We start from the raw sequence: 115,343 nt of genomic DNA on the forward strand, positions 1-115,343 counted from the left end.
GGCGAATTATAGACATCTGGAATCTGCCGTCAACCGTTAATTACACTTTTGTTGCAGAAAGTGATTTTTTCGCGATAAGGCGCGGGATTCGACGCATTACAGGCGGGATTCGTAGCACCAGGAGCAGCGCACCTATAGAAGCATAGATAGCCCATTCCTTGAGGTCCGCCCGCACGATCCACAACATGTGAAGCAAGCCAAGTCCCAGAATCACGTACACCAGACGGTGCAACTTCTTCCAACGACTGCCCAACCGACGCTGACTGTAACGATTCGACGTCACCGCCAATACCAACAGCGACAGGAAACCCAACGCGCCCACAATAATGTAAGGCCGCTTGCGTAACTCAACGCCTAGCTGCGACCAATCCAACCCAAGCACAAACACACAATAAGCAGCCAGATGCAGCACGACATAAGCAAAGCACCACAACCCAAGCTGCCGACGCACCGCTATCCACCCTGCCCAGCCACTGAGCTTCTGCAGCGGGGTCATTGCCAGGGTGATCAACAGCAGGATCAGCGTGCCGAGGCCCAGCCGATCAACCAGCACTTTGCCCGGATCCGGCCCCAGGACAGAACTCCATGCTTCATATAGCCAGAACAACGGCCATACCGCCGCCGCTATAAAGACGCCAATACGCCAGATTGGGTAACGCATCAGTAGTTCTTCCGCAGGTCGAGATCGGTATATAGAGATGCCACCTCATCCGAGTAACCATTGAACATCTGCGTCTCGCGCACATTAGGGCTGAACAGGCCACTCGGTAGACGACGCTCCCGCGCCTGAGTCCAACGCGGGTGGTCGACCGTAGGATTCACATTCGCATAAAAACCATACTCATCCGCTGCAATGCTCTGCCAGGTGGTTTTCGGCTGCTCGCTCACAAGGCTGATACGCACAATGGACTTCACACTCTTGAAGCCATACTTCCACGGCACGACCAAACGCAGCGGGGCGCCATTCTGGTTAGGCAGTTCGCGCCCGTACATTCCCACTGCAAGGATTGCCAGAGGATTCATCGCCTCATCCAGACGCAAGCCCTCTATATAAGGCCAATCGATCAAGCCAAAACTCGACCGCTGGCCCGGCATGCTCTTGGGATCTTGCAGCGTTTCAAAACGAATGTATTTGGCCTTGGAAGTCGGCTCAACCTGCTTGAGCAACGCCGAGATCGGAAAACCCATCCATGGAATAACCATTGACCACGCCTCAACACAGCGCAGACGGTAGATACGCTCTTCCAACTGATACGGCTTCATGAAGTCTTCCAGGGCATATCGACCTGGTCTCGCGACTTCGCCATCAATCACCACGCTCCAGGGCTCGGTCTTGAGTGAGCCCGCATTGGTTGCTGGGTCGCCCTTACCTGTACCGAACTCGTAGAAGTTGTTGTAGTGGGTCGCATCCTTGAACGGGGTGATCGCCTCGTCCTTTACCGTGACAGCCTGCCATTTCGTGCCCGGCAGTTTCTCGGCAAACCAGCTCGGTGCCCTGCCCGCTTCGACATCGGCATAGCGCGAGGCTTCGTCCGCACTCGCCCAACGCGGCAAGCTGCTGGCTGCAATGCCCGCAAGCGCACCACCGAGCAAGCTACGGCGAGAGAGATAAAAGGATTCAGGTGTGACATCCGATTCGTGGCAATCGGACGCTTTGGGCAATTTGATTAACATGGCAACTCCGCAGCATTGGAGAACTGATGCACCAATAGACTGCGGAGTATGGGGGAAATTACATTAAGGCAATGTTTTGTCGCGGCGCAGATGCAGCAAGTACTGAACCGGCCCCGAAGCGGCATAAACCAGGAACGCCAGCAACAAGATACGCGGCGGATCGCTGAACACCACGGCGAACACCAGCACAACCGCCAGAATCGCCACGAAAGGCACACGCCCCTTCAGGTCCAGCTCCTTGAAGCTGTTGTACTTGATGTTGCTGACCATCAGCATGCCGGCCGCAGCCACCATCAAGGCCACCAGGAACGACATCTTCGAACCCTGGATACCGTAATCGCTGAAAGCCCAGACGATACCCGCCACCACACCCGCAGCAGCCGGGCTGGCCAGACCGATGAAGTAACGCTTGTCGGCAGTTCCCACCTGGGTATTGAAGCGCGCCAGACGCAACGCAGCACCCGCGACATAGATGAAGGCAACCATCCAGCCGACCTTGCCCATGTCACCCAGCGCCCAGGCAAATGCCAGCAACGCGGGCGCAACACCAAACGCGACCATGTCCGACAACGAGTCGTACTCGGCACCGAAGGCACTTTGCGTATTGGTCATGCGGGCGACACGACCATCCAGGCCGTCGAGCACCATGGCAACAAAGATGGCGATGGCAGCAAAGCCGAAATACTTGCTGGCACTCGCCGCATCACCTGCGGCCAGCGCACTTTGCGCGCTCATGGAGTTGATGATGGAGTAGAACCCGGCAAACAGGTTTGCCGTGGTGAACAGGTTGGGCAAAAGATAGATGCCACGATGCCGGACCTTGCGGCCTTCAGCGTCATGCCCTTCTTCGACATGTTCATCGATCGGCAGCAGGCTTTCGGCGTCAGGAGCCTGGTTTGGCTCTTCGGGACGTTCGCTCATGGACTTTACCTTGCAACGGTGTGAAAAAATTCGACAGATACTTGCGGCGCGTGTTCGCCCGCAAACGATGCAGCTTTATACCAGAACCCGCCCCCCAAACGAAAAAACGCGGCCTAAGCCGCGTTTTCCCTTGATACGTACGACTTAGTTCTTGGCTTTGTCGACGATCTTGTTGGCACCGATCCACGGCATCATGGAGCGCAATTGCTCGCCGATGACTTCGATACCGTGAGCGGCGTTGTTACGACGCTTGGCGGTCATCGAAGGGTAGCCGGTAGCGCCTTCGCTGATGAACATTTTGGCGTATTCGCCGTCCTGAATACGTTTCAGGGCGTTGCGCATGGCCTGACGGGACTCGGCGTTGATCACTTCCGGGCCAGTCACGTACTCGCCGTACTCGGCGTTGTTGGAGATCGAGTAGTTCATGTTGGCGATACCGCCTTCGTACATGAGGTCAACGATCAGTTTCAGTTCGTGCAGGCATTCGAAGTAGGCCATTTCCGGCGCGTAGCCGGCTTCAACCAGGGTTTCGAAACCGGCTTTTACCAGTTCAACGGTACCGCCGCACAGAACGGCTTGTTCGCCGAACAGGTCGGTTTCAGTCTCGTCCTTGAAGGTGGTTTCGATGATGCCGGTACGACCACCACCGACGCCAGCAGCGTAGGACAGTGCCACGTTCTTGGCGTTGCCCGAAGCGTCTTGGTAGATCGCGATCAGGTCGGGGATGCCGCCGCCTTTGACAAACTCGGAACGCACGGTGTGGCCCGGGGCTTTCGGCGCGATCATGATCACGTCGAGGTCAGCGCGCGGCACAACCTGGTTGTAGTGGATCGCGAAGCCGTGGGAGAAGGCCAGGGTGGCGCCCTTCTTGATGTTCGGCTCGATTTCGTTCTTGTACAGCGCGGACTGGAACTCGTCCGGGGTCAGGATCATGACCAGGTCGGCAGCCGCAACGGCGGAAGCAACGTCAGTCACTTTCAGGCCGTGGGCCTCAGCCTTGGCAACAGTGGCCGAGCCTTTGCGCAGGCCAACAGTCACGTCAACGCCGGAGTCTTTCAGGTTGCAGGCTTGCGCGTGACCTTGGGAGCCGTAGCCGATGATGGCGACTTTCTTGCCCTGGATGATCGACAGGTCACAATCTTTATCGTAATAAACTTTCATGAGGTTCCTCTATATATCCAGGCCGTAAGGCCATTCGCTAATTTGGGTTAGATGCTGAGTACTTTGTCGCCACGGGCAATCCCGGTGACACCACTGCGTACCGTTTCCAGAATCGAGGCCGTCCCGATCGACTGGATGAAGCTGTCCAGCTTGTCGCTTGTACCGGTCAGTTGAACGGTATAAACGCTGGCGCTCACATCGACGATCTGCCCGCGATAAATGTCGGTGGTGCGCTTGATCTCGGCACGTTGGGCACCCGTGGCCTTGACTTTAACCAGCATCAGCTCGCGCTCGATGTGGGCACTTTCCGACAGGTCGACCAGCTTGACCACTTCGATCAGCTTGTTGAGGTTCTTGGTGATCTGTTCGATCACCTCATCGTGGCCCACAGTGGTCAACGTCAGGCGCGACAGGGTCGGGTCTTCGGTCGGGGCCACGGTCAGGCTTTCGATGTTGTAGTTGCGTTGCGAAAACAGGCCGACAACACGAGACAGAGCGCCGGGTTCGTTCTCCAAAAGCAGGGAGATAATGTGCCGCATGATTAAGTACGCTCCGTCTTGTTCAGCCACATGTCGCGCATAGAGCCGTCTTTGATCTGCATCGGGTAGACGTGCTCGCTGGTATCCACCTTGATATCGATGAACACCAGGCGATCCTTCATGGCGAACGCCTCTTCCATCTTGGGCTTCAGATCTTTCAAATCGGTGATGCGAATGCCGACGTGGCCATAGGCTTCAACCAATTTGACGAAATCCGGCAGCGATTCCATGTAGGAATGGGAGTGACGGCTGTTGTAGCTCATGTCCTGCCATTGACGAACCATGCCCAGCACGCCGTTGTTCAAGCAGACGATCTTCACCGGAAGGCCGTACTGCAGGCACGTCGACAGTTCCTGGATGTTCATCTGGATGCTGCCCTCACCGGTGACGCACGCGACGTCGGTGTCCGGGAAGCTCAGTTTCACACCCATGGCCGCAGGGAACCCAAAGCCCATCGTGCCCAGGCCACCGGAGTTGATCCAGCGGTTAGGCTTGTCGAACTTGTAGTACTGCGCGGCGAACATCTGGTGCTGGCCCACGTCGGAGGTCACAAAGGCGTCGCCCTTGGTCACTTCGCACAGGGTCTCGATCACGGTTTGTGGCTTGATGATGCTGCCGTCGCCCTTGTCGTAAGGGAACAGACCGCGGTCACCGCGCCATTCGTCGATCTGCTTCCACCAACTGGCAACAGACTCTTTGTTCGGCGTTTCTCCGATGTCCTTGAGCGCTGCAACCATTTCGGTCAATACGCTTTCCACCGGACCTACGATCGGCACGTCGGCCTTGATGGTCTTGGAGATGGACGCCGGGTCGATGTCGATGTGGATGATCTTGGCATTCGGGCAGAACTTGCTCGCGCCGTTGATCACTCGGTCATCAAAACGTGCGCCCACCGCCAGGATCACATCGGCGTGGTGCATGGCCAGGTTGGCGGTGTAGCTGCCGTGCATGCCGAGCATGCCGACGAACTGACGGTCCGAACCCGGGAAGGCGCCGAGGCCCATCAAGGTGTTGGTTACCGGCAGGTTGAGCAGCTTGGCCAGTTCGGTCAACGGTGCAGAACCGCCACCCAAGATGACGCCACCACCCGAGTACAACACAGGACGCTTGGCCGCCAGGAGCATTTCTGCCGCCTTGCGGATTTGCCCCGAGTGCCCACGGACGGCCGGGCTGTAGGAACGCAGCTTGGCTTTCTTCGGGAAGATGTATTCGAACTTTTCGGCCGGGTTAGTCATGTCTTTCGGAATGTCGACCACGACAGGGCCCGGACGACCGGACTGTGCGAGGTAGAAAGCCTTTTTCATGACTTCCGGGATTTCCGAGGGATGCTTGATCATGAAGCTGTGTTTCACGATCGGCCGGGAGATACCGATCATGTCGGTTTCCTGGAATGCATCGGTGCCTACCATGGTGCTGGGCACCTGGCCGGAAATGATCACCATCGGGATGGAGTCCATATACGCAGTCGCGATGCCGGTAATGGCATTGGTTGCGCCTGGGCCGGACGTTACCAGTACCACGCCGGCTTTACCGGTGGCACGGGCGTAACCGTCAGCCATATGGGTCGCGGCCTGTTCGTGGCGAACCAGGATGTGGGTAACAGCCGGTTCCTTGAACAGTGCGTCGTAGACATGCAGCAGAGCACCACCTGGGTACCCGTAGATATAGTCGACGCCTTCGTCACGCAAAAAGCGGACGAGCATCTCACCACCAGATAAAAGCTCCACGTTGTTCACCTCTAAAACGCCAGAATACCGTCCGTTGAAAACCGACGGGTCTTAATAGGTTTACTTCTCAACAGAGCATGAGCGACGGTGGTCGCCGACTACGTCAGCACTGACTGAGCAAGTATTGGGATCGTCCCAAGTGTTGCGGGCTTTTCCCACCCAGCGCGAGGTAACGCGTTGCGGGTGTAACAGGTCGGCGCGGATGTGCGCCTCATGATCTGCTGAGCGGGCCTGCTTCTGGCAGTCCCGATACAGCGGACTTTGGATTCTTCTGTTTCAGGCCCTTCAAGTCAAGCAATAATTGCGCTTTTTTCCAACTAAGCGCATGAGAACGCAGGAGAAAGGGCTTTGAGGAGGGATAAAACTCGCCTGAATGTCGTCAAGCGGTAGAAATGTGCGCAAGACTGCCGGAAAAACCGGCAGTCAGGCAATTAACGAGCGTCGACGATCAATTGGTCGAACTTTTTCAGCGCGTTACGCAAGCCAAGGCTCTCTAGCGGGCGATCGGCGTAGACCATTTCGGCCATCTCCAGAATGCCCGAAGCGTTGGGCAACGGCAGGTCCTGTTCGAGGATCTGCTTCATGCGCACCAGGAAGATCCATTGCAACCACTGGTGAAAATCCAGGGTATCCACGGAAAAGGGCTCGACACTGCTGAGCGCCTCGGCGCTGGGGGACACCTCGTCCCACCAGCCCTGCACGCGCAACTCTCGCTCTATCAGCAACAACTGTTCGGCGATGGCGGGAAACCGTGCATCCATCAGAGGCTGACCTTGGCTTTCTGACGCGCCTGGGCAGCGCCAGCGGCATCACCTTGTGCGGCACGCGCGTCGCCAATCAGCGCCCACAGGCTGGCTTGCAGGTCGGGACGACCGTTGGCGAGCGACAAGCCACGACGGGCGAACTGTTCGGCTTGCGGTGCATCACCCTGGGCCATGCGCACCTGGGCCAGGCGATACAACACTTGCGGCTCACGCGGCGCAACGCGTTGGGCACGCTCAAGACTCGACGATGCGCCATTCAAATCGCCACCCGCCTGCTGTTGCTGGGCAGTGGTCAACAAAGCCAACACCGGGCCATCCAATTGCTCGTCAGCCGACAGGCCTCCAGCGCTGGAGGACGATGGAATGCCACTCGGCGTCGACGGCATGTTGTAGGTGCCCTGGTTGATCGGGGCTGTCTGGATCGGCGTGGTATCGATCGGGCCTGATGTGCTTGGCCCTGGAGTCCACGGCTGCGTGCTGATGGGCGCCGATGTGGCTGCACCACCGCCGGGCACCATCACCACCACGCCCGAATCCTGCGGCATGGCTTGCGGCTTGGGTTGGGCAGGACGATTGGTGACGGTCTGGCGGAACCCGCCATTGGCCGAGATCCGGTCGTTATTGGAGACGGCCGTGCTCGAGTCCACCACGGGAATGGAGCCGCGCTGCACGCTGGAGCAACCGCCGAGCAAAGCCAGAGCTGTAATAGCTGGAAACAACCACTTGTTCACTTGAAACCCTCTTTGCTTAATTCATCCAGCCCTTGACCCAATCCATCACCGATTCCGCATCAGCGGGGGCACTGCCTCCGCATGCGGCGCCGGGTGGCGGTTCGCTGCCGCGAATATACGGCATCTGCACCGCGCCCGGACAGTTGGTATCGGAGCCTTGCCCCGTGTGCGGATCAATCCAGGCCTGCACGATGTTATCCGGCTGCGGCATATTCAACGGCAGCGGGTCGGCCTTGCGCATGAAACTAGTCCAGACCTGCAGCGCACCGGTAGCACCGGTGAATGGCGTCTTGCCGTTATCGTCACGCCCCAGCCACACCACCGCCAGCACGTCCTGACCAAAACCGGCAAACCAGCTGTCACGCGAATCGTTACTGGTGCCCGTCTTGCCCGCCAAGGTCAGGTTCGCCGGCAGCACGCTGTACACCGAGCGCCCCGTACCTTCACGCATCACACGTTGCATGGCGTTCTGGATCAGGTAGATGGAGCCTGCGTCGAAACGCTGCTGGATTTGGAACGGGTAGCGCTTGAGCGGCTCGCCCTCGGCGGTCAGAACACTGCGGATTCCGCGCATCGGGGTATTGAAACCGCCGTTGGCGAGGGTCTGGTACATGGTCGCGACTTCCATCGGGGTCATCGCACCCGCGCCCAGCAGGATCGACGGGAAGGCCGGGAACTCACGGGTGACGCCCAGCCGCGCAATGGTCTTGAGGACATTCGGCACGCCAACTTCAAGGCCGAGTCGCGAAGTGGAAATGTTGTAAGAGTGCGCAATCCCCTGATACAGGAACACCGTGCCGTGGGAGCGGCGGTCGAAATTCTGCGGCGTCCACACCTGACCACCCGCACCTTTGACGGACAGCGGATCATCCGACAACCAACTGGTCAGGGTGTACTTGCTCGGTTTTTCCAAGGCGGTCAGGTAGACAGCGGGCTTGACCAGCGAACCGATCGGCCGCACCGCATCCAGCGCACGGTTGAAGCCGGCAAAGCTGGCCTGGCGACTGCCGATCATGGCCTGGACTTCACCGGTTTCCGGGTTGGTCACAACCATGGCCGCTTCGACTTCATCGGAACCTTTACGGCCCGTCAGGCGCTTGAAGGTGTCGTTAACCGACGCTTCGGCCTTCATCTGCAGGATCGGGTCGAAACTGGTGAAGATCCGCAGGCCTTCTTCGGTCAAGTCTTCGTCGCGATAGTCTTCACGCAGTTGGCGTTTGACCAAGTCGATAAAGCCTGGGAAGGAGCTGTCTGCCAGCTTGCCGCGGGTGGTTACACCCAGTGGCATTTTCTTGGCCGCGGCGACTTGTTCAGCCGTGGCGACGCCCTGCTGCTCAAGTACGTCGAGCACCAGGTTGCGGCGTTCCAGCGCACGCTCGGGATTGCGGCGAGGGTTGTAGTAGGAAGGCCCCTTGACCATGCCCACCAACAACGCGACCTGGTGCAACTTCAATTCGGACAGCGGCTGACCAAAGAAGAACTGGCTGGCCAAACCGAAACCGTGCACGGCGCGCTGGCCATCCTGACCGACGAAAACCTCGTTGAGGTACGCCTCAAGGATTTCCTGCTTGCTGTAGTGCAGCTCCAGCAGCATCGCCATCATCGCTTCGGTGAGTTTGCGGGTCAGGCTGCGTTCGTTGGTCAGGTAGAAGTTCTTGACCAATTGTTGCGTCAGCGTACTGCCGCCCTGAGTCATCTTGCCGCCGGAGGTGTTCACCCAGACTGCGCGGGCAATCGACTTCGGCGACACACCCCAGTGACTGTAGAAATCGCGATCTTCAACGGCAACCAAGGTTTCCAGCAGATACGGTGGCACCTGATCAAGTTTGATCAGGATGCGATCTTCAAGGTTTTTCGGGTAAATGCCGCCGATCATCAACGGTTCCAAGCGAACCACCGGCAACTTTGAACCGTTGAGCGAAGAAAGTTCGGCTACATAATCGCCAGAGAAGCGCACACGCACCGGCTGGGCTTTCTCCAGGCCTTCGTAGAACTGGAAGCCACGGGTATTCAGGTCGACAGTGTTACCACTGACGGCTGCGGCACCCGGACCGTTGCTCACAGGTTCGCGGCGGTAGCCCAAGGCGTCGAGTTCGGTGAGGAAGTCATCCTTGCTCAGCTTCTGGCCAGTGAACAGTTCCAGCGGGCGCGCGTACACCTTGGCCGGAATGGTCCAGCGCTTGCCGGAGAACTTTTCCTGCACCACGGCGTCGAGGTACACCGCAAAGCCGGCGAGCACGACGAGGCCTACAAGGCCGAGCTTGAGCGCCCAGCCCAGCCAAGGGCGCAGGCCGCGGGAAGGAGGTTTTTTACGGGAACGGGGAGATCGGGTTCGAGTCATGGCGGCGGATTATACGCACTTTATTGATGATCAACATGAGCCGGACAGCGGTTTGCACGACCGCTCGTAGCGGCCATAATGCCCGCCATGTTTTTCCCCAGACTCTGAAGGATCGCCCGTGAGCCAGTCCCTGATCGCTGCCCTGCAAAACCCGGCTTTATACCCTCACCCGGTTGAAGCGTTCCAAGTCATCGAGACCCATATTTCCTGGGTCGTCCTGACCGGCCCGTACGCCTATAAGCTGAAGAAGCCGATGAACTTCGGCTTTCTCGACTTCACCGATCTGGAAAAACGCGGCCACTTCTGCCGGGAAGAATTGCGCCTCAACCAGCGCCTGACCGAAGATTTGTATCTTGAGGTGTTGCCAATCACCGGCACCGCCGAAGCGCCGCAATTGGGCGGCGACGGCCCGGTCGTCGAATACGCACTGAAAATGCGCCAGTTCCCGCAAAGCCAACTGCTCAGCACCTTGCAGGCCAACGGCGAACTGACCAGCGCGCACATCGATGAGATGGCCAAGCAAATCGCGCACTTCCACCTCACGGCGCCAAAAGTCCCGCAGGAACACCCGGCCGGCACCCCGGACGAGGTCATGGCACCGGTTCGCCAGAACTTCGACCAGATCCGTCCGTTCCTCAGCGACAAGGCCGACCTGACTCAGTTGGACGCTCTGCAGGCCTGGGCCGAAAGCAGCTTCGAGCGCCTCAAGCCACTGTTCTCCCAGCGCAAAAAAGACGGTTTCACCCGCGAATGCCACGGTGATATTCACCTGGGCAATGCCACCTTGATCGATGGTCATGTGGTGATCTTCGACTGCATCGAGTTCAACGAGCCGTTCCGCTTCACCGATGTGTATGCCGATACCGGCTTCCTGGCGATGGACCTTGAGGACCGTGGCCTCAAGTCCCTGGCTCGCCGCTTTATCAGTCAGTACCTGGAACTGACCGGCGACTATCAAGGCCTGGAAGTACTGAACTTCTACAAAGCCTATCGTGCTCTGGTCCGCGCCAAGATCGCGCTGTTCAGCATGCCGAGCGAAGCCAGCCCGGTGCAACGCGCCACGACCCTGCGCCAATACCGCAACTACGCCAACCTGGCGGAAAGCTACAGCACCATCCCGTCGCGGTTCCTGGCCATTACCCACGGTGTTTCAGCCGTAGGCAAAAGCCACGTGTCCATGCGCTTGGTGGAAGCATTGGGCGCCGTGCGCCTGCGTTCAGACGTGGAGCGCAAGCGCCTGTTCGGCGAGCAACAGGTGGAAAACACGCCACAGGCTGGTATCTATGCGGCCGACGCCAGTGCGGCAACTTACGCACGCTTGAATGACATTGCCGATACGGTGCTGCGCGCCGGTTACCCGGTGGTGCTGGATGCGACCTTCCTTAAATGCGAACAACGCGATGCAGCGGCCAAAGTAGCAGAGGCCACCGGCGCGCCCTTCCTGATCCTGGATTGCAATGCGCCGCAAGCCGTTATCGCCAGTTGGCTGGCACAACGTCAGGCGGACAAAAACGATCCTTCCGACGCGACACTGGCGATTATCGAAGAACAGCAGGCCAAGCGTGACCCGCTGACTACCGAGGAATTGCTCCTCAGCAAACGCGTCGAGACCAATGAAAGTGGCACCCTCGACGCATTGGTGGCGCATATTCGTCAGCGCCTGCCTGGCCTGTAAGAAAAATTTCTTGGTCGTGTCGTCTACTTAGGGGGCACGGCCAAGCAATAGTGGCACTATAATGGCGTCATAAATCCAACAGGAGTCGCCGTCATGAGTCACCCCAAGCTTCTTGATACGCCGCTTTACTCGCTCCTGCATAAAGACGATATCCGTGGCTTCAACCAGGAACGCCCTAAAGGCGGGGTCATCGACATGCGCGGCGGCGACTTCCGCGGGCTGGATTTGCGCGAGTTGAACACGGCTGGCGTGGATTTCACCGATGCTTACTTCCGCTCCGCCGACCTGCGCGGCCTGGACCTGCGCGACTGTCCACTGGAAGGCGCCAGCCTGGCCCACGCACAGATTTCCGGTACCTACTTCCCGCCAGAACTGACTGCCGATGAGATCCTCATGTCGGTTAATTTCGGTACTCGCCTGCGCTACCGCACCCGCTGAAACCCTCTGCTTAAGCCCCGGTTCGCTCAGCCGAGCCGGGGATTTCCCGCCTGTCTGCCCTCGTCGTACTTATAAGCTTTAGGCCGTTTCCGACTAAAGAACTACGCTTTTCCTACTGAGCGCTACACTCCTTTGCAGGCTTGCCTGGTCTCGAATACCCACCGCACCATTCGGCCGTCGCAAGGAGGCTTGATGAACGATGAGCTGCAACACCTGAAAAACCTCGGCAAGACGTCAGCACAGTGGCTGCATGCGGTGGGCATCCACAGCGCGTCGGACTTGCGCCGCCTGGGAGCAGTCGATGCATACCGGGCCGTCAGGACACGCGGATTCCGCGCGTCGAAAGTATTGCTGTATGCAATCGAAGGGGCCCTGATGGATGTGCACTGGAATGACATTCCTGCCGAACGCAAGGAAGCATTGAACCGTCAATTGGACGCGCTATCTGCACGCCAGAAGAATTAGCTCGTGAACTAACCCCAACATCTATAGGCATTCCGAACAAGCGTTTGAGAAAACGCAGAGCACAGGCAAAAACAACTGTTGACTCTCAAATGAGAATCGTTATGATTATCACAACTGATCGCGAGATCAGCCGATAACTGAAAGACCATTGGTTCGGACTCTCAGATTATCTCCTCATCAGGCTAATCACGGTTATTTGACCCGGCTCTTGCCGGGTCTTTTTTTGCCTATAAAAAGCCGACTTCAGCGCGCAATGATCAACGGATGCCCACGCTCCGGGTGTGGTTGCACCAGCACATCCAAGCCAAATACCGCTTTCAACGGTTCAGGCCGCATCACCTGCGCCGGCGTATCCAACGCGTGTGGCCGCCCCGCTTCCAGCAGCAGAATGCGATCGCAGTAACGCGCCGCCAGGTTCAAATCGTGAAGGATCACCAACACTGCCGCGCCCCGGTCAGCAAAGGTACGAATAGCCTGTAAGGTGGTGTGTTGATGCAAAGGATCCAGCATCGACGTCGGCTCATCCAACAGCAACGTCTGCCCTGCCCCGCCCGGCCATAACTGCGCCAGCACGCGTGCCAGATGCACCCGCTGGCGCTCGCCACCAGACAGCGCCAGGTAGCTGCGGCCACTCAAGTGGCCGACATCTGCTGCCTGCAACGCCGCCTCAATGATCTCATCATCGCGGGCTCGCCCGGTCTGATGAGGCAGGCGGCCCATGCCGACCACCTCTTCGACACGGAAAGCAAAGTCCAGCGTCGAGCTTTGCGGCAAAACCGCCAGACGCTGTGCCCGCTGCGCGCCACTCCACTCACTCAACGGGCGCTGATCCAGCCACACGTTGCCTTGGTCGGGGTGCAGCTCACCGCACAACCCACCGAGCAGCGTACTTTTGCCCGCACCATTGGGACCCAACACGCCGAGCACTTCGCCCGGTAACAGGTCGAGGGTGACATCCGCCAATACAGTTTTGCGACCGCGACGGATCTGCAGGTCTTCCACACGCAGCATCAGGCACGCCCCCGCAACAACAGGTAAAGAAAAAACGGCGCGCCGATAAATGCAGTGACGATACCGATCGGCAACTCAGCCGGCGCCAGCGCGAGCCGTGCGACCAGATCGGCAAACAACAACAGGCTCGCACCTGCCAGAACCGATGCCGGCAACAACACCCGATGGTCCGGCCCCGCCAGCAAACGCACCAGATGCGGCACCACCAACCCCACAAAACCGATCATGCCCGCGGCAGCCACCGCAGCCCCGACGCCCAGCGCCGTGCAGAAAACCAGTTCGCGCTTGAGCCCTTCTACATCGATGCCGAGATGATTGGCCTCCGACTCACCGAGCAACAGGGCATTCAGCGCTTTGGCCCGGCGCGGCAGCCACAGCGCCACACCTGCACTCACCAACAACAGCGGCCATAACCGTGAATAGCTGGCACCGTTGAGGCTGCCCAGGTTCCAAAACGTCAGAGTGCGCAAAGTGGCGTCGTCCGCCAGATAGGTAAACAATCCCACGGCCGAACTGGCGAGCGCTGTCAGGGCAATACCGGCGAGCAGCATGGTTGCGACGTTGGTCTGCCCGTTGCGCCGCCCCAGTCGATAGACCAGCGCGGTGACGCCCAGGCCGCCAAGGAATGCACAGAGTGACAAAAGATAAGGCCCGAACGCATCGGGCAGCCCACCAAAAAACGAACCGCCGACGATCGCCACCGCAGCCCCCAGCGCAGCACCGCTGGAAACCCCGACTAACCCCGGATCAGCCAGGGGATTGCGAAACAACCCCTGCATCGCCACCCCCGACAGCGCCAACACACCGCCGACAGCCAAGCCCAGCAGCGTACGCGGCAAACGGATCTGCCCCAGGATCAGCTCAGCCTGCTCCAGCCCTTGGGCCTCGATCGGCAAACCCATCAAGCGCAAGGCAGCTTTGAGCGTCTCCATCAACGGTAAGCTGACCGGCCCCAGTGCCAGCGAAAGCCAGATCGCCAAGACACACAACAGCGCCAGCCCAACAAACAGCGTCTTCGGTTTTACCAGAGTGGTCATGGGGCTGGCTTGGCCTGGGACGGGTAAAACCCGGCAGACAGGTCAGCGAGGCTTTGTGGCAAACGCGGCCCAAGCCCGCCGACCAGCAAGGTAGGATCCACCTCAAATACCCGCCCAGCCTTGGCCGCCGGCGTGGACGCCAGGATCGGATTCTCCTTGAACAGTGCCGCACGCGCCGCATCTCCGGTCAGGGCACGATCGGCAAACACCAGCACATCCGGGCTCAACCCCGCCAACGACTCCACCGAAAACGGTTTGTAGCCAGTATGCGTCGCCAGATTGCGCCCGCCCGCCTGCTGCAACATCCAGTCAGCCGCCGTGTCTTTGCCAGCGATCAGTGGCTTGCCGCCTGCATGACCCAGCAACAGCAATACGCCGGGGGCCTTTTGGGTGGCCTGAGCCTTGGTGACCCAGCGTTTCTGCTGGTCCAGCGCCTGCTCATATCCGGTAAACAATTCGTTGGCCTTGGCCTCGGCGCCCAGCAACTTGCCCAAGTGCTGAAGGTTGCCCTTCAGCGTCGGCAAGTCAGGCTCCGCCGAAAACATCTCCACCTGCACACCTGCGCTGCGAATCTGCGCCATTATCGGCGGCGGGCCCATTTCCTCAGTACCTACCAACACCTGCGGGCGCAAACTCAAGATGCCCTCGGCGGATAACTGTCGCTGGTAACCAATGCTCGGCAACGCCTTGAGAGACTCAGGGTGCTGGCTGGTGGTATCCACACCCACCAACTTCGACTCGCCGCCCAGCGCCGTTACCCACTCCGACAGCGCCCCACCGGCACTGACCCAGCGTTGTGGCAGTTCAGAGGCTTGAGCCCCCGGGTTGACCAGCAGTCCGACAACAAGCGCAATAGCGCTGGCACTCAGGCGCATAACAGGGTTTCCTTCCAAGGGCAGGGCCGCTCAAACGCTCATCAATGTGACAGATAACCCCTGCCCCGCATCGTATTGAGCGCCCGGTCAGCTAACGGGCGAAGCCGGCATTTGATAATTGTTTGCATTTGAACGTCAAGGCACTTAAGGATTGAAATGAAGTTTCTCTGCTCCTCCGATACCCTTGCGCCAGACAGCAGCCTCGGTTTTGAAATCGATGGTTGCAAATTGTTGGCCGTGCGCCGGGACGGCATTGCCTACTTCTATATCAATCGCTGCCCCCATCGCGGCATTCCACTGGAATGGCAGCCCGACCGGTTTCTCGACGACAGCGCCAGCCTGATCCAATGCGCCACCCACGGCGCGCTGTTCCTGATCGAGAACGGCGAGTGCATCGCAGGCCCTTGCGCCGGGCAAAGCCTGACCGCCCTGCCCGGACGCGAAGACGCCCAGGGGCTGTGGGTGCAACTCTAGTCGAGGAGCACGTCCAGGCGCCGGTCCACACAAATTTCTTCGGCTGTCACGCGCACGCCATACGCCAGCACTTCCACGCCGGCCGCCTTGGCTTCGCGCAGGGCAGCAGCGTAGGCCGCGTCGATCTCCACGGCCGGGCGCACAGCATCAATCCCCGAGAGGTTGACGCAATACAACTGCACCGCTCGCACACCGTCACGCGCCAGATGGGCCAGTTCGCGCAAATGCTTGGCGCCACGCTGGGTCACTGCATCCGGGAAAGCGGCAACCGAAGTGCCGTCAAAACCCAGGGTTACACTTTTGACTTCGACGTAGGCCGCACCGTCGGGATAGTCCAGGCGGAAGTCGATGCGGCTTTTCTCCTGACCGTAAGGCACTTCACGCTTCAAGGCGGTAAAACCGTTCAGCTCGGTGATGACACCCGCACGTAACGCCTCCTCGACCAACTGATTGGCACGCGCCGTGTTCACACACGCCAAGCGACCCTGGGGCGTCTCGGCGATTTCCCAGGTGCCCGGCAACTTGCGCTTGGGATCATTGGAGCGACTGAACCAGACCTGCCCACCTTCGACCATGCAATTGAGCATCGAGCCGGTGTTGGGGCAATGAATGGTCAACAACTCGCCGGTAACGGTTTCGATATCGGTGAGAAAACGCTTGTAGCGACGAATCAGCCGCGCTTCTTCGAGAGGAGGATGAAAGCGCATCAGCCTTGCCAGCTCCGCAAGCCACGAGCGATCCGTTCTACCGCTTCCTGTAGCCGTTCGAGGTTTTGCGTGTAGGCAAAACGCACATGGTGGCCGGCTTGATAGCGACCAAAATCCAGGCCGGGCGTAAACGCCACATGTTCGGTTTCGAGGAAGTGGCGGCAGAACGCGAAGGCATCACCGCCGAACGCGCTGATATCGGCATATAAATAAAACGCGCCCTCCGGCTCGACCGCGATGCCAAACCCCAGCTCGCGCAAGGCGGGCAGCAGGAAGTCACGACGACGGCCGAACTCAGCGCGGCGCTCTTCCAGAATGCTAAGGGTTTGCGCGGTGAAACAGGCCAATGCCGCATGCTGGGCCATGCTCGGCGCACTGATGTAGAGATTTTGCGCGAGCTTCTCCAATTCACCCACCGCCGCCGGTGGTGCTACCAGCCAACCGAGGCGCCAACCGGTCATGCCGAAATACTTCGAAAAACTATTCAGGACGAAAGCGTCATCGTCGACTTCCAGCACGCTGGCCGCATCGGTGCCATAGGTGAGGCCATGGTAAATCTCGTCCACCACCAAATGACCGTTGCGCACCTTGATCGCGCCGGAAAGCTCGGCCAATTCGTCGCGGGTGAGGATCGTGCCGGTCGGGTTGGCGGGCGATGCCACCAATGCGCCCACACTGTCCTGATCCCAATGCTTCGCCACCAGCTCAGCGGTCAACTGATAGCGCACTTCAGGACCGACCGGCACCAGTTGCGCCGCGCCCTCCACCAAACGCAGGAAGTGGCGATTGCAAGGATAGCCGGGGTCGGCGAGCAGCCAATGCTTGCCCGGGTCCACCAACAGGCTGCTGGCGAGCAGCAATGCGCCTGAGCCACCGGGCGTGATCAGGATGCGCTCGGGGTCCACGTTCAGCCCATAGCGCTGCTGGTAGAAACCACTGATGGCCTCGCGCAACTCGGGCAAGCCACGGGCGGCGGTATAGCGCGTCTTGCCGTTGGCCAACGCTGCCTGGCCGGCCTGGATGATCGGCTCGGCGGTGGTGTAGTCCGGCTCGCCGATTTCCAAGTGGATCACGTCATGGCCGGCGGCTTGCAGCTCATTGGCCCGCGCCAGCAATGCCATGACATGAAAAGGTTCGATAGCGCGACTGCGCGCACTGTAGGGCTGAGCCATTAGCCTTCCTTAACGGTGAGGACAAATTCTGGATTCTACCGAACCCGCGCCGTAAAACATGTTCTATTGCCTGCCCGACGGCCTGTGCCGGCCGGGCAAGCGCCTGCAAAACGACTAAAATCAACATTCGAGGCAATGCATACCCAGCAATGGCGGGCTGTCGCAGTTTGCAAGCGATTTGCCATAGGCCTCGACAACCGGGAGTGGCGCACCCCGAATCTATCTGGTAAGTTCGCCCGCTTGCAGCCGCAGGGCCGGCAGGTGTCGGTGACGTTGCAATCCTGCGCAATGGATTAGAAGAGTGAGAGGCGGTCTATTCATGTCCACCCAAGCAAAGCAACAGCAGCAGAGCCTCAGTGGCTTCACACCTTACGTCGAAGCGAAGGGTGAGGAGTACATGGGCAAGCCCATGCGCCAGCACTTCACCAAGATCCTGCAAAAGTGGAAGCAGGACTTGATGCAAGAGGTCGACCGCACCGTTGACCACATGAAGGACGAAGCCGCCAACTTCCCGGACCCGGCCGACCGTGCCAGCCAGGAAGAAGAGTTCGCCCTTGAACTGCGCGCCCGTGATCGCGAACGCAAGCTGATCAAGAAGATCGACAAGACGCTGCAACTGATCGAAGACGAAGAATACGGCTGGTGCGAATCCTGCGGTGTCGAGATCGGCATCCGTCGCCTGGAAGCCCGCCCAACCGCGGACCTCTGCGTAGACTGCAAGACCTTGGCTGAAATCAAGGAAAAACAGGTCGGCAAGTAATCCAGCCGAGCTAAACGAATGGGGCGTGCGAACGCTCCATTTTTGTTTCTGGCGTTTACCGAATTTCCAGTAGTATCCGGCCCATGACAGCCTCTACCTATATCGGGCGCTTTGCCCCCACACCCAGCGGCCACCTGCATTTCGGCTCCCTGGTCGCCGCCCTTGCCTCCTACCTCGACGCCCGCGCCAACCATGGCCTATGGCTGATGCGTATGGAAGACCTCGACCCACCCCGTGAAGAAGCTGGCGCACAGGCAGCAATCCTGCACGCGCTGGAAAGCTATGGCTTCGAGTGGGACGGTGGACTGGTCCGACAAAGCGAGCGGCATGATGCCTACGCCAAAGTACTGAACGACCTGTTCAACCACGGCCTGGCCTACGCGTGCACCTGCTCACGCAAACAGCTTGAACCCTACAACGGCATCTATCCGGGCCTGTGCCGCAATGCTGGCCACGACCAACAAGATGCGGCCATCCGTCTGCGTGTTCCCGAGCTTGAGTACCACTTTACCGACCGCGTCCAAGGCGAATTCCGACAGCACCTGGGCCGCGACGTAGGCGATTTCGTCATCCGTCGCCGCGACGGCCTCTACGCCTATCAACTGGCCGTCGTGCTCGACGATGCGTGGCAAGGTGTGACCGATATCGTGCGTGGCGCCGACCTGCTGGACTCGACGCCACGCCAACTCTACCTGCAAGAACTGCTCGGCCTGCGCCAACCGCGCTACCTGCATGTGCCGCTGATCATCCAGCCGGACGGCAATAAGTTGGGCAAATCCTACCGCTCCCCGCCATTGACGCCCGACCAGGCCACGCCTTTGCTATTGAGAGCCCTGCGCGCCCTCGGCCAGCAACCCGGTGACGAACTGTTGCACGCCAACCCGCGGGAACTGCTGGATTGGGGCATTACGCACTGGGATGCCACGCAGATCCCGCGCACACTCTCGCTGGCCGAAGCGCAATTGAGCTGAAGGCGCTTGCAGCTTGCCAAGCATCCGTTACCATCGCCGCACGTTTTTACACAGAGGCCAACATGTACATCTATCGATTGGTCCTGCTGCTGGTCGTCGGGATCTACCTGTTTTCCCCCGCCATCATGGATTGGTGGATCGACGCCACGGGCGCCTGGTATCGCCCGTATCTGCTGTGGCTGATCCTGATCGTCGTGACTTTCATCCTGCAGAGCCAAAAAGATGCCGATGAGCTTTAGCCTCACCCAGATGCTGCTGATCAGCGCCGCCTACCTGGCCGCGTTGTTCGGAGTCGCCTGGATCAGTGAGCGCGGAATGATTCCGCGGGCGATCATTCGCCATCCGTTGACCTACACCTTGTCCCTCGGCGTATACGCCAGCGCCTGGGCGTTCTATGGCACCGTGGGCCTGGCCTATCAGTACGGTTATGGCTTTCTGTCCAGCTACCTTGGGGTGTCCGGTGCGTTTCTGCTGGCGCCGGTACTGCTGTACCCGATCCTGAAGATCACCCGCACCTACCAATTGTCCTCCCTGGCCGACCTGTTTGCCTTCCGCTTTCGCAGCACTTGGGCCGGCGCGCTGACCACTATTTTCATGCTGATCGGCGTGTTGCCGTTGCTGGCCCTGCAAATCCAGGCGGTGGCCGACTCCATCAGCATCCTGACCCGCGAACCGGTGCAACATCGCGTAGCGCTGGCCTTCTGTGCGCTGATCACCCTGTTCACGATTTTCTTTGGTTCACGCCATATCGCCACCCGTGAAAAACACGAAGGGCTGGTGTTTGCGATTGCCTTTGAGTCGGTGATCAAGCTGATCGCCATCGGCGGCGTTGGCCTGTATGCGCTCTACGGCGTATTCGATGGCCCGCAACAGCTTGAGCTTTGGCTGCTGCAAAACCAGACCGCCCTCGCCGCCCTGCACACGCCGCTGCAGGAAGGCCCGTGGCGCACGTTGCTGCTGGTGTTTTTCGCCTCGGCCATCGTGATGCCGCACATGTACCACATGACCTTCACCGAGAACCTCAACCCGCGCTCGCTGGTCAGCGCCAGCTGGGGCTTGCCGTTGTTCCTGCTGTTGATGAGCCTGGCGGTGCCGCTGATCCTGTGGGCCGGTTTAAAACTGGGGGCCACCACCAACCCTGAATACTTCACCCTCGGCATCGGCATTGCGGCCAATAGTCCGGCACTGGCGATGCTCGCCTATGTCGGTGGTTTGTCGGCGGCGAGCGGGTTGATCATCGTCACGACCCTGGCACTGTCCGGCATGGCGCTCAACCACCTGGTGCTGCCGCTGTACCAGCCGCCGGCCGAGGGCAATATCTACCGCTGGCTGAAATGGACACGCCGCGCGCTGATCGTCGCGATCATCATGGCCGGCTACGGGTTCTACCTGTTGCTGGGCGCCGGGCAGGACCTGGCCAACCTGGGTATCGTCGCATTTGTCGCCACCTTGCAGTTCCTGCCGGGCGTGTTGTCGGTGCTGTACTGGCCGACCGCCAATCGCCGTGGCTTCATCGCTGGTTTGCTGGCCGGGATCCTGGTGTGGATCGTGACCATGCTGTTGCCGCTGGTCGGTAACCTGCAGGGCTTCTACATCCCGCTGCTGAACATGATTTATGTGCTCGATGACACCAGTTGGCACATGGCTGCGATTGCCTCCCTGGCCGCCAACGTCCTGATGTTTACCCTGATCTCGCTGTTCACCAACGCCAGCCCAGAAGAAACCAGCGCCGCAGAAGCCTGTGCGGTGGACAACGTGCGCCGCCCGCAACGCCGCGAACTGCATGCGGCCTCACCCCAGGAGTTCGCCACGCAACTGGCCAAGCCACTGGGTGCCAAGGCGGCGCAAAAAGAAGTCGAACAGGCGCTGCGCGATCTCTATCTGCCATTCGATGAGCGGCGCCCGTACGCGCTTCGCCGTTTGCGGGACCGTATCGAAGCCAACCTGTCCGGGCTGATGGGGCCGAGCGTGTCCCAGGACATGGTGGAAACCTTCCTGCCCTACAAGGCCGGCGGTGAAAACTACGTCACCGAAGATATCCACTTCATCGAGAGCCGGCTGGAGGATTACCACTCACGCCTCACCGGTCTCGCGGCCGAACTCGATGCCTTGCGCCGCTACCACCGCCAGACCCTGCAGGAATTGCCCATGGGCGTGTGCTCCCTGGCCAAGGATCAAGAGATCCTGATGTGGAACAAGGCCATGGAAGAACTCACTGGCATCGCTGCGCAGCGCGTGGTCGGTTCACGACTCAATACGTTGGGCGATCCCTGGAAAGAATTGCTGCAAGGTTTTATCAACCTGCCCGACGAGCACTTGCACAAGCAGCACCTGGCACTCGACGGCCAGACCCGCTGGCTCAACCTGCACAAAGCCGCTATCGACGAGCCTCTGGCGCCCGGTAACAGCGGCCTGGTGTTGCTGGTGGAAGACCTGACCGAAACCCAGATGCTCGAAGACAAGCTGGTGCACTCCGAGCGCCTGGCCAGCATTGGCCGGCTGGCGGCGGGCGTGGCCCATGAAATCGGCAATCCGATCACCGGTATCGCCTGCCTGGCGCAGAACCTGCGGGAAGAGCGCGAAGAAGACGGCGAGATCACCGAGATCAGCGGGCAGATCCTCGAACAGACCAAGCGCGTTTCACGCATCGTGCAGTCGCTGATGAGCTTCGCCCATGCCGGCGCCCATCAAAATCAGGACGAAGCGGTATGCCTGGCCGAAGTGGCGCAGGATGCCATTGGGCTGCTGGCCTTGAACCGGCGCAATTTCGAAGTACAGTTTTTCAATTTGTGCGATCCCGACCACTGGGTGGATGGCGACTCACAACGCCTGGCCCAAGTGCTGATCAACCTGTTGTCCAACGCCCGTGACGCCACCCCGGCCGGCGGTGCGGTACGCGTCAAGACCGAGGCTTTCGAACATACGGTCGATCTGATCGTCGAAGATGAAGGTAGCGGTATTCCACAGAACATCATGGACCGATTGTTCGAACCCTTCTTCACCACCAAGGACCCAGGTGAAGGTACCGGTCTGGGCCTTGCACTGGTCTATTCCATCGTTGAAGAGCATTATGGACAAATCACCATCGACAGCCCGGCTGACACCGAAAGCCAACGCGGCACCCGTATTCGGGTGACCTTGCCGCGTCATGTCGAAGCGACGTCCGCTGTGAACTGAGACCGTCGAGAGAATTGAATCAATGCCGCACATTTTGATCGTCGAAGACGAAACCATTATCCGCTCTGCCTTGCGTCGCCTGCTTGAACGTAATCAGTACCAGGTCAGCGAAGCCGGCTCGGTGCAGGAAGCCCAGGAGCGTTTCAGCATTCCCACGTTCGACCTGATTGTCAGTGACCTGCGCCTGCCAGGCGCGCCTGGCACCGAGTTGATCAAGCTCGGCCAGGGCACCCCGGTGCTGATCATGACCAGCTACGCCAGCCTGCGCTCGGCGGTCGACTCCATGAAGATGGGCGCGGTGGACTACATCGCCAAGCCTTTCGACCATGACGAGATGCTCCAGGCCGTGGCTCGCATCCTGCGTGACCGTCAGTCGGCCAGCAGCGCGCCGGCCGAACAGCGCCCTGCGGGCAAGACCACCGACAAGCCAGGCGTCGACAACAGCAACGGCGAGATCGGCATCATCGGCTCCTGCCCACCCATGCAGGACCTGTACGGCAAGATCCGCAAAGTCGCGCCGACGGACTCGAATGTCTTGATCCAGGGCGAGTCCGGCACCGGTAAAGAACTGGTGGCCCGTGCCCTGCACAATCTGTCCAAGCGTGCCAAGGCGCCGATGATCTCGGTGAACTGCGCAGCGATCCCCGAATCCCTGATTGAGTCCGAACTGTTCGGCCACGAGAAAGGCGCGTTTACCGGCGCCAGCGCCGGGCGGGCGGGCCTGGTGGAAGCGGCGGACGGCGGCACGCTGTTCCTCGATGAAATCGGTGAGCTGCCACTGGAAGCACAAGCGCGGTTACTGCGTGTGCTACAGGAAGGTGAAATTCGCCGCGTGGGCTCGGTGCAGTCGCAGAAGGTCGATGTGCGTCTGATCGCGGCGACTCACCGCGACCTCAAGAGCCTGGCCAAGATCGGCCAGTTCCGTGAAGACTTGTATTACCGTCTGCACGTGATCGCCCTCAAGCTGCCGGCCCTGCGTGAGCGTGGCGCCGACGTCAACGAGATCGCCAGTGCCTTCCTGCTGCGCCAGAGCGCGCGCATCAACCGTACCGACCTCAAGTTTGCGCCAGACGCCGAGCAAGCGATTCGCCATTACTCGTGGCCGGGTAACGTGCGGGAGCTGGAGAATGCGGTGGAGCGCGCGGTGATCCTGTCGGAGAGCCCGGAGATTTCCGCCGAACTGCTGGGCATCGATATCGAGCTGAGCGACCTGGAGGACGACGACTTCATCGGCCTGGCCCCACAGCAGGGCGGTAGCAATACCAGCCATGAACCGACGGAAGATTTGTCACTGGAAGATTACTTCCAGCATTTCGTCCTTGAGCACCAGGACCATATGACCGAGACCGAACTGGCGCGCAAACTGGGCGTTAGCCGTAAATGCCTGTGGGAACGCCGCCAGCGCCTGGGCATTCCACGGCGCAAGACTGGTGTGGCCAGCGAGAGTTGAGGGCGCGCGCCCACAGGTAACACCCACAGATGTGAAAAAACTGTTACCGCGGATATTTCGCGTAACAAAAGCCGGGGCTTACGGTAACGAAGCCCCGGCTTTTTTTGGCCCGTCAAAACCGAGAAACCACCTCAACCCCCTGATTTTGCTGGGCGAGGCAAAAGTTGGCACGCACCCTGCTATATGCTTAGTACAAAAACAATAACAAGCTTTGTACAAGACAATAAAAATAAGACGAATCGACTCACGCATAACAAAAACAACACGGCGGAGGCGCAGCTAACTGATTCTTTTGGAGAGGCGTTGCATTTGGGGCTTGCCCCGCAACCAGGCCGAGAACAACAAAAACTGCCCTAAGGCAGAGCCTGAACTGGTTGGATCGTAGATCAGCAACACAGCGACCAAAGCAATCCGTTTGCTCTTGACTCCCGATTGGGAGTGTCATGAAGGTGAAGCTTCATGACGAGGGCGATCAACAAAAACAAGAAGCCCGAAATCAATAATAAAAATAGAGCACGCAACTACTTCTGGGGGAGCTTCGGCTCCCCTTGTAGTTTCTGCGATATGACCTTTCAAGGCTTATGGCGCAATGCCTGTAGCTTGTTCCTACACCATCCCCTGACTAAATGCTAGAATCCCCGCCCATCATGCGGTCATTCTTCGTTATGGCCGAACATTCCTTCAAACAGTGCATCCCATGCTGAAGAAGTTGTTCCAGTCATTCCGTTCTCCCTTGCGTCGTACGCAACACAAACGCAGCACGCCTGAAGTGCTCAACAGCAGCCAGCATTCGCTGCAGCGCGCTCAATTCAGCCGTTATGCAGTGAACATCGTCGAACGTCTGCAGAACGCCGGCTACCAGGCTTATCTGGTGGGCGGGTGCGTACGCGACATGCTGCTCAATATCACGCCCAAGGACTTCGACGTCGCCACCAGCGCCACGCCTGAGCAAGTGCGTGCCGAATTCCGCAACGCGCGGATCATCGGCCGACGCTTCAAGCTGGTGCATATCCACTTCGGTCGCGAAATCATTGAAGTCGCGACGTTCCGCGCCGGTCATCCGCAAAACGATGAAGAGGAAGACACCAATCAGTCCTCCCGCAACGAAAGCGGGCGCATCCTGCGCGACAACGTCTACGGCACCCTGGAAGAAGACGCGCAGCGCCGCGACTTCACCATCAACGCCCTGTATTACGACCCTGTCAGCGAGCGCATCCTCGATTACGCCAATGGCGTACACGATATTCGCAATAACCTGATCCGCCTGATCGGCGACCCGGTCCAGCGTTACCAGGAAGACCCGGTACGCATGCTGCGAGCCGTGCGGTTTGCCGCCAAGCTGAACTTCGGCATCGAGCGCCATACCGCTGCGCCGATTCGCGAACTGGCGCCAATGCTGCGGGAGATCCCCTCGGCACGCCTGTTCGAAGAAGTGCTCAAGCTGTTCCTCTCAGGTCATGCCGCCGACACCTTTGAAATGCTGGTGGACCTGCAGTTGTTCGATCCATTGTTCCCGGCCAGCGCCGAGGCCTTGGAATACAACCCGACGTATACCCACACCCTGATCAGCGAGGCGCTGATCAACACCGACCTGCGTATCAAGCAGAACAAGCCGGTCACCCCGGCATTCCTGTTTGCCGCGCTGTTGTGGCCAGCCTTGCCTAAACGCGTACTGCGCTTGCAGGAGCGTGGCATGCCGCCGATCCCTGCCATGCAGGAAGCTGCGCATGAGCTGATCGCCGAACAGTGCCAACGCATCGCCATTCCGAAACGCTTCACGATGCCGATCCGCGAGATCTGGGACATGCAGGAGCGTCTGCCACGCCGCAGCGGCAAACGCGCCGACCTGTTGCTGGACAACCCACGCTTCCGCGCCGGCTACGACTTCCTGCTGCTGCGTGAAAGCGCCGGCGAGCAGACCGATGGCCTGGGCGAATGGTGGACCGATTACCAGGACGCCAATGACAGCGAGCGCCGCGACATGATTCGTGACCTCGGCAGCAAAGGCGACGGCGAAGGCCCGAAGAAGCGTCGTCGCAGTGGCAGCAAGCGCAAGCGCAGTTCGGCTGACGCCTCGGGCGAATAAACGTGGAACGCATCTACATCGGCATGGGCAGCAACCTGGCGGCCCCGGACCAGCAATTGCGCAGCGCTATCGAAGCGCTGGCGCAATTGCCGGGCACCACCGTCGCTGGTGTGTCCGCGTTTTATCAAAGTGACTCCCTGCTCCCAGGCCAGCCGCGCTACACCAACGCGGTTGCCGCCCTGGACAGCAATCTGGCGCCCCTTGAGTTGCTGGATGCACTGCAAGCCATCGAGAACGATCAAGGTCGCGAACGTCTTGAGCGCTGGGGCCCGCGCACGCTCGACCTGGACATCTTGCTGTTTGGCGATCACCTGATCGACGAACCGCGCCTCAAGGTGCCGCACTACCAGATGCACCTGCGTGCTTTTGTGCTGTACCCGTTGGCTGAACTGGCTCCCGCCAGCCTGGCGTTACCCGATGGCCAAACCCTCGATGACTTGATGGCAGCCTGCCCGTTTGTCGGTCTGGAACGCCTCACAGTTGCTGAATCGCGTCAGTAACAGCGGTAACACCGCCATCGTAACAATGCGGTAACACATCCAATTGACTTCCCGTGTCCTCCTCACGACTATAGGCGTCCCGCTGCCGCCAACCCGGCGCTAAAGGGCGCAATCCAGGCCATATAAGCACTGCTCTCAAGACCGTGCGCCTGTATAAACGAAGACTCACGCGCGTTACTCGCTGTTTCCAAGCGCCTGAATGAGGACCCTTTTCATGCCAGACATTACCCTGACCACCTTGCAGAGCCTCAAGCTCAAAGGTGAAAAAATCGCCATGCTGACCTGCTATGACGCCACCTTCGCCCACGCCAGTTGCCAGGCCGGGGTTGAAGTGTTGCTGGTGGGCGACTCCCTGGGCATGGTTCTTCAAGGGAATGACAGCACCCTGCCCGTCACCACCGATGAACTTGCGTACCACACCGCCAGCGTCAAGCGCGGTAACGATGGAGCCTTCATCATCGCCGACCTGCCGTTCATGGGTTACGCGACGCTCGAACAGACCTTTCAGAATGCCGGCAAGCTGATGCAAGCCGGTGCGCACATGATCAAAGTTGAAGGTGCGGTGTGGCTGGCCGAGTCGATCCGCCTGCTGGCGGAGCGCGGCGTGCCGGTGTGCGCACACATGGGCCTGACGCCACAGTCGGTGAACATCCTCGGCGGCTACAAGGTACAAGGCCGCAATGAGGCCCAGGCGCGGCAGATGCGGGCCGATGCCATCGCATTGGAACAGGCTGGCGCGGCAATGATCCTGCTCGAATGCGTGCCGAGCGAACTGGCGGCAGAAATCACCCAGGCCGTCAAAGTGCCGGTGATCGGGATTGGCGCAGGCTCGGCCACCGATGGCCAGGTGCTGGTGGTGCACGACATGCTCGGCCTGTCGATCAGCGGTCGAGTGCCGAAATTCGTCAAGAACTTCATGGCCGGCCAGGACAGCATTCACGCCGCATTGAGTGCCTACGTTGCCGAAGTCAAAGGCGTGACATTCCCTGGCGCTGAACACGGATTCTCTGCATGAACACCGTAAGAACCGTACGTGAACTGCGGGCCGCCGTTACCCACGCCCGCAATGCCGGCAAGCGCATTGGCTTTGTGCCGACTATGGGCAACCTGCACACAGGCCATGCCACGTTGGTGACCAAGGCCGCCCAGCAGGCGGATTTCGTGGTGGCCAGCATCTTCGTCAACCCGCTGCAGTTTGGTGCTGGCGAAGACTTGGACAAGTATCCACGCACCCTGGCCGCCGACCAGGAAAAGCTGCTGCAAGCAGGTTGCAACCTGTTGTTTGCGCCCACCGTCGAGGAAATGTACCCCGGCGGCATGACCGGCCAGACGCGCGTCAGCGTGCCGCACTTGTCTGAAGGCCTGTGCGGCGCCAGCCGTCCCGGGCATTTCGAAGGCGTGGCGACGGTGGTCAGCAAGCTGTTCAACATGGTCCAGCCGGACATGGCGGTGTTTGGCCAGAAGGATTACCAGCAACTGGCCGTGATCCGCGCCATGGTCCACGACCTGAACATGCCGATCCAGATCATCGGCGAGCCCACCGTGCGCGCCGACGACGGCCTCGCGCTGTCGTCGCGTAACGGCTACCTCACCGACGAGCAACGCGCCATTGCGCCGGTGCTGTACCGCAGCCTCAGCCAGATTGGCGCCGCGATCAAAGCCGGTGACCACGACTTCGCCAAGCTGCGCGCCGAACAGGTCCAGCAGATCGAAGCCGCCGGGTTGCGCCTGGACTACCTCGAAGTGCGCCAGGGCGTGCATTTGCGCCCGGCCACGGCCGAAGATCGGGATATCGTGATCCTGGTAGCCGCCTATCTCGGCGCTACCCGACTCATCGACAACCTGCACCTGACTCTCGACTGACCTCTTCCAATCGCCCTTCTCGCTGCGTCAATAAAAAGGGCCGGTATAAAAAAGTACCGGCCTTAGCGCAGACAAAGCCAAGACATATCGACACGCTAGGTTTAATGTAATCGCCCTGCGCTATGGTTAGCGCTGTCCGGAACCCAATGCTTGATCAAAGACTGGACGTTCCGGGCTTAGAAGTGTCCTAAAGGCAGTCCCCGTAATAAAAGGAAACCCGCAGCGATGGCGTACTACCGCACTCCTCATGACGTTACCGCTCTGCCCGCCTGGCAAGCGCTCAATCAACATCGCCAAGCCATGCAGGATTTCAGCATGCGCGAAGCGTTCAATGCCGATCCTCAGCGTTTTTCCCAGTTCACCCTGAGCAGCTGCGGACTTTTCCTCGATTACTCGAAAAACCTGATCACCAGCGAAACCCGCGACCTGCTCGTAGGCCTCGCCAAAGAAGTCGGCCTCAAAGACGCGATCGACTCGCTGTACGCTGGCGAGCCGGTCAACTCCTCCGAAGGCCGCCCGGCCCTGCACACCGCCCTGCGCCGCCCGGTGGGCGACAAGCTGTCGGTGAATGGCGTGAACATCATGCCGGACGTGCACAAGGTGCTGAACCAGATCACCGACTTGGTCGGGCGCATTCACGATGGCCTGTGGCGTGGCTACACCGAGAAGCCGATCACCGACGTGGTGAACATCGGTATCGGTGGCTCGTTCCTCGGCCCGGAGCTGGTCTCCGAAGCGCTGCTGTCCTACGCCCACAAAGGCGTGCGTTGCCACTACCTCGCGAACATCGACGGCAGCGAGTTCCACGAGCTGACCATGAAGCTGCGCGCCGAGACCACGCTGTTCATCGTCTCCTCGAAATCCTTCAACACCCTGGAAACCCTGAAAAACGCCCAGGCCGCCCGCGCCTGGTACCTGGCCCAGGGTGGCTCGGAAGCCGAGCTGTACCGCCACTTCATCGCCGTCTCGAGCAACAACGCGGCGGCGGTGGCCTTTGGTATCCGCGAAGAAAACATCTTCCCGATGTGGGACTGGGTCGGCGGTCGTTACTCACTGTGGTCGGCCATCGGCTTGCCCATCGCCCTGGCGATCGGCATGTCCAACTTCAAGGAACTGCTGTCCGGTGCCTACACCATGGACCAGCATTTCCAGAACGCCCCATTCGAACAGAACATGCCGGTGCTGCTGGGTCTGCTGGGCGTGTGGTACGGCAACTTCTGGGGTGCGCAGAGCCATGCGATCCTGCCGTACGACCACTACCTGCGTAACATCACCAAACACTTGCAACAGTTGGACATGGAATCCAATGGCAAGAGCGTGCGCCAGGACGGTACACCCGTCGCCACGGATACCGGCCCAGTGATCTGGGGTGGCGTAGGTTGCAACGGCCAGCACGCTTACCACCAGTTGCTGCACCAGGGGACCCAACTGATCCCGGCCGACTTTATCGTGCCGATCGTCAGCTTCAACCCGGTGTCCGACCACCATCAGTGGCTGTACGCCAACTGCCTGTCCCAGAGCCAGGCGCTGATGCTCGGCAAGACCCGCGCCGAAGCCGAAGCCGAGCTGCGCGACAAGGGCATCCCGGAAGACGAAGTGCAGAAGCTGGCACCGCATAAGGTGATCCCGGGCAACCGTCCGAGCAACACCATTGTGGTCGAGCGCATCAGCCCGCGTCGCTTGGGCGCTCTGGTTGCCATGTATGAGCACAAAGTGTTCGTGCAGAGCGTGATCTGGGGTATCAACGCCTTCGACCAATGGGGTGTGGAACTGGGTAAAGAGCTGGGCAAGGGCGTCTATAACCGCCTGACCGGCGCCGAGGAAACCCTGGCCGACGATGCGTCGACCCAGGGCCTGATCAACTACTTCCGCGGTCGTCACCGCGGCTGATCCAGGTATGGCAGGGCCAACGTCCGTTTGGACGTTGGCCTTGAACCCTCCCCTTGCAGGGTGCATCTTTATGACTTGTGGCCAAAACAAGAATAAGGATCGCTCATGTTCGATATCAGCACGTTCCCCGCCGCCGATGCCGTCCGCCGGGCTGCGCAACTCAGTCAAGAGGACTATCAGCGCCTCTACCGCCAATCCATCGAACAGCCGGACACCTTCTGGGCTGAACAGGCCAAAGGCTTTCTCGACTGGATCACCCCGTGGCACACCGTTCAACGCTCAGACATCAAGACGGGCGCCGCCCAGTGGTTTGCCGGCGGCCAACTGAACGTCAGCTACAACTGCATCGACCGTCACCTGGCGCAACGCGCCGATCAGCCGGCCTTCATCTGGGAAGGCGATGATCCGACAAAATCTTCCAACATCACCTACCGCCAACTGCACCAGAACGTCAGTCGCCTGGCCAATGTGCTGAAGAGCCGTGGTGTGAAAAAAGGTGATCGGGTGTGCATCTACATGCCGATGATCCCGGAAGCGGCCTACGCCATGCTCGCGTGTACGCGGATTGGCGCGGTGCATTCCGTGGTGTTTGGCGGCTTTTCGCCGGATGCCTTGCGTGACCGTATTCTCGACGCCGACTGCCGCACGGTGATCACCGCTGACGAAGGCGTGCGCGGTGGAAAGCCGGTGGCGCTGAAACAGAATGTCGACAAAGCCCTGACCAGTTGCCCGAACGTGAGCACGGTGCTGGTGGTGCAGCGCACCGGTGCGATCGTCAACTGGAGCGAAGGCCGCGACCTCAAGTATCAACAAGCCCTGAACGCCGCCAGCGACGATTGCCCGCCGGAGCCGATGGACGCTGAGGATCCGCTGTTCATCCTCTACACCTCCGGCAGCACCGGCAAACCCAAGGGCGTGCTACACACCACCGGCGGCTACCTGCTGCAAGCCGCGATGACCTTCAAATACGTGCTCGACTACCGCGAGGGCGAAGTGTTCTGGTGCACCGCCGATGTGGGCTGGGTCACCGGCCACAGCTACATCGTGTACGGCCCGCTGGCCAATGGCGCGACTTCGCTGATGTTCGAAGGTGTGCCGAGCTACCCGGACAGCTCGCGCTTCTGGCAGGTGATCGACAAGCACAAGGTCAATATTTTCTACACCGCCCCCACCGCCTTGCGTGCCTTGATGCGCGAGGGCCATGGGCCGCTGGAGAACACCTCCCGCGCCAGCCTGCGCCTGCTGGGCAGCGTCGGCGAACCGATCAACCCGGAAGCCTGGGACTGGTACTTCAACGCCGTCGGCGAACAACGCTGCCCGATCGTGGATACCTGGTGGCAGACCGAGACCGGCGGCATCATGCTCAGCCCCTTGGTCAGCGCGCAGCGCATCAAGCCCGGCTGCGCTACCCAGCCGATGTTTGGCGTACAGCCCGTGTTGCTTGACGAACAGGGCAAGGAATTCAGTGGGGCCGGCAGTGGCGTACTGGCGATCAAAGCGAGCTGGCCCGGACAGATCCGCAGCGTGTACGGCGATCCGCAGCGCATGATCGACACCTATTTCAAACCCTACCCCGGTTACTATTTCACCGGCGACGGCGCACGCCGTGATGACGACGGCGACTACTGGATCACCGGGCGCATCGACGATGTGATCAACGTGTCGGGCCATCGCATCGGCACCGCCGAGGTGGAAAGCGCCTTGGTGCTGCACGACCAGGTGGCCGAGGCCGCCGTGGTGGGCTACCCCCATGACGTTAAAGGTCAGGGCATCTATGCGTTTGTCACGCCCATGAATGGGGTGCAGCCCGATGACGCGCTAAAAAAACACTTGCTGGAGCTGGTCAGCAAGGAAATCGGCAGCTTTGCCAAGCCGGAACTGATCCAATGGGCCCCAGCCTTGCCGAAAACCCGCTCCGGCAAGATCATGCGCAGGATTTTGCGCAAGATCGCCTGCAACGAACTCGACAGCCTCGGTGATACCTCGACCCTGGCCGACCCGAGCGTGGTGGATGGCCTGATCGATAAACGCCTGAACCGATAGGAACCCCTGAGTCGCCATGGAATTTATCCGCAGCCGTATCGAAAACCAGTTGATGAGCCTGACTGGCCTGTCGCTGGGCCAACTGGACCTGGAAAACCCCAAGGGCGACCCCGGTCTGTTCGGGCCCGATTCGGTGAGCTGGCAGGTCCATGGCGACTTCAGCAGCATGCTTATCGGCGGTATCAGCGCCTTGATGCTGCAAGCCTTGCACCCACTGGCCCTGGCGGGCGTGTGGGACCATTCAAATTTTCGTCAGGACATGCTCGGACGCCTGCGGCGTACCTCGCAGTTCATCTCCGGCACCACCTTCGGCTCGCGCAAAGACGCCGAATGGCTGATCGAAAAGGTCCGTACCATTCACCTGCAGGTGGCCGGCCATGCCCCGGACGGGCGACCTTATGCGGCCAGTGACCCGGAATTGCTGACCTGGGTGCATGTGGCGGAGGTCAGTAACTTCCTCGCCGCTCACCTGCGCTATCGCAACCCGAAACTTTCAGGCCGAGATCAGGACCGTTACTACAGTGAAATTGCCTTGGTCGCCGAACAGTTGGGCGCGCGGCATGTTCCGCGTTCTCGGCAGGAAATTTCGGATTATCTGGCCCGCATCCGCCCACAATTACTGTGCGACGATCGCAGCCGCGAAGTACTGCGCTTGCTCTTGAATGCGCCCTCCCCGAGCCTGCTGGCCAAGCCCTTTGGCAGCCTGATGATGCAGGCCGGGATCGACCTGCTGCCGGATTGGGCCAGCGCCATGCTCGACCAGCACCAGAGCCCGCTGCAACGCCAGATGATCCGTGCCGGGGTCAAGCGCAGTGCGCCGATGCTGCGTTGGGCGATGCGCAACGGTTCGGTGCAACGCGCCCATCGGCGGATGGGGTTGATGTAGGCGACGGCGCATAGCTGTTAAACTTCGCGCCCTCATTTCCCCAGCAAGGCGCGCTCCATGTCTCCTCTGAATCAGGCGCTGCGCGCCGCCCTCGATCATCGCCAAGACCTGATCCATGAGCTGCACGCCCAAGGCACCGATTGCTATCGCCTGTTCCATGGCAGCCAGGAAGGCGCCGGCGGCCTGACCATCGACCGCTACGGCCCGCAATTGCTGGTGCAGAGCTTCCACCAATCCCTGGAAACCGCAGAGTTGCTGGACCTGCATCAACAGGTCAACCAATCCATGGGCCTGGAATTGTTGCTGGTGTACAACGACCGTTCCCGGGGTAATTCGCGCATCGACCGCGAAGACACGGTTTATCGTGCCGAGCCTGCTGCGCTGGAAGACCTGATCGGCCACGAGTGGGGCCTCAATTACGGCGTGCGCGGGCGCCATGCCGGGCAGGACCCGCTGCTGTTCCTGGATTTGCGTAATACCCGTGGCTGGGTCAAGGCCCACAGCGCCGGCAAAAGCGTGCTGAACCTGTTCGCCTACACCTGCGGCGTCGGCCTGAGCGCAGCCGCCGGTGGTGCACGTGAGGTGTGTAACCTGGACTTTGCCGAGGGCAATCTGGCGGTAGGTCGCGAAAACGGTTTGCTGAACCCGCAATTGCCGACCATGGAATTCGTCCAGTCCGACTACTTCCCGGCCATTCGCCAATTGGCCGGCCTGCCGATCACCCAACGACGCGGGCAAAAGCTGCCGAGTTACCCGCGTCTGGAACAACGTCAATACGACTTGGTGCTGCTCGACCCGCCAGCCTGGGCCAAGAGTGCTTTCGGCACCGTCGACCTGCTGCGCGACTACCAGAGCCTGCTCAAGCCCGCGTTGCTGGCTACCGCCGACAATGGCGTGTTGATCTGCTGCAACAACCTGGCGAAAGTCAGCATGGAGGACTGGCGCGAACAAGTGCTGCGTTGCGCGGAAAAGGCCGGACGCCCCGTACGAGACTGGAAAATCATGACGCCAGGCGCGGACTTTCCCTCACAGGATCAACAACCCCCGCTGAAAACCCTGATACTGCAGCTGTAAGACGTTTCCCAAAGGACCCGTTCTTCGGAACCGAAAACCCGTGCCATACTCCAAGGCACTCCTGTTTGACATAGATGGCGCCGCCCCATGCCCAAAGGATTGATTCGCGCCGCTGGCGCCTTGTTGATTGCCCTTGCCCTGTACAGCTTGCTGGGTTTCCTGATTCTCCCTGGTGTCGCGCTGCGCATTGCCAACCAGCAACTGGCCAATTACGCCACGGTGCCGGCGCGGATCGAGCGGATCGAGCTCAACCCGTTCAGCCTGGAAGTAACGGCATGGGGGCTGAAAATCGGTGAACCCGGCAAGGAACAGGTGGGTTTCGAGCGCCTCTACGCCAACCTGCAGATCGACAGCCTCTGGACACGCGCCCTGCATCTTGCGGATGTACAACTGGACAAACCCAAGACCGAGCTGTTGTTCGACAAGTCCGGCCAGTTGAACCTCGCGCAGTTGTTCAAGCTGCCGCCCAGCGAGCCCACCCCGACCGATCCGAATGCCAAGCCGTTTCCGCTGCGCATCGACAGCATCAAGCTGGCCGGCGGCTATGTGCATTTTGAAGATTTGCGCCCCAGCGAACCCATCGAATTCCTCTACGACAAGCTCGACTTCGAGCTGAAAAACCTCAGTACCCTGCCTGAAGACAACGCCGACATGACGTTGGTAGCGGCCGGGCCTGCAGGCGGGCAGATCGACTGGAAAGGTAATTTCAGCCTGGTGCCGATCACCTCCGAAGGCACGTTGAAAGTCACCGATGGCAAGATGAAAGCCTGGTGGCCCTACGTACGCGACGCCCTGCCATTGGTGCTGGAAGACGGTGTGCTCAACTTCAGCACCGAGTACAAGTTCAGCCTGGCCAAAGAGACTGAACTGAACCTGACCAACACAGCCGCCAGCATTGCACCCTTTGCCATCAAGGCACCGGACGGCCGCCCACTGGTGCGCCTGGAGCGCCTGGACGTCAGCGAAACCACCGTGGACCTGGCCAAGCAGCAGGTCGTCGTCGGCAAGATCCGCAGCAACAAACTGGAAACCTGGGCGGCGCTTGAGGCGGATGGGCAATTGGACTGGCAGAAATTGTTCGCCAGCCAACCCAGCAAACCGGCCAAGCCAGCGGAGCCCGCCACCGCACCAGCCACCGCCGACTCGCCAAAAGCTGAACCTGTTGCGCCAAGCAAACCCTGGCAAGTGCTGCTCAAGGACGTGCAACTGCGCAACTATCAGGTGCACCTGGCTGACCGCCAGGCCAAGCCGGCGGTCGCGCTGGAAGTCGGCCCGCTGAACGTCGATGTGCAGAATTTCGACAGCCTCAACCAGAGCCCCTTCACGCTGAAAGTCGACACCGGCCTGGGCAAGCAAGGCAAGGTCCAGGCGACGGGCGAGGTCAACCTCAACCCGGTCAGCGCCAAGTTGAAAGTGAATACCCAAGACATCGATCTGCGGGTCGCCCAGTCCTATATCAGCCCGTTCATCCGTCTGGAACTGCGTAGCGGTATGCTCGGCAGCAATCTCGATGTGAACCTGAAAAGCACTGATCCTTTGAAGCTCCAGGTCACAGGCAGAGCGCAGGTCGACCAGTTGCACACCCTGGACACCCTCAAGACCCGCGACTTCCTCAAATGGCAGCGCCTGGTGCTAGAAGGCGTGAACTATCAGCACGGTGACAGCCTGTCGATCGACAAGGTCAACCTGCTGCAGCCGTATGCACGTTTCATGATCAACGATGACCGCACCACCAACGTGGATGACCTGTTGATCCCGCAACCCGCCGACAAAACACCCAAGCCCGCCAGCAAGGAAAAACCCTTGGGCATTCGTATCGGCCAGATTGCGATCAATGACGGTTCGGCCAACTTTGCCGACTTCAGCCTCACACCCAACTTCGCCACGGCGATTCAACAGCTCAACGGGCAGATCGGCACCATCGACAGTCGCCAGGCCAAACCGGCCAGCGTCGATATCAAGGGTAAGGTGGATCGTTATGCGCCGGTGACCATCAAGGGCAGCGTGAACCCGTTCGACCCGATGGCGGCGCTGGATATTGCAACCAGCTTCAAACGCGTAGAACTCACCACACTCACGCCTTACTCTGGCAAGTTCGCCGGTTTCCGTATCCGCAAGGGACGGCTGAACCTCGATCTGCACTACGTGATCACCAAGGGCCAGCTAAAGGCCGAGAACAAAGTGGTGGTCGAGCAATTGCAACTAGGCGAGAAAGTTGACAGCGCCGATGCCGTGGACTTGCCGATTCGCCTGGCAATTGCGTTGCTCAAGGACACTGACGGCAAGATTTCCATCGAACTGCCGGTGACAGGCGACCTGAATAACCCGCAGTTCAGTGTGATGCCGATTGTCTGGCAGACCCTGCGAAACCTGGTGGTGCGTGCAGCGACGGCGCCCTTCAAGTTTATCGGCGGGCTGGTGACGGGTGGCGGCTCGGAAGACCTTGGCAACGTGTCGTTCGCCGCCGGCTCCAGCGAACTGAACAAGGATGCTGAAGGCGCCCTGAACACCTTGGCTAAAGCACTGAAAGAGCGCCCTACCCTGCGCCTGGAGATCGAAGGCACAGCGGCAGCCAGCAGCGATGGACCATTCATCGCTGCCGAGCGACTGGAGCGGGAATACCAATACAACTACTACAAGATTCTTCAACGTCGTGGCGACAAGGTTCCAGCTCAGGCGTCCCTGCTTGTCGTGCCCGAAAAGGAAAAAGCGCCGTTGCTGGAAGGCATCTACCGAACTCGCCTGAAACAGCAACCGCCGGCCGAATGGAAGGACCTGAGCAGCGATGATCGTAGCGCCAAACTTCGTGACGGCGTGATCAAGTTCTGGAGTGGCAGCGACGTGCTGCTGCGCCAACTCGGCCAGGACCGCGCCAGCACCATCAAGGACTACCTGGTGGACAAAGGTCAGTTGGAAGATGATCGGGTGTATTTCATTGATGCCAACTTGGGCCAGGCCGAGAAGGATGGTCGGGTAGTGACGCCGATGCATCTGGACGCCGAATAACACCCCTTGTAGGAGCTGACTTGCCGGCGATGCGACCTTGAAACCAGTGATGGACCCAAGGGCCTAATCGCCGGCAAGCCGGCTCCTACAATTATTGCCGCCCAAAATAGAACAGGCCCCGACACAAGTGCCGGGGCCTGTAATGACCACATCCGTGTGGTCGGTCGCATGAACTCCAGAGGTGCATCAGGTGGATATCTAGCTCACCCTAAGCCGCCGCCATTCAGTTCAGACGAAACAGGTGCGTTACTCTGCTTTCAGGCCGTCGGCCGATACAGCTTTAACGCCTTTGATTTTCTTGGTGATGTTCACCGCGGTAGTTTTCTGGGCTTCGGTCACGGCAGTGGCCGACGACAGGGAAACAACACCTTTGTTGGTTTCAACTTTGATGTCGGTGCCAGGAATGCCTTTCTCGGTTACCAGATCAGCTTTGACCTTGGTGGTGATCCAGGTATCGGAAGTCGACTCTTTAGCGCTAGCAGCTGCGCCCTTGGTTTTATCGATACCGTCAGCTTTGGTAGCGCCGCCAGCCAGCAGGCCATCAGCAGAAACAGCAGTGACACCTTTGATTTTCTTGGTGATGGCTACAGCGGTCGCTTTTTGCGAGTCCGAAATAGCGACTTCGGAGGACAGGGAAACCACGCCTTTGTTGGTTTCTACCTTGATGTCCGAACCAGGAATACCTTTCTCGGTCAGCAGGTCAGCTTTCACTTTGGTGGTGATCCAAGTATCCGAGGTGGACTCTTTAGCCTTGGTCACTTCACCGGCCGCCAGCGTCATAGGGGCTTGGGAAGTCTGAGCAAAGGCTACGTTAGCACCCATGGCCAGGGTCAGAGCGGTAGCAGTAGCGAGAGCGAACTTCTTCATACGAGTAACTCCTGTTTTATTAAAAGTCTGCAGTACGTAAACCTTGATGCTGCAGCGTTAACAGGGTTATTGCAGGCAGTGTGCCAAGTCTGAATAGCCAATAAAATACATATAAAACAACAACTTACAAAAACAACAAATTTCCGAAATCGTGCAAGTTGCATGAATGCCATCGTGCCTGCATGCAAGTTGCGGCTTTTGTCTTCAGCTAAACGGCTGATTTCCCGACATTTTCCAACGCCCATAAAAAAAGGACTCCGAGGAGTCCCTTTTTCAGCTGAAAGCTCGGGGTGATTAAACGCCCGAAGCCTTGGCTGCTGCTACGTCCTTGATGGACAGCTTGATACGGCCGCGGTTGTCCACGTCCAGTACCAGCACTTCCACTTCCTGGCCTTCCTTCAGGATGTCGGTCACTTTCTCAACACGAGCGTCGCTCAGCATGGAGATGTGAACCAGACCGTCCTTGCCCGGCAGGATGTTGACGAATGCGCCGAAGTCGACGATGCGTTCAACCTTACCGACGTAGATCTTGCCGATCTCGGCCTCAGCAGTGATGCCCAGGACGCGCTGACGTGCTGCTTCAGCCGCTTCCTTGGTTTCGCCGAAGATCTTGATCGAGCCGTCGTCTTCGATGTCGATCGAAGCCTTGGTCTCTTCACAGATCGCACGGATAGTCGCGCCGCCTTTACCGATGACATCACGGATTTTGTCGGTGTCGATTTTCATCGCGATCATGGTCGGAGCATTTTCCGACAGTTCGGTACGGGACTGACCAATGATCTGGTTCATCTGACCGAGGATGTTCAGGCGCGCTTCCAGGGCTTGGCCCAGGGCGATTTCCATGATTTCTTCGGTGATGCCCTTGATCTTGATGTCCATCTGCAGCGCGGTCACACCTTTGGCGGTACCGGCTACTTTGAAGTCCATGTCGCCCAGGTGGTCTTCGTCACCCAGGATGTCGGTCAGGATGGCGAACTTCTCGCCTTCTTTAACCAGGCCCATGGCGATACCAGCAACCGGCGCCTTCATCGGCACACCTGCGTCCATCAGCGCCAGGGAAGCACCGCAAACGGAAGCCATGGAGCTGGAACCGTTGGACTCGGTGATTTCCGACACAACACGGATGGTGTACGGGAATACGTCGGCAGCAGGCAGCATGGCGGCGATCGAACGACGGGCCAGACGGCCGTGACCGATTTCGCGACGACCAGCGCCACCCATGCGACCACACTCGCCCACCGAGAACGGAGGGAAGTTGTAGTGCAGCATGAACGGGTCTTTTTTCTCGCCTTCCAGGGTGTCCAGCAGTTGTGCGTCACGGGCGGTGCCCAGGGTCGCGACTACCAGAGCCTGGGTTTCACCACGGGTGAACAGCGCCGAACCGTGAGTCTTTGGCAGAACGCCGACTTCGATGTTCAGCGGGCGTACGGTGCGGGTGTCGCGACCGTCGATACGTGGCTTGCCGTTAACGATGTTTTCGCGAACGGTGCGGTATTCGATTTCACCGAAAGCCGCTTTCACATCGCTGGAGGAAGGCTGGCCTTCTTCACCGGACAGCTTGGCCACAACCTGGTCCTTCAACTCGCCCAGGCGAGCGTAACGGTCGGCCTTGACGGTGATGGTGTAGGCGTCGGAGATGGCAGCGCCGAACTCGGAGCGGATAGTGCCCAGCAGCTCGGTGGCTTCGGCTTGTGGAGCCCAGGTCCAGGTTGGCTTGGCAGCTTCGGCAGCCAGCTCGGTGACAGCCTTGATAACAGCCTGGAACTCGTCGTGGGCGAACAATACGGCACCCAGCATCTGGTCTTCGGTCAGCTCTTTGGCTTCCGATTCAACCATCAACACGGCTTCCGAGGTACCGGCAACGACCATGTCCAGGCTCGACGCTTTCTGTTGCTCGTAAGTCGGGTTCAGCAGGTAGCCGGTGCTTTCGTGGAAAGCAACGCGGGCTGCGCCGATCGGGCCATCGAAAGGAATACCGGAGATGGCCAGGGCAGCCGAAGTACCGATCATCGCAGCGATGTCCGGATCGGTCTTTTTGCTGGTGGAAACGACGGTGCAGACAACCTGCACTTCGTTCATGAAGCCTTCTGGGAACAGCGGACGGATCGGACGGTCGATCAGTCGGGAAGTCAGGGTTTCTTTCTCGGAAGGACGGCCTTCGCGCTTGAAGAAACCGCCAGGGATCTTACCGGCAGCGTAAGTCTTTTCCTGGTAGTGAACGGACAGAGGGAAGAAGCCTTTGCTCGGGTCAGCGGTCTTGGCGCCGACCACGGTCACCAGAACGGTAACGTCGTCGTCAACGGTAACCAGCACTGCGCCGGAGGCTTGACGGGCGATACGGCCTGTCTCGAGGGTAACGGTCGACTGACCGAACTGGAATTTTTTGATAACCGGGTTCACGGTGTCCTACCTTCTTTGTGGCTCTTGGGGGAACTTGTCTTCTTGCGAAATTCTTGGGCAATGTCGGGAATCGGCCCGAACCTGGTCCAGGGTAAAACGTGTGTCCAGATAAAACTTGAGGCTGGGAGCCTACCATGCGCCAGCGGGAATCCCACTGACACACGGCAGACAACCAACCTCTAGCGCAATCGCTTATTAGCGACGCAGACCCAGGCGACCGATCAGAGTCTGATAACGACCCAGATCCTTGCCTTTCAGGTAGTCCAGCAGCTTACGGCGCTGGTTTACCATGCGGATCAGACCACGACGGGAGTGGTGATCTTTACCGTTGGCCTTGAAGTGACCTTGCAGCTTGTTGATGTTGTGGGTCAGCAGTGCAACTTGCACTTCTGGCGAACCAGTGTCACCAACAGCTTGCTGATAGTCAGCAACGATTTGTGCTTTTTCTTGAACGTCGAGAGCCATGAGGCAATCCTTTTTTCAGGAAACTACCCAAAGGGCAGTTTCAACAGGCCAGGGACAAATCCCTGTATCTAAAAATGAGTGTTGACCGTGCCTGTTAACAGCCACACTCGTCCGGTCATTCTGACCGAATCAGTCGACGCGGCGCGATGCGCCCGTCTTCGCTCACTTCACCGATACCGATGAAGCGACCGTTATGATCCTGTACCCGCACCATGCCGAACTTCGGAGCATCCGGGGCACGTACCGGCTGGCCGTTGAGCCAGTAGAACGCGCTGTGCTCCGAAAAGTGCAGCAATGGCCAATTCAGCAAACCGCTGTCCGATGGCATCAGGAAGCGATCAACCGCTTCGTTGCCGCCTTCGGCGTGTACGGCCTCCAACTCTTCCAGCGTGACCGTCTGGGCCAGGCTGAAAGGGCCGGCCTGGGTGCGTCGCAGTTCTGCAACGTACGCACCGCAACCGAGCTGTTCACCGATATCTTCCACCAAGGTACGGATATAGGTGCCTTTGCTGCAGTCCACGGCCAAGCGGGCAGTGTCGCCTTCACAGGCGAGCAATTCCAAGCGCGCAATAGTAACAGAACGCGGTTCACGCTCCACTACTTCGCCCGCACGTGCCAGCTTGTAAAGAGGCTGGCCATCACGCTTGAGCGCCGAGTACATCGGCGGTATCTGACTGATTTGCCCACGAAAACCGGGTAAAGCCGCTTCTATATCTGCACGACCAACGGTCACGTCGCGAACCTGCAGAACATCACCTTCGGCGTCGGCCGTGGTGGTGGTCTTGCCCAATTGCATCAGGGTTTCGTACCCCTTGTCGGAATCGAGCAGGTATTGCGAGAACTTGGTGGCCTCGCCGAAGCACAACGGTAGTACACCGGTGGCCAAGGGATCGAGGCTGCCGGTGTGCCCGGCCTTTTCGGCGTTGAGCAGCCAGCGAACCTTCTGCAACGCGGCATTGGAGGTAAAGCCAATGGGCTTATCGAGCAGAATGATGCCGCTGACGTTACGACGGATACGTTTGACCTGAGCCACCGCTTACTCCTTGGCGTCTTCAGGTGTGGACGGGTGCTGGCTGTCTTCAGCCACGGCGCGCTCGATCAGTGCCGACAGGTGCGCCCCACGCACGACGCTTTCGTCGTAGTGGAAATGCAGCTGGGGAACACTGCGCAGCTTCATTTCACGGGCCAACTGCATGCGCAGGAAACCTGCGGCCGAGTTGAGCACCTTGATACTTTGTGCGATTTCTTCGCTGCTGTCCTGCCCCATCACCGTGATGAAGATCTTGGCGTGCCCCACGTCACGGCTCACTTCTACGGCGGTGATGGTGACCAGGCCAACGCGGGGGTCTTTGACTTCGCGACGGATCAGTTGGGCCAGCTCGCGCTGCATCTGATCGCCGATACGCTGGGTACGGCTGTATTCTTTTGCCATGTCTTGTTACCTGTTACTGCCACACGGTGAAACCCGTGGGGTCTGAAAGCGGCAAACGCCCGGCCTGACAAAAGCCAGACCGGGCGTTGCGTTTAGAGTCCGTACGCTGCGTTGGGCATTTGCATGCCCACACGCGGCGTGGCTCCGGAAGTGCGCGAGTTAGAGGCTGCGAGCAACCTGAACCTTCTCGAAGACTTCGATCTTGTCGCCAACCTTGACGTCGTTGTAGCTCTTGACGCCGATACCGCATTCCATGCCGGCACGTACTTCGGAAGCGTCATCCTTGAAGCGGCGCAGGGATTCCAGCTCGCCTTCGAAGATAACGATGTCTTCACGCAGTACACGGATTGGACGGTTACGGTGCACAACACCTTCGATAACCATGCAACCGGCGATCGCGCCGAATTTCGGCGAGCGGAACACGTCACGCACCTCGGCCACACCCAGGATGTTCTCCCGAACGTCGCTGCCAAGCATGCCGGTGAGGGCTTTCTTGACGTCTTCGATGATGTCGTAGATGACGTTGTAGTAACGCATGTCCAGGCCTTCTTGCTCGACGATCTTGCGAGCGCCAGCATCGGCACGCACGTTGAAGCCGAACAGTACAGCGTTGGAAGCCAGTGCCAGGTTGGCGTCGGACTCGGTGATACCACCGACACCGCCACCGACAACGCGCACTTGCACTTCGTCGTTACCCAGGCCGTTCAAGGCGCCGTTCAACGCTTCGAGGGAACCACGTACGTCAGATTTGAGGACGATGTTAAGCGTCTTCTTCTCTTCCTGGCCCATGTTCTCGAAGATGTTTTCCAGCTTGCCGGCGTGAGCACGGGCCAGCTTGACTTCACGGAACTTGCCTTGACGGAACAGAGCCACTTCACGGGCTTTCTTCTCGTCGGCAACCACGCTCATCTCGTCACCAGCGTCCGGGGTACCGTCCAGGCCGAGGATCTCGACCGGGATAGCAGGACCTGCTTCCTTGATTGGCTTGCCGTTCTCGTCGAGCATGGCACGTACACGGCCGTAGTTCGAACCGACCAGTACCATGTCGCCTTGGCGCAGGGTACCGTCTTGAACCAGAACGGTTGCAACCGGGCCACGGCCCTTGTCGAGACGGGACTCAACCACAACGCCACGGCCAGGAGCCGATGGCGTAGCGGTCAGTTCCAGAACCTCGGCTTGCAACAGTACGGCTTCGAGCAGTTCGTCAACGCCGGTACCCATCTTCGCGGAGACCGGTACGAATGGAGTGTCGCCGCCCCACTCTTCGGAGGTCACGCCGTGAACCGACAGTTCGCTACGGATGCGATCGAGATCGGCGCCCGGCTTGTCGATCTTGTTCACTGCGACTACCAACGGAACGCCAGCTGCCTTGGCATGCTGAACGGCTTCGATGGTTTGTGGCATCACGCCGTCGTCCGCTGCAACCACCAGGATCACGATATCGGTCGCCTTGGCACCACGGGCACGCATTGCGGTAAACGCGGCGTGACCAGGGGTGTCGAGGAACGTCACCATGCCACGGTCGGTTTCAACGTGGTACGCACCGATGTGCTGGGTGATACCACCGGCTTCGCCAGCAGCAACCTTGGCACGACGGATGTAGTCGAGCAGGGATGTTTTACCGTGGTCAACGTGGCCCATTACGGTCACGACTGGTGCACGGGAAACCGCCTCACCTTCAAACTTCAGGGACTCGGCCAGGGAATCTTCCAGGGCGGTGTCGCTGACCAGGGTCACTTTGTGGCCCAATTCCTCAGCCACAAGCTGGGCAGTTTCCTGATCCAGTACCTGGTTGATGGTGGCCGGAGTGCCCAGCTTGAACATGAACTTGATGATTTCAGCTGCCTTGACCGACATCTGTTGGGCCAGATCGCCCACAGTGATAGTCTCACCGATCTTCACTTCACGCACGACAGGGCCGGTTGGGCTCTGGAAACCGTGGGCGTTGCGTTTCTTCAGCTTGGCCTTGCCGCGACCACCACGACGGAAGCCATCGCTTTCTTCGTCGGTAGTACGTGGGGCAACGCGTGGAGCAGGCGCTTTCTCTTTGACCGAGGCACGATGCGGAGCGTTTTTGCGCTCGCCATCACCACCACCGCCACGACGATTGTTATCGTCGGCACGCGGCTTGTCTGGGCGACGAGGTTCGTCACGCTTACGAGCGTCAGCAGCAGGCGCTGGTGCAGCGGCAACCGGAGCGGCCTCACGCACAGCTTCTACAGGGGCGCTAGGCGCTGCGACCGCTTCAGTGGCAGCAGGTTGCGCAGCAGCAGGCTGGCGACGCGCTTCTTCTTCGGCGCGACGCTTGGCTTCTTCTTCAGCCTTCTGACGTGCAGCATTTTCTACCGCGCGACGTTCTTCCAGTTCGCGTTTGCGCTCGGCTTCGATTTCTTCCGGGCTGCGCTGTACGAAGACTTTCTTCTTGCGTACTTCAACGCTGATGCTCTTGCTACCCGCAACACGCAGGGTGCTGGTGGTTTTGCGCTGCAATGTAATCTTGCGCGGTTCTTCCACTTTCGCCTTGTGGCTGCTCTTCAAGTGAGTCAGCAAAGACTGCTTCTCACTGTCGCTCACACCTTCATCGGCGGCGGTGTGCGGCAGACCTGCCTCACGCATCTGCTGCAACAGGCGCTCTACCGGTGTTTTGACCTCATCGGCCAGTTGTTTCACCGTGACTTGCGTCATGCACTTCTCTCCTCAGGCCGCGCCTAGTTACTCGAACCAATGGGCTCGGGCGGCCATGATCAACTTGCCGGCACGATCATCGTCAATGCCGTCGATGTCGAGCAGATCGTCAATAGACTGCTCGGCCAGGTCTTCGCGGGTAATTACGCCGCGCACCGCCAGTTCCATCGCCAAATCCTTGTCCATACCCTCAAGCGAGAGCAGGTCTTCGGCCGGATGGGCGTCTGCCAGCTTTTCCTCAGTAGCGATGGCTTTAGTCAACAAACGATCCTTGGCCCGAGCGCGAAGCTCGTTGACGGTGTCTTCGTCAAAGCCGTCGATGTTGAGCATTTCTTCCAACGGTACGTAGGCAATCTCTTCCAGGCTGGTGAAGCCTTCATCTACCAGCACCTGTGCCAGGTCTTCATCGACTTCGAGCTCTTCGATGAAGTTGCGCAGGATGTCACCGGTTTCAGCTTGCTGCTTAGCCTGGATGTCCGATTCGGTCATCACGTTCAGGGTCCAGCCGGTCAGTTGGCTGGCCAGACGCACGTTCTGACCACCACGACCAATGGCCTGAGCCAGATTGTCTGCGCCAACGGCGATGTCCATTGCATGGGCATCCTCGTCAACGATAATTGCCGCCACTTCAGCCGGCGACATGGCGTTGATCACGAACTGCGCCGGGTTGTCGTCCCACAGGACGATGTCCACACGCTCACCGCCCAACTCGCCCGACACTGCCTGGACGCGCGAGCCGCGCATACCGATGCAAGCGCCTTGCGGGTCGATGCGTTTGTCCTTGGAGCGGACCGCGATCTTGGCACGCGAGCCCGGGTCGCGGGACGCAGCCATGACTTCGATCAGGCCTTCGGCGATTTCCGGCACTTCGATACGGAACAGCTCGATCAGCATTTCCGGCGCGGTACGCGACAGGATCAACTGAGGGCCGCGGTTCTCGGTGCGGATTTCCTTGAGCAGCGCACGCAGGCGCACGCCGACACGGAAGGTTTCGCGCGAAATGATGTCTTCGCGGGCCAGCAACGCTTCGGCGTTGTTGCCCAGGTCGACGATCACGTTGTCGCGGGTGACTTTTTTCACGGTGCCGGAGATGATTTCACCCAGGCGCTCGCGATAAGCGTCAACGACTTGAGCGCGCTCGGCTTCGCGAACCTTCTGCACGATGACCTGCTTGGCGGTCTGTGCAGCAATACGGCCGAATTCGATCGATTCGATCTTTTCTTCGACGACATCACCGACCTTGGCACCAGGATGCGTTTCGGCAACCTTGCTTGGCCAGGTTTCGATGGCCGGATCATCAAGATCGGCTTCTTCGACGACCGTCCAGCGACGGAAAGTCTCATAGGCACCGGTGTGGCGGTTGATTTCCACACGCAGATCAACTTCGTCTTCAAAACGCTTTTTGGTAGCAGTGGCCAGGGCCAGCTCCAGCGCTTCAAAAATCACGTTTGCCGGTACGCCCTTTTCATTGGATACCGACTCAACAACCAGCAGTACTTCTTTGCTCATCGTACGCCTCGCCTTTCGCAAGCCATTGGATCCGCGGGATCCGCGTCTCAGTCAAAACTGGGAATAATGTTGGCCTTGTCGATCATATCGATCGGCAACAGGAACTCATGGTCTTCTACCTGCACCACGACATCCTGTTCTTCTACACCGCGCAGAAGGCCCTGAAAGTTGCGTCGCCCTTCAAAGGGAGATCGCAGCTTGATCTTCACTTGTTCACCGGCAAATTTTGCAAACTGCTCAATAGTGAACAGTGGGCGTTCCATGCCTGGCGAGGAAACTTCGAGGGTGTATTCAACGGAGATCGGATCTTCAACATCCAGCACACCGCTGATCTGACGGCTGACAATGGCACAATCGTCCACCAGCACGCCGCCCTCTTTATCGATATAAACGCGCAACATTGAGTGGCGACCTTGAGCCGAAAACTCAATACCCCAGCATTCATAGCCTAGGGCCACGACCACCGGGGCCAGCAAGGCCTGCAACTCTTCTAGCTTGCTCGACACCTGAACCCCCTCGTGCATGTATGTGCATGCTGTGCAAAATAAAAAAATGGGCGAAACGCCCATCCTTGAAACGCCGTCGAACAGCGGCGTTGAAAGTGTCCAGCTAACAAAAAGCCCCTTAAAAGGGGCTCCGCTAAAACTGGTTGCGGGGGCCGGATTTGAACCGACGACCTTCGGGTTATGAGCCCGACGAGCTACCAGACTGCTCCACCCCGCGACAAAGCTGGGGCGGAAGTATACGACCGATCCCTTACAGGGTCAATGTAACCTTCCACCTACAAGAAAGCCCGCAACAGCGGGCTCTCCTGATAATTGGTACCGAGAAGGGGACTCGAACCCCTACACCCTATGGGCACAACCACCTCAAGGTTGCGTGTCTACCAATTCCACCACCTCGGCAATACAGCGTTTACAACCCTTCTTACTTCTGCTCTTGAGCTGGAGGTACGTCAGTCGCTGGAGTAGCCGACTTTTGCTCTTGAAGCACCGGGACATCATCAGAAGCCGGTTTTGCTTTTGGCACTTCCAACACTGCTGGATTTGGGAGACCTACTTGAGTCAGCACATGAGCTTTCTCTTTAGCAAAGTAACCTAACCCCAAGCTGGTTATGAAGAAACCTGCGGCAAGTATAGCAGTAAACTTACTAAGAAAGGTAGAGGAACCTTGGCTTCCGAACACAGTATTTGAAGCACCTGCACCGAAAGACGCACCAGCATCCGCACCTTTACCCTGTTGCAGCAAAACCAGAGCAACTACGCTCAGAGCAGCCAACAGATGAAAAACGACTACGACTGTTTCCAGCATTTTTTCAGTTTCCCGCGGCGCGACAGATCGCACCGAACTCATCTGCATTCAGGGAAGCTCCACCAATGAGCCCCCCATCGATATCCGGCATGCCGAACAGTTCGACCGCATTGGCCGCCTTCACGCTGCCGCCGTATAGAAGACGCACACCTTGTGCGACTTCAGAATTCTCTGCCGCCAACTGCGCGCGGATGGCTGCGTGCACATCCTGCGCCTGTTGCGGTGTAGCAGTCAGCCCGGTGCCAATGGCCCAGACCGGCTCGTAAGCAATCACTGCCTTTGCAAACGCACCAACACCCAGCTCCTCGATGATGCTGCCCAGCTGACGCGAGACAACCTCAAGAGTCTTGCCCGATTCGCGCTGCTCCAGGGTTTCCCCTATGCACAACACCGGAATCAAGCCACAAGCCTGTGCCGCTGCGAACTTGCGATTGAGTGTCCCATCACGCTCGCCCATCATCTGACGGCGCTCGGAGTGCCCGACAAGCACATAGGAACAACCCGCATCGACCAGCTGACTCGGCGAGATCTCACCAGTCAACGCACCTTGCATTGGCTCCACCGCGGAGTTCTGCGCGCCGACCTGGATCGACTTGCCTTTCAAGCCATCAACCACTTGGTTGATATGCAAGCAAGGCGGGAACACCGCAACATCAACACCGCTCGGCAAGGCCAAGTGACGAAGGCCATTGATCAGCTCAGCGACACTGGCGCGGGTACCGTGCATCTTCCAGTTACCAGCTACCATAGTGCGACGCATGCTGTACCTCGTCGGTCAAAGTGGGCGCAGATGTTACCCAACCACATCATCACTGGCAAGCCGAATTCAGGCGCAAACTTCAGTTACCAGTTTTGCCAGGTCTTCGGCATGGCCGCGAACCTGTGTTTCATCATCACCTTCGACCATGACGCGCACCAGAGGCTCTGTGCCGGACTTGCGCAACAACACACGACCGCGCCCCGCCATAGCAAGGGTCACGCGCTCGCACGCCTCTTTGACAGCCGGGTGCTCGATCGGGTTTTCGCCCCCAGAGAATCGCACGTTGAGCAGAACCTGAGGGCACTTACGCAGCGCCTGACGCGCTTGAGCCAAGCTCTCTCCGCGAGCCCGCAGAGCCATCAATACCTGCAACGCTGCAATGATCGCATCGCCGGTCGTGGTGTGCTGGAAGCAAACCACGTGCCCGGAGTTCTCGCCACCGATCAGCCAATTGCGCTCAAGCAACTCTGCGATAACGTAACGATCACCTACATTGGCGCGGACAAAGGGAATGCCCAAATCCGCAAGAGCCAGTTCCAGCCCCAGGTTACTCATCAAGGTTCCGACAACACCGCCTTGCAGCCTGTCACGCTCATGCATGTCACGCGCAATGATGAACAACAACTCATCACCGTCTACGATGGCGCCCGTATGATCGACCATCAGCACCCGATCACCATCGCCATCGAAAGCAATACCCAGATCAGCATGCTCAGCCAAGACAGCGGCCTGCAATTGCTCCATATGGGTTGAGCCGCAGTTTTCGTTGATGTTCAAGCCATCGGGCTGAGCCGACAAGACAGTCACCTGCGCACCCAGCTCTTTGAACACGCTCGGCGCCACCTTGTAGGTCGCCCCATGAGCACAGTCGACCACCAGCTTCAGACCGGCAAAACTGGTACTGCTCGGAACGCTGCTTTTGCAGAATTCGATATATCGGCCTGAGGCGTCATTGATACGCGACACCTTGCCCAGCTTGCTGGACTCAACCACTGTCATCGGTGCATCCAGCAGCTCTTCGATCATCAACTCGATCTCGTCCGGCAGCTTGGTGCCCTGGCCCGAGAAAAATTTGATGCCGTTGTCATCGTGCGGATTATGCGAGGCGCTGATCACGATACCGGCTTCAGCGTGGAAAGTACGCGTCAGGTAAGCGATCGCCGGCGTCGGCATGGGCCCCAGCAACATGACATCAGCGCCTGCAGCGGACAGACCCGCCTCCAGCGCAGACTCAAACATATAGCCTGAGATGCGGGTGTCCTTGCCCACCAGGATGCGGCACGCGCCCATGCTGCGGAACGCCATACCCGCCGCCCAACCGAGCTTAAGCATGAAATCAGGAGTGATCGGAAATTCGCCGACCCGACCACGGATACCGTCGGTACCAAAGTATTTTTTAGTCATAAGTGCTCCATCATTCTTATTCGGCGGATTCTACCGCGGCAATCATACGCACTACATCCACCGTCTCGGCAACATCATGCACACGTAATATTCGCGCCCCCTTGGTGACGGCAAGCGCCGCCAGCGCAAGACCACCGTACAAGCGCTCACCTACGGGTCGATTCAGGGCCATGCCAATCATGCTCTTGCGCGAAACACCGACCAACAGGGGCCGACCAAGGGCATGCAGAGATTCCATATGCTTGAACAGGCTTAGGTTGTGCTGCAGGGTCTTGGCGAAGCCGAAACCAGGATCAAGGATGATCTTTTCTGCGGCAATTCCCGCGACAGCGCACTGAACGACCCGCTCAGCGAGAAAACCACTCACGTCACCGACAAGATCGTCATAGTGAGGATTGTCCTGCATATTGCCGGGCTCTCCCAGCATATGCATCAGGCACACCGGCAACCCCGTTGCTGCAGCAGCATCAAGGGCCCCGTCACGCTGAAGGGAGCGCACATCGTTGATCAGCCCCGCCCCCAGGCGCGCAGTTTCGCGCATCACGGCAGGCGTCGAGGTATCAACCGAAATGATCACATCCAGTTCACGCGCAATACGCTCGACGATCGGCGCCACCCTCTCCAGCTCCTCCAAGGGAGAGACAACGCGAGCGCCAGGACGAGTCGATTCGCCACCGACATCAATCAGGGTCGCGCCCGCTGCAACCATTGCTTCAGCATGACGCAATGCTGCATCAAGCTGGCTGAAGCGGCCGCCATCGGAAAAGGAGTCGGGAGTTACATTGAGGATACCCATGACATGCGTATGGGCCAAATCAAGAACCCGGTTGCCGCAAGGCAACCGGGTGGAGGACAACACAGAAGTCATTTCAAACCTTAGACGTCAGCTGCCGGGCCGCCGATCGGAGTTTCCGGGCGTTCGTTCTGAACCACTGGCGGAGTACCAGAGGTGCCTGAACCGCCTTCCCAATCGCGAGGCTCACGAGGCGCGCGGCCAGCCATGATGTCGTCGATCTGGTCGGCATCAATGGTCTCGTACTTCATCAGCGCATCCGCCATGGCATCCAGCTTGTCGCGGTTGTCCGTGAGGATCTGCTTGGCCGTGCCGTAACACTGGTCAATGATGCTGCGCACTTCGGAGTCGATCAGCTTGGCTGTCTCGCCGGAGAAGCTGGCATTTTGACCGCCACCACCACGCCCCAGGAACACTTCGCCTTCTTCCTCGGCATACATCAGCGGGCCGAGCTTTTCCGACAAGCCCCACTTGGTCACCATGTTCCGTGCAATCTGGCTGGCACGCATGATGTCGTTGGACGCGCCGGTGGTCACACCGTCGAAGCCCAAGGTCATTTCTTCAGCAATCCGACCACCGTACAGCGAGCAGATCTGACTGATCAACGCACGCTTGGAGAGGCTGTAACGATCCTCTTCCGGCAGGAACATCGTGACGCCCAGCGCCCGACCACGAGGAATGATCGACACTTTGTAGACCGGGTCGTGCTCAGGCACAACGCGACCGACAATGGCGTGACCGGCTTCGTGATAAGCGGTGTTCTGTTTCTCTTTCTCGGACATGACCATGGATTTGCGCTCGGCGCCCATCATGATCTTGTCTTTCGCCAGTTCGAACTCTTTCATTTCAACGATGCGCTTGCCGGTACGGGCAGCGAACAGCGAAGCCTCGTTGACCAGGTTGGCCAAGTCAGCACCGGAGAAGCCGGGCGTACCACGGGCAATCACGGCCGGAGCCACGTCGTCACCCATGGGCACTTTGCGCATGTGTACTTTCAGGATCTGTTCGCGGCCACGAATATCCGGCAAACCGACCACAACCTGACGGTCGAAACGGCCTGGACGCAGCAACGCAGGGTCCAATACGTCCGGACGGTTGGTAGCCGCGATGACGATGATGCCGTCATTCATTTCAAAGCCGTCCATCTCAACCAGCAACTGGTTAAGAGTCTGCTCACGCTCATCGTGACCGCCGCCCATACCGGCACCACGATGGCGACCAACGGCGTCGATTTCATCGATGAAAATGATGCAAGGCGCATGCTTCTTAGCCTGTTCGAACATATCGCGAACACGGCTGGCACCGACACCAACGAACATTTCGACAAAGTCAGAACCGGAGATGGTGAAGAAAGGCACCTTGGCTTCGCCAGCAATCGCCTTGGCGAGCAAGGTTTTACCGGTACCCGGAGGACCGACCATCAGCACACCGCGAGGAATGCGGCCACCCAGGCGCTGGAACTTGCCCGGATCACGCAGGAACTCGACCAGTTCGCCCACTTCTTCCTTGGCTTCGTCGCAACCAGCAACGTCAGCCAGGGTGGTTTTCACCTGATCTTCGGAGAGCAGGCGTGCCTTGCTCTTGCCGAAGCTCATCGGCCCGCCCTTGCCTCCCGCACCGCCTTGCATCTGGCGCATGAAGAACATGAACACAGCGATGATCACCAGGATCGGGAAGCTGGCTACCAACAATTGGGTCCAGATGCTCTGCTGCTCAGGCTGCTTGCCCTCGACCACCACGTGGTTATCCACCAGGTCGCCGATCAGACCGTTGTCCTGGATTGCCGGACGAATGGTCTTGAAGCTGTCGCCATCATTGCGTTTGCCGGTGATCACGTAGCCATCAACCGCTACGCGCTCGACCTTGCCATCCTTAACTTGCTGGATGAAGTCGGAATAGTTGAGGGTCTGCGGCTCGTTAGGGCTGGAGAAGTTGTTCATCACCGTCACCAGGACAGCCGCGATGATCAACCACAGGATCAGATTCTTTGCCATATCGTTCAATTAACTACCCTCTGAAGCAAGCTCCGCTACTGGCGCGCGCTTCGCATGATATTCACCGGCCTAACTTACTACATTACCTACAACTCTGGCAGGCGCCGTCTGTAACCCTTTGTGAAACTTTGACTACACAATATTCGTAAAGCTTCGTGACGAAAGCGATATAAAAAAACCTATCGCCCTCCTCGAATTCCTCAAAAACGCTCTTCACTCGCAGCGCCTTCAACCCCGCGAAAGCCGCGGCAGAGCAGGTACTGCTCCCGAGACCTGTCTCGGGAAGAGTCAGGCTTACGCGTTTGCACCTTCTCGAACAACTTGCGGATGTTCTTGTGGTACTCATCGAAACCCTCGCCCTGGAAGACTTTCACCAGAAAATCACCACCAGGACGCAAAACCCGACCCGCCAAATCCAACGCCAGCTCACATAGGAACATTGCGCGCGGCATATCAACGGCCGGTAATCCACTCATATTGGGGGCCATGTCGGAAATCACAAGGTCTACCTGCGAATTTCCCACAGCCTCAAGGATCTGTGCGAGTACGGCATCCTGGGTAAAGTCACCATGAACAAAGGTCACATCCGGGATACTGTCCATTTCAAGAATGTCGGAAGCGATCAAGCGGCCCTGCCCACCAATCAGACGACTGGTCACCTGGGACCAACCACCTGGGGCTGCACCTAGATCGATAACGCTCATGCCTGGACGAATCAACTTGTCCTTGTCCTGGATCTCCAACAGCTTGTAGCTGGCCCGCGAACGGTAGCCGTCCTTTTGCGCCTTTTTGACGTAAGGATCGTTGAAATGTTCTTGTAGCCACTTAAGGCTGGTTTTGGAACGGGCCACGGGCCACCTCGAAAAATAAAACGGGTCGTGATTAACTGGGCGGTCCCGGACTCGCTCGGGTAAACTGGCCGCCGCTTTTTACAAGATCAGACGCAGGGGTCAGATTATGCCGCTCACTCAAGAGCAGAAGAAACAGTACAAATCCATTGGCCACCATCTGAAACCAGTTCTGATTGTGGCAGATAACGGTTTGACTGAAGGTGTGTTAGCCGAATTCGAACGTGCGCTGAACGATCATGAACTGATCAAGATCAAGGTCAACATCCTTGACCGCGAAGCGCGCCTGGCTGCCATTGCAGAACTGTGCAAGGTAGGCAAAGCGGACCTGGTTCAGGTCATCGGCAAGATGGCGCTGCTGTATCGCAAGAACTTCAGCGTCAACAAGCAACTGTCGAACGTACACCGCTTCAAGTAATAAAAAAGGGTCACGGGCGCGCTTCGCGCGCCCTGCCACTCCATCCTGGCGCCGGCTGCATCACCAGCACCAGACCGGAAAACCCTAGCACAAGATAGCTGAATAGCTGCCAGCGCAACGCTTCCGGCAGCCAGACATGCACAATGCAATACATCGCACACGCATACAGCGCCATCAACAGCAGTTGCCCGCGAATATCCCGCCACAAACTTCCCAAGCCCTCGGCCTTGACCAGCACCAATGCCTGGAGCGTCACGCACGCCGCTGCAAAACCCACCAGCAACGCACTCAGTAATCCATCGATCTCATCGATCAGCAACGGCGCCAGGCCAATCAGGCCCAGCGCCGGCAACACGCCAATGTGCAACAACCACAGGCCACCCACCCAAAGCATCTGGGAGAGCTGCCATAGCATGGCGCCCGCACGAAGCGGGCGCCGTCTTTCAGACGTGACGAACTTCAACAATCTCGTACTCGGTCACGCCGCCAGGCGTTTTAACAGACACCACATCGCCCTCTTCCTTGGCAATCAAGGCGCGGGCCAGCGGAGAACCGACAGAGATCTTGCCGAGCTTGAAGTCAGCTTCGTCTTCGCCAACGATGTGGTAGACCACGCTTTCATCAGTCTCGACGTTGGCGATTTCCACGGTCGTGCCGAAAATCACCTTGCCGGTCTTCGGAATGGTCGTCACGTCGATGACCACCGAGTTCTGCAGGCGGCCTTCGATATCACGGATCCGCGCCTCGACCATACCTTGCTGCTCGCGAGCAGCGTGGTATTCGGCGTTTTCCTTCAAGTCACCCAGCTCGCGGGCCGTACCGATGTCCTGGCTCAGCTTTGGACGTACGACCTTGGTCAGGTGGGCGTGCTCCTCTTCCAGGGCCTTGAAGCCCTGGACGGTCATTGGGTATTTGGTCATGCCTTCAATCCTGCGTGTAGATCCTGCAAGCGACGCACGGTCTTTTCCGGACCGAACTTGAGCGCTTCGCAGATGGCTTCGCCAGCAGCAATGGTGGTGGTGCAGTAGATCTTGTGCTGCAAGGCGTTACGACGAATGGAGTAGGAGTCCGCGATCGACTGGCGACCCTCGGTGGTGTTGATGATCAGGGTGACTTCGTCATTCTTGATCATGTCGACCACGTGCGGACGGCCTTCCGTCACCTTGTTCACGCGACGCACTTTCAGGCCGGCAGCCTCGATCAGCTTGGCGGTCCCGGCGGTGGCCACGACTTCGAAGCCCAAGTTGATCAGATCACGGGCCACGCCTGCAACCAGTGGCTTGTCATCATCACGCACGCTGATGAACGCAGTACCGCCGGTCGGCAGTACTTCGCTGGCACCCATCTGGGCCTTGGCAAACGCTTCACCGAAGGTGTCGCCCACGCCCATCACTTCACCGGTGGACTTCATCTCAGGGCCCAGGATCGGGTCCACACCAGGGAACTTGGCGAATGGGAACACCGCCTCTTTCACGCTGTAGAAGTTAGGAATGATTTCCTTGGTGAAGCCAATTTCCTTCAGGGTCTTACCAGCCATCACGCGGGCAGCGATCATGGCCAGGGACACACCGATGCACTTGGAAACAAATGGCACGGTACGCGAAGCGCGCGGGTTGACTTCGATGACGTAGATGTCCTCGCCTTGCAGCGCCAACTGTACGTTCATCAGGCCGACCACACCCAGCTCCAAGGCCATTTTCTTGACCTGTTCGCGCATCTCGTCCTGGATGTGCGCCGGCAGCGAGTACGGCGGCAGCGAGCATGCGGAGTCACCGGAGTGAACACCCGCCTGTTCGATGTGCTGCATGATCGCGCCGATTACCACGTCGGTGCCGTCGCAAACAGCGTCCACGTCCATCTCGATGGCGCAGTTGAGGAAGTGGTCCAGCAGCACCGGGCTGTCGTTGGACACTTTCACCGCATCGCGCAGGTAGCGCTTCAGCTCTTCTTCTTCGTAGACGATTTCCATCGCACGACCGCCCAGTACGTAGGACGGACGCACCACCAGCGGGTAGCCGATCTTGCTGGCTGCACGGATGGCTTCGTCTTCGCTGCGCACGGTGGCGTTTGGCGGCTGACGCAGGTTCAGGCGCTCAACCATTTGCTGGAAGCGCTCACGGTCTTCGGCACGGTCGATGGCGTCCGGGCTGGTGCCGATGATCGGCACACCAGCGGCTTCCAGGGCACGCGCCAGTTTCAGCGGGGTTTGGCCGCCGTACTGGACGATCACGCCTTTTGGCTTCTCGACGCGCACGATTTCCAGCACGTCTTCCAGGGTTACTGGCTCGAAGTACAGGCGATCGGAGGTGTCGTAGTCGGTGGAAACGGTTTCCGGGTTGCAGTTGACCATGATGGTCTCGTACCCGTCTTCGCGCAGGGCGAGAGCAGCGTGGACGCAGCAGTAGTCGAACTCAATGCCTTGGCCGATACGGTTCGGACCGCCACCCAGGATCATGATCTTGTCGCGACCCGACGGCGCAGCTTCACACTCTTCCTCGTAGGTGGAGTACAGGTAGGCGGTATCGGTGGAGAACTCGGCCGCGCAGGTGTCAACGCGCTTGTAGACCGGGAAGATCTCCAGCTTGTGGCGATGCGTACGCAGGTTCTTCTCGGTCACACCCAGCAGCTTGGCCAGACGCTGGTCGGAGAAACCTTTGCGCTTGAGGCGGAACATCATGTCGCGGTCGATGCTGGCCAGACCCAGGGTCTTGACCTTCTCTTCTTCCTTGATCAGATCTTCGATCTGTACCAGGAACCACGGGTCGATCATGTTCATGCCGAAGATGTCTTCGACGGTCATGCCGGCGCGGAAAGCATCAGCCACGTACCAGATACGCTCGGCGCCCGGCACAGTCAGCTCGCGCTTGAGCACGCTCATGCTTTCCGGGTTGCTCAGGTCGAGTTTCTCGTCCAGACCGCAAACACCTACTTCCAGGCCGCGCAGAGCTTTCTGCAGGGATTCCTGGAAGGTACGGCCGATGGCCATGACTTCACCCACAGACTTCATCTGGGTGGTCAGGCGCGCGTCAGCCTTGGCGAATTTTTCGAAGGCAAAGCGTGGCAGCTTGGTGACGACGTAGTCGATCGACGGCTCGAAGGACGCCGGGGTCTTGCCGCCGGTGATGTCGTTCGACAGCTCGTCCAGGGTGTAACCCACAGCCAGCTTGGCAGCGACCTTGGCGATCGGGAAACCGGTGGCTTTCGAGGCCAGGGCCGACGAACGGGAAACGCGCGGGTTCATCTCGATCACGACCATGCGGCCGGTGTCCGGGCAGATGCCGAACTGAACGTTGGAACCGCCGGTTTCCACGCCGATCTCGCGCAGTACCGCCAGGGAGGCGTTACGCAGGATCTGGTATTCCTTGTCTGTCAGGGTCTGTGCTGGAGCAACCGTGATCGAGTCACCGGTGTGCACGCCCATCGGGTCGAAGTTTTCGATGGAGCAGACGATGATGCAGTTGTCCTTCTTATCGCGGACAACCTCCATCTCGTATTCTTTCCAGCCGATCAGGGATTCGTCGATCAGCAGCTCTTTGGTCGGCGACAGGTCCAGACCGCGGGCGCAGATTTCTTCGAACTCTTCGCGGTTGTAAGCAATACCGCCACCGGTGCCGCCCATGGTGAAGGACGGACGGATGATGCACGGGAAGCCCAGCGTCTCGAGGACCGCATTGGCTTCCTCCATGCTGTGGGCGATACCGGAACGCGGGCACGCCAGGCCGATTGACTTCATGGCCTTGTCGAAACGCGAACGGTCTTCAGCCTTGTCGATGGTGTCGGCGTTGGCGCCGATCATCTCTACGCCGAATTTTTCTAGGACGCCTTCGCGCTCCAGGTCCAGGGCGCAGTTCAGTGCAGTCTGGCCACCCATGGTTGGCAGCAGCGCGTCCGGACGCTCTTTCTCGATGATCTTGGCAACGGTCTGCCACTTGATCGGCTCGATGTAAGTGGCGTCGGCCATGGCCGGGTCGGTCATGATGGTGGCCGGGTTGGAGTTCACCAGGATAACGCGGTAGCCCTCTTCGCGCAGGGCTTTACAGGCCTGGGCGCCGGAGTAGTCGAATTCGCAGGCCTGGCCGATCACGATCGGGCCAGCGCCGAGAATCAGGATGCTTTTTATGTCTGTACGTTTTGGCATGGGTTTGTCACTCAAATCCGCAGGTCAGTCGGCAAGCCGTCTTGAACAATCTTTGATAAGCCTGCGGGGGCCACCGACATTCGGGGCCGCCCGCAGGCCGCTCAGTCAGCGTCGCTTGGCCATCTCATTGATGAAACGGTCGAACAGCGGCGCTACGTCGTTCGGGCCCGGGCTCGCTTCAGGGTGGCCCTGGAAGCTGAACGCGCTCTTGTCGGTGCGCTCGATGCCCTGCAGGGAGCCGTCGAACAGCGACTTGTGAATGGCGCGCACGTTGCTCGGCAGGGTTGCTTCATCTACCGCAAAACCGTGGTTCTGGCTGGTGATCATCACAACGCCAGTGTCCAGGTCTTGTACCGGGTGGTTGGCACCGTGGTGGCCGTGGCCCATTTTCAGGGTCTTGGCGCCGGAGGCCAGGGCCAGCAGTTGGTGGCCAAGGCAGATACCGAACACCGGAATCTCGGTTTCAAGCACGTCCTTGATCGCCTGGATGGCGTAGTCGCATGGCTCAGGGTCACCTGGGCCGTTGGACAGGAATACGCCGTCCGGCTGCAGAGCGAGCACGTCGCTGGCCGGGGTTTGCGCCGGCACCACGGTCACGCGGCAGCCGCGCTCGACCAGCATGCGCAGGATGTTGTACTTGACGCCGTAGTCGTAGGCCACAACGTGATAAGGCAGGTCAGCGGCCTCAATGGTCGCATGGCTGTCGGTCTTCAAGTCCCAGACAGTGGAGCGCCACTCGTACTTCTCTTTGACACTGACGACTTTCGCCAGGTCCATGCCTTTCAGGCCTGGAAAACCCTGCGCTGCGGCAATCGCCGCCTCTTCGGAGATATTGTCACCGACCATGATGCAGCCGTTCTGCGAGCCTTTTTCACGCAGGATGCGCGTGAGGCGGCGTGTATCGATACCGGCGATCGCCACAACATTGTTGGCTTTCAGGTAATCGGACAGCGACATCGTGTTACGCCAGTTGCTCGCAACCAGTGGCAGGTCACGAATCACCAGACCGGCCGACCAGACACGATCAGACTCGACGTCTTCCGGTGTAGTACCGGTGTTGCCGATGTGCGGATAGGTCAGGGTAACGATCTGTTGGGCGTAGGAAGGATCGGTAAGGATTTCCTGATAGCCGGTCATGGCAGTGTTAAACACTACCTCTCCAACGGTTTGACCGTCGGCTCCAATGGCTTCGCCGCGAAAAATGCTGCCATCAGCAAGGGCGAGTATGGCTGGCTTAGTCAAGAAGACCTCCCGTAAATAAAGCCTGAAAGGGCGATCGCAGGTGTAAAAAAGCGGAGTGACGTATGGACACGTCACTCCGCTTATTCACTGAATTATTCTGCGCGCTTTTAGTGAACACACTAAAGCTGTAGCTTACAGAAAAAGGCTTTTTTGGTCCACCGCTAATGAGCCTTAAAGGCAGGGGAATGCGACAGGACGTCGCTTAGCGGGTAAAAACGGGGCCTAAGCATAAGCTTGAGGCCCCGTTTTAGCTACTGATCAGTGCAGATCCAGCACATCGCGCATGTCATACAGACCAGGCGTACGACCTTCCAACCAGAGCGCCGCACGTACCGCGCCCTTGGCAAACGTCATGCGGCTGGAGGCTTTGTGTGTGATTTCCAGGCGCTCACCTTCAGTGGCGAACAACACGGTGTGATCACCCACGACATCGCCACCGCGCACGGTCGCAAAACCAATGGTGTCACGCGCCCGCGCACCGGTATGGCCTTCGCGGCCGTACACCGCCACTTTCGACAGGTCACGACCCAGCGCATCGGCAATCGCCTCACCCATGCGTAGCGCAGTGCCCGACGGCGCGTCGATCTTGTGACGATGGTGAGTCTCGATGATCTCGATATCCGCCTCATCACCCAGCACGCGCGCCGCCAGATCCAGCAGCTTGAGCGACAGGTTCACGCCGACGCTGAAGTTGGCGGCGAAGACGATCGGGATATCCTTGCCCGCGTCTACCAGCAACTGCTTCTGCTCAGCCGTCAAACCGGTGGTGCCGATCACCATGGCCTTGCCCGCCTTGCGGCAGAAGGCCAGGTTTTTCAGCATTACGTCCGGCAGCGTGAAGTCGATCAGCACATCGAACTCATCCGCCACCTGCTCCAGGTTGCCGGACAACGAAACACCGATACGCCCCAGCGAGGCCAACTCACCCGCGTCCGCACCAATCAAGGTGCTGCCCGGACGAACGATCGCCGCGGTCAGCCCGGAGGCCGGCGAACGCTGCTGCACCGCTTCGACCAGCGTCTTGCCCATGCGCCCGGCAGCGCCCATTACGGCTATACGTCGCATACTCAATTCCTTACAGGTCGCCGAAGAAACGCTTCACACCATCGAAAAAGCCCGCGGTTTTCGGCGAGTGAGAGTCATCACCTTCCATCGAGCTGCGGAACTCTTCAAGCAGTTCGCGCTGACGGCGATTCAGGTTGACCGGTGTTTCCACCGCCACACGGCACATCAGGTCGCCAGCACCGCCACCACGCACCGGCGCAACGCCTTTGCCACGGATACGGAACTGCTTGCCGGTCTGGGTACCCTCAGGAATCTTGAGCTTGACCCGACCGTCGAGAGTCGGAATCTCAAGCTCGCCGCCCAAGGCAGCATCGACAAAGCTGATCGGCACTTCGCAGAACAGGTGCTTGCCGTCACGCTGGAAGATCGAGTGCTCGCGCACATTGATCACCACGTACAGGTCACCCGTCGGACCGCCTTGAGTACCTGCCTCACCCTCACCCGACAGGCGAATGCGATCACCGGTATCCACGCCCGCCGGCACTTTCACCGACAGGGTTTTGTACTCTTCGACGCGACCTTCACCGTGGCAGGAATCGCACGGGTCGGAAATGATCTTGCCCTGGCCATGGCAGCGCGGGCAGGTCTGCTGCACCGAGAAGAAGCCCTGCTGCATACGGACCTGGCCAATACCGCCGCAGGTCGGGCAGGTGATCGGCGAGGAGCCTTTCTTGGCGCCCGAACCATCGCACGGCTTGCAGTTCACCAGCGTCGGTACACGGATATTGACGCTGGTGCCGCGCACGGCTTCTTCCAGGTTCAATTCCAGGGTGTAGCGCAAATCACTGCCACGCTGGGCACCGCCACGCTGACCGCCCCGGCCACCGCCGAAGAAGTCGCTGAACACGTCCCCGAAAATATCGGAGAAGTTCTGACCACCAAACCCCGCACCGCCGCCACCCATGCTCGGGTCGACACCGGCATGGCCATACTGGTCGTAGGCCGCACGCTTGTTGGGATCAGACAGACATTCGTAGGCCTCATTGGCCTCTTTGAACATTTCTTCGGATTCTTTGCTATCCGGATTACGGTCCGGGTGGTGCTTCATCGCCAGGCGACGGTAGGCCTTCTTCAGGTCCGCCTCGCTGGAACCGCGCTCCACACCCAATACTTCGTAATAGTCACGCTTTGCCATAAGTCTTTGCACTCTTAAGGACGTTCAGCCAGACCCTCCTGAGCCTTGCCAAACTCGTTGAGCCCCAATACAGGCCCGGACCCAACTCACGTCAATTCAACGATCCTGGTCATTACTACTTTTTAGCCAGGGACCCGGCCAAAAGTGCGGTATTTACTGCTCGGAAAGCAGGAGCATTCCCGATCACACCGCCAGCATCCGAACGCTGTCGCATGCTGTAAAAATTCGCATACCCCAGACACGCCAACGCGGGAGCAAGCTCCCGCGCGGCGACATCCTACCAGTCACCGCTTGATAGCGGTCAACCGGGCGACCAACTTACTTCTGGTCTTTGACTTCTTCGAACTCGGCATCGACAACGTCGTCGTGCTTGGCTTCAGGCTCAGCCTGTTGCGCAGCACCGTCAGCTGGCTGACCTTGTTCGGCGTACATTTTCTGAGCAACCGGTGCAGAGACTTTCGACAACTCTTCGATCTTGGCTTCGATAGCGGCCTTGTCGTCGCCTTTAACGGCGGCTTCCAGGGCAACCACAGCAGCTTCGATTGCAGTCTTCTCTTCAGCAGTCACTTTATCGCCGGCATCAGCGACCATTTTGCGTGTCGAGTGAACCAGTGCATCACCCTGGTTACGGGCGCCAGCCAGTTCAGCAAACTTGGCATCCGCATCAGCGTTGGCTTCAGCATCACGGATCATCTGTTGAATTTCTTCATCAGACAGACCGGAGTTGGCCTTGATGGTGATCTTCTGCTCTTTACCAGTTGCCTTGTCTTTCGCGCCGACGTGCAGGATGCCGTTGGCGTCAATGTCGAAGGTCACTTCGATTTGTGGCACGCCACGTGGTGCTGGTGGAATCTCGGCCAGGTCGAACTTGCCCAGGGACTTGTTCTGAGCAGCCTGCTTACGCTCACCTTGCAACACGTGAATGGTCACGGCGCCTTGGTTGTCATCGGCAGTCGAGAACACTTGCGATTTCTTGGTAGGAATCGTGGTGTTTTTCTCGATCAGCGCAGTCATCACGCCGCCCATGGTTTCGATACCCAGGGTCAGCGGGCTGACGTCCAGCAGCAGCACGTCTTTCACGTCGCCGGCCAATACCGCGCCCTGGATGGCAGCACCCATGGCAACCGCTTCGTCCGGATTCACGTCTTTACGTGCTTCTTTACCGAAGAATTCGGTCACTTTCTGCTGAACCAGCGGCATACGGGTCTGACCGCCCACCAGAATCACGTCGTTGATAGCGCCGACGTCGATACCGGCGTCTTTCAGCGCGATGCGGCAAGGCTCGATGGTGCGCTGAACCAGGTCTTCAACCAGCGCTTCCAACTTGGCGCGAGAAATCTTCACGTTCAAGTGCTTAGGACCGGTGGCATCTGCAGTGATGTACGGCAGGTTCACGTCGGTAGACATGCTCGAGGACAGCTCGATCTTGGCTTTCTCGGCAGCTTCTTTCAGGCGCTGCATCGCCAGCGGGTCACCCTTGAGGTTCATGCCGCTTTCTTTCTTGAATTCGTCAACGAGGTAGTCGATCAGACGAATGTCAAAGTCTTCACCGCCCAGGAAGGTGTCGCCATTGGTGGCCAACACTTCGAACTGGTGCTCGCCGTCAACTTCAGCGATCTCGATGACCGAGACGTCGAAAGTACCACCGCCCAGGTCATAAACGATCACAGTGTGATCGCCCTTGGCCTTGTCCATACCGTAAGCCAGAGCAGCTGCGGTTGGTTCGTTGATGATACGTTTTACGTCCAGGCCCGCGATGCGGCCGGCGTCTTTGGTCGCCTGGCGCTGGCTGTCGTTGAAGTAGGCCGGAACGGTGATCACTGCTTCGGTCACTGTTTCGCCGAGGTAGTCTTCGGCGGTCTTCTTCATCTTTTTCAAGACTTCAGCCGAGATCTGCGGTGCCGACATTTTGTTGCCATTTACTTCAACCCAGGCGTCACCGTTGTCAGCCTTGGCGATTTTGTAAGGCACCATCTTGATGTCTTTCTGTACGACTTCTTCGTCGAACTTACGACCGATCAGACGCTTTACCGCGTACAGGGTGTTGTGCGGGTTGGTCACAGCCTGGCGCTTGGCCGACTGACCAACGAGGATCTCGCCATCATTTGCGTAAGCAATGATCGACGGCGTGGTACGCGCGCCTTCGGCGTTTTCAATAACTTTGGCTTTGCCGTTTTCCATGACGGAGACACAGGAGTTGGTGGTCCCCAGGTCGATACCGATAATTTTGCCCATGATTTACTCTCCCGAAACTTGAATTTGGTTGCCGCAGCAGTGGTGGCTAACTGCGGTAGCACTTAAACGCTTGACTTATAGATGGGGGCTTTGCAGCGTATTTCAAGCCTGCTCATCAATAGAAGGCGAAACCGGTGCAGGCGCCTTGCTCACGACGACCATCGCCGGGCGCAGCAAGCGACCATTGAGCAGATAACCCTTCTGGAACGTTTTGAGCACGCTGTTCGGCTCCAGGTCATGGCTTTCCTGCATGGCCATGGCTTGGTGATGCTCAGCGTTGAACGGCTCGCCGCCTTGTGGATCGATCGCTTCCAACTGATAACGCTTCAGGGTGTCCTGGAACATTTTCAGGGTCAGTTCGATCCCTTCGCGCATCGGGCGGATGTTTTCGTCGTCCGGGTTGGACAATTCAAGGCCACGCTCCAGGCTGTCGATAATCGGCAGCAAGTCATTGGCGAATTTTTCCAGCGCGAACTTGTGAGCCTTTTCTACATCCTGCTCGGCACGGCGGCGGACGTTCTGCAGATCAGCGGCAACACGCAAAGACTGGTCCTGCGCAGCGGCCAATTGCTCTTCGAGCACTTGCACACGAGTCGCCAGCTCATCGCCGACAGCCGAATTGGCGTCTGGAGTTTGCGTATCCTGCGTCTGTTCGTCAGCCATAGTTTTCTCCTTTCAAAATCATGCGCGAACTCAACTCGCGCTTCTGTTCCGGTATATGGGGCCACAATTTCCAGGTTCAAGGGCGCTGGCGTTACCAAAAGTCTTTCGACTGACCTTCATCAATTCCTGCCTGGTCATTCCTGGTTGCGCTTAAAAATATCCAGATTCAAGCAAATCGAGCTAAGCGTCAGGATTGTCAGCCCCAAACAAAACACTGTATAAATAACCAGACCTAAAGCCTGGGAGCGGCCGTCATGCTCGTGCACCTGTCCGTACATAACTACGCCATCGTTGAACACCTGGATCTCGAACTGGATCGCGGGATGAGCGTAATCACAGGCGAAACCGGCGCCGGCAAGTCGATCATGCTCGATGCCCTGGGCCTGACCCTGGGTGATCGCGCCGACAGCGGCGTGGTGCGCCCCGGCGCGGACAAAGCCGATATCCTGGCCACCTTCGACCTGGCGGATATTCCCGAGGCCGAGGCCTGGCTGGCCGAACGCGACCTTAATAATGAAGGCCCGTGCATCCTTCGGCGGGTCATCACAGCGGAAGGTCGGTCCCGCGGCTACATCAATGGCACCCCCTGCCCGCTTGGCGACCTAAAAGCCCTGGGCGAACTGCTGATCGATATCCACAGCCAGCATGAACACCAGTCCCTGCTGAAAACCGATACCCATCGCCGCCTGCTCGACGAGTACGCGGGCGCCACAGACCTGGCCCGCCAAGTGCAACTCGCCGCCCAGCGCTGGCGCCAGACTCGCCAGGAGCTGGAGCGACTCTCCAACTCCGGCGATGAGCAACGTGCTCGCCACCAATTGCTCAGCTACCAACTCGAAGAGCTGGAAAGCCTCGGCCTGGGCGAGACTGAACTGGAGCAGCTTGAGCAGGAACACAAGAACCTCACCAACGCGGAAACCCTGCTGGGCATTTGCCGCCAGGTGGTGGAGCAATGCAGTGAGAGTGACTCAGGCAATGTGCTCAACGCACTGACTGCCAGCCTCAATCGCCTCTCTAGCGTGAACAGCGCCTCCGGCTCGTTGAGCGAGGCGACAACCTTGCTGACCAGTGCACAGATCCAGGTTGAGGAAGCCGTCGGCGAGTTGAATCGCTTTCTGGATCACTTCGATGCCGACCCGGCGCGCCTGCAGGAGATAGAAGAGCGCCTCGACACCATCTATACCCTGGCGCGCAAACATCGCATCCAGCCCACCGAAGTGGCGACAATGCAGCAGAAGCTGCTGGATGAAATTGAGACCCTGAACGCCAACGATGAATCCATCGAGCGCCTCGGCGACGAGCTTGCCTCTTTCGCTCGCCACTATCAGGAGAAGGCGCGCGAACTCAGCGACTTGCGCCAGCAAGCAGCGACGGGCCTGGCCAGCGCAGTGGAGTTGGAGATCCAACGCCTGGGGATGCCTGGCGGGCGCTTCACCATTGAATTGCGCACCAACGCGAGTAACGAACTGCAGCCCCACGGGCTGGAGCAGGTGGAGCTGCTGGTCAGCGCCAACCCCGGGCAACCGCTCAAGGCACTGGCGAAAGTAGCCTCCGGCGGCGAACTGTCGCGAATCAGCCTGGCCATCCAGGTGATCACTGCGCAAACCTCTCGGGTGCCGACATTGGTATTCGACGAAGTCGATGTCGGGATTGGCGGGCCGACGGCAGAAATTGTTGGCCAGTTGTTGCGACGCCTGGGGGATAGAGGCCAAGTACTGACAGTCACCCACTTGCCGCAAGTGGCGGCCCAGGGGCATCAGCACCTGTTTGTGCACAAGGTCCGCGGCAGCGATGCAACACACACAGCCGTGTCCAAGCTGAATAAGTCGGAACGCGTTGAAGAAGTGGCGCGCATGCTCGGCGGGATCGATTTGACCAAGGAGTCTTTGGCGCACGCGAAGAAAATGGTCGTGGCGGCAAAGGCCTGACCGGATAGTTTTCGCTTCTATAGAAAGCACGAAGGCGACCCTGAGGTCGCCTTCGATCGTTTTGCAGAGAGAATCTGCAGCGCTTGTTACTTTTTCTTACGGATGTACAGGACCAGATTATGGTCAACCAGATCGAAGCCATGCTCCTCAGCAATCTTGTGCTGCAGCGCTTCGATTTCCGGACTGGTGAACTCGATAACCTCATTGGTATCCAGGTCAACCATGTGGTCGTGATGACCACCGTCAGCCAGTTCAAATACTGCATGACCGCCGTCGAAATTATGACGAACCACCAGCCCTGCGGCTTCAAACTGGGTCAGTACACGGTAAACCGTGGCCAGGCCGACGTCCTCGTTAGACTCCATCAGCGCCTTGTAGACATCCTCGGCACTCATGTGACGCTGCTCAGCAGAATCGAGCATTTGTAGAATCTTGACTCGTGGCAGAGTCACTTTGAGACCGGCTTTGCGTAGTTCGCTATTTTCAACCATGGTTAGCTTTCTCGCGGATGCTGCTTCGCAGCTTCTCTTAATACGGGTATGATCGGCGTTTACGTTGTCCCAGCCAAGATAGTGGAAGTCGCCCACCGATGCAAAACACCAAGCTCTTGCTAACCAGTTTCACCTTTGTGGGACTGCTCGCACTCGCCGGTTGTTCATTCCCCGGGGTTTACAAAATCGACATCCAGCAGGGCAATGTCGTCACGCAGGACATGATAGACCAGTTACGCCCCGGAATGACCCGACGGCAAGTACGGTTTATCATGGGTAACCCCCTGCTGACCGACACTTTCCATGCCGATCGCTGGGATTATCTCTACAGCCTGCAGCCTGGTGGCGGTGAACGCCAACAGGAGCGCGTCAGCGTCATTTTCAATGGCAATGACCAGCTTGTCAGCCTGTCGGGTGACTTCATGCCCGGCGTAAGCCGCGATGAAGCCTTGCTCGGCAAGGACAACGGCACCAACGTCACTGCGCCAGCGCAGGAAGGCGAGAAGCCGAAGTCCGAAGTGCCGGCCAAGCCAGGCTCTCTGCTCGACAAGATCCAGAAAGACGTCGATGGCGTGGAAACGGTTCCCGTCCCGACGCCACAACCTCTGGACACCAGCCCGCAGTAAGTTTGCGGCGCTCAACAAAAAGCCCGGCATGCCGGGCTTTTTGCTGCCTGCCATTTGGCCCGCCCTAGGAGTTCTGCTGCTTGGCCAGCGCCGCCTTGGCTGCGCGCAACCTGCGTATTTCTTTTGGGTCTGCCAGCAAGGGGCGGTAAATCTCAATGCGATCACCTGCCTGCACACAACGCACTTCAGCGTCCGCGACCACTTTGCCGAATATACCCAAAACGCAGTCAGCCAGATTCAACTCGGGGAATTGCTGAGCAATGCCTGACGCTTGCGCCGCCGAGCGCAGACTGGTGCCAGTCGGCACCGTCACCGTCAGCAGAACTTGACGATCCACAGCGGCGTACACCACTTCAATCTCAACCATGCAGTTGCTTGGCTCGCTGACAGAATGCATCCACCAGCGTATTGGCTGCCTGATTGAACAAAGGCCCCAAGGTCGCGCGCACGATAGGCCCGGCGTAATCAAAGGAAAGGTCCAGGCTGATCTTGCAGGCTTTGTCCGTCAGCGCCTTGAATACCCATACACCATGCAGCTGGGTAAACGGCCCTTCCTGCAAATTCATTTCAATGGATTTCCCAGGCACCAGCACATTGCGCGTCACAAAGTGCTGGCTAAGCCCGCCCTTCGCCACCCCAACACTGGCAACCATGTGCTCATCACTGCTTTCCAGCACTTCGGCCGTCGAGCACCACGGCAGGAATTCCGGGTAACGCGCCACGTCGTTGACCAGGTCATAGAGCGCCTGCGCCGGATAGGGCAGCAGGGCCGAACGTTGAATATGCGTCGTCATGTGAGCGTTACTTCCACTGCAGAGGCAAACATCGCGAAAGAACAGCCCGATCCGCGAGAGAAAAAAACGTGAGAACTGCGGGTATTGTCCGGGATTCGTCCAACACGCTCAAGCACGCAGGTTGACCGTAGCCGACAGCCTCGCAACTCCCTATAATGCCGCCCCTATGGCTAAACAAAAGAAACACCCTACAGGGACCATCGCGCAAAATAAAAAGGCGCGACACGATTACTTCATCGAACATCGGTTCGAGGCTGGTCTGGTCCTGGCCGGCTGGGAAGTAAAGAGTCTGCGTGCCAGCAAGCTGCAACTGGTCGACAGTTATGTGCTGCTCAAGGATGGCGAGGCGTGGCTGCTCGGCAGTCATATCACCCCGCTGACCACTGCGAGCACGCACGTGATTGCCGACCCGGTGCGCACGCGCAAGCTGCTGCTCAATGCCCGCGAACTGGAAAAGCTCGCTGCCGCCGTACAGCAGAAGGGCTACGCCTGCGTCTGCCTGTCCTGGTACTGGAGCAAGCACCTGGTCAAATGCGAGATTGCCTTGGGCAAGGGCAAGAAGGAATACGACAAGCGTGATACCGAACGCGAGCGCGACTCCAATCGCGAGCTGCATCGCGCTGTACGCAACAAGGGTAAGGAAGACTGATCCTTGCTGTGATGTAGCCTTGGGAGGTCCCCTCGGCTACGTCCCCTTGCGCCGCTCCGCACGCGCCACACGCTGAACTTCCTGACGCACTTCCTCCAACACTTCCTGCACATACAACAGGTGACGTGTTGAGACTTCCCGTGCCTGCTCGGCGCGCCCCTCGATAATCGCCAGGTACAGATCCCGGTGCTGGCTGATCAGCATGTCGCGGGTTTCCGTTCGCTGCTGGTACATACCCCCGATGTTGGTCACCACATTACGTTTGAGCAGGTCGAACAGACCACGGATGGTGTGCAGCAACACGGCGTTGTGGCTGGCCTCGGCGATCGCCAAGTGAAACCGCGCATCCGCCGCACCTTCTTCGGCCCGACTCACCTCATCGGACCGGGTGTAGCAATCCTGTAGCGCTTCGAAGGCAGCCGTAAGACGCTCGCGATCAACCTCTGTCGCGCGCAATGCGGCGTAGTAGGCGCAGGAGGCTTCAAGGGTCTGACGAAACTCCAGCAGATCACGCTGAGCCTCGGGGTTGTTCTCCAACAGGTGCAACAGCGGATCACTGAACGTGGAACCCAAGGATTCGGCCACATAGTTACCACCGCCCTGGCGGCTGACGAGCAAACCTTTGGCTGACAGCTTCTGGATCGCCTCCCGCAAAGAAGGGCGCGACACCCCGAATTGCTCAGCCAACGCGCGCTCGGCCGGCAAGCGCTCGCCCGACTTCAGCGTGCCCTCAAGGATCATGCCCTCAAGCTGCTCGACGATGTCATCGGACAAACGGCGCTGACGCACCTGATCAAACCCCATCACTCACTCTCCACCATCCCGACCACGCGCCGGGCCTCTATTCTCGCCTATCGCAGCGCTTGCAGCACCTATCAGAACGCCCTCGTTTCGCACGATCAGCACACCCTGCCCACCCACTTACGACCAAAGTTTCGCGGGCGGCAAATTGACACACCCCTGCCAAGGCTTTTACTCTAGCCAACAGCGATTGTAAATTGGTATTACCAATTATCCAAGCTGACCAAACAACAACAATCAGGGGCCACCCCACTATGCAAACCTGGCAACAGCTCTACAGCCCGCTCGGCAGCCTCGGCCTGTCCGCACTGGCAGCCGTCATTCCGATCGTATTCTTCTTCCTGGCCTTGGCTGTGTTCCGCCTCAAAGGCCACGTGGCGGGCAGCATCACCTTGGCGTTGTCGATACTGGTGGCGATCTTCGCCTTCCAGATGCCGGTGGACATGGCACTGGCCGCCGCCGGTTACGGCTTTGCCTACGGCCTGTGGCCCATCGCGTGGATCATCGTCGCGGCGGTATTCCTCTACAAACTCACGGTCAAAAGCGGCCAGTTCGAGATCATCCGCAGCTCGGTCCTGTCGATCACCGACGACCAACGCCTGCAAGTGCTGTTGATCGGCTTCTGCTTCGGCGCCTTCCTGGAAGGTGCGGCCGGTTTCGGCGCGCCCGTGGCGATCACTGCTGCGCTGCTGGTCGGCCTGGGCTTCAATCCACTGTACGCCGCCGGCCTGTGCCTGATCGCCAATACCGCACCCGTGGCCTTCGGCGCACTGGGCATTCCGATCATTGTTGCAGGCCAAGTGACCGGCATTGACGCGTTTAAGATCGGCGCCATGACCGGTCGCCAACTGCCGCTGCTGTCGTTGTTCGTGCCGTTCTGGCTGGTGTTCATGATGGACGGCGTGCGCGGTGTGCGTGAAACCTGGCCAGCCGCTCTGGTCGCAGGCTTGAGCTTTGCCATAACCCAGTACTTCACCTCCAACTTCATCGGCCCGGAACTGCCGGACATCACCTCGGCCCTGGCCAGCCTGATTTCGCTGACGTTGTTCCTGAAAGTCTGGCAGCCAAAACGCACCGCAGGCGCACAAATCGCCGGTGCCACCTCCAGCGCAGCGGTCACCGCCAGTGCCGGCGGTTTCGGCCTGCCACGCAACACCATCGTCTCGCCCTACAGCCTCGGGCAGATTTTCAAGGCCTGGTCGCCGTTCCTGATTCTCACCGTACTGGTCACTATCTGGACCCTCAAGCCGTTCAAGGCGATGTTCGCTGCCGGCGGCTCGATGTACAGCTGGGTGTTCAACTTCGCAATCCCGCACCTGGACCAACTGGTGATCAAGGTCGCGCCGATCGTGACCAACCCCACCGCGATCCCGGCCGTGTTCAAACTGGACCCGATTTCGGCGACCGGCACTGCGATTTTCTTCTCCGCTCTGGTCTCGATGTTGGTATTGAAAATTGACATCAAGACTGGTCTTACCACTTTAAAAGAGACCTTCTACGAACTGCGCTGGCCGATCCTGTCGATCGGGATGGTGCTGGCCTTCGCCTTTGTTACCAACTACTCCGGCATGTCCTCGACCATGGCACTGGTTTTGGCCGGTACCGGCGCGGCCTTCCCGTTCTTCTCGCCTTTCCTCGGCTGGCTGGGAGTTTTCCTGACAGGCTCTGATACCTCGTCCAACGCCCTGTTCAGCTCGCTGCAGGCCACCACCGCGCATCAGATCGGCGTCAACGACACGTTGCTGGTCGCCGCAAATACCAGCGGTGGCGTCACCGGCAAAATGATCTCGCCACAATCCATCGCCGTGGCGTGCGCCGCTACCGGCCTGGTGGGCAAGGAGTCCGACCTGTTCCGCTTTACTCTCAAGCACAGCCTGTTCTTCGCCACCATCGTCGGGCTGATCACCCTGGCCCAGGCCTACTGGTTCACCGGTATGCTGGTGCACTAAGACCTGCACGTAATGCCGCCGGATACGATTCCGGCGTCAGCTATTTCTGGAGGACCGATGAGCCTGCCTGCTGCTTTCCTGAGCGACGTCGCACAACTGATCCCGAAAGATCGGCGTTTCGACGACCCCCTTTCCACCCTCGCTTTCGGCACTGACGCCAGTTTTTACCGACTGATCCCACAACTGGTGATCCGCGTGGAGTCAGAAGACGAAGTCGTCGCGTTGCTGCAACTGGCTCAACGCGACCACATACCGGTGACCTTCCGCGCCGCTGGCACCAGCCTGTCCGGGCAAGCCATCAGCGATTCGGTACTGATCGTGCTGGGGGACAACTGGAATGGCCGCGAGATTCGCGGGCAAGGCACGCAAATCCGCCTGCAACCCGGTGTGATCGGCGCCCAGGCCAATGCCTGGCTGGCGCCGTTCGGGCGCAAGATCGGGCCGGACCCGGCGTCAATCAACGCCTGCAAGATCGGCGGCATCGTCGCCAACAATGCCAGCGGCATGTGCTGCGGCACCGCGCAGAACACCTACCACACCCTGGCCGGCATACGCCTGGTACTGGCTGACGGCAGCCGGCTAGATACTGAAGACGCCACCAGCGTTATGGCGTTTCGTGAACAACACGGCGCGCTGCTTGAGCGGCTGGCAACATTGGGTCGCGAGACGCGGGCCAATGCCGAATTAGCGGCCAGGATTCGCCACAAATACCGTCTGAAAAACACCACCGGACTGTCGCTCAATGCCCTGGTGGATTTCGATGAGCCGTTGGATATCCTCAGCCATCTGCTGGTGGGTTCCGAGGGCACCCTTGGTTTTATCAGCGCGGTCACCTACGACACGGTGATCGACCACCCGAACAAAGCCTCGGCGTTGATTGTGTTTCCCGATGTCGAGACCTGCTGTAACGCGGTCACCGTGCTCAAAACCCAGCCAGTCTCGGCCGTCGAGCTGTTGGACCGACGCAGCATGCGCTCGGTACAAAACAAGCCAGGCATGCCGGCTTTCGTACAGCAACTTTCGGAAAATGCCTGCGCCCTGCTGATCGAGTCCCGCGCGGCATCATCGACTTTGCTGCATGAGCAACTGGCGCTGATCATGGCTTCCCTGGCCCCATTCCCGGTAGAAAAACAGGTCGACTTCACCGAAGACCCCATCGAGAACGCTCGCCTGTGGGCAATCCGCAAAGACACCTTCCCTGCCGTCGGCGCCGTGCGCAAAACAGGCACCACCGTGATCATCGAAGACGTGACCTTCCCGGTTGAGCAACTGGCAATCGGCGTCAATCGCTTGATCGCGCTGTTCGACAAACATCACTACGAAGAAGCAATCCTTTTCGGACACGCGCTGGAAGGTAATCTGCACTTCGTGTTCACCCAAGGCTTCAACAGCGCGGAAGAAGTCACACGCTATCAAGCGTTCATGGACGACGTGGCGCAACTGGTGGCCGTCGAGTTTGGAGGTTCGCTTAAAGCTGAACACGGCACCGGGCGCAATATGGCGCCGTTCGTGGAACTGGAATGGGGCAGCGACGCCTATCAATTGATGTGGCAACTCAAACGCCTGCTCGACCCCAACGGCATCCTCAACCCGGACGTGGTGCTCAGCGAAGACCCGCAAATCCACCTCAAGCACCTCAAGCCGCTACCCGCCGCTGATGAGCTTGTGGATAAGTGCATCGAATGCGGCTTCTGCGAACCGGTGTGCCCGTCGAAAGGCCTGACCTTGAGCCCGCGCCAGCGCATCGTGATCTGGCGCGACATCCAGGCGAAGAAACGCGCCGGTGTCGACACCACGGAGTTGGAAGCTGCGTATCACTACCAGGGCATCGACACCTGCGCCGCGACCGGCCTTTGCGCCCAGCGCTGCCCTGTCGGAATCAATACCGGCGACCTCGTGAAAAAACTCCGCAGCCGTGACGCCAACAGCACGAAAACCGCCGAATGGCTCGCCACCCATTTCGCCACCGCGCTGCAAGGCGCGCGCTTTACCCTGCATGTGGCCAATGGCGCTCGGATGCTGCTCGGCGCACCGCGCCTGACGAAGCTATCGGCCCGCGTGACCCAGCTGTCCAAGGGGCAAATCCCGCAGTGGACCAACGCCATGCCGCAGCCGGAAAAAGCCATCCGCTTCAGCCCGGCGGTGACGGACGAACGACCACGGGTGGTCTACCTGGCGGCCTGCGTTTCACGCGCCATGGGTCCGGCAGCGGGGGATAAAGAACAAATGTCGCTGTACGACAAAACCCGCGGCCTGCTGGAAAAAGCCGGTTACCAAGTCGTGTTCCCCGACAATCAGGACAGCCTGTGCTGCGGCCAGCCCTTCGCCTCCAAAGGCTACGCCGAACAGGCCGAACACAAGCGCCAGGAGCTGATCGGCGCCCTGCTCCACGCCAGCCGTGGCGGGCTCGACCCGATCTACTGCGACACCAGCCCCTGCACCCTGCGCCTGGTGCAGGACCTGGGCGAAACGCGCCTGGACCTTTACGACCCCGTACGTTTTATCCGCACCCATCTGATGGACCGCCTCGACTTCACGCCCCAGGAAGCACCCATCGCTGTACACGTCACCTGCAGCACCCAACACCTAGGCGAGAGCCAGGCCCTGATCGACCTGGCCCGGCGCTGCTCCAACACGGTGGTCATCCCGGAAGGCATTCATTGCTGCGGGTTTGCCGGTGACAAGGGCTTCACCACGCCGGAACTCAACGCCCACTCACTGCGCACCCTCAAGGACGCGGTGCAATATTGCAGCGAAGGCATCTCCACCAGCCGCACTTGCGAGATCGGCCTGAGCCAGCACGGCGGCATTGATTATCACGGGTTGGTCTACCTGGTGGACCGCGTCACCCAAGCCCGCGCTCATTAAAGCTGCAAAAAAACAGAACCCCTGCGCGCCCGCGTAGTCATCTGCATAGGCCTCGACAAACGAGGCTCATCAGTGATGTCGCTGGCAGCCGTTGAACGCCAGCAGCGTCGAGCCCTTTTGCGCAAGGAGATACCCTATGAAGCGTTCCGCTCTTGCTGGCTTGTTCATTACCGCTGCGATGCTGGCTTCCCCTGCTTTTGCGGCGGGCGATAAAGACCTGTGCCAGATCAATCTGGACAAAATCAACAACGGTAAAGCGCTGCTCGCCACTGACACCAGCGGCAAAAGCGGCGAGATAGACACCGCCGTCTCCTCAGCCAAGGCGGCTCATGCCGCAGGCGATGAGAAGAAGTGCATCGAGATCACCTCAAAGGCACTGCAAGACCTGCAGAACAGCGAAAAAGGCGGCCAATAGGCTGCTCAATCACGGAAGGTCTACCTTCGGGTTGGCCTTCCGTGACGGTTTGGCGTACACTGCAAAGGCTTGTCACTCACTAAGAAACAACGAGTTACAAGCACGGGGCCGTTTAGGATTCGACGCCGGTTGCGAAACTTTAGGTGCATGCCGAGTTGGTAACAGAACTCGTAAATCCACTGTTGCAACTTCTTATAGTTGCCAATGACGAAAACTACGGCCAGGAATTCGCTCTCGCTGCGTAAGCAGCCTTAGCCCTGAGCTTCTGGTACCTTCGGGTCCAGCAATCACCAGGGGATGTCTGTAAACCCAAAGTGATTGTCATATAGAACAGAATCGCCGTGCAGTACGTTGTGGACGAAGCGGCTAAAACTTACACAACTCGCCCAAAGCACCCTGCCCTTCGGGTCGCTGAGGGTTAACTTAATAGAAACGGCTACGCATGTAGTACCGACAGCGGAGTACTGGCGGACGGGGGTTCAAATCCCCCCGGCTCCACCAATTCATCATCTAAAGACGTCCAGGGACGTCTTTTTTTGTGCCTGAAAATCAGATCAGAGGGTGTAAACCTTATCCAGGACGGGACACATACGTTAAAAGCTTACCGAGTCGCTTCATCGCGTCTTTGGGGGCCCACCTCCCTTCCAGGCAAAGCCTGCTGAAGAGCTTGTGAAACTCAAGCGAAAAGGAGTCTGAGAAATTGCTTTATCGATTGAGAGTGCCGAACGACGTTTGAAGGCAGGTCGGGATGAAAAAGTGGATTAACAGACAGCAGCGTGTATCCCCTGTTGTATCCCCACTAAAAACAGAACATCTCAACACCAATGGATTGAGGACATTTACCATTGAGTTCAAATGCCCCCGGCCCACCAATTGAAACACCAGCGAAGCCCGCCCAGTGCGGGCTTCGCTGTATCTGGAGTACCGAATATTGCTGAAAATCGCTGTGGATGAATGCCGATATTGGCGCGTCTCAGCAGCTTTTCATCAACACCTCCCCCCGCGTCCTGCCGACCGAACACCAATGGGACAGCGTCAGCCCCCTCTGAAAAGTGCTGATGCTTTATCTGCAAACAAACGAACGGGTGAAGAAAAGGACGCTGGTCGGTGGGCATGAGGGTCGCCGCGTCCAAATGAGCTACGCCCGCCGACAAGCACTGGAAGACCTGTTTGTAGTCGGCCTACTCTGCCACGCTCAAAGGATATAGCGAACGCTGGCAAGCAATTCGGCCAGCACACAGCATATGAGAGAAAAACACAAAAAAACCCGCGCAAACAACAAAAAACCCTACAATCCAAGGTCGGTTTTCCTACACATTTTTTGCCCCCACTGATACCCAAGAGATAGCCCCGTGAGTGACTCAGACAGCTCATCAGCGCCACTGGTTGACGTAGTGAAGCTTGCCGCATCCCTTCAGCGTTTCGCAGATGATCGCGACTGGCAGCAGTTCCACTCCCCAAAAAATCTCATCTTGGCGCTCACTGGCGAGGTAGGAGAGCTGTGCGAGATTTTCCAATGGATGAGCGATGCCGATTCGCTCTCCGTAGCTAAAGATCCCGAAATCGGCCTAGCCGTAAAAGACGAATTGGCGGACGTACTGATGTACCTAGTTCGCCTGAGCAGCGTACTCGGCGTTGATCTCAACGAAGCGGTGACACGGAAACTCGCCTCGAACGGCCAGAAGTACCCCGTGGATAAAGCCAAAAGTAGCAGCAAAAAGTACGACCGACTCTGATCAACCCGAATCTAAGGACAACCCGTGATCGTTTACGCTGCGACCAAACAGCAATTTCTAAAAGACAACGATAACGATGACATCGAGGACGTGATCCTCAGGCATTTCAAGGAAGCCACCGGCAAGACCGTTGGCAGATCGGAAATCAGGTCGTGGCAAGGATCTCTAACGTATATGGCCAAGGTCCTTAGGGATGAAGGACTGCCGAGCGACGCGGGCCTGGCCATTGAGCTGTACATTCCGCAGTCGTCGAAGCGAATCGATTTTCTGCTCACCGGTCGCGACGAAAATCAGGCAAAAAAAGCCGTCTTGATCGAACTGAAGCAATGGAGCAAGGCCAGCGCCACTACCAAGGATGCCATCGTCAAAACGGCATTGGGTGGTGGCCTCGTTGAGACCATTCACCCGTCCTATCAAGTATGGTCATACGCCGCGCTGCTGGAGGGCTTCAACGAGGCGGTGTATGACAAAAGCATCGAGATCCGTCCGTGTGCCTACCTTCATAACTACGTCAGCGACGGCATCATCGACTCAGCTCACTACGAGCCTCACATCAGCAAAGCCCCACTGTTCCTGAAAGGGCCGGATGAGCTCACCAAACTCAGAAACTTCCTGAAAAAGCATATTGCTCACGGCGACAACAAAGAGGTTCTCTACGAACTGTCCGATGGGAAAATCCGTCCGTCCAAAGCGCTAGCCGAGGCCCTCGAAGGGTTGATGACAGGCAAGCCAGAGTTCGTATTGATTGACGATCAAAAAGCAATTTTTGAATCAGCGCTTGCGGCAGCAAGCGAAGCCTCGGACCAGGCACCAAAGGTGCTGATCATTGAGGGGGGGCCGGGCACCGGGAAAACTGTTCTGGCTATCAATTTGCTGGTGAGGCTCACAGAATTGAGGCTGTTAAGCAAATATGTCTCGAAGAATGCCGCCCCACGCAAGGTCTACGAAAGCAAACTGGTTGGCACCATCAAACGCAGCCATTTCTCGAATTTCTTTTCAGGCTCTGGGGCGTTCATCGACACTGAGCCCAACACATTCGATGCGCTTATCGTGGACGAAGCTCACCGGCTGAATGAGAAAAGCGGGCTTTATGGGAACCTTGGCGAAAACCAGATCAAGGAGCTGATTGAATCAGCGAAATGCTCAATTTTCTTCATCGATGAAGACCAACGTGTGACCCTGAGCGACATAGGCAGCAAGCAGGCGATACGCGCCTTTGCCAAAGCCAAGGGGGCTGTGGTCGAGGAATATGTGCTGTCTTCACAGTTTCGCTGCAGTGGTTCTGACGGTTACATCGCGTGGCTGGATGACGTCCTTGGCATTCGCTCGACAGCAAATCCGACGCTCGACACCTCGGAGTACGAGTTCAAGGTGTTCGACTCGCCTCAGGCGCTGCATGACGCCATCGACGAGAAAAACCATGGAAATAAGGCTCGCGTAGTCGCGGGCTACTGTTGGCCTTGGTTGAGCAAGAAAGACCCCAACGCTGCCGATATCGTCATCGGTGACTACACGCGACAATGGAACCTGGATCAGGATGGCAGTCTGTGGATCATCGCTGAGAACTCCATCGAGCAGGTTGGCTGCATTCATACCTGCCAAGGTCTGGAAGTCGACTATATCGGAGTCATTATCGGGCCAGACCTGGTCGTACGTGATGGCAACGTTGTGACATCCCCGAATGAGCGCGACAAACACGATAAATCGATTCGCGGCTGGAAAAAAATGATGAAGGAGCAACCTGCTCTGGCGAAAAAAGAAACTGACCTGATCATCAAAAATACGTACCGAACCTTGATGACTCGCGGGATGAAGGGTTGCTACCTGTACTCCACCGACAAAGAGACTGCGCAATTCTTCAAGAGCCGACTTAGCCAACACAGCAGTCACTGACGGAATCGTTTGCTAGGAGCCTCTGTACCTACGAGTGGAGCATCGTACGCGCAGGGGCCATGATCATCAGCAGTTGGTCACCAGCCATAGCTAATGTTTACAAGGCCATTTGCTTGATAGATTCGATGCCGACTCATTAATGGCGTGGAGCTTTAAAAAGCACCGTCCATCGGAATCCAGACCACGCAGCGTTCCAACTAGTATTCCAAGCAAGTTGACCAATAAATTATTAATCAGAAAAAACAGATAGATACCGCCTTGTTTCAAATTACCCCGGCCCACCAATTCGAAGCATCGACAGAACCCACCTAGTGCGGGTTTTGTTGTTTCTGGGGCTTGGAAATCCCGACAGGATGAACCTTCAGAATTTTCCTTCAACCTATCGCGCCATTGATGAACTGGCGCAACGCCCCCCACGCAGATAGCCTCCTCCAGTCGCTGAAAAATCAGCGACCGGGTTTAGCAGCTCGTTTACTATCAAGGCTTGCAAAGCCACCATTCGTTCTAGCGATGCTTTCAGCATCTGCTGGTTCGTATTATGGCGGCTGTGCGTGGGGCACTTTCGGGTGCGCCGGGTTCCTTGATTCCTGGTCTGCTAACCCGCGTACAGTCGCCACCCTTTTCGTTTAGCAGCGATGTCTGGCGACTCCATCAATCAAGGAGTTTCAGCCATGAAAAAGATCACCCCCAATCCACCCCCAACAACCCTCTTCACCCTCGCCCCAGACATCTCCCCAGAAACCCTGCTGATCCAAGCCAGCGAAACCCTCGCCTCACTCAACGCCATGACCACCGACCTGGCCTTCGAACTCGAAGGTGCCAGCCGTCACAAGCTACTGGCCAGCCAGCAATTGATCGTGCTGAGCGAACTGTTGGTAGAGCGAGTACTGGTCCTCACCCAAGACACACCAGCATTCCAATAACAAAAAAGGCCGAGGAAACTCGGCCTTTTGCTGTCATCTGCTTCAGAAATCCCAACGCGTCGTGACCATCACGTTGCGTGGGTCGCCGTAATACGCCGAGTCATAGAACCCGATATTGGTGAAGTACTTTTTGTCGAACAGGTTGTTGACGTTGAGCGTGGCCGACAGGTTCTGGGTCAACTGATAACGCGCCATCACGTCCACCAGCCAGTATGGGTCCTGGGTGAATTTTTCTGAGCGGCCGCCACCGGGGTAGCCCCAGTTGCGCACGGTTTGCCAGCCGGCGCTCTGCCAGCGTGTGCCACCACCGAGGGTGAGTTTGTCCAGGCGGCCTTGGAGTTTGTAGCTGGTGTAGAGGGTGACCTGATCCTCTGGCTCCCAGGTCGCTACCTTTTTGCCATCGGCATCGCGGGCGATCTTGTGGGTGTAACCGGCCTGCAACTGCCAGCCTGGAGCGAGTTCGCCGGAGATTTCGGCTTCGTAGCCTTTGGTTTTGCTCTCTGTGCCCATGTACGCGTAGTCGACGGCCGGCTGCGAGTTCCAGACGGTATCGGCGATTGGGCGATTGGTTTCGTGCACCTCGAAGTAGGCGAGGCTGGCATTCAGGCGGCCATCGAAGAATTCGCCCTTGAGGCCTATCTCGTAGTTTTTGCCCTCGTCGGGTTGAAGCATGGTGTTGGTTCGATCGCGATACTGGGTCTGCGGCTTGAAGATTTCGGTGTAGCTGGCGTAGGCGGTGAGGTTTTCGTTGAGGTCGTACGTCAGGCCAGCGTAGGGCACCACCTTGCCGCTTTCTTCGGTGTCGCTGGTGCCCGTGACTTGATAGTTGGCAACCCGCGTGCCCAGCAACAGGTGCAGCGCGTCGGTCAGGCTGAAGCGGCCTGTGACATAGGTGCCGGTCTGGCGGGTGATTTCATCACTGAAGCGGGACGCCTTACCCCACGCAGGCTCAATGGCCTCGCCGTGCCAGTTGTAGAAGTCATAGGAGTTACCGAAATAAACGGGATTACGGTAGTCCTTGCCCTTCCACCGCGAACTGGAAACGGACTGCCCGATCACCAGTTCATGCTCACGCCCGAACAGCTCGAACGGTCCCGACGCGTAGACATCCAGGCTGTCGCTGGTGGTGTCGCCGGTGTATTTGGCGGCATAGATCGAACTCGCCGTCGCGGAATCCTGGGAGATGTAGCCCAGCGGCGCGTCGTAGCCGTTGACCTGATGGTTGTACTGGCCTTTGGTGACCCAGCCGTTGTCGAAGCTGTGTTCCAGGGTGGCGAATACGGTGTGGCTGTATTGTTGCCATGAGCCCCATTTGGGCCCGTTGTTGAACGAGCGCGGTAGGTCGAGTTTGTTGCCGGTGGCGTCGAAGATGGTGCGGGTGCCGGTCCAGCTGGAGCCTTTGGGGTCGCTGTCTTGATAGTCGGCACCCAGGGTCAGCAGGGTGTCCGGGGTCAGGTCGACTTCGAGGATACTGTAGAGCACGCTGGTCTTGCGCGAGTAGTGATCCAGGAACGATTTTTTGTCTTGATAGGCGGCCACCGCGCGACCGCGCACGTTACCGGTATCGGTCAGGGGGCCGCTGACGTCGACCTGGGAGCGGTAGTTATCCCAGGAGCCCGCGCCCAGTTCGATGCTGCTTTTGAACTCGGAGGTCGGCTTCTTGCGGATCAGGTTGATGGTGCCGCCAGGGCCGCCGGCACCGGTAAGTAAACCGGTGGCACCTTTCAGCACTTCAACGCGGTCGTAGATCGCCATGTCCGTCATGGTCTGGCCCGCCGAGTATTGGGCATCACGCAGGGTCGGTATGCCGTCGTACTGGAAGTTCTCGATGGAGAAACCGCGCGAGTAGTAGTTGGTGCGTTCGGTGTCGTAGGTCGACACGGTGATGCCCGGCGTGTGGCGCATCACGTCGTCGATCGACTTGAGGCCGAAGTCATCCATGACCTGGCGGGTCACCACCGAGATCGATTGCGGGGTTTCCCGTGGCGTCAGCACCAGGCGCGTGGCCGTGGCGATGGTGCCAGGGGTATACGAGCCCGTGCCTTCGGTGACGGTACCCAGTTGGTTGGCGTTGACTTGAGTGGTCTGCAACTCCATTTTGCCGTCCTGTGCGACCGGTTTGGCTACCACGCGATAGCCGCCCGACTCGCGCTCTGCCTGCAAATTCACCGGGCCCAGCAGGCGCTCAAGGGCTTCGTCCACAGAGAAATTGCCTTTCAAGCCCTTGCTTTGAATACCGGCCGCCAGCGCGGAATCGATGCCGATCATCACACCTGCCTGCTGCCCGAAAGCCCCCAACACGCGGTCAAGGCTGCCGGGCGAAATGTCATACGCCTGGGGCTGGGATTGTTCCTGGGCGGGCGCCGGTGTGGCGGCCATGATGCTGTGGCTTGCGGTTGCCACCGATAAACCGAGGATGACGGTGCGCAAGGCGCTGACGCGGCTGAGCATAAAGACTGTCCTGTCGTGAAAGGGTTGGGTGGACGCTTTTTTCTGCGTCTTACCTGTCTTGATGCTCGAGACTCAAAAAACTGCCACGCGATGTGAAAATAATTTCAGGTCAGGCCGGCACGACCGTGGCCAGGTAGCCAAACACCCGTTGCACACGCACGGGCAACACCTTGGCCAGCAGGTCCAGGCTGGCCTCGGGCTGATCCAGCGAGAACGAGCCGGATACCTGCAAGCGCGCCACTGCGGGATCGCAGCGCAGCACGCCGCGACGGTAGCGATCGAGCTGCTCAAGCACCTCGACCAGCGGCGTGCGTTCGGCGATCAACAGGCCTTTAGTCCAGGCGTCGGCAGTCGATGACACGGCTGTCGACGGCCCACTCTGAAGACGGTTGAAGCTCATTTGCTCGCCCATGCCGAGCCGGGTACTGACGCCGTGCAAGGGTTCGACAGAGGCGCTGCCTGAAAGCATCTGCACGAGCGTGCCCGGTTGACGTGGCAGGTCGTGGCTGAGGACCAATCGCGACGATGCCGACGGCCGTACCCAACCATTGGCCGTCTGGATCGCGGTGTCGGCGTGGGGGCCGGTGGTCAACAACAACCGACCGAGATTCAGGGTCAACCGGGCGCCTCGGACATCCACAGCGGTGCGGGTATCCAACTGCAACTCGCCGGCATGGGCCAGGCGCAAGAGCTGCCGCTCCCCGGTGGCGGTGTGGTAATCGCTGAACAGCTCCGGCAGCAAAACGCGCTCACGCACACTCAGGCCAAGGGCAGTCGCCACGCCAAGACCGGCGAAACCCTTGAGCAGGGTGCGACGCGATGGAACACCCCGTGCGTGCAGCAACTGCCGGGCCGTTGGCGCCGGCAGCGCGTGGGTATTGAGGCGCATGTCGCGGCTGAGCCCGGCCAAGCGCTGCCAAGCCAATTCATGCTGCGGGTGCTCGTTGCGCCATTGTTGGCAGGCGTGCTGCTCGGCGGCGCCGCTGGTACCGGATTGCAGGGCGACCATCCAGTTCAGGGCCTGGTCCAGCACCTGCTCGTCCAAGGGTTGATCGTTGGCGGACTTGAAGCGATTCATGCCGCGTACACCGCCAGGTAGCAATGGCGATAGGCTTTGAGCATGGCCTTTTGCACCACATTCACGCTGAGGTCCATCCGTTCGGCGATCTGTGGATAAGTCAGGCCATCGAGCTGCGAGAGCAGGAAAATCTCGCGCACCTTGCTGCTCAGCCCGTCCAGCACCTGGCCTACGGCATCCAGCGCTTCGAGTACCAGCAAGCGGGTTTCCGGCGAAGGCATGTGTTCGGGTTCGAGGGTCGTCAGCGACTGCTCATAGGCGCGCTCCAGTGCCTGGCGACGGAAATACTGCCCACATAAACGGCTCGCGACCGTCGTGAGGTAGGCACGCGGCTCACGGAAAATCGGCACGGTGCCGCTGCTCAAGATACGCACGAAGGTATCCTGCGCCAGATCCAGGGCCTGCTCCTGCCCGCCCAACTTGCGCCGCAGCAACTGCACCACCCAGCTGTGATGTTGAGCGTAGAGTTCGCCCACGACCTGATGGGCAGAAGAAGATGAGGCCATCGGTGTGATATCCAGGGGACGGCTGCGGAAAGACACACATGATAATACTTCTCATTAGAGACGGGTTAGGAGTTTCTTACTGAGCGTGGCACCTGCCCTCTTGGACTCCCCCGCACTTCCCATTACCCTGCTCTCCTCTATCAGACATCCGGAAGTCCGATACCCGTGTTCAAGCCACTCGCCGCTCTCGCCCTCGCCTGCACGCCTCTACTTGCCACCGCCGCCGACCTGGCCGGTGTCTGGACCGGCACCTTGGGCAAATCCGCGATCACCGTCTGTTTCAATGGAGCCCACGGCGCCAATGGCAGTTACTACTACCAACGCATTCTCACGCCCATTCAACTGACCCAAGCCAACGCCAGCGAGCCCTGGGTGGAAGAAGGACAAACCGGTTTCTGGCAGTTGGACGACCCGCAAGGCGATACGTTGACCGGCACCTGGAGCAAAGCCATTGGCGGCAAAAGCCTGGCGCTGATGCTCAAACGCGCGGACACGGACAGTTGTGCCAGCGACACCTATAACAACCCGCTTGAGGCCACGCCGCCTGCGGTGAAGGTCGAGAAGAAGACCTTCGCCGAACACGCCTATCAGGTGAAGACCCAAGGCGGGCAGGTGATCCTGAAACTCGAGGGCGATGGGGAAGCCATCGATAAGATCAACCGGGATCTCGCGCGCATGGCCATCAATCCGGACGGCCAGACCGATTTCTATAGAGAGCGGCGCAACTCACTGGACCAAAGCGGCAGCACCAGCACCAGCGAGATCACGGTGGAACCGTTCTACTGGTCATCGCACTGGATCACCGTGCGTTTCTATCGCTGGTCAGCGGGTTACGGACGCGGGAGGATCAGTTGGGGCCTGCACAGTTGGAACCTGCAAACCGGTGAAAAAGTCGACCCCTGGACGTGGCTGGGCGGCCATGAGCAATGGGACACGCCCTACTCGGGCCAGGTCAAACTGCCGGCCGCTTTCAGCACCTGGTTGGCCAAGCAGACCACCACGGACGAAGGATGCCCGGCCGTGACCAGCTATTCCTCGTTCGACTTGAGCTTCAACACCCAAGGGCTGCAACTGTCGACACCCGCTCAGGGCGATGGCTGCGATAACGAGCTGAGCTTCACTTGGGAGCAACTGCAGCCCGTGCTGAGCCCGCAAGGTCAAGCCGCACTGCCTAGCTTGATGGCTCCCTGACCGACCTTACAAAAATCCAACACTCGTTCACGAAATATTCAGAAACGTCCACGGATACTAGCCCATTGCAATGACCGTTCCCCCGGACGGTCCTCCTGCCTTGGTAGCCACAACCCATGACGCGTCCCGTCCCCCTGCTGCTTCTGCTTGCTGGTCTGCTGTTCTTCTTTGCCTTGGGTAACCATGAGCTGCAAGGCTCCACCGAAGCCCGCGTCGCCGGGATCGCCATGGCCATGCACCTGGACAATAACTGGGTAGTGCCCCAGTTGTTTCGCGAGCCCTTCCTGGAAAAACCCCCCCTGAGCCTGTGGCTCGACGCCGGTGCGATTCGCCTGTTCGGCGGCACTACCTGGGCCGTGCGCCTGGCCTCGGCGTTCGCCGGTTTATTCAGCGTGATGCTGCTTTACACCATGCTGCGCCGGTTCGGGCGTCCGCAGACGCTGGCGTTCAGCGCTGCGTTGATCCTGGCGACCATGGCCAGCTATTGGAGCAATGCGCGTGGCGTCGGTGAAGATTCGCTGCTCACCCTCGGCGTGACCACCGCGCTGCTGGCGTTCTACCAAGCCGTGCGACCTGATCGCCAGGGCTCCAGCACAGGCGCCTGGGCACTGTTTACCGGCGGTATGGTGATCGCCACCCTTAGCAAAGGCGTGCTGGGCCTGGCCATGCCGGGCATTGTGATTTTCGCGTACCTGGCCAGCACCAGCCTGATGGACAAACGCCTGCAGATTGGCAACTGGCTCAAGCCAGCGCTGTTTACCTTGCTGGCGCTGATACCGCTGGTGATCTGGCTGGGGCTCCTGTTCCAGCGCGGCGGCATGCAGGCGGTGGCCGAAGTGTTGCTGACCAACAGCGTCGGCCGGTTCAGCGGCTCGTTTGTCGAGGCCGGGCATTACGAGCCGTTCTACTACTACATCGCCAAGCTGCCCGAGGCGTTCCTGCCGTGGAATATTCTGGTGTACCTGGGTCTGTGGCATTTCCGCAAAAGCCTGGTGCGCAATCGCTACCACCTGTTCTTCAGCGTGTGGCTGGTGGCGCAGTTCACCCTGCTGACCCTGGCATCGAGCAAACGCACCGTTTACCTGATGGCACTTACCCCAGCCGCCGCCGTACTGGCTGCGGAATACGCACGGGTGCTGCTGGACTGGCTGAAAACCCACAAACCCGCGCTGCACAAACATCACAGAAGCGTGGTGGGCGGCGTGTTGACCCTGGCGGTGGGTTGCTACCTGATCGCCGCCTTCTGGTTCGCGCCCAAAGCCGACGTGCGCCAGTCATTCGTGCCAGTGATCAGTCAGGCTCAGGCTTACAAGGACGAAGGCAAGGAAGTGGCGCTGTTCCAGCCCAACGAACGCATCGCCGGGGCCAGCGTGTTCTACCTGCAGGCCTATTTGCCGATCCTGAAAACCGAGGCCGAATTGCACAGCTACCTCGGCGCCAAGCCTGGCAACGTTGCGTTGCTGGACCATACCAACGACCTGGCCACCCCGGTGAAGGTGATCAAGCAGATGTCGATCAACCGCCAGCCTTACTACTTCGTCGAGCAGTAAGGCCGGCGCGGGGCATCAGTGCTTGGTGAGCTTATCCAGGTAGCCCATGGCAAACGCCGAGACCACGAAGGTCATGTGGATGATCACGTACCACATCAGGTGCTGCGGATCGACGTTCTTGGCGTCCATGAAGATACGCAGCAGATGGATGGACGAAATCGCCACGATGGAGGCCGCCACTTTCATCTTCAACGACGAAGAGTCCATGGTGCCCAGCCAGTTGAGCTTTTCCTTGTTCTCATCGATATCCAGCTGCGAGACGAAGTTCTCGTAGCCGGAGATCATCACCATCACCAACAAGCCACCGACCAGCGCCATGTCGATCAACGACAACAGCAACAGGATCACTTCAGCTTCCAGCATCGTGAAGATATTAGGAATGACGTGAATGATTTCCTGGAAGAACTTCAGCGCCAGGATCAACAAGCCCAGGGACAGCCCGAGATAAATAGGCGCCAGCAGCCAGCGTGAGGCGTACATAGTATTTTCGATGAAGCGTTCCATGGGATCTCACACAGCTAGGCTAGAAATGGCGGCGAGTATACCAGCCGCCACAAGACAGCTGTAACCGCGAGAAAACTGACCTGTGCGGCATCTGTAAGAGAATTTTTCTGCTAGTGTCGAGCCCAATAACAACTCGGCTCGATGACGTCGGACAGGAAAAACTCAGATGATGGATGTGCGATCCCCTTTGGCCAGTATCGGCCTGTGCGCGGCATTGCTGCTGGCTGGCGGTTGCTCCCCCGGCGACGAGCAGAAACAGACCACCCTCGAAGAGAAAACCGCCAAGTTCGAACAATCCCTCGACAGCATCCAGGACCCCAAGCTGCGCGACGCCGTCGCCGACCTGGGCGGTTCGCTGCTGTTATTGGAACGGGCGCGGGTCAAGCTCGCCACCAAGCCCATCGAAGCCGAATACGGTGAAGACACCCTCGCCCTGCTCAAGCATTACCCCACGCCCCAGGCGCTGGTGGACACCTACATCAATGGCCTGTTCGTGCTGCGCAAGACCTCCCACTCCGACTATCTGACGGATTTACAGCCGGTCTTCCCCTTTAACTTCAACGTCCCCGACCAATTCCCTTTCCCCCACGGGCTGGAATGGCAGTCGGTGACCCTGAGCAACAACAAGGTCATCCCCTTCCAGCCGGAATGGTCGGAGACCGATCCGGGCATCCAACTGAGCCCCAGCAGCTCCAACTTGACCAACCCCGACGACCTGACGGTGACCTACCCGTTCATCGAGGGCATCGAGACGGAAAACAAGAGCCAGCCACAGCCTGTCAGCCTCAAGGGCACCGTTGAAGTGGTCGCACCGGGCAAAGTGTTGACGTTTGATCTGTCGAAAAAGGACGTGGGCCACAAGCGCACCGAAGGCAATATCACCCTCAACCTGGTTCTGCTGGAAAAGAACTACGCCGAGATCGAGCTGACCAACAGCCAACCACTGGCACCGGACGTCGGCGACGAATCGCCCAACCCTTTGCTGGTTCAGGCGCGGGACAGCACCGGGCAGTTTCTTACCCGCTCGGGTTCGATCAACGAAAGCAACGCCCAGGTCGCGTTCTACGAGAAACAACTGGCCGAGATGCAAAAGCAGAAGGCCTGGTCGGAAGCGTTCGAAAAACAGCTGACCGACGAGCAGAAAGCCTTCGAACACAAGCAAAGCAGCCATTACGCCAAGGTGTACTTCAATGGCGTGATCGACTCCCTGCAAGTCAACGTGTTGGATTTTTCCACCGCCACGCGCACCCGCAAAGACCTTGACCTGCCGGTGCTGCGCTTCGACAAGAACAGCCTGCAGAAAACCGTACAGGCCCTGCCGATGCCGGTCACCGTGTATGACGACAGCGCCGTCAGTTGGCTCAAAGACGCGAGCATGACCGAAGACCAGCTGAAAAACAGCGTCACCATCAGCCAGTCGGTCGAAGACGCCAGCGCGGCGCACATCGTGTTCGATCACCCGTTCACCTTCAACGACGACCTGGTGGGCAGCGAGCGCAACAGCAGCGAATCACCGGTGACCTTTTTCACCGCCGACGAAAAAGGCGAGCGCGGCGAGCCGATCGAGCTGCCGACCGAGGCCTTTGAGCTGAATCCGGCACGCGGCACGCTCACCTACGACCTCAACTTGTTCCCGGAAAACCCGGCCTTTGTGGTGGGTTCGATTCCGCTGTTTCTGGCGACCATCGAGAAGAACGAGATTGATGCAAGCAAGCTGCCCAAAGGACTCGAACTCAAGGACAACGCGCTGATCGTCGACCAGAAGGCCTTCCCCGCCGACAGTTGGCGCTTCTACGCCAAGGACGCCAGCGGCAATTACCTCAAGGAAATCCTCGGCGTCAGCCACCGCGCGGAGGAGTACGGCACGGCGATGTTTGACGTGCATTACTTCTACGGCCAGCCGACCACCCTGGAAAGCTACCAGCGCACCGACCTGAGCACTGTGCAATACGGCTTCGAGGTCAAACTGGACAAGCCCGAAAGCAAATAGCGTTCAGTGCCGGGTGTCACCATTAAGCTGTCGCAGATGGGCCTGCATGTGCAGGCACCAGATCTGCGGGTCAGCCGCCGTCTCGTAGCCGTGCTGGGTCAGGCTGTCCACGATGGATTCCAGAATATTTTCCGCCGCGAAGGGCCCGGGGAACGGGCCTTGGGACTTGATGGTGGAAGGTTGCTCACCGGTCATTCCGGCGGCAAACAACAACGTCCACATCCCGTTATCCCCCGCGAGAGGGCGAATGGAACATTCGATACGGGTGACCAGGCCGAAGCACTGGCGGGTGAGGCAAAGGTTGCGCGGCATGGCGGCGACCCTCGGTAGATCGGTGTTCAACCTGCGCCGGGGCGAGGCTGTTTCTATCCCGCGACTCCTGTGGATATCCCTTGAGCACAGAATAGAAGAAAACCACGACAAACCAAGGTTGTAGGGACCAACGGCCGTTGGCCCTACAATTGCGCCAAATTTGTGACGGTTCTGCTCGCCACAACAGCCCGCTCAGCCCAATACGCCACTACGTCATCAAGTCGGCTTGGCTTCGGCCAGCGCCTGTTGTGCCAGCTCCTTCTCCGCCTCCTTCAGGTCTTCCTCACTGATCATCTCGGCAATCGCGCGCAACCGCTCGACCACGCGCGCGTTCACCGTGCCTTCCGGGAATTGCCCCTCGGCATCCGGCTCACCGGCATCCTCGCCCACCAGCAGGCTCAGCGCCTCGTCGGCCTGTCGCACGGCATAGATATGGAATTGCCCTGCACGCACGGCCTGCAGCACCTTCTCATCCAGCATCAACGTGGCGACGTTGGCCTGGGGAATGATCGCGCCTTGCTCACCGGTCAATCCGCGCGCTTCACACAGGCGGAAGAAACCTTCGATCTTCTCGTTGACCCCACCCACCGCCTGCACTTCACCAAACTGGTTGATCGAGCCGGTGATGGCAAAGCACTGCTTGAGCGGCGTTTTCGACAAGGCCGAGATCAAGGTGCACGCCTCGCCCAAGGACGCGCTGTCGCCGTCCACATAGCCGTAGGACTGCTCCAGCGCGATGCTCGCCGAGATCGCCAGCGGGAATTCCTGGGCATACCGGCTGCCCAGGTAACCCGTGAGGATCATCACACCCTTGGAGTGAATCGGCTGGCCGAGGTTGACCTCACGCTCGATGTCGACAATGCCGCTGCCACCCGGATACACCGTGGCGGAAATCCGCGCCGGCACGCCGAAGGCCGAGTCACCGACTTCCAGCACCGTCAGCCCATTGCACTTGCCCACCGCCGCACCGGCCGTGTCGATGAGGATGACCCCGGCGAGCATGTCGTCGAGAATCCGCGCCGACACGCGCCCGGTGCGCGTGGCCTTGGCCTTGAGGGCGCGCTCGATATGGCCGGCATCGGTCATTTCGTCGCCCGCCAGGTGGCGAATGAAATCCGCCTCGCTGACCAACTGGAACAAGTCACCAATACGCGCCGACAAACGGCCCTGATGCTCCGCCAGCCGCGCGCTGTAAGTCGCCAACCGCGCCACCGCGTCCGACGTCAGCGGCGCCATGCCTTCTTCCGAGGTGCGGGTTTTAAGCAACTGGGCAAACTGCTCCAGGCTTTCGTCGACCATCGGAATGTCTTCGTCGAAGTCCACCAGTACGCGGAACATCTCCTGGAAATCCGGATCGGCGTCCTGCAACGCGTAGTACAACTGACGCGAACCGATGATGATCACTTTGACCTGCAACGGGATCATCTGCGGGTTGAGGGTCACGGTGGCCAGGCGGCCCAGTTCGCCCAGCGGTGATTCCATCTTCAGTTTGCGCGACTGCAGGGAACGCTTGAGCGCGTCCCACACAAACGGCTCGCTGAGCATTTTCTCGGCTTCCAGGATCAGGAAGCCGCCGTTGGCACGGTGCAGCGCGCCCGGACGCAGCTGGCGATAAGTGGTGTAGAGCGCGCCCTGGTCGGTGCTGTATTCGATGCGGCCGAACAGGTTGTCGTAGGTCGGGTGCGGTTCAAACACCACCGGGGCGCCACCGTTGACCGGATGGCCCACCACCAGGCTTGGGCAATATTGTTCTTCCAGCAGCTTGCGCGCCTGGGCGTCGGTCTTGGCGTCGTCCACCAATTGCTCGACCACGGTCTTGAGCAGGTACACCTGCATGGCTTGCAGGTAACCGCAGACAGCGGCGTTTTCTGCGTACTTTTCCGACAGCGGTGCAAGCAAAGGCTGCAGGGCCAGGGTGATGGTTTCTTCGTTGAACTGACGCAGTTGGTTGTTCGACTCACGCTTCCACTGCGGCAGGCTGGCCAATTCTTCGTTGAGGCGTTCTTCCAGCTCGGAAATGTCCGTGTGGAAACGCTCGCGGTCGGCTTCCGGCAACTGCGAGAACTCGGCCTCGTCCAGCGCCTTGCCGTCGAGCATCGGCGTGAAGGCGATGTTGGTGCTGTCACGGTAGAGCGCCACGTCCTTTTCCAGGGCCAGGCGTTCGATCACGTCCAAGGCTTTGTCGTAGCGCTGGTTGAAGGCACGGTCGATGGCGCTTTTACGCTGTTGATAGGTCGGGTGTTCGAAGACCGCCGGAAAGGTGGCGACGAGGTTGTCGACCAATCCGTTGATGTCGTTGATAAACGCCGCCGCAGCGCCGCCGGGCAATTCCAGGGCGCGCGGTTCGCGAGGTTCATCGAAATTGTTCACATAGACCCAATCCGCCGGGGTCTGCAGGCGTTTGCCTTCGGCTTTCAGGTAGCGTTTGACGAACGAAAAGCGGCCGGTACCGGGCTCGCCCATGACAAACACGTTGTAACCGGGGCGTGGCATGGCCACACCGAACTGCAAGGCTTCAACCGCACGTTCCTGGCCAAGCACACCGCGAAAGGGCTCCAAATCATTGGTGGTCGAGAAGCTGAACTGTTCAGCGGAGAAAGGGCGAGTCAGCGCTTCGGGCGCTAGACGCAAGCTGGCAGCAACAGGATCAGGCATCGGGCTTCCTTACATCAGGCGGGGCAGATGACGGCATTCTGGCTCCCGGTTGCGCGCTCTGGCAAGGCGCGCTTTCGGGAAAGCATAGACGTGGGATGCGACCTGCAGAAATATCGCGACATCGCTGATTGTTTTATAAAAATACACGGAACCCTTGGAACGTGCCTAAACTCCAAACTGCGCGGGTTGGACTAATAACTGGCCCCTAGGGCGCTGCGACGCGCCTGAACCCTTGTCCATTGGTTTGCACACAAAGAGAACAAAGCTATGAAACGGATCCTTCTTGGTACTCTCTTCACCGTCGTCTCCCTCAATGCAATGGCAGAAGCACCAGGTGGCCCGAACTGCGGTTGGGGCAACATGTTGTTCGAAGGCCAGCGCGGCACGCCAGCTCACTTCCTGGCTTCCACCACCAACGGTACGTCGGGTAACGCCACCTTCGGCATGACCTCGGGCACCAACGGCTGTAACACCAACAGCGCCCTGACCTACGGCGGCAAGTCCTGGATTGCCATGAATGGCATGATGAACGAGCTGTCCGAAGACATGGCCAAAGGTAACGGCGAAGCGCTGACTACCTACGCCGTGGTACTGGGTGTGGCACCGGAAGATCGCGAGCACTTCGCGGCCGTGACCCACGAGCACTTCCAGCAGATCTTCAGCAAGGCTGACGTGACCGCTGACGACGTGCACAACAACACCATTGCGGTACTGAAAAGCGATGCCCGTCTGGCGAAATACGCGACCCAGGCTTAAGCTCGACCCGCCCGCGCCTACCCTGGCGCGGGTTTTTATTTTGGACCCGCCTCCCCTTTGGGTCTCTTTTATATCCGACTTAAGTTGCCCCTATGCTCAAACGCTTTGCCTGGATGGCACTCTTCGCCTGCGCCCCGCTGTACGCGGCCCCGCACCTTGATGATCAACGTTTGCAGCAATTGGCCAATGATCCGTTCTGGCTTTCGCTTGGCCATTACGAAGCCGGCAAGATCAGTGGCTGGCGCAGTTATGTCAGCGACAAAAAGTTCTTCCTCGCGCCCGATGGCGCCCACCACCCGGACGCCGAGCTCAAGGCCACCGTTGATGCGCTCTACGCACCGGCCAGCCTGGGTGAAAAACACGCCCAATGCGTTTACCCCGCTCGGACCCGCTGGCTCAAGGATCAGTTGCACCTCACTGACCTGCCTGCCGTGGACTGCACAGAATTCAAGCAATGGTTCAAGGACGTCGCCCCCCATAGCGCGGTGATGATCTTCCCGGCGGCCTACCTCAACAGCCCGTCGTCGATGTTCGGCCACACGCTGCTACGCATCGACCAGGCCGACGTGCAAAGCAACAACACTGCCCTGCTCAGCTACGCGATCAACTTCGGCGCCTACATCGAAGGCTCCGATAACAGCATTCTTTATGCCTGGAAAGGCCTGATGGGCGGTTATCCCGGCCTGTTCGCCCTGGTGCCTTATCAGGAGAAACTGTCGGAATACCGCAGCCTTGAGAACCGCGACCTGTGGGAGTATCGCCTCAACCTCACGCAAGTCGAGACCGAGCGCATGGTCGAGCACGTGTGGGAGCTCAAACAGATCCAGTTCGATTACTTCTTCTTTGACGAAAACTGCTCCTATCGCCTGCTGGAATTGCTGCAAGTGGCGCGTCCCGGCCTGCGCCTGACCGAACAGTTCCCTCTGACCGCCATCCCGACCGATACCGTAAAGGCCGTGAAAGACGCAGGCCTGGTAGAAAAAATCGACTACCGCCCTTCCCGTGAACGCGAATTGCTGGAGCGCGCCAAGCCGCTGGACAGCGACGAGCAGCAATGGGTATTGAAGGTCAGCGACGACCAGAAGCAATTGCAGGACCCCGCTTTCAAGGCCATCGCTAAAGATCGCCAGGCCCTGATCATTGACGCCGCCTACCGCCTCGGCCGCTACCGCGCCAACGGCCTGGAGCGCGACACCGCCCGCTCCCAGCGCAGCTTCGAATTGTTGCGCGCGATCAACCAGAACCCGGCGCCCGACCTCAAGATCACTCCACCCGGCCTGCCGGAAAACGGCCATGAATCACGCACCTGGCAAGCCGGCATCGGCACCCGTGGCGACAAGGCCTTCGGTGAATACGGCCTGCGCATGGCCTACCACGACCTCAACGACAACGCCGAAGGTTTCCCCCTGGGCGCGCAGATCGAAATCCTGCAAATGAAACTGCGCCAGTACGAAGGCAACCGCTGGCAACTGCAGCAACTGGACCTGGCCACCATCCGCTCCCTGACCCCACGCAACGCCCTGTTGCAGCCGTGGTCATGGCAAGTCACCGGCGGCCTGGAACGTGTACCGGGCAAACACGACGACGAAACCCTGGTCGCCCACGTCAACGGTGGCGCCGGCGGCACCTGGCAACTGAGCGACGACATGCTCGGCTTCGCCCTCGGCACCGTGCGCGTGGAGCACAACAACGACTTCAACGAAGCCATCTCCCCCGCGGCTGGGTTCAATACCGGCGTGCTGTGGAAAAACCCGTTGGGTAACCTGAGCCTGGAAGCCAAGGGTGATTTCTTCACCAATGGCGAGGTGCGTCGCAGTATCAGCCTGAACCAGCAGTGGGAATTGTCGCGCAACCTCGGATTACGTCTGAGCGCTCAACGCGAATACAGCCACCTGTCGACGCCGGTAAATGAAGTGATGCTGGAAGTGAAGTGGTACCACTATTGACCACAGGACCTGTAGGAGCCGGCTTGCCGGCGATCGCATCACCTCAGGGCAACTGATACACCGAGGTGCCTGCATCGCCGGCAAGCCAGCTCCTACACAACAACAGTATTCTCACCTCCCTTTCACAGCTCCCCGACAAATCCCCTTCTAGACTCTCCCTATCAGCCGTGAAACGGCCAGGGAGTACGCCATGTGGCGGTCTGCGGTATTGCTGTGTGTGGTGATGTGGTTGGCCGGCTGCCAATCGACCCATGAGGAGTTGCTGGCCAACGGTTACCCACCGGCCTTTGCCGACGGTTTTGATGATGGCTGCAGCAGCGGTCGCCAGGCGGCTGGCGTTATCAGCGGGGAGTTTCGCAAGAATGTGCCGCGTTATCTGAAGGACCGTGAATACGCCGAAGGCTGGGAAGACGGTTTCCGTCAGTGTAAGGCCATGCGTGAGAACGAAGAGTTGCGTGACTACAAGGACAACCACTGGGATGACCGTGAGCGCGCCTGGCAACAGGAGAAAAACCGCGACGCCGCCAGGGCTTATCGTTCGCAATAGGTCGTTTCCAGACATCCAGCGAAACTAAAGCGCGGCGACCATGGCCCAAACTCCAGAGAGGGAGAACGTCATGAGTCGAGCTTTTGTAAATGAGGACAACGCTGCCGCCCAGGCTGATCAGCCGGTGGAACGTCAAGTCAGTGAGCAGCCCAATCGCCTGACTGCGCAAGGATTGGCGCAATTGCAGGCCAAGGTGGCGCAGTTGCAGCACGAGCACAGCCTTGAATCCGCCAAGGGCGATAAACAGCGCCAGGCCGACCTTGAGCGGGATCTGCGCTACTTCAACCAGCGGGTGCACAGCGCCCAGGTGGTCGCGCCGGCCACCTCCACCGATAAGGTGCAGATCGGCAGTTGGGTGACCTTCGCCAATGAACAGGACGAACAACAACGCATCCAGTTGGTCGGTGAAGACCAGGCCGATGCGAGCGCAGGCCTGATCAACTGGGGCTCGCCCCTGGGCCGCGCCTTACTGGGCGCCCAGGTCGGCGACGAAGTGCTGTGGCAGCGCCCCGTCGGCGATCAGTTGATCGAAGTGCTGCGGATTGAGCCCGAGGTTTAGACGATGCCTTGGGCCAGCATCGCGTCGGCGACTTTGACGAAGCCGGCGATGTTCGCGCCTTTCACGTAGTTGATCCGACCGTTTTCTTCTTCGCCGTAATGCACGCAGGCATGGTGGATCGACTGCATGATGTTGTGCAGCTTGCTGTCCACTTCACCGGCGGTCCACAGCAGGCGCATGGCATTCTGCGACATTTCCAGGCCACTCACGGCCACGCCGCCGGCATTCGACGCCTTGCCCGGCGCGAACAGGATGCCCGCCTCGATAAAGATATCCACAGCCTCAAGCGTGGTCGGCATGTTGGCGCCTTCGGCCACGCAGACACAACCATTGCGCAGCAAAGCGCGAGCGGCGTCGGCATCCAGTTCGTTTTGAGTCGCACAGGGCAATGCGATATCGCAGGCCAGTTCCCATGGGGTCTGGCCTTTGCGGAACTCCAGGCCAAAACGCTCGGCCAGTTCGCTGATGCGGCCGCGCTGGACGTTTTTCAGCTCCAGCAGGGCCGACCATTGCTCTTCGGTCAAACCGCTTTCGGCGTACAGGGTGCCTTCGGAGTCGGACAGGGAAATCACCTTGCCGCCCAGGTCCATGACTTTGCGCGCAGCATATTGCGCCACGTTGCCGGAGCCGGACACCGCCACACGCTTGCCTTCCACTCGCTGGTTGTTGCGCTTGAGCATTTCTTCGGCGAAGTACACGCAGCCGAAACCGGTGGCTTCCGGGCGGATCAGGCTGCCGCCGTAGGTCATGCCTTTGCCGGTCAACACGGAGGTGAACTGGTTGCTCAGACGCTTGTACTGGCCGAACAGGAAGCCGATCTCACGAGCGCCCACGCCGATATCGCCAGCGGGCACGTCCACGTCCGCGCCGATGTGGCGATACAGCTCGCTCATGAAGGCCTGGCAGAAGCGCATGACTTCAGCGTCGCTCTTGCCCTTGGGATCGAAGTCCGAGCCGCCTTTGCCGCCACCCATGGGCAGCGAGGTCAGGGAATTCTTGAAGGTCTGCTCGAAGGCGAGGAACTTCAACACGCCGAGGTTCACCGAGGGATGGAAGCGCAGGCCACCTTTATACGGGCCGATGGCGCTGTTCATCTGGATACGGAAACCGCGATTGACCTGGACCTTGCCATGATCATCCACCCACGACACCCGGAAGGTAATCGCGCGCTCCGGCTCGCAGATGCGCTCCAGGATGCCCGAGGTCAGGTAGTGAGGATTGGCTTCCAGAAACGGCCACAGACTGCGTAGGACTTCTTCTACGGCCTGGTGGAATTCCGGCTGGTCCGGGTCGCGTTTCTTGAGGCGGGCAAGGAAGGATTCGACGGATTCGATCATGGAAAGTCTCGGCAAATTTCTAGTTGTTAACGGAGATTGAGCCGGACTTTATCAATTCATTCCGCACTGCGACAGGGCAAAATGTCGCCTTTGTGAATTTAAATGGTGCGTTTTATATAACTGTATCCAGTTTTAGCGGCTTTTATGCACCCTTTCAGGGATTCAAATCAAACCGCACGCACCATCAAATTCCAGACAAAAAAAACGGAGCCCGAAGGCCCCGCTCTTTCAAACCACCGACCCGAATCAGGCCAGTTTTTTGTGACGCACACGGTGCGGCTGGGCAGCAGCGTCGCCCAAACGTTTTTTACGGTCCGCTTCGTACTCGGTGTAGTTACCTTCGAAGAACACCGCTTGCGAGTCATCTTCGTACGCCAGGATGTGGGTCGCGACGCGGTCAAGGAACCACCGATCGTGAGAGATCACAATGGCGGCGCCCGGGAAGTCCAGCAGCGCTTCTTCCAGGGAACGCAGGGTTTCAACGTCGAGGTCGTTGGACGGTTCGTCGAGCAGCAGGACGTTGCCGCCCTCTTTCAGGGTCAGGGCCAGGTGCAAGCGACCGCGTTCACCACCGGACAGGTCCTTGACGAACTTCTGTTGGTCGCCGCCCTTGAAGTTGAAACGGCCGACGTAGGTACGCGACGGGATTTCATAGTTGCCGATGCGGATCTGGTCGGACCCATCGGAAATCTGCTGGAACACGGTCTTGCTGCCATCCAGGTCTTCACGGCTCTGGTCCACACAGGCCAACTGCACGGTTTCGCCGACTTCGATGGTGCCCGAATCCGGGGTTTCCTTGCCCATCAGCATGCGGAACAGCGTGGATTTACCCGCACCGTTACCACCGATTACGCCGACGATCGCGCCTTTTGGCATGGAGAACGACAGGTTGTCGATCAGCACGCGGTCGCCATAGCCTTTGGAAACGTTCTTGAACTCGATGACCTTGTCACCCAGGCGCGGACCGGCCGGGATGTAGATCTCGTTGGTTTCCGAACGCTTCTGGAATTCCTGCGATTGCATTTCTTCGAAGCGTTGCAGACGTGCCTTGGATTTGGACTGGCGGGCCTTGGCGCCTTTGCGCACCCACTCCAGTTCTTCCTTCATGGCTTTTTCATGGGCCGATTGTTGCTTGGATTCGGCGGCCAGACGGTCGGACTTGGCTTCCAGCCAACCGGAGTAGTTGCCCTCGTAAGGGATACCCGCGCCACGGTCGAGCTCGAGGATCCAGCCGGCCACGTTGTCCAGGAAGTACCGGTCGTGCGTGATCGCGACCACGGTGCCTGGGAAGTCGTGTAGGAAGTGTTCCAGCCAGGCGACGGAATCGGCGTCCAAGTGGTTGGTCGGTTCGTCGAGCAGCAGCATGTCAGGGGCCGACAGCAACAGGCGGCACAGGGCCACACGACGTTTTTCACCACCGGACAGGAATTCGACCTTGGCATCCCACGCTGGCAGGCGCAGTGCGTCGGCGGCGACTTCCAGTTGGCGCTCCAGGTTGTGACCGTCGCCGGCTTGCAGGATGGCTTCGAGCTTGGCCTGTTCGGCGGCCAGTTTGTCGAAGTCGGCATCTTCTTCAGCGTAAGCCGCGTAGACCTCGTCCAGGCGCGCCTGGGCGTTCTTGATCACGCTGACGGCTTCTTCAACCACTTCACGCACGGTCTTGGTCGGGTCCAGGATCGGCTCTTGCGGCAGGTAGCCGATGTTCAGTTCTGGCATCGGGCGGGCTTCGCCTTCGAACTCGGTGTCGACGCCGGCCATGATTTTCAACAGGGTGGATTTACCCGAACCGTTGAGGCCGAGCACGCCAATCTTGGCGCCAGGGAAGAAGGACAGCGAAATGTTTTTCAGGATTTCCCGCTTCGGAGGGACAACTTTGCCCAGCCGATGCATGGTGAAGACGTATTGAGCCAAAATGTGGACCTCATAAAAGTAAGAACAGGCCTACGTAGCGTCATGGCGCTGTACATAGTGTTGCGAATCCTCAAGGTTAACCTAAGTGACCGAGCGTATCGAAGCCTATCTGTTAGATTAGCCGGCCAAAACCCTCAGGGGTTCCAGGAGACACCCTTCATGCTTGGCGTCCTATCCGCACTCGGGCTACTGCTATTAATGCCGGGGCCCACCAACACGCTGCTGCTGCGCTCGGGGTTACTCGTAGGATTCCGGCGCGCCTGGCCGCTGAGCCTGCTGGAATGCCTGGCCTACCTGACGCAGATCTCCTTTTGGGGCTACCTGCTCGGCCATATCGGCGACAACGCGCCCTGGGGCCTGAAGCTCATGCAGTTCGCCTCGGTCTGCTATTTGATCAGGACTTGCTACCTGCTGTGGTGCCATCCCGACGAAACACTCCACACCGAGCCGGAGGCACGGGTCTCCACGCTGAGTTTCTTTTTGCTCACGCTGATCAACCCCAAAGGATTGCTGATCGTGTCGTTTATCGTCCCGATGCAGACGTTCGCAGACTTAAACCTGTACGTGCATTTCGTCGCGCAGTTCACCGCCGTTGTGATACCGGTGGGCTGTGCCTGGGTGCTGCTGGGGGCCCGCATCAAACGCGGCGGATACGCGTGGTTGACGCCGCACACCATCAACCGCACGGCTTCTGTGGTTATCAGCCTGTTCACGCTGGCGATCCTGACGCGGCTGGCGGACAGCCTGATCCATACCAGCGGCGCTCTTTAGTGCCCGCCAGGCAGGGCTGGCACTTTGCCACAAGTCAAGGCATGCTAGCCGCCCTCCGGGCGTCCGGCTTATAGTGCACGTCGCGCGCCAGTCCAGCCAAACCGCAGGATCACAGCTTGTCCAAAGTCACGCCGCCAACTCCCCTGCGCGCCGCTCATATAGCGCCGGGAGCGCCCCTGCACGGCACCCTCAAAGGCGCATTGGCGACGCTCGTCCTCATGTTGCTCGCGTTATTGTTCTGGCAGTTGCTCGACCAGTTGCAGCAAAACCAGAAGAACCAGCAGCAATACACCATCGACTACAGCGCCGACCTGGCTGAACAAATCAGCCTGAACATGGCCCTCAGCGCGAAAATCGCTCTGAACCTGCTGCCGATGGTCGAGCCGCCGCGTGACAGCGAACAGCAGCAGGCCTTGATGCGCACCTTGCAACGCTCGCTGCCCGAGCTGCGCAGCGTCGCCCTGCTCGCCCCCAGCGGCGCAATGATCAGTGACAGCGCCACCGACAGCCAGGACGCCGCCTGGCTGGCAGAACTGGTGCAACGCAGCCACGCGCAGTCCTATTACCTGAGCAACAGCAACGACGGCACGATCATCTATCTGTTGCTGCACCAGCCCAGCGGCGGCTCGCGGATGTACTGGGCGCTGCGCCTGGCGCCCAACTACCTGAGCAACCTCACCCGCCAGGACGGCCAGGGTCAGCGCCCGCTATGGGTGATAGAGAATCGCATCAACCACCGGGTTGTCAGCCGAGACAGCGGCATGCCGGCGCAGTGGGCGTCCGCACTGACCCCGGACGAGCTGAATAAAAGTGTATTGGTCACGCCCTTGAGCAAAAGCGATTGGCAACTGCGTGGGCTGTTCGACCGCTCCGCCGTGTTGGAACAACTGCTGCCGGCATTCATTGGCAAATGCCTGCTGGGCCTGGCGTTCTCGCTGATCCCGGTGATCGTGCTGCTGAACATGCGCCGCCGCCAGCGCCAGGTGCATGAAGGCCGCCGGCGCTACCAGGACATTTTCGAAGGCACCGGCGTGGCCCTGTGCGTGCTCGACCTGTCGGGCCTGAATGCATTCTTTGACAAGACCCGATTGGAGACCCGCGAGCAACTGCACGCCTGGCTGCAGGACAACCCCGACGAACGCCAGCAACTGCTCAAGGAACTGCGCATCACCGAGGTCAACCAGGTGGCGGTGCGCCTGCTGAACGTGGGGTCCTGCGAAGAAGCCTGGGAACGCCTGATCGATGACTGCCCGCGCAATGCCACCTCCATCGGCTACCAGATACTTGAGGCGGTACTGACCCAACAGAACCAGTTGGAACTGGAAATCCAGCTCAAGGACGTGGCTGGCAACGAGCAATACCTGTGGCTGGTGATGCGCTTGCCGGAGCAGCAGGACGACTTCAAGGCAGTGATCCTCAGCATCAGCGATATCACCAGCCGCAAGTTGATTGAGTTGTCGCTGGTGGAGCGCGAGAGCTTCTGGTCGGACGTAGTACGCACCGTGCCTGACCACCTGTATGTGCAGGACGTGATCAGCCAGCGCATGATTTTCAGCAACCATCATCTGGGCCACACCCTCGGCTACAACAAGGCCGAACTGCAGCAAATGGGCGAGTACTTCTGGGAAATCCTGCTGCACCCCGAAGACGCCGAGCATTATCACGATTTGCGCCAGCAGCAGCGCCAGGTCGGCTACACCACCCAATTGCAATGCCAACTGCGCTTTCGCCACCGCAACAACCAATGGCGCCGCTTTGATATCCGCGAGCAGGCCCTGGCCCGCGATAAGACGGCGCAAATCACCCGCATCATCGGCGTGGCCAAGGACATCACCGACCAGATCGAGGCCAGCGAATCCCTGCGTGACAGTGAACAGCGCTACCGCATGCTGGCCGAAAGCATCAGCGACGTGATCTGCTCCACCGACAGCCAGTTGGCCCTCAACTACATCAGCCCCTCGGTCAACGCCGTGCTCGGTTATGACGTGGACTGGGTGTTCAAAAATGGCTGGCAGTCGATCATCGCCAACCCGCAGCAACTGACCGGCATTTACAGCCTGATGGAACAGGTCAGCCGTGCGCTGGGCGATCCTGAAGCGCTGAACCGCCTGCGGGATGAGATCCAGACCCAGTTGTTCCTGTTCGACTGCCTGCGCGCAGATGGTCGCAAAGTGCCGATCGAGCTGCGCCTGGTGCTGGTGTGGGACGAACACGGCGCCTTCGAGGGCATCCTCGGCGTGGGCCGCGACATCAGCCAGCAACGTCGTGCCGAGAAAGACCTGCGCATGGCGGCCACGGTTTTCGAACACTCGACCTCGGCGATCCTGATCACTGACCCCGCCGGTTATATCGTACAGGCCAACGAGGCGTTCAGCCGGGTCAGTGGCTATGCCGTCAGCGATGTGCTCGACCAGTTGCCGAATATGCTCACCGTCGACGAACAGCAGGAAGCCCACCTGCGCTACGTGCTCAAGCAGTTGCACCAGCACAGCACGTGGGAAGGCGAAGTGTGGCTCAAGCGGCGCAACGGCGAGCATTACCCGGCGTGGGTCGGCATTACCGCCGTGTTCGACGATGAAGGCGACCTGGCCAGTTATGTGTGCTTCTTCAGTGACATCAGCGAGCGCAAGGCCAGCGAGCAGCGCATCCACCGCCTGGCTTACTACGACGCCCTAACCCACCTGCCCAACCGCACGCTGTTCCAGGACCGCCTGCACACCGCGTTGCAGTCGGCCGAACGGCAGAAGTCGTGGGTGGTGCTGATGTTCCTCGACCTCGACCGCTTCAAACCGATCAACGACTCCCTGGGCCACGCCGCCGGCGACCGCATGCTCAAGGAAATGGCCACGCGCCTGCTGGGTTGCGTAGCCGAAGACGACACCGTGGCGCGCATGGGCGGCGACGAGTTCACGCTGCTGCTGCAACCGCGGATCAGCCGTGAAATGGCGCTGAACCGGGCGATTCATGTGGCCGAGCAGATCCTTGCCAGCCTGGTGAAGCCGTTCGTGCTGGAAGGCCGCGAGTTTTTTGTCACCGCCAGTATCGGCATCGCCCTGAGCCCCCAGGACGGCAACGAGCTGAGCCAGTTGATGAAAAACGCCGACACCGCGATGTATCACGCCAAGGAACGCGGCAAGAACAACTTCCAGTTCTACCAGGCCGACATGAACGCCAGCGCCCTGGAACGCCTGGAGCTGGAAAGCGACCTGCGCCACGCCCTGGACCAGAACGAATTTGTGCTTTATTACCAGCCGCAGTTCAGCGGCGACGGCAAACGCCTGACCGGTGCCGAAGCCCTGCTACGCTGGCGCCACCCGCGTCGTGGCCTGGTGCCGCCGGGGGACTTCATCCCGGTGTTGGAAGAGTTGGGCCTGGTGGTAGACGTCGGCGATTGGGTGATCAGCGAAGCCTGCCGACAGCTCAAGACCTGGCACCAGAACAAGGTGCGCGTGCCGAAAGTCTCGGTGAACATCTCGGCGCGACAATTCTCCGACGGCCAGTTGGGCACCCGTATCGCCACCATCCTCAAGGACACCGGCCTGCCGCCGGCGTGCCTGGAGCTGGAGCTGACCGAAAGTATCCTGATGCGGGAAGTCAACGAGGCCATGCAGATCCTCGACAGCCTGAAAAACCTCGGCCTGAGCATTGCGGTCGACGACTTCGGCACGGGCTATTCGTCGCTCAACTACCTCAAGCAATTCCCGATCGACGTGTTGAAGATCGACCGAACCTTCGTTGACGGCCTGCCGTCAGGCGAGCAAGACGCGCAGATCGCCCGCGCCATTATCGCCATGGCCCACAGCCTGAACCTGGCGGTAATCGCCGAAGGCGTGGAAACCCATGAGCAGTTGGACTTCCTGCGTGAGCATGGCTGCGATGAAGTGCAGGGCTACCTGTTCGGGCGGCCGATGCCGGCGAATCGGTTCGAGGCGCAGTTCAGTAACGATGCCCTCTTCATGTTCGACTGAAACCCTGTGGTGATGGCGGCCGTACCATCACCGCCTATCCCCAGATGAGCCCCGCTTATCCGCGACATGATGTCCTTTCATATGCCATCTAAAACCCATTGGGTTAGAATGCCTTCCTTTTCTGCCCCCGATCCTTGAGGACCGCCATGTTCAGCCGTGATTTGACTATTGCCAAGTACGACGCCGATCTCTTCGCCGCCATGGAGCAAGAAGCCGTGCGCCAGGAAGAGCACATTGAGCTGATCGCTTCGGAAAACTACACCAGCCCAGCGGTGATGGAGGCTCAAGGTTCGGTCTTGACCAACAAGTACGCCGAAGGTTACCCAGGCAAGCGCTACTACGGTGGTTGCGAGTACGTCGACGTGGTTGAGCAGTTGGCCATCGACCGTGCCAAAGAACTGTTCGGCGCCGATTACGCCAACGTCCAACCGCACGCCGGCTCCCAAGCCAACAGCGCCGTGTACCTGGCCCTGCTGCAAGGCGGCGACACCATCTTGGGCATGAGCCTGGCCCACGGCGGTCACCTGACCCACGGCGCCAGCGTTTCCTCCTCCGGCAAGCTGTACAACGCAGTGCAATATGGCATCAACACCGACAACGGCCTGATCGACTACGACGAAGTCGAGCGCCTGGCGGTTGAACACAAGCCAAAAATGATCGTGGCCGGTTTCTCTGCCTACTCGCAGATCCTGGACTTCCCACGTTTCCGCGAAATCGCTGACAAAGTGGGCGCGTATCTCTTTGTTGATATGGCTCACGTTGCAGGGCTGGTCGCCGCTGGCGTCTACCCGAACCCTGTGCCTTACGCTGACGTCGTGACCACCACGACCCACAAGACCCTGCGCGGTCCACGTGGCGGCCTGATCCTGGCTCGCGCCAACGCCGACATCGAGAAGAAGCTGAACTCCGCTGTATTCCCAGGCGCCCAAGGCGGCCCGCTGGAGCACGTGATCGCCGCCAAAGCGATCTGCTTCAAGGAAGCCCTGCAGCCTGAGTTCAAGGCTTACCAGCAGCAAGTGGTCAAGAACGCCCAGACCATGGCCAGCGTGTTCATCGAGCGCGGCTTCGACGTAGTCTCCGGCGGTACTGAAAACCACCTGTTCCTGCTGTCGCTGATCAAGCAGGACATTTCCGGTAAAGATGCTGACGCTGCCTTGGGCAAAGCCTTCATCACCGTGAACAAGAACTCCGTGCCGAACGACCCACGTTCGCCGTTCGTCACCTCCGGCCTGCGCTTCGGTACTCCGGCTGTGACCACGCGTGGTTTCAAGGAAGCAGAGTGCAAGGAACTGGCTGGCTGGATCTGCGACATCCTGGCTGACCTGAACAACGAAGCCGTGATCGACGCGGTGCGTGAGAAGGTCAAGGCCATCTGCAAGAAGCTGCCGGTGTACGGCGCGTAATAAAAAGAAGCCCACTGTAGGAGCGAGCTTGCTCGCGAAAAACGTCAACGATAACGCGTGCATCCTGAATGCACGCGGAGCCTATACGTTCTTCGCGAGCAAGCTCGCTCCTACAGGTGGGCTTTTTTATGCCTGATAGACGCGCTGGAAACCTTCGCGAATCTTGTCTTCCGGCAGTTCATCGGCAATAAACACAATCACACTCTCCCGCGCCTCACCCTCTTCCCACTCGGTGTCCCAATCAAAGCCGTAGAGCTTGAGCACGCCCTGGAACACCATGCGGCGGTCTTCCCCGGCAATGTTCAGCACGCCCTTGTAGCGCAGCAGTTGCTTGCCGTGGTCTTCCAGCAGTTCATTCATGAACTCGCTGAGGCGATCGATATCCAGCGGCTGGTCGGTGCGCAGCACCAGGCTGGAGATACGGTCGATGGACGGCGCAGCGCGCACCGGGCGCAGGCTCATGCCAGAGTTGAGGTTGAAACCGCGCACATCGAGCAGTTCAGCCAGGTCGATGTTGCCATGGTCCACCACGCGGATCGGCGCACGGCGGTTGATGCGGGTCAGGCGTTCACTGAGTGCATCGAAGGTGGCGTCATCCACTAGGTCGCGCTTGCTCACCAGCAGGCGGTCGGCAAAACCGATCTGGGCCTGGGCGATGGTCTGGGTCAGGTGGTGCTCGGCGTGGGCCGCGTCTACCAATGTGATGATGCCGTCGAGGATGTAGCGTTCGCGCAGTTCCTCGTCGATAAAGAAGGTCTGGGCCACAGGGGCCGGGTCGGCCAGGCCGGTGCACTCGATCACCAGGCGGTCGAAGGCGATCTCGCCGCTGTCCAGGCGTTCGAGTAGCAGGTAAAGGGCTTTGGTCAGGTCGGTGTGGATGGTGCAACACACGCAGCCGTTGGACAGGGTCATGACTTGCACTGGCTCTGCGCCCAGCAGCTGGGTGTCGATACCGGCGTCACTGAATTCGTTTTCGATCACGGCGATCTTAAGGCCGTGCTCGGCCTTGAGCAGGTGGCGCAGCAAAGTGGTCTTGCCGGCGCCGAGGAAGCCGCTGAGGACGGTGACTGGGATGGGAGAGGACAAAGAGATTCTCCTGAAAAATGGGGCGCAAAAACAACTGTAGGAGCGAGCTTGCTCGCGAAGAACGTCAACGATAACGCGTGCTGTCTGGATGCACGTGCTGTCCTTGGGTTTTTCGCGAGCAAGCTCGCTCCTACAGGGCGTTGCGTTAACTCAACAGCACTTGGGCCCACCCTTGCCGCCGTAACGGGCTTCCTGGCGTTCCCGGAAGAACGCCTTGTAGTCCATCACCGGCTTGTCCGGGTGTTTGGTTTGCATATGCTCGACGTACGTATCGTAGTCGGGCATGCCGACCATCAGGCGCGCGGCCTGACCGAGGTATTTACCGAGGCGATTGATGTCATTGAACATGGTTGCAATCCTCGATCACGCGTCCGGAACAGCCTGGAACGGGGCTTCTTTATCCGTACGTTCTTTGTTGCCCCAGGCGGCGACGCCGACCTTGAGCGCATAGAACAGGATGCTGAACACCACGAACAGGAACAGCGCCGTCAGCGTTGCGTTGGTGTAGGCGTTCCAGATCACGTGCTGCATCTGGTCGATGCTCTTCGCCGGGGCGAGGATCTGGCCGTTGGCCAATGCATCGCTGTATTTCTTCGCCAGCGACAGGAAGCCGATCGCCGGGTTGGCGTCGAACAGCTTGATGAAGCCCGCAGTGGTGGTGCAGATCAGCAGCCAGACAGCCGGCAGCATGGTCACCCAGATGTAGCGCTGGCGTTTCATTTTGATCAGCACAACGGTGGCCAGCATCAGCGCGATACCTGCCAGCATCTGGTTGGAGATACCGAACAGCGGCCACAAGGTGTTGATGCCGCCCAGTGGGTCGATCACGCCTTGGTACAGCAGGTAACCCCACATCGCCACGCAACCCGCGGTCGCGATCAGGTTGGCGGTCCAGGACTCGGTGCGTTTCAGCGCCGGCACGAAGGAACCCAGCAGGTCTTGCAGCATGAAGCGACCGGCACGGGTGCCCGCATCCACCGCCGTGAGGATGAACAACGCTTCGAACAGGATCGCAAAGTGGTACCAGAACGCCATGGTGTTTTCACCCGGCAGCACACTGTGCAGGATCTGCGCGATACCGACCGCCAGGGTCGGTGCACCGCCGGCACGTGCCAGGATGGTGGTTTCACCGATGTCATGGGCGACGGCCGTCAGTGCTTCCGGGGTGATGGCAAAGCCCCAGCTGCTGACGGTTTGCGCCACAGTCACTACATCACTGCCTACCACGGCGGCCGGGCTGTTCATGGCGAAGTACACGCCAGGCTCGATCACCGAAGCGGCAACCATCGCCATGATGGCCACGAACGACTCCATCAACATGCCACCGTAACCGATGTAGCGGGCGTTGGTTTCGTTATCCAACAGCTTCGGCGTAGTGCCCGAGGAGATCAGCGCGTGGAAACCCGAGACCGCACCACAGGCAATGGTGATGAACAGGAACGGGAACAGACCGCCCTTCCACACCGGGCCGGTGCCGTCGATGAACTGGGTCAGGGCCGGCATTTTCAGCTCTGGCATGGTGACCAGGATGCCGATCGCCAGGGCGATGATGGTGCCGATTTTGAGGAAAGTGGAGAGGTAATCACGCGGCGCCAGGATCAGCCACACCGGCAGCACTGCGGCGACAAAACCGTAGCCGATCAGCATCCAGGTAATTTGAATGCCGGTGAAGGTAAAGGCCTTGGCCCAGACCGGGTCAGCGGCAATCTGCCCGCCCAGCCAGATCGAACCGAGCAGCAACAGCACGCCGATGATCGAGATTTCGCCAATGCGACCCGGGCGGATGTAGCGCATGTAAATGCCCATGAACATCGCAATCGGGATGGTCGCCATCACCGTGAAGATGCCCCATGGGCTCTCGGCCAGGGCCTTGACCACGATCAGCGCCAGCACCGCGAGGATGATGATCATGATCAGGAAGCAGCCGAACAGCGCGATGGTCCCCGGAATGCGGCCCATCTCTTCGCGAACCATGTCCCCCAGGGAACGGCCGTTGCGACGGGTGGACAGGAACAGGACCATGAAGTCCTGCACCGCACCGGCCAGCACCACGCCGGCAATCAGCCAGAGCGTGCCGGGCAGGTAGCCCATTTGCGCCGCCAGCACCGGGCCGACCAGCGGACCTGCACCGGCAATCGCCGCAAAGTGGTGACCGAACAGGATGTGTTTGTTGGTCGGCACATAGTCCAGACCGTCATTATTGAGCACTGCGGGGGTGGCCCGCCGTGGATCGAGTTGCATCACGTTGTTAGCGATGAACAGACTGTAGTAACGGTACGCAACCAAGTAGATGGCAACAGCAGCGACCACAATCCACAAGGCGTTGATCGCCTCGCCGCGGCGCAAGGCCACTACGCCCAGGGCGCACGCTCCTACGATTGCCAGCACCAGCCAGGGTAGGTGGCGTAGCAGGCTATTATTATTTTTCATTTTTATATTCCAGCCAGGGTGGACAGAAAGGACAGCCATCCCGAGTTTAGCGCTGTTGGCCTCAAAGGCCACCCCCCTACGTTGGTCTAGAGCCTTGCGGCGGCAAAAAAAGCAGAAATAAATGCCCGATGATGGCTCGGGGCTACAATCCTTCTATCTCCAGAGGGTTTCACCATGACCGAGCAACCGTCTGAACGCCGCCGTTTCCGTCGCATCGCCTTTGATGCCAAGACGACCATTGCCCAGGACAGCTGGAATTGGCCGGTGCAACTGCTGGATTTATCGCTGCGCGGCTTGCTGGTGGAGCGCCCTGACGACTGGCGGGGTAATGGCAAGCGGCTATTTGACGTGGACATCCGGCTGGACCCACGGGCGCATATAAAGATGCAGGTGAAGCTGGCCCATGACGATCACGGGCAGCTTGGGTTTGTGTGCCAGCACATCGACCTGGACTCGATCAGCCATTTGCGACGACTGATCGAGTTGAACCTGGGTGATCAGCAAGAGTTGGAGCGCGAGCTGGGTGCCCTACTCGAATAGTGCATCCAATGCTTGTTCCAGGCGCGTCACGCCAATGATTTTTATCCCAGGCGGCGATTCCTTCGGCGCATTGCCTTTAGGCACGATTGCCCGTTTGAAGCCGTGCTTGGCAGCCTCCTTCAAGCGTTCCTGGCCGCTGGGCACCGGGCGCACCTCGCCCGACAGGCCCACCTCACCAAACACCAGCAAGTCATGGGGCAACGGCCGGTTACGCAGGCTGGACATCACCGCCGCCATCAACGCCAGGTCGGACGCGGTCTCCAGCACCTTGACCCCGCCGACCACGTTGAGGAACACGTCCTGGTCGTGGGTCGGGATGCCGCCGTGACGGTGCAATACGGCGAGCAGCATCGCCAGGCGGTTCTGATCCAGGCCCAACGTCACGCGGCGCGGGTTGGCCAGATGGCTGTCATCCACCAGCGCCTGCACTTCCACCAGCATCGGCCGGGTGCCTTCCCACGTTGCCATCACCACGCTGCCTGGGACTTCTTCCTGGGCACGCGTGAGAAAAATCGCGGAAGGGTTGGAGACTTCTTTAAGCCCCCGGTCCGTCATGGCGAACACGCCCAACTCATTGACCGCGCCGAAACGGTTCTTCACCGCCCGCAGCAAGCGCAGACGGCCGTCGGATTCGCCTTCGAAATACAGCACGGTGTCGACCATGTGTTCCAACACCCGTGGCCCGGCCAGTGCCCCCTCTTTGGTCACATGACCGACCAGGAAGATCGCCGTACCGCTCTGTTTGGCATAGCGCACCAGCAGCGCCGCACTTTCACGCACCTGGGAGACACCACCCGGCGCCGACTGCAATTGCTCGGTGAAAATCGTCTGGATCGAGTCGATCACCATGACCTTGGGCTTTTCGATACGCGCCGTGGCAATGATGCTTTCGATGCAGGTCTCGGTCATCACCCGCAGTTGATCCTGAGGCAGCCCCAGGCGACGGGCGCGCATGGCCACTTGTTGCTGGGATTCTTCGCCGGTGACATACAGCGCCGGCATGCGGCTGGCGATGCTGCAGAGGGTTTGCAGCAGGATCGTCGATTTGCCGATGCCCGGATCGCCGCCGATCAGCACCACCGAGCCGTCCACCAGGCCGCCGCCCAGCACCCGGTCCAACTCACCGGAGGCCGTGGAGAAACGCGGGATTTCTTCGACGCTGACTTCGGCCAACGTCTTGATCTGCGCCTGTTGCCCGGTCCAGCCGGCACGACCGGTGGGGGCTGCGGCGCCGCCGCTCTCGATCATGGTTTCAGTCAGGGTGTTCCATGCACCGCACTCGGTGCACTGGCCGGCCCACTTGGGAAAGGTCGCGCCGCACTCCGTGCAGCCGTACATGCGCTTGGCCTTTGCCATTTGAGAACCTCCAACCGAAAAACCGCGATGATAGCTCAGCGCGACGCCGGGGTCCGGATTTCACCGCTGGCCAATCGTGAAGCGCTGTTGCCGATCGGGTCTTCGGCGTTGAGGTCGGCACCCTTGGCCTTCAATTCATCCAGCAACTCGACGCGCTTGAACAGCCCGGCGTACATGGCCGCCGTCTGCCCGGCGCCGTTGCGTTGGTCGGGGTTGCAGTCGGTCGCCAGCAGGCGCTGGGCGATTTTCAGCTCGCCCTTGAAGATCGCCCCCATCAGCGCCGTGTTGCCGCGCTTGTCCTGCACGCAGGCGTCGGCTCCGGCATTGAGCAAGCGTTCCACGAACGGGCCCTGGCCGTGGTAAGCGGCGAGGATCAGCGCAGTGTAGCCCTTGTCATCCTGGGTGTTGAGGCTATAGCCGGAGTCGACAAAGGTGTTGAGCATGTCGAGGTCGCCTCGGCGGGCGGCGTCGAAATAGTAGTCTTGCAACTGGGCCTTGAGTGCGGCCGGGTCAGGAGACTCGGCATGGGCGACAAAGGCCAGCATGGCCATCAGTAATCCGATAGAAACTCGCATGGGTGTTCTCCTGCCAGGGGTCGACGCCCGCCATCGGGCGCCGACCAGAACCAACGGATCAGTCAGTCAGTTTGTCCGCCAGCGCCTTCACGCGCGCCAGATCACCTTTGGCAACCTTGGCCACGCCGGTGCCATATTCCGGGTCGGCCTTGTACAGGAACGACAAGATGATGTGCTTGCTCTCGTCATCGGTGGTCGCCAGCGAGCCACCAAAGTTCTCGATCAAGTCCTGGCGCTCTTTCTTAGTGAAGGAGCGGTACAGATCACCGGCCTGCTTGAAGTTCTGCTCGCGCTGGATCTTCGCCTGCTGGGTGCTGCCCGACAGGGCTGACTGGCTGTAGCGCGCGGTTTGCGGCTCGTCCCGTGGCAGCAGACGACTTGGCTGGTAGTTCACGCCAGTGGTGGTCTTGCCGAAGTTCATCGCGCCGTCCTGGTTACCGTTGTTGACGGTCACCCGTGGTGCGTTGATCGGCAGTTGCAGGGCGTTGGCGCCCAGGCGGTACATCTGGGTGTCGGCGTAGGAGAATACGCGGCCTTGCAGCAGACGGTCCTCGGACGGCTCGATGCCCGGCACCAGGTTGGCCGGGGCCATGGCCACTTGCTCGGTTTCCTGGAACACGTTGGCGGGGTTGCGGTTCAGCACCATCTGCCCGACTTTGCGCTCAGGCACATTCGGCCAGATCTTGGTGGCGTCCAGCGGGTCGAAATCGAACTTGGCCAGGTCCTCAGGCTTGAGCACCTGCACGTACAGGTCCCACTTGGGGAAATCGCCCTTGTTGATGTGAGTGACCAGGTCATTGGTCATGTGGCTGTAGTCACGACCCTGCACTTCGGTGACTTGCTTGGGGTCGAGGTTCTTGATGCCTTGCAGGCTCTTCCAGTGGAACTTGACGTAGTGCACTTCGCCCTTGGCGTTGATCAGCTTGTAGGCATGCACACCGTTGCCGTCCATTTCCCGATAGCTGGCCGGGGTGCCGGAGTCGGAGTACAGCTCGGTCAGCGTGCGGGTGGACTCGGGCACGTGGGAGAAGAAGTCGAAGCGACGGGAATCGTCATCCAGGTTGGTACGCGGGTCCGGCTTGAAGGCGTGGACCATGTCCGGGAACTTGATCGCGTCGCGGATGAAGAACGTCGGGAAGTTGTTGCCTACCAGGTCCCAGTTGCCCTCAGCGGTGTAGAACTTGGTGGCGAAACCACGTGGGTCGCGCAGGGTTTCCGGGGAGTGGTTGCCGTGGACCACGGCGGAGAAGCGCACGAACACCGGGGTGGCTTCGCCTGCCGCGAACACCTTGGCCTTGGTCAGGTCGCTGAGGTTGTCGGTGACGGTGAAAGTACCGTGGGCGCCGGTACCACGGGCGTGGACCACGCGCTCGGGGATGCGCTCGCGATCGAAACGCTGCAGCTTCTGGATCAACTGCACGTCTTGCAGCAACACCGGGCCATTGGCGCCGGCGGTCTGCGAGTTCTGGTTGTCGCCTACTGCAGCGCCGTTGTCGCGCGTCAGGCTGGCGGCGTGTACCGAAAGGGAAAGCAAACTGGCGGTCGCCAGTACCAGCGCGTGTCGCGCTGAAACGGGCCCGCGGCTCATTGGGGTCTTCATCGAGGTTTCCTCTGGTTTTTTTAGTGCACATTCAGTTGTGCTTGCCAGAGGCTAGTGACCCGAGAGTCAGAAGATAAATAGAAAACTCACAACAACCCGATTAACAAAATAATCTGTTAAGTCACTGATATCAGGCGTATTTCGCGCGCGATTGGTGGCACTTTGCAAACTATTTGCGTTTTAATGTGTCGATAAAAGCTAACAGTGTTAACGGTTGTGTCGGGCAAGCCTGCTACGACTGACTTACACTGAGTCCCACCCTTCTCATCTGTAACAAGGAATAACCTATGGGCGTGATCAGTGAGTTCAAGGCCTTCGCGGTCAAAGGTAACGTGGTCGACATGGCCGTCGGTATCATCATCGGCGCCGCCTTCGGCAAAATTGTTTCCTCGTTTGTAGGCGACGTGGTGATGCCACCTATCGGGCTGTTGATCGGTGGCGTGGACTTCGGTGACCTGGCGATAACGCTCAAGGCGGCACAGGGCGATGTGCCTGCGGTGGTGCTGGCCTACGGCAAGTTCATCCAGAGCGTCATCGACTTTGTGATCGTCGCGTTTGCGATCTTCATGGGTGTGAAGGCGATCAATCGCCTGAAGCGTGAAGAGGCCGTGGCGCCAAGCCTGCCGCCGACGCCGACCAAGGAAGAAGTGTTGCTGGGTGAGATCCGCGATCTGCTCAAGGCACAGAACGACAAGCCGCGTCTGTAAAGACCGATTTGAGAAAAAAGGCGCCTGCTAGAGGCGCCTTTTTTATTACCAGTAGTTTTCCACCGCCACCTGACCGGGGCGGCGGCTCAAGCTCAGGTTCATGTCACGCTGCTTGAGCAATTGGCGTGTGTCATCGACCATCTGCGGGTTGCCGCAGATCAGCACGCGGGAATGTTCCGGCGTCAACTCGACGCCGGCTGCACGTTCAAGCTCGCCATTTTCGATCAGTGTGGTGATGCGCCCATTCAACGCGCCGGGATGCTGCTCACGGGTGACGATGGGAACGTAGGTGAGTTTGTGTGCGTACTCGGCGAGGTATTCACGCTCACCCAGTTCCTGGATCAGCGTCTGATACGCAAGTTCCTTGGCTTCCCGTGCGCTGTACACCAGGATGATGCGCTCGAATTTCTCCCAAACCTCGAAGTCCTGCAGGATCGACAAAAACGGCGCCACTCCGGTGCCAGTCCCCAGCATCCACAAGTCGCGACCATCCACGAAACGGTTCAAGGTCAGGAAGCCCGTGGCCTGGCGCTCCACCATCAAGGTATCGCCTACCCGCAGGCGGCTCAGCTCGCTGGTGAACTCACCGCCGGGGACGACGATCGAGAAGAAATCCAGATGCTCGTCAAACGGTGAGGACACCAGCGAATAGGCGCGCCATACGGTGCTGCCATCCGCTTTGGTAACCCCCAAACGCACAAACTGCCCCGCCGTGAAACGAAAGCCCGGATCGCGGGTGGTGCGTAGGGTAAACAGGCTGGGGGTCAGCGATTGCACGTCGAGCAAGGTCTGGCGGGTAAATTTCTCAGCACTGGCCGTCATGGGGGGCTCCGTTCTACAGGTGCCCTAGTGTCCCTCAAAGTGACGAGCGCAAACACCGCTGATTTGTACTGGCATTCGCGCTTGTCAAGGCGTTGGCCTACGGACCAAGACAAACCATTTGGCTATTAGCAAACACTAAATGACCTATCAGATGACGCAGTGTTTTTAATAGCCATCAATTCGACAGCACTGACAACTCTCTAATTTGCATAAAAAAATTTAAGCATGAGCGCAACCTTCACAAATCTTTACTCTTTGTACAAGGTACGAGTCCTTCACAACAAAAGACTTTTAACTTTTTTTTCACTTAATTATGTAGGTCATATCCTACACTCAGTGTCGTGCAGCTGCGGGGTAAGGACGTATCCGCAGCCCGTAGGATCTCATGGAGAGTGACCAATGATTAGCTGGCGCAACACAAGACTCCCTAAACTGGAAGGCGAGAACCAGATAACCAGTGTTTTTGAAATGGCGCTCAATCACACATTAGAACTTGGCTTCCAATTTTGTTCCTTTACGATGAGTTCTCAACTACCTAATAACCAAACGAAACCAATTCATATAAATAACTATCCGAATGAATGGAATGACACCTATAAACAAGCACATTTTTTCGATGTAGACCCTGTTGTAGACCACTGCAAATGTTGCGTACTGCCCTTCCTCTGGGAAGAAAAGGCATTTGGTGCAACACCCAGTTTATGGCAACTGGCAAAATCCCATGGCGTGCACCTGGGCTGGACTCAGGCGGTACATGATTTCCAGGGTGTCTTCAGCATGCTGACCCTGGGACGTGGCAAAGGTGAAGTCAGCCCGGAAGAACTGTATGAAAAAGCCGGCCAGGTGCTGTGGCTGTGTCATGCCCTGCATGCGGTAGTGGCACAGAAATTTGCCGACGAACCCAGTTTCAAACCTCCCTGCAAATTGACCCCGCGGG

At 59.1% G+C, this 115,343-nt stretch carries 96 protein-coding genes, 2 tRNA genes and 1 other RNA gene (1 of these 99 running past the window's edge); 42 read left to right on the plus strand and 57 right to left on the minus strand.

What is annotated here, in order from left to right:
• Window positions 1-40: 40 nt before the first annotated feature.
• The 9 genes from msrQ to mrcB all read right to left on the minus strand — a co-directional run bounded on the left by msrQ (window position 41) and on the right by mrcB (window position 9,858).
• Window positions 41-661: a protein-methionine-sulfoxide reductase heme-binding subunit MsrQ gene (gene msrQ / locus CI807_RS01645; RefSeq protein WP_095013551.1), complete on the minus strand. Its 621-nt coding sequence runs from the start codon at window positions 659-661 to the stop codon at window positions 41-43.
• Window positions 661-1,674 (minus strand): protein-methionine-sulfoxide reductase catalytic subunit MsrP, encoded by a 1,014-nt coding sequence (gene msrP, locus CI807_RS01650; RefSeq protein WP_095013552.1) that lies wholly within the window; start codon window positions 1,672-1,674, stop codon window positions 661-663. Before msrP ends, msrQ begins: the two co-directional genes overlap by 1 nt.
• A 63-nt stretch (window positions 1,675-1,737) precedes the next feature.
• Window positions 1,738-2,595 carry a CDP-diacylglycerol--serine O-phosphatidyltransferase gene (gene pssA, locus CI807_RS01655; RefSeq protein WP_016976855.1) on the minus strand — a complete coding sequence of 286 codons (858 nt, stop codon included), beginning with the start codon at window positions 2,593-2,595 and terminating at the stop codon, window positions 1,738-1,740.
• Between the two features lie 144 nt (window positions 2,596-2,739).
• A complete protein-coding gene (ilvC, locus tag CI807_RS01660; RefSeq protein ID WP_003176099.1) occupies window positions 2,740-3,756 on the minus strand; it encodes a ketol-acid reductoisomerase in 1,017 nt (338 codons plus the stop codon).
• Window positions 3,757-3,803: 47 nt separating this feature from the next.
• The gene (gene ilvN, locus CI807_RS01665) at window positions 3,804-4,295 is read right to left on the minus strand and encodes an acetolactate synthase small subunit (protein WP_003176102.1); all 492 of its coding nucleotides are present in this window, start codon (window positions 4,293-4,295) and stop codon (window positions 3,804-3,806) included.
• A gap of 2 nt (window positions 4,296-4,297) precedes the next feature.
• On the minus strand, window positions 4,298-6,022 hold the full coding sequence (locus CI807_RS01670; protein ID WP_095017488.1) for an acetolactate synthase 3 large subunit: 1,725 nt from the start codon (window positions 6,020-6,022) through the stop codon (window positions 4,298-4,300).
• Window positions 6,023-6,453: 431 nt separating this feature from the next.
• Window positions 6,454-6,783, minus strand: coding sequence for a YqcC family protein (locus CI807_RS01675; RefSeq protein ID WP_095013553.1), 330 nt, complete (start codon window positions 6,781-6,783; stop codon window positions 6,454-6,456).
• Window positions 6,783-7,517, minus strand: a complete 735-nt coding sequence (locus CI807_RS01680) for a M48 family metallopeptidase (RefSeq protein WP_095013554.1) — start codon at window positions 7,515-7,517, stop codon at window positions 6,783-6,785. Before CI807_RS01680 ends, CI807_RS01675 begins: the two co-directional genes overlap by 1 nt.
• 16 nt (window positions 7,518-7,533) lie before the next feature.
• The gene (gene mrcB / locus CI807_RS01685) at window positions 7,534-9,858 is read right to left on the minus strand and encodes a penicillin-binding protein 1B (protein WP_095013555.1); all 2,325 of its coding nucleotides are present in this window, start codon (window positions 9,856-9,858) and stop codon (window positions 7,534-7,536) included.
• Window positions 9,859-9,976: 118 nt separating this feature from the next.
• On the opposite strand from mrcB, the gene CI807_RS01690 reads away from it, so the two are divergent.
• From CI807_RS01690 to CI807_RS01700, 3 genes are all read left to right on the plus strand, one after another.
• Window positions 9,977-11,533, plus strand: coding sequence for a bifunctional aminoglycoside phosphotransferase/ATP-binding protein (locus tag CI807_RS01690; protein WP_095013556.1), 1,557 nt, complete (start codon window positions 9,977-9,979; stop codon window positions 11,531-11,533).
• Between the two features lie 93 nt (window positions 11,534-11,626).
• Window positions 11,627-11,971 (plus strand): pentapeptide repeat-containing protein, encoded by a 345-nt coding sequence (locus CI807_RS01695; protein ID WP_095013557.1) that lies wholly within the window; start codon window positions 11,627-11,629, stop codon window positions 11,969-11,971.
• A 192-nt stretch (window positions 11,972-12,163) separates the two neighbouring features.
• The gene (locus tag CI807_RS01700) at window positions 12,164-12,436 is read left to right on the plus strand and encodes a TfoX/Sxy family protein (protein ID WP_010206563.1); all 273 of its coding nucleotides are present in this window, start codon (window positions 12,164-12,166) and stop codon (window positions 12,434-12,436) included.
• A 243-nt stretch (window positions 12,437-12,679) separates the two neighbouring features.
• On the opposite strand, the gene CI807_RS01705 is transcribed toward CI807_RS01700, so the two are convergent.
• From CI807_RS01705 to CI807_RS01715, 3 genes are read right to left on the minus strand one after another with little or no spacing between them, the layout of a single operon-like run.
• Complete coding sequence (locus CI807_RS01705) at window positions 12,680-13,447, minus strand: heme ABC transporter ATP-binding protein (protein WP_095013558.1); 768 nt, start codon at window positions 13,445-13,447, stop codon at window positions 12,680-12,682.
• Window positions 13,447-14,484: an iron ABC transporter permease gene (locus CI807_RS01710; RefSeq protein ID WP_095013559.1), complete on the minus strand. Its 1,038-nt coding sequence runs from the start codon at window positions 14,482-14,484 to the stop codon at window positions 13,447-13,449. Before CI807_RS01710 ends, CI807_RS01705 begins: the two co-directional genes overlap by 1 nt.
• Window positions 14,481-15,359, minus strand: coding sequence for a hemin ABC transporter substrate-binding protein (locus CI807_RS01715; protein WP_095013560.1), 879 nt, complete (start codon window positions 15,357-15,359; stop codon window positions 14,481-14,483). The genes CI807_RS01710 and CI807_RS01715 overlap by 4 nt, the downstream gene beginning before the upstream one ends.
• Window positions 15,360-15,515: 156 nt before the next feature.
• On the opposite strand from CI807_RS01715, the gene CI807_RS01720 reads away from it, so the two are divergent.
• A complete protein-coding gene (locus CI807_RS01720; protein WP_068933678.1) occupies window positions 15,516-15,833 on the plus strand; it encodes a Rieske 2Fe-2S domain-containing protein in 318 nt (105 codons plus the stop codon).
• Here the strand turns inward: CI807_RS01720 and sfsA are convergent.
• Both sfsA and CI807_RS01730 read right to left on the minus strand, forming a co-directional pair.
• Window positions 15,830-16,540 carry a DNA/RNA nuclease SfsA gene (gene sfsA / locus CI807_RS01725; protein ID WP_095013561.1) on the minus strand — a complete coding sequence of 237 codons (711 nt, stop codon included), beginning with the start codon at window positions 16,538-16,540 and terminating at the stop codon, window positions 15,830-15,832. The genes CI807_RS01720 and sfsA overlap by 4 nt on opposite strands.
• Complete coding sequence (locus CI807_RS01730; RefSeq protein WP_095013562.1) at window positions 16,540-17,712, minus strand: pyridoxal phosphate-dependent aminotransferase; 1,173 nt, start codon at window positions 17,710-17,712, stop codon at window positions 16,540-16,542. Before CI807_RS01730 ends, sfsA begins: the two co-directional genes overlap by 1 nt.
• Before the next feature lie 319 nt (window positions 17,713-18,031).
• On the opposite strand from CI807_RS01730, the gene dksA reads away from it, so the two are divergent.
• The 14 genes from dksA (at window position 18,032) to CI807_RS01800 (ending at window position 37,418) form a co-directional block, all read left to right on the plus strand.
• Entirely contained in the window at window positions 18,032-18,472 is a 441-nt protein-coding gene (gene dksA / locus CI807_RS01735) for an RNA polymerase-binding protein DksA (RefSeq protein ID WP_026083092.1), read from the plus strand.
• A gap of 83 nt (window positions 18,473-18,555) precedes the next feature.
• On the plus strand, window positions 18,556-19,443 hold the full coding sequence (gene gluQRS / locus CI807_RS01740; protein WP_095013563.1) for a tRNA glutamyl-Q(34) synthetase GluQRS: 888 nt from the start codon (window positions 18,556-18,558) through the stop codon (window positions 19,441-19,443).
• Between the two features lie 62 nt (window positions 19,444-19,505).
• Complete coding sequence (locus CI807_RS01745) at window positions 19,506-19,682, plus strand: hypothetical protein (protein WP_003176118.1); 177 nt, start codon at window positions 19,506-19,508, stop codon at window positions 19,680-19,682.
• Window positions 19,666-22,620 (plus strand): sensor histidine kinase, encoded by a 2,955-nt coding sequence (locus CI807_RS01750; protein ID WP_177004346.1) that lies wholly within the window; start codon window positions 19,666-19,668, stop codon window positions 22,618-22,620. The genes CI807_RS01745 and CI807_RS01750 overlap by 17 nt, the downstream gene beginning before the upstream one ends.
• Window positions 22,621-22,642: 22 nt before the next feature.
• Complete coding sequence (locus tag CI807_RS01755; protein WP_095013565.1) at window positions 22,643-24,070, plus strand: sigma-54 dependent transcriptional regulator; 1,428 nt, start codon at window positions 22,643-22,645, stop codon at window positions 24,068-24,070.
• Between the two features lie 697 nt (window positions 24,071-24,767).
• Entirely contained in the window at window positions 24,768-26,156 is a 1,389-nt protein-coding gene (locus CI807_RS01760; protein ID WP_016976836.1) for a polynucleotide adenylyltransferase PcnB, read from the plus strand.
• A gap of 2 nt (window positions 26,157-26,158) precedes the next feature.
• Window positions 26,159-26,656 (plus strand): 2-amino-4-hydroxy-6-hydroxymethyldihydropteridine diphosphokinase, encoded by a 498-nt coding sequence (gene folK / locus CI807_RS01765; protein WP_095013566.1) that lies wholly within the window; start codon window positions 26,159-26,161, stop codon window positions 26,654-26,656.
• A gap of 214 nt (window positions 26,657-26,870) precedes the next feature.
• Window positions 26,871-27,671 (plus strand): 3-methyl-2-oxobutanoate hydroxymethyltransferase, encoded by an 801-nt coding sequence (gene panB / locus CI807_RS01770; protein ID WP_095013567.1) that lies wholly within the window; start codon window positions 26,871-26,873, stop codon window positions 27,669-27,671.
• A complete protein-coding gene (panC, locus tag CI807_RS01775) occupies window positions 27,668-28,519 on the plus strand; it encodes a pantoate--beta-alanine ligase (RefSeq protein ID WP_095013568.1) in 852 nt (283 codons plus the stop codon). Before panB ends, panC begins: the two co-directional genes overlap by 4 nt.
• Window positions 28,520-28,744: 225 nt before the next feature.
• On the plus strand, window positions 28,745-30,409 hold the full coding sequence (gene pgi, locus CI807_RS01780; RefSeq protein WP_016976832.1) for a glucose-6-phosphate isomerase: 1,665 nt from the start codon (window positions 28,745-28,747) through the stop codon (window positions 30,407-30,409).
• Window positions 30,410-30,514: 105 nt separating this feature from the next.
• Window positions 30,515-32,452 carry an acetate--CoA ligase gene (acs, locus tag CI807_RS01785; RefSeq protein WP_095013569.1) on the plus strand — a complete coding sequence of 646 codons (1,938 nt, stop codon included), beginning with the start codon at window positions 30,515-30,517 and terminating at the stop codon, window positions 32,450-32,452.
• 16 nt (window positions 32,453-32,468) lie between these two features.
• Window positions 32,469-33,338, plus strand: a complete 870-nt coding sequence (locus tag CI807_RS01790; RefSeq protein WP_095013570.1) for an oxygenase MpaB family protein — start codon at window positions 32,469-32,471, stop codon at window positions 33,336-33,338.
• Window positions 33,339-33,395: 57 nt separating this feature from the next.
• Window positions 33,396-34,412, plus strand: coding sequence for a class I SAM-dependent rRNA methyltransferase (locus CI807_RS01795; RefSeq protein WP_095013571.1), 1,017 nt, complete (start codon window positions 33,396-33,398; stop codon window positions 34,410-34,412).
• An 87-nt stretch (window positions 34,413-34,499) separates the two neighbouring features.
• A complete protein-coding gene (locus tag CI807_RS01800; protein WP_095013572.1) occupies window positions 34,500-37,418 on the plus strand; it encodes a DUF748 domain-containing protein in 2,919 nt (972 codons plus the stop codon).
• 246 nt (window positions 37,419-37,664) lie between these two features.
• Here the strand turns inward: CI807_RS01800 and CI807_RS01805 are convergent, their stop codons facing one another.
• The 16 genes from CI807_RS01805 to rlmE all read right to left on the minus strand — a co-directional run bounded on the left by CI807_RS01805 (window position 37,665) and on the right by rlmE (window position 53,889).
• Complete coding sequence (locus CI807_RS01805; RefSeq protein ID WP_016976827.1) at window positions 37,665-38,285, minus strand: BON domain-containing protein; 621 nt, start codon at window positions 38,283-38,285, stop codon at window positions 37,665-37,667.
• Window positions 38,286-38,579: 294 nt separating this feature from the next.
• Window positions 38,580-40,685 carry a polyribonucleotide nucleotidyltransferase gene (gene pnp, locus CI807_RS01810; RefSeq protein ID WP_095013573.1) on the minus strand — a complete coding sequence of 702 codons (2,106 nt, stop codon included), beginning with the start codon at window positions 40,683-40,685 and terminating at the stop codon, window positions 38,580-38,582.
• A 195-nt stretch (window positions 40,686-40,880) separates the two neighbouring features.
• Window positions 40,881-41,150, minus strand: coding sequence for a 30S ribosomal protein S15 (rpsO, locus tag CI807_RS01815; RefSeq protein WP_003177875.1), 270 nt, complete (start codon window positions 41,148-41,150; stop codon window positions 40,881-40,883).
• 115 nt (window positions 41,151-41,265) lie between these two features.
• A complete protein-coding gene (truB, locus tag CI807_RS01820; RefSeq protein ID WP_095013574.1) occupies window positions 41,266-42,183 on the minus strand; it encodes a tRNA pseudouridine(55) synthase TruB in 918 nt (305 codons plus the stop codon).
• Between the two features lie 3 nt (window positions 42,184-42,186).
• Complete coding sequence (gene rbfA, locus CI807_RS01825; RefSeq protein WP_016973761.1) at window positions 42,187-42,582, minus strand: 30S ribosome-binding factor RbfA; 396 nt, start codon at window positions 42,580-42,582, stop codon at window positions 42,187-42,189.
• A 159-nt stretch (window positions 42,583-42,741) separates the two neighbouring features.
• A complete protein-coding gene (gene infB, locus CI807_RS01830) occupies window positions 42,742-45,267 on the minus strand; it encodes a translation initiation factor IF-2 (protein ID WP_016976824.1) in 2,526 nt (841 codons plus the stop codon).
• Window positions 45,268-45,294: 27 nt separating this feature from the next.
• Complete coding sequence (nusA, locus tag CI807_RS01835; RefSeq protein ID WP_025857112.1) at window positions 45,295-46,776, minus strand: transcription termination factor NusA; 1,482 nt, start codon at window positions 46,774-46,776, stop codon at window positions 45,295-45,297.
• Window positions 46,777-46,823: 47 nt separating this feature from the next.
• Window positions 46,824-47,282 (minus strand): ribosome maturation factor RimP, encoded by a 459-nt coding sequence (gene rimP / locus CI807_RS01840; protein WP_038843818.1) that lies wholly within the window; start codon window positions 47,280-47,282, stop codon window positions 46,824-46,826.
• Window positions 47,283-47,422: 140 nt separating this feature from the next.
• Window positions 47,423-47,499 (minus strand) — tRNA-Met (locus CI807_RS01845).
• A gap of 96 nt (window positions 47,500-47,595) precedes the next feature.
• Window positions 47,596-47,681: transfer RNA gene (locus CI807_RS01850), tRNA-Leu, on the minus strand.
• A 22-nt stretch (window positions 47,682-47,703) separates the two neighbouring features.
• Complete coding sequence (gene secG / locus CI807_RS01855; RefSeq protein ID WP_003194191.1) at window positions 47,704-48,087, minus strand: preprotein translocase subunit SecG; 384 nt, start codon at window positions 48,085-48,087, stop codon at window positions 47,704-47,706.
• 4 nt (window positions 48,088-48,091) lie between these two features.
• Window positions 48,092-48,847, minus strand: a complete 756-nt coding sequence (gene tpiA / locus CI807_RS01860; RefSeq protein ID WP_003194193.1) for a triose-phosphate isomerase — start codon at window positions 48,845-48,847, stop codon at window positions 48,092-48,094.
• Between the two features lie 66 nt (window positions 48,848-48,913).
• The gene (gene glmM, locus CI807_RS01865) at window positions 48,914-50,251 is read right to left on the minus strand and encodes a phosphoglucosamine mutase (protein WP_016976822.1); all 1,338 of its coding nucleotides are present in this window, start codon (window positions 50,249-50,251) and stop codon (window positions 48,914-48,916) included.
• Window positions 50,252-50,267: 16 nt separating this feature from the next.
• A complete protein-coding gene (gene folP / locus CI807_RS01870; RefSeq protein WP_095013575.1) occupies window positions 50,268-51,119 on the minus strand; it encodes a dihydropteroate synthase in 852 nt (283 codons plus the stop codon).
• Between the two features lie 8 nt (window positions 51,120-51,127).
• Complete coding sequence (ftsH, locus tag CI807_RS01875; protein ID WP_016976820.1) at window positions 51,128-53,038, minus strand: ATP-dependent zinc metalloprotease FtsH; 1,911 nt, start codon at window positions 53,036-53,038, stop codon at window positions 51,128-51,130.
• Between the two features lie 200 nt (window positions 53,039-53,238).
• Window positions 53,239-53,889: a 23S rRNA (uridine(2552)-2'-O)-methyltransferase RlmE gene (rlmE, locus tag CI807_RS01880; RefSeq protein ID WP_016976819.1), complete on the minus strand. Its 651-nt coding sequence runs from the start codon at window positions 53,887-53,889 to the stop codon at window positions 53,239-53,241.
• A gap of 106 nt (window positions 53,890-53,995) precedes the next feature.
• Between rlmE and CI807_RS01885 the strand changes: the two genes are divergently transcribed.
• Window positions 53,996-54,304, plus strand: coding sequence for a YhbY family RNA-binding protein (locus CI807_RS01885; protein ID WP_010206607.1), 309 nt, complete (start codon window positions 53,996-53,998; stop codon window positions 54,302-54,304).
• Window positions 54,305-54,314: 10 nt separating this feature from the next.
• Here CI807_RS01885 and CI807_RS01890 read toward each other — a convergent pair whose 3' ends face one another.
• From CI807_RS01890 to grpE, 8 genes are all read right to left on the minus strand, one after another.
• The gene (locus tag CI807_RS01890) at window positions 54,315-54,719 is read right to left on the minus strand and encodes a hypothetical protein (RefSeq protein ID WP_025999772.1); all 405 of its coding nucleotides are present in this window, start codon (window positions 54,717-54,719) and stop codon (window positions 54,315-54,317) included.
• 28 nt (window positions 54,720-54,747) lie between these two features.
• The gene (gene greA, locus CI807_RS01895; RefSeq protein WP_010206609.1) at window positions 54,748-55,224 is read right to left on the minus strand and encodes a transcription elongation factor GreA; all 477 of its coding nucleotides are present in this window, start codon (window positions 55,222-55,224) and stop codon (window positions 54,748-54,750) included.
• A complete protein-coding gene (gene carB / locus CI807_RS01900) occupies window positions 55,221-58,442 on the minus strand; it encodes a carbamoyl-phosphate synthase large subunit (protein ID WP_016976817.1) in 3,222 nt (1,073 codons plus the stop codon). Before carB ends, greA begins: the two co-directional genes overlap by 4 nt.
• 105 nt (window positions 58,443-58,547) lie before the next feature.
• Window positions 58,548-59,684 (minus strand): glutamine-hydrolyzing carbamoyl-phosphate synthase small subunit, encoded by a 1,137-nt coding sequence (gene carA / locus CI807_RS01905; RefSeq protein ID WP_038843802.1) that lies wholly within the window; start codon window positions 59,682-59,684, stop codon window positions 58,548-58,550.
• Window positions 59,685-59,942: 258 nt separating this feature from the next.
• Window positions 59,943-60,749, minus strand: a complete 807-nt coding sequence (gene dapB / locus CI807_RS01910; RefSeq protein ID WP_095013576.1) for a 4-hydroxy-tetrahydrodipicolinate reductase — start codon at window positions 60,747-60,749, stop codon at window positions 59,943-59,945.
• A 10-nt stretch (window positions 60,750-60,759) separates the two neighbouring features.
• Window positions 60,760-61,884: a molecular chaperone DnaJ gene (gene dnaJ / locus CI807_RS01915; protein WP_016976814.1), complete on the minus strand. Its 1,125-nt coding sequence runs from the start codon at window positions 61,882-61,884 to the stop codon at window positions 60,760-60,762.
• A 318-nt stretch (window positions 61,885-62,202) separates the two neighbouring features.
• On the minus strand, window positions 62,203-64,119 hold the full coding sequence (gene dnaK, locus CI807_RS01920; protein ID WP_095013577.1) for a molecular chaperone DnaK: 1,917 nt from the start codon (window positions 64,117-64,119) through the stop codon (window positions 62,203-62,205).
• Between the two features lie 102 nt (window positions 64,120-64,221).
• Window positions 64,222-64,782, minus strand: a complete 561-nt coding sequence (gene grpE, locus CI807_RS01925; RefSeq protein ID WP_016976812.1) for a nucleotide exchange factor GrpE — start codon at window positions 64,780-64,782, stop codon at window positions 64,222-64,224.
• A gap of 254 nt (window positions 64,783-65,036) precedes the next feature.
• On the opposite strand from grpE, the gene recN reads away from it, so the two are divergent.
• Window positions 65,037-66,710 carry a DNA repair protein RecN gene (recN, locus tag CI807_RS01930; RefSeq protein WP_033898255.1) on the plus strand — a complete coding sequence of 558 codons (1,674 nt, stop codon included), beginning with the start codon at window positions 65,037-65,039 and terminating at the stop codon, window positions 66,708-66,710.
• Window positions 66,711-66,796: 86 nt separating this feature from the next.
• Here recN and fur read toward each other — a convergent pair whose 3' ends face one another.
• Window positions 66,797-67,201 (minus strand): ferric iron uptake transcriptional regulator, encoded by a 405-nt coding sequence (gene fur, locus CI807_RS01935; RefSeq protein WP_003194220.1) that lies wholly within the window; start codon window positions 67,199-67,201, stop codon window positions 66,797-66,799.
• Window positions 67,202-67,299: 98 nt separating this feature from the next.
• On the opposite strand from fur, the gene CI807_RS01940 reads away from it, so the two are divergent.
• On the plus strand, window positions 67,300-67,827 hold the full coding sequence (locus CI807_RS01940; protein WP_016976810.1) for an outer membrane protein assembly factor BamE: 528 nt from the start codon (window positions 67,300-67,302) through the stop codon (window positions 67,825-67,827).
• Window positions 67,828-67,891: 64 nt separating this feature from the next.
• Here CI807_RS01940 and CI807_RS01945 read toward each other — a convergent pair whose 3' ends face one another.
• Both CI807_RS01945 and CI807_RS01950 read right to left on the minus strand, forming a co-directional pair.
• Window positions 67,892-68,194 (minus strand): RnfH family protein, encoded by a 303-nt coding sequence (locus CI807_RS01945; RefSeq protein ID WP_095013578.1) that lies wholly within the window; start codon window positions 68,192-68,194, stop codon window positions 67,892-67,894.
• Window positions 68,187-68,621: a type II toxin-antitoxin system RatA family toxin gene (locus CI807_RS01950; protein ID WP_005791512.1), complete on the minus strand. Its 435-nt coding sequence runs from the start codon at window positions 68,619-68,621 to the stop codon at window positions 68,187-68,189. The genes CI807_RS01945 and CI807_RS01950 overlap by 8 nt, the downstream gene beginning before the upstream one ends.
• Before the next feature lie 166 nt (window positions 68,622-68,787).
• Here CI807_RS01950 and smpB point away from each other — a divergent pair, with 166 nt between their 5' ends.
• On the plus strand, window positions 68,788-69,270 hold the full coding sequence (gene smpB / locus CI807_RS01955) for an SsrA-binding protein SmpB (RefSeq protein WP_005791513.1): 483 nt from the start codon (window positions 68,788-68,790) through the stop codon (window positions 69,268-69,270).
• Between the two features lie 36 nt (window positions 69,271-69,306).
• Here smpB and CI807_RS01960 read toward each other — a convergent pair whose 3' ends face one another.
• Window positions 69,307-70,074 (minus strand): GntR family transcriptional regulator, encoded by a 768-nt coding sequence (locus tag CI807_RS01960; RefSeq protein ID WP_016976808.1) that lies wholly within the window; start codon window positions 70,072-70,074, stop codon window positions 69,307-69,309.
• A 251-nt stretch (window positions 70,075-70,325) separates the two neighbouring features.
• Here CI807_RS01960 and CI807_RS01965 point away from each other — a divergent pair, with 251 nt between their 5' ends.
• The 7 genes from CI807_RS01965 to CI807_RS01995 all read left to right on the plus strand — a co-directional run bounded on the left by CI807_RS01965 (window position 70,326) and on the right by CI807_RS01995 (window position 79,855).
• Window positions 70,326-72,020: a lactate permease LctP family transporter gene (locus CI807_RS01965; RefSeq protein ID WP_016976807.1), complete on the plus strand. Its 1,695-nt coding sequence runs from the start codon at window positions 70,326-70,328 to the stop codon at window positions 72,018-72,020.
• 57 nt (window positions 72,021-72,077) lie between these two features.
• Window positions 72,078-74,888 (plus strand): FAD-binding and (Fe-S)-binding domain-containing protein, encoded by a 2,811-nt coding sequence (locus CI807_RS01970; RefSeq protein ID WP_095013579.1) that lies wholly within the window; start codon window positions 72,078-72,080, stop codon window positions 74,886-74,888.
• A gap of 136 nt (window positions 74,889-75,024) precedes the next feature.
• Window positions 75,025-75,303 carry a hypothetical protein gene (locus tag CI807_RS01975; protein ID WP_016976805.1) on the plus strand — a complete coding sequence of 93 codons (279 nt, stop codon included), beginning with the start codon at window positions 75,025-75,027 and terminating at the stop codon, window positions 75,301-75,303.
• 104 nt (window positions 75,304-75,407) lie between these two features.
• Window positions 75,408-75,804, plus strand: a transfer-messenger RNA (tmRNA) gene (gene ssrA, locus CI807_RS01980).
• A gap of 851 nt (window positions 75,805-76,655) precedes the next feature.
• Window positions 76,656-77,039: a nucleotide pyrophosphohydrolase gene (locus tag CI807_RS01985; RefSeq protein ID WP_095013580.1), complete on the plus strand. Its 384-nt coding sequence runs from the start codon at window positions 76,656-76,658 to the stop codon at window positions 77,037-77,039.
• 24 nt (window positions 77,040-77,063) lie between these two features.
• Window positions 77,064-78,932, plus strand: a complete 1,869-nt coding sequence (locus CI807_RS01990) for a DUF2075 domain-containing protein (RefSeq protein WP_095013581.1) — start codon at window positions 77,064-77,066, stop codon at window positions 78,930-78,932.
• A 671-nt stretch (window positions 78,933-79,603) separates the two neighbouring features.
• Complete coding sequence (locus tag CI807_RS01995; protein WP_095013582.1) at window positions 79,604-79,855, plus strand: DUF6124 family protein; 252 nt, start codon at window positions 79,604-79,606, stop codon at window positions 79,853-79,855.
• Window positions 79,856-79,897: 42 nt separating this feature from the next.
• Here the strand turns inward: CI807_RS01995 and CI807_RS02000 are convergent, their stop codons facing one another.
• From CI807_RS02000 to CI807_RS02010, 3 genes are all read right to left on the minus strand, one after another.
• Window positions 79,898-82,306, minus strand: a complete 2,409-nt coding sequence (locus tag CI807_RS02000) for a TonB-dependent siderophore receptor (protein WP_095013583.1) — start codon at window positions 82,304-82,306, stop codon at window positions 79,898-79,900.
• Window positions 82,307-82,415: 109 nt separating this feature from the next.
• Entirely contained in the window at window positions 82,416-83,384 is a 969-nt protein-coding gene (locus CI807_RS02005; RefSeq protein WP_095013584.1) for a DUF4880 domain-containing protein, read from the minus strand.
• Window positions 83,381-83,890, minus strand: a complete 510-nt coding sequence (locus CI807_RS02010; protein ID WP_095013585.1) for a sigma-70 family RNA polymerase sigma factor — start codon at window positions 83,888-83,890, stop codon at window positions 83,381-83,383. Before CI807_RS02010 ends, CI807_RS02005 begins: the two co-directional genes overlap by 4 nt.
• Before the next feature lie 165 nt (window positions 83,891-84,055).
• On the opposite strand from CI807_RS02010, the gene CI807_RS02015 reads away from it, so the two are divergent.
• Together CI807_RS02015 and CI807_RS02020 are read left to right on the plus strand one after the other, a co-directional pair.
• A complete protein-coding gene (locus CI807_RS02015) occupies window positions 84,056-85,081 on the plus strand; it encodes a hypothetical protein (RefSeq protein ID WP_095013586.1) in 1,026 nt (341 codons plus the stop codon).
• A 116-nt stretch (window positions 85,082-85,197) separates the two neighbouring features.
• On the plus strand, window positions 85,198-86,631 hold the full coding sequence (locus tag CI807_RS02020; RefSeq protein ID WP_095013587.1) for a glycosyltransferase family 39 protein: 1,434 nt from the start codon (window positions 85,198-85,200) through the stop codon (window positions 86,629-86,631).
• Window positions 86,632-86,646: 15 nt separating this feature from the next.
• Here CI807_RS02020 and CI807_RS02025 read toward each other — a convergent pair whose 3' ends face one another.
• The gene (locus CI807_RS02025; protein ID WP_005791582.1) at window positions 86,647-87,135 is read right to left on the minus strand and encodes a TIGR00645 family protein; all 489 of its coding nucleotides are present in this window, start codon (window positions 87,133-87,135) and stop codon (window positions 86,647-86,649) included.
• Window positions 87,136-87,301: 166 nt separating this feature from the next.
• Between CI807_RS02025 and CI807_RS02030 the strand changes: the two genes are divergently transcribed.
• Window positions 87,302-89,125: a hypothetical protein gene (locus CI807_RS02030; protein WP_095013588.1), complete on the plus strand. Its 1,824-nt coding sequence runs from the start codon at window positions 87,302-87,304 to the stop codon at window positions 89,123-89,125.
• A 3-nt stretch (window positions 89,126-89,128) separates the two neighbouring features.
• Here CI807_RS02030 and CI807_RS02035 read toward each other — a convergent pair whose 3' ends face one another.
• The gene (locus CI807_RS02035) at window positions 89,129-89,437 is read right to left on the minus strand and encodes a hypothetical protein (RefSeq protein WP_016976784.1); all 309 of its coding nucleotides are present in this window, start codon (window positions 89,435-89,437) and stop codon (window positions 89,129-89,131) included.
• Between the two features lie 216 nt (window positions 89,438-89,653).
• Window positions 89,654-92,092 (minus strand): Lon protease family protein, encoded by a 2,439-nt coding sequence (locus CI807_RS02040; RefSeq protein WP_010206665.1) that lies wholly within the window; start codon window positions 92,090-92,092, stop codon window positions 89,654-89,656.
• Window positions 92,093-92,359: 267 nt separating this feature from the next.
• Between CI807_RS02040 and CI807_RS02045 the strand changes: the two genes are divergently transcribed.
• The 4 genes from CI807_RS02045 (at window position 92,360) to CI807_RS02060 (ending at window position 95,900) form a co-directional block, all read left to right on the plus strand.
• Complete coding sequence (locus tag CI807_RS02045) at window positions 92,360-92,848, plus strand: DUF3015 domain-containing protein (protein WP_016976782.1); 489 nt, start codon at window positions 92,360-92,362, stop codon at window positions 92,846-92,848.
• 92 nt (window positions 92,849-92,940) lie between these two features.
• Window positions 92,941-94,794 (plus strand): DUF4105 domain-containing protein, encoded by a 1,854-nt coding sequence (locus CI807_RS02050; RefSeq protein WP_095013589.1) that lies wholly within the window; start codon window positions 92,941-92,943, stop codon window positions 94,792-94,794.
• 190 nt (window positions 94,795-94,984) lie between these two features.
• Complete coding sequence (locus CI807_RS02055; protein WP_095013590.1) at window positions 94,985-95,341, plus strand: hypothetical protein; 357 nt, start codon at window positions 94,985-94,987, stop codon at window positions 95,339-95,341.
• A gap of 70 nt (window positions 95,342-95,411) precedes the next feature.
• Entirely contained in the window at window positions 95,412-95,900 is a 489-nt protein-coding gene (locus CI807_RS02060; protein WP_095013591.1) for a GreA/GreB family elongation factor, read from the plus strand.
• Here CI807_RS02060 and gdhA read toward each other — a convergent pair.
• A complete protein-coding gene (gene gdhA, locus CI807_RS02065; protein ID WP_095013592.1) occupies window positions 95,897-97,237 on the minus strand; it encodes an NADP-specific glutamate dehydrogenase in 1,341 nt (446 codons plus the stop codon). The two genes, CI807_RS02060 and gdhA, sit on opposite strands and share 4 nt — an antisense overlap.
• Before the next feature lie 246 nt (window positions 97,238-97,483).
• Window positions 97,484-99,148 (minus strand): energy-dependent translational throttle protein EttA, encoded by a 1,665-nt coding sequence (gene ettA / locus CI807_RS02070; RefSeq protein WP_028618004.1) that lies wholly within the window; start codon window positions 99,146-99,148, stop codon window positions 97,484-97,486.
• A 159-nt stretch (window positions 99,149-99,307) separates the two neighbouring features.
• Between ettA and CI807_RS02075 the strand changes: the two genes are divergently transcribed.
• The 3 genes from CI807_RS02075 (at window position 99,308) to glyA (ending at window position 105,290) form a co-directional block, all read left to right on the plus strand.
• Complete coding sequence (locus CI807_RS02075) at window positions 99,308-99,919, plus strand: LysE family translocator (protein ID WP_095013593.1); 612 nt, start codon at window positions 99,308-99,310, stop codon at window positions 99,917-99,919.
• A gap of 116 nt (window positions 99,920-100,035) precedes the next feature.
• Window positions 100,036-103,887, plus strand: a complete 3,852-nt coding sequence (locus CI807_RS02080) for a bifunctional diguanylate cyclase/phosphodiesterase (protein ID WP_095013594.1) — start codon at window positions 100,036-100,038, stop codon at window positions 103,885-103,887.
• A gap of 146 nt (window positions 103,888-104,033) precedes the next feature.
• A complete protein-coding gene (gene glyA, locus CI807_RS02085; RefSeq protein ID WP_095013595.1) occupies window positions 104,034-105,290 on the plus strand; it encodes a serine hydroxymethyltransferase in 1,257 nt (418 codons plus the stop codon).
• A 126-nt stretch (window positions 105,291-105,416) separates the two neighbouring features.
• Here glyA and yjiA read toward each other — a convergent pair whose 3' ends face one another.
• From yjiA to CI807_RS02100, 3 genes are all read right to left on the minus strand, one after another.
• Window positions 105,417-106,376: a GTPase gene (gene yjiA, locus CI807_RS02090; RefSeq protein ID WP_095013596.1), complete on the minus strand. Its 960-nt coding sequence runs from the start codon at window positions 106,374-106,376 to the stop codon at window positions 105,417-105,419.
• 150 nt (window positions 106,377-106,526) lie between these two features.
• Window positions 106,527-106,724: a YbdD/YjiX family protein gene (locus CI807_RS02095; RefSeq protein WP_016976771.1), complete on the minus strand. Its 198-nt coding sequence runs from the start codon at window positions 106,722-106,724 to the stop codon at window positions 106,527-106,529.
• A gap of 15 nt (window positions 106,725-106,739) precedes the next feature.
• Window positions 106,740-108,806: a carbon starvation CstA family protein gene (locus tag CI807_RS02100; protein ID WP_028618009.1), complete on the minus strand. Its 2,067-nt coding sequence runs from the start codon at window positions 108,804-108,806 to the stop codon at window positions 106,740-106,742.
• A 174-nt stretch (window positions 108,807-108,980) separates the two neighbouring features.
• Here CI807_RS02100 and CI807_RS02105 point away from each other — a divergent pair, with 174 nt between their 5' ends.
• Entirely contained in the window at window positions 108,981-109,346 is a 366-nt protein-coding gene (locus tag CI807_RS02105) for a PilZ domain-containing protein (RefSeq protein ID WP_033901560.1), read from the plus strand.
• Here CI807_RS02105 and radA read toward each other — a convergent pair.
• Genes radA through katB form a run of 3 tightly spaced genes read right to left on the minus strand, consistent with a single transcriptional unit; the run spans window position 109,335 to window position 112,877 of the window.
• Complete coding sequence (gene radA, locus CI807_RS02110) at window positions 109,335-110,702, minus strand: DNA repair protein RadA (RefSeq protein ID WP_016976768.1); 1,368 nt, start codon at window positions 110,700-110,702, stop codon at window positions 109,335-109,337. The genes CI807_RS02105 and radA overlap by 12 nt on opposite strands.
• Before the next feature lie 35 nt (window positions 110,703-110,737).
• On the minus strand, window positions 110,738-111,277 hold the full coding sequence (locus CI807_RS02115; protein ID WP_095013597.1) for an ankyrin repeat domain-containing protein: 540 nt from the start codon (window positions 111,275-111,277) through the stop codon (window positions 110,738-110,740).
• Between the two features lie 58 nt (window positions 111,278-111,335).
• Window positions 111,336-112,877: a catalase KatB gene (katB, locus tag CI807_RS02120; RefSeq protein WP_095013598.1), complete on the minus strand. Its 1,542-nt coding sequence runs from the start codon at window positions 112,875-112,877 to the stop codon at window positions 111,336-111,338.
• Between the two features lie 287 nt (window positions 112,878-113,164).
• On the opposite strand from katB, the gene mscL reads away from it, so the two are divergent.
• On the plus strand, window positions 113,165-113,584 hold the full coding sequence (gene mscL, locus CI807_RS02125; RefSeq protein WP_010206685.1) for a large-conductance mechanosensitive channel protein MscL: 420 nt from the start codon (window positions 113,165-113,167) through the stop codon (window positions 113,582-113,584).
• Window positions 113,585-113,629: 45 nt separating this feature from the next.
• Here the strand turns inward: mscL and CI807_RS02130 are convergent, their stop codons facing one another.
• Window positions 113,630-114,406: a ferredoxin--NADP reductase gene (locus CI807_RS02130; protein ID WP_095013599.1), complete on the minus strand. Its 777-nt coding sequence runs from the start codon at window positions 114,404-114,406 to the stop codon at window positions 113,630-113,632.
• Window positions 114,407-114,805: 399 nt separating this feature from the next.
• Between CI807_RS02130 and CI807_RS02135 the strand changes: the two genes are divergently transcribed.
• A protein-coding gene (locus tag CI807_RS02135) for a LuxR family transcriptional regulator (RefSeq protein ID WP_095013600.1) crosses the window boundary here: on the plus strand, window positions 114,806-115,343 show its 5' portion. It continues 215 nt past the right edge of the window; only the first 538 of its 753 coding nucleotides appear in the window; the start codon lies at window positions 114,806-114,808; its stop codon lies beyond the right edge, outside the window.

This window comes from Pseudomonas sp. NS1(2017) (genome assembly GCF_002269425.1).
GTDB lineage: Bacteria > Pseudomonadota > Gammaproteobacteria > Pseudomonadales > Pseudomonadaceae > Aquipseudomonas > Aquipseudomonas reactans.

What these genes read in the sequence shown, in the direction of transcription:
- msrQ (WP_095013551.1), bottom strand. Translation starts at nt 661, where the DNA reads ATGCGTTACCCAATCTGGCGTATTGGCGTCTTTATAGCGGCGGCGGTA.
- msrP (WP_095013552.1), bottom strand. Translation starts at nt 1,674, where the DNA reads ATGTTAATCAAATTGCCCAAAGCGTCCGATTGCCACGAATCGGATGTC.
- pssA (WP_016976855.1), bottom strand. Translation starts at nt 2,595, where the DNA reads ATGAGCGAACGTCCCGAAGAGCCAAACCAGGCTCCTGACGCCGAAAGC.
- ilvC (WP_003176099.1), bottom strand. Translation starts at nt 3,756, where the DNA reads ATGAAAGTTTATTACGATAAAGATTGTGACCTGTCGATCATCCAGGGC.
- ilvN (WP_003176102.1), bottom strand. Translation starts at nt 4,295, where the DNA reads ATGCGGCACATTATCTCCCTGCTTTTGGAGAACGAACCCGGCGCTCTG.
- CI807_RS01675 (WP_095013553.1), bottom strand. Translation starts at nt 6,783, where the DNA reads ATGGATGCACGGTTTCCCGCCATCGCCGAACAGTTGTTGCTGATAGAG.
- mrcB (WP_095013555.1), bottom strand. Translation starts at nt 9,858, where the DNA reads ATGACTCGAACCCGATCTCCCCGTTCCCGTAAAAAACCTCCTTCCCGC.
- CI807_RS01695 (WP_095013557.1), top strand. Translation starts at nt 11,627, where the DNA reads ATGAGTCACCCCAAGCTTCTTGATACGCCGCTTTACTCGCTCCTGCAT.
- CI807_RS01700 (WP_010206563.1), top strand. Translation starts at nt 12,164, where the DNA reads ATGAACGATGAGCTGCAACACCTGAAAAACCTCGGCAAGACGTCAGCA.
- CI807_RS01705 (WP_095013558.1), bottom strand. Translation starts at nt 13,447, where the DNA reads ATGCTGCGTGTGGAAGACCTGCAGATCCGTCGCGGTCGCAAAACTGTA.
- CI807_RS01710 (WP_095013559.1), bottom strand. Translation starts at nt 14,484, where the DNA reads ATGACCACTCTGGTAAAACCGAAGACGCTGTTTGTTGGGCTGGCGCTG.
- CI807_RS01715 (WP_095013560.1), bottom strand. Translation starts at nt 15,359, where the DNA reads ATGCGCCTGAGTGCCAGCGCTATTGCGCTTGTTGTCGGACTGCTGGTC.
- CI807_RS01720 (WP_068933678.1), top strand. Translation starts at nt 15,516, where the DNA reads ATGAAGTTTCTCTGCTCCTCCGATACCCTTGCGCCAGACAGCAGCCTC.
- sfsA (WP_095013561.1), bottom strand. Translation starts at nt 16,540, where the DNA reads ATGCGCTTTCATCCTCCTCTCGAAGAAGCGCGGCTGATTCGTCGCTAC.
- CI807_RS01730 (WP_095013562.1), bottom strand. Translation starts at nt 17,712, where the DNA reads ATGGCTCAGCCCTACAGTGCGCGCAGTCGCGCTATCGAACCTTTTCAT.
- dksA (WP_026083092.1), top strand. Translation starts at nt 18,032, where the DNA reads ATGTCCACCCAAGCAAAGCAACAGCAGCAGAGCCTCAGTGGCTTCACA.
- gluQRS (WP_095013563.1), top strand. Translation starts at nt 18,556, where the DNA reads ATGACAGCCTCTACCTATATCGGGCGCTTTGCCCCCACACCCAGCGGC.
- CI807_RS01745 (WP_003176118.1), top strand. Translation starts at nt 19,506, where the DNA reads ATGTACATCTATCGATTGGTCCTGCTGCTGGTCGTCGGGATCTACCTG.
- CI807_RS01750 (WP_177004346.1), top strand. Translation starts at nt 19,666, where the DNA reads ATGCCGATGAGCTTTAGCCTCACCCAGATGCTGCTGATCAGCGCCGCC.
- CI807_RS01755 (WP_095013565.1), top strand. Translation starts at nt 22,643, where the DNA reads ATGCCGCACATTTTGATCGTCGAAGACGAAACCATTATCCGCTCTGCC.
- CI807_RS01760 (WP_016976836.1), top strand. Translation starts at nt 24,768, where the DNA reads ATGCTGAAGAAGTTGTTCCAGTCATTCCGTTCTCCCTTGCGTCGTACG.
- panB (WP_095013567.1), top strand. Translation starts at nt 26,871, where the DNA reads ATGCCAGACATTACCCTGACCACCTTGCAGAGCCTCAAGCTCAAAGGT.
- panC (WP_095013568.1), top strand. Translation starts at nt 27,668, where the DNA reads ATGAACACCGTAAGAACCGTACGTGAACTGCGGGCCGCCGTTACCCAC.
- pgi (WP_016976832.1), top strand. Translation starts at nt 28,745, where the DNA reads ATGGCGTACTACCGCACTCCTCATGACGTTACCGCTCTGCCCGCCTGG.
- acs (WP_095013569.1), top strand. Translation starts at nt 30,515, where the DNA reads ATGTTCGATATCAGCACGTTCCCCGCCGCCGATGCCGTCCGCCGGGCT.
- CI807_RS01790 (WP_095013570.1), top strand. Translation starts at nt 32,469, where the DNA reads ATGGAATTTATCCGCAGCCGTATCGAAAACCAGTTGATGAGCCTGACT.
- CI807_RS01795 (WP_095013571.1), top strand. Translation starts at nt 33,396, where the DNA reads ATGTCTCCTCTGAATCAGGCGCTGCGCGCCGCCCTCGATCATCGCCAA.
- CI807_RS01800 (WP_095013572.1), top strand. Translation starts at nt 34,500, where the DNA reads ATGCCCAAAGGATTGATTCGCGCCGCTGGCGCCTTGTTGATTGCCCTT.
- CI807_RS01805 (WP_016976827.1), bottom strand. Translation starts at nt 38,285, where the DNA reads ATGAAGAAGTTCGCTCTCGCTACTGCTACCGCTCTGACCCTGGCCATG.
- rpsO (WP_003177875.1), bottom strand. Translation starts at nt 41,150, where the DNA reads ATGGCTCTCGACGTTCAAGAAAAAGCACAAATCGTTGCTGACTATCAG.
- rbfA (WP_016973761.1), bottom strand. Translation starts at nt 42,582, where the DNA reads ATGGCAAAAGAATACAGCCGTACCCAGCGTATCGGCGATCAGATGCAG.
- infB (WP_016976824.1), bottom strand. Translation starts at nt 45,267, where the DNA reads ATGACGCAAGTCACGGTGAAACAACTGGCCGATGAGGTCAAAACACCG.
- nusA (WP_025857112.1), bottom strand. Translation starts at nt 46,776, where the DNA reads ATGAGCAAAGAAGTACTGCTGGTTGTTGAGTCGGTATCCAATGAAAAG.
- secG (WP_003194191.1), bottom strand. Translation starts at nt 48,087, where the DNA reads ATGCTGGAAACAGTCGTAGTCGTTTTTCATCTGTTGGCTGCTCTGAGC.
- tpiA (WP_003194193.1), bottom strand. Translation starts at nt 48,847, where the DNA reads ATGCGTCGCACTATGGTAGCTGGTAACTGGAAGATGCACGGTACCCGC.
- glmM (WP_016976822.1), bottom strand. Translation starts at nt 50,251, where the DNA reads ATGACTAAAAAATACTTTGGTACCGACGGTATCCGTGGTCGGGTCGGC.
- folP (WP_095013575.1), bottom strand. Translation starts at nt 51,119, where the DNA reads ATGACTTCTGTGTTGTCCTCCACCCGGTTGCCTTGCGGCAACCGGGTT.
- ftsH (WP_016976820.1), bottom strand. Translation starts at nt 53,038, where the DNA reads ATGGCAAAGAATCTGATCCTGTGGTTGATCATCGCGGCTGTCCTGGTG.
- CI807_RS01885 (WP_010206607.1), top strand. Translation starts at nt 53,996, where the DNA reads ATGCCGCTCACTCAAGAGCAGAAGAAACAGTACAAATCCATTGGCCAC.
- CI807_RS01890 (WP_025999772.1), bottom strand. Translation starts at nt 54,719, where the DNA reads ATGCTATGGCAGCTCTCCCAGATGCTTTGGGTGGGTGGCCTGTGGTTG.
- greA (WP_010206609.1), bottom strand. Translation starts at nt 55,224, where the DNA reads ATGACCAAATACCCAATGACCGTCCAGGGCTTCAAGGCCCTGGAAGAG.
- carB (WP_016976817.1), bottom strand. Translation starts at nt 58,442, where the DNA reads ATGCCAAAACGTACAGACATAAAAAGCATCCTGATTCTCGGCGCTGGC.
- dapB (WP_095013576.1), bottom strand. Translation starts at nt 60,749, where the DNA reads ATGCGACGTATAGCCGTAATGGGCGCTGCCGGGCGCATGGGCAAGACG.
- dnaJ (WP_016976814.1), bottom strand. Translation starts at nt 61,884, where the DNA reads ATGGCAAAGCGTGACTATTACGAAGTATTGGGTGTGGAGCGCGGTTCC.
- dnaK (WP_095013577.1), bottom strand. Translation starts at nt 64,119, where the DNA reads ATGGGCAAAATTATCGGTATCGACCTGGGGACCACCAACTCCTGTGTC.
- grpE (WP_016976812.1), bottom strand. Translation starts at nt 64,782, where the DNA reads ATGGCTGACGAACAGACGCAGGATACGCAAACTCCAGACGCCAATTCG.
- recN (WP_033898255.1), top strand. Translation starts at nt 65,037, where the DNA reads ATGCTCGTGCACCTGTCCGTACATAACTACGCCATCGTTGAACACCTG.
- fur (WP_003194220.1), bottom strand. Translation starts at nt 67,201, where the DNA reads ATGGTTGAAAATAGCGAACTACGCAAAGCCGGTCTCAAAGTGACTCTG.
- CI807_RS01940 (WP_016976810.1), top strand. Translation starts at nt 67,300, where the DNA reads ATGCAAAACACCAAGCTCTTGCTAACCAGTTTCACCTTTGTGGGACTG.
- CI807_RS01945 (WP_095013578.1), bottom strand. Translation starts at nt 68,194, where the DNA reads ATGGTTGAGATTGAAGTGGTGTACGCCGCTGTGGATCGTCAAGTTCTG.
- CI807_RS01950 (WP_005791512.1), bottom strand. Translation starts at nt 68,621, where the DNA reads ATGACGACGCATATTCAACGTTCGGCCCTGCTGCCCTATCCGGCGCAG.
- smpB (WP_005791513.1), top strand. Translation starts at nt 68,788, where the DNA reads ATGGCTAAACAAAAGAAACACCCTACAGGGACCATCGCGCAAAATAAA.
- CI807_RS01960 (WP_016976808.1), bottom strand. Translation starts at nt 70,074, where the DNA reads ATGGGGTTTGATCAGGTGCGTCAGCGCCGTTTGTCCGATGACATCGTC.
- CI807_RS01965 (WP_016976807.1), top strand. Translation starts at nt 70,326, where the DNA reads ATGCAAACCTGGCAACAGCTCTACAGCCCGCTCGGCAGCCTCGGCCTG.
- CI807_RS01970 (WP_095013579.1), top strand. Translation starts at nt 72,078, where the DNA reads ATGAGCCTGCCTGCTGCTTTCCTGAGCGACGTCGCACAACTGATCCCG.
- CI807_RS01975 (WP_016976805.1), top strand. Translation starts at nt 75,025, where the DNA reads ATGAAGCGTTCCGCTCTTGCTGGCTTGTTCATTACCGCTGCGATGCTG.
- CI807_RS01995 (WP_095013582.1), top strand. Translation starts at nt 79,604, where the DNA reads ATGAAAAAGATCACCCCCAATCCACCCCCAACAACCCTCTTCACCCTC.
- CI807_RS02000 (WP_095013583.1), bottom strand. Translation starts at nt 82,306, where the DNA reads ATGCTCAGCCGCGTCAGCGCCTTGCGCACCGTCATCCTCGGTTTATCG.
- CI807_RS02005 (WP_095013584.1), bottom strand. Translation starts at nt 83,384, where the DNA reads ATGAATCGCTTCAAGTCCGCCAACGATCAACCCTTGGACGAGCAGGTG.
- CI807_RS02010 (WP_095013585.1), bottom strand. Translation starts at nt 83,890, where the DNA reads ATGGCCTCATCTTCTTCTGCCCATCAGGTCGTGGGCGAACTCTACGCT.
- CI807_RS02020 (WP_095013587.1), top strand. Translation starts at nt 85,198, where the DNA reads ATGACGCGTCCCGTCCCCCTGCTGCTTCTGCTTGCTGGTCTGCTGTTC.
- CI807_RS02025 (WP_005791582.1), bottom strand. Translation starts at nt 87,135, where the DNA reads ATGGAACGCTTCATCGAAAATACTATGTACGCCTCACGCTGGCTGCTG.
- CI807_RS02030 (WP_095013588.1), top strand. Translation starts at nt 87,302, where the DNA reads ATGATGGATGTGCGATCCCCTTTGGCCAGTATCGGCCTGTGCGCGGCA.
- CI807_RS02035 (WP_016976784.1), bottom strand. Translation starts at nt 89,437, where the DNA reads ATGCCGCGCAACCTTTGCCTCACCCGCCAGTGCTTCGGCCTGGTCACC.
- CI807_RS02040 (WP_010206665.1), bottom strand. Translation starts at nt 92,092, where the DNA reads ATGCCTGATCCTGTTGCTGCCAGCTTGCGTCTAGCGCCCGAAGCGCTG.
- CI807_RS02045 (WP_016976782.1), top strand. Translation starts at nt 92,360, where the DNA reads ATGAAACGGATCCTTCTTGGTACTCTCTTCACCGTCGTCTCCCTCAAT.
- CI807_RS02050 (WP_095013589.1), top strand. Translation starts at nt 92,941, where the DNA reads ATGCTCAAACGCTTTGCCTGGATGGCACTCTTCGCCTGCGCCCCGCTG.
- CI807_RS02055 (WP_095013590.1), top strand. Translation starts at nt 94,985, where the DNA reads ATGTGGCGGTCTGCGGTATTGCTGTGTGTGGTGATGTGGTTGGCCGGC.
- CI807_RS02060 (WP_095013591.1), top strand. Translation starts at nt 95,412, where the DNA reads ATGAGTCGAGCTTTTGTAAATGAGGACAACGCTGCCGCCCAGGCTGAT.
- gdhA (WP_095013592.1), bottom strand. Translation starts at nt 97,237, where the DNA reads ATGATCGAATCCGTCGAATCCTTCCTTGCCCGCCTCAAGAAACGCGAC.
- CI807_RS02075 (WP_095013593.1), top strand. Translation starts at nt 99,308, where the DNA reads ATGCTTGGCGTCCTATCCGCACTCGGGCTACTGCTATTAATGCCGGGG.
- glyA (WP_095013595.1), top strand. Translation starts at nt 104,034, where the DNA reads ATGTTCAGCCGTGATTTGACTATTGCCAAGTACGACGCCGATCTCTTC.
- CI807_RS02095 (WP_016976771.1), bottom strand. Translation starts at nt 106,724, where the DNA reads ATGTTCAATGACATCAATCGCCTCGGTAAATACCTCGGTCAGGCCGCG.
- CI807_RS02100 (WP_028618009.1), bottom strand. Translation starts at nt 108,806, where the DNA reads ATGAAAAATAATAATAGCCTGCTACGCCACCTACCCTGGCTGGTGCTG.
- CI807_RS02105 (WP_033901560.1), top strand. Translation starts at nt 108,981, where the DNA reads ATGACCGAGCAACCGTCTGAACGCCGCCGTTTCCGTCGCATCGCCTTT.
- radA (WP_016976768.1), bottom strand. Translation starts at nt 110,702, where the DNA reads ATGGCAAAGGCCAAGCGCATGTACGGCTGCACGGAGTGCGGCGCGACC.
- CI807_RS02115 (WP_095013597.1), bottom strand. Translation starts at nt 111,277, where the DNA reads ATGCGAGTTTCTATCGGATTACTGATGGCCATGCTGGCCTTTGTCGCC.
- katB (WP_095013598.1), bottom strand. Translation starts at nt 112,877, where the DNA reads ATGAAGACCCCAATGAGCCGCGGGCCCGTTTCAGCGCGACACGCGCTG.
- mscL (WP_010206685.1), top strand. Translation starts at nt 113,165, where the DNA reads ATGGGCGTGATCAGTGAGTTCAAGGCCTTCGCGGTCAAAGGTAACGTG.
- CI807_RS02130 (WP_095013599.1), bottom strand. Translation starts at nt 114,406, where the DNA reads ATGACGGCCAGTGCTGAGAAATTTACCCGCCAGACCTTGCTCGACGTG.